Origin of the sequence: Sulfuriferula sp. AH1, from assembly GCF_002162035.1 — a bacterium.
GTDB lineage: Bacteria > Pseudomonadota > Gammaproteobacteria > Burkholderiales > Sulfuriferulaceae > Sulfuriferula.
In genome coordinates, this window is sequence record NZ_CP021138.1 from 112,261 (window position 1) to 224,997 (window position 112,737).

At 56.6% G+C, this 112,737-nt stretch carries 116 protein-coding genes and 1 riboswitch (2 of these 117 cut by a window edge); of the genes, 70 read left to right on the top strand and 46 right to left on the bottom strand.

Going from position 1 to position 112,737, the window contains the following annotated elements; all coding sequences use genetic code 11:
- The 12 genes from dprA to CAP31_RS00695 all read left to right on the top strand — a co-directional run.
- On the top strand, nt 1-306 hold the 3' end of the coding sequence (gene dprA / locus CAP31_RS00640; RefSeq protein WP_223247311.1) for a DNA-processing protein DprA. It extends 765 nt beyond the left edge of the window; only the last 306 of its 1,071 coding nucleotides appear in the window; the start codon falls outside the window, past its left edge; it ends in the stop codon at nt 304-306.
- Nucleotides 307-314: 8 nt separating this feature from the next.
- The gene (locus CAP31_RS00645) at nt 315-776 is read left to right on the top strand and encodes a DUF494 family protein (protein ID WP_087445762.1); all 462 of its coding nucleotides are present in this window, start codon (nt 315-317) and stop codon (nt 774-776) included.
- Between the two features lie 14 nt (nt 777-790).
- Nucleotides 791-3,379, top strand: coding sequence for a type I DNA topoisomerase (gene topA / locus CAP31_RS00650; protein ID WP_087445763.1), 2,589 nt, complete (start codon nt 791-793; stop codon nt 3,377-3,379).
- Between the two features lie 267 nt (nt 3,380-3,646).
- Nucleotides 3,647-3,979 carry a hypothetical protein gene (locus tag CAP31_RS00655; protein WP_087445764.1) on the top strand — a complete coding sequence of 111 codons (333 nt, stop codon included), beginning with the start codon at nt 3,647-3,649 and terminating at the stop codon, nt 3,977-3,979.
- 509 nt (nt 3,980-4,488) lie between these two features.
- Complete coding sequence (locus CAP31_RS00660) at nt 4,489-7,152, top strand: EAL domain-containing protein (RefSeq protein ID WP_087445765.1); 2,664 nt, start codon at nt 4,489-4,491, stop codon at nt 7,150-7,152.
- Nucleotides 7,153-7,286: 134 nt separating this feature from the next.
- Nucleotides 7,287-8,558, top strand: coding sequence for a TolC family protein (locus CAP31_RS00665; RefSeq protein WP_087445766.1), 1,272 nt, complete (start codon nt 7,287-7,289; stop codon nt 8,556-8,558).
- Between the two features lie 3 nt (nt 8,559-8,561).
- Nucleotides 8,562-9,710 carry an efflux RND transporter periplasmic adaptor subunit gene (locus CAP31_RS00670; protein WP_087445767.1) on the top strand — a complete coding sequence of 383 codons (1,149 nt, stop codon included), beginning with the start codon at nt 8,562-8,564 and terminating at the stop codon, nt 9,708-9,710.
- An 11-nt stretch (nt 9,711-9,721) separates the two neighbouring features.
- Nucleotides 9,722-12,817, top strand: coding sequence for an efflux RND transporter permease subunit (locus CAP31_RS00675; RefSeq protein ID WP_087445768.1), 3,096 nt, complete (start codon nt 9,722-9,724; stop codon nt 12,815-12,817).
- Nucleotides 12,818-12,824: 7 nt separating this feature from the next.
- The gene (locus CAP31_RS00680; protein ID WP_087445769.1) at nt 12,825-13,514 is read left to right on the top strand and encodes a response regulator transcription factor; all 690 of its coding nucleotides are present in this window, start codon (nt 12,825-12,827) and stop codon (nt 13,512-13,514) included.
- Nucleotides 13,489-14,865, top strand: a complete 1,377-nt coding sequence (locus CAP31_RS00685; protein WP_189836626.1) for a sensor histidine kinase — start codon at nt 13,489-13,491, stop codon at nt 14,863-14,865. Before CAP31_RS00680 ends, CAP31_RS00685 begins: the two co-directional genes overlap by 26 nt.
- A 271-nt stretch (nt 14,866-15,136) precedes the next feature.
- Nucleotides 15,137-15,439 (top strand): hypothetical protein, encoded by a 303-nt coding sequence (locus CAP31_RS00690; RefSeq protein ID WP_087445771.1) that lies wholly within the window; start codon nt 15,137-15,139, stop codon nt 15,437-15,439.
- Nucleotides 15,440-15,493: 54 nt separating this feature from the next.
- Nucleotides 15,494-15,937, top strand: a complete 444-nt coding sequence (locus tag CAP31_RS00695) for a glycine zipper 2TM domain-containing protein (RefSeq protein WP_087445772.1) — start codon at nt 15,494-15,496, stop codon at nt 15,935-15,937.
- Between the two features lie 180 nt (nt 15,938-16,117).
- Here the strand turns inward: CAP31_RS00695 and CAP31_RS00700 are convergent, their stop codons facing one another.
- Genes CAP31_RS00700 through CAP31_RS00715 form a run of 4 tightly spaced genes read right to left on the bottom strand, consistent with a single transcriptional unit; the run spans nt 16,118 to nt 18,453 of the window.
- Nucleotides 16,118-16,753 carry a GNA1162 family protein gene (locus CAP31_RS00700; RefSeq protein WP_087445773.1) on the bottom strand — a complete coding sequence of 212 codons (636 nt, stop codon included), beginning with the start codon at nt 16,751-16,753 and terminating at the stop codon, nt 16,118-16,120.
- Nucleotides 16,750-17,112, bottom strand: coding sequence for a DUF4810 domain-containing protein (locus CAP31_RS00705; RefSeq protein WP_087445774.1), 363 nt, complete (start codon nt 17,110-17,112; stop codon nt 16,750-16,752). The genes CAP31_RS00700 and CAP31_RS00705 overlap by 4 nt, the downstream gene beginning before the upstream one ends.
- A gap of 10 nt (nt 17,113-17,122) precedes the next feature.
- Complete coding sequence (locus CAP31_RS00710; protein WP_087445775.1) at nt 17,123-17,455, bottom strand: hypothetical protein; 333 nt, start codon at nt 17,453-17,455, stop codon at nt 17,123-17,125.
- Nucleotides 17,455-18,453, bottom strand: a complete 999-nt coding sequence (locus CAP31_RS00715; protein ID WP_087445776.1) for a CsgG/HfaB family protein — start codon at nt 18,451-18,453, stop codon at nt 17,455-17,457. The genes CAP31_RS00710 and CAP31_RS00715 overlap by 1 nt, the downstream gene beginning before the upstream one ends.
- Before the next feature lie 177 nt (nt 18,454-18,630).
- On the opposite strand from CAP31_RS00715, the gene CAP31_RS14885 reads away from it, so the two are divergent.
- Complete coding sequence (locus tag CAP31_RS14885; protein WP_087445777.1) at nt 18,631-18,813, top strand: hypothetical protein; 183 nt, start codon at nt 18,631-18,633, stop codon at nt 18,811-18,813.
- Here the strand turns inward: CAP31_RS14885 and CAP31_RS00725 are convergent.
- Genes CAP31_RS00725 through CAP31_RS00735 form a run of 3 tightly spaced genes read right to left on the bottom strand, consistent with a single transcriptional unit; the run spans nt 18,798 to nt 21,518 of the window.
- Entirely contained in the window at nt 18,798-20,432 is a 1,635-nt protein-coding gene (locus tag CAP31_RS00725; RefSeq protein ID WP_087445778.1) for a SagB family peptide dehydrogenase, read from the bottom strand. The genes CAP31_RS14885 and CAP31_RS00725 overlap by 16 nt on opposite strands.
- A gap of 16 nt (nt 20,433-20,448) precedes the next feature.
- On the bottom strand, nt 20,449-21,036 hold the full coding sequence (locus CAP31_RS00730) for a hypothetical protein (protein WP_087445779.1): 588 nt from the start codon (nt 21,034-21,036) through the stop codon (nt 20,449-20,451).
- A gap of 56 nt (nt 21,037-21,092) precedes the next feature.
- The gene (locus CAP31_RS00735; protein ID WP_087445780.1) at nt 21,093-21,518 is read right to left on the bottom strand and encodes a response regulator; all 426 of its coding nucleotides are present in this window, start codon (nt 21,516-21,518) and stop codon (nt 21,093-21,095) included.
- A 470-nt stretch (nt 21,519-21,988) separates the two neighbouring features.
- Here CAP31_RS00735 and nifH point away from each other — a divergent pair, with 470 nt between their 5' ends.
- From nifH to modC, 17 genes are all read left to right on the top strand, one after another.
- Nucleotides 21,989-22,885 carry a nitrogenase iron protein gene (nifH, locus tag CAP31_RS00740; RefSeq protein WP_087445781.1) on the top strand — a complete coding sequence of 299 codons (897 nt, stop codon included), beginning with the start codon at nt 21,989-21,991 and terminating at the stop codon, nt 22,883-22,885.
- Between the two features lie 184 nt (nt 22,886-23,069).
- On the top strand, nt 23,070-24,524 hold the full coding sequence (gene nifD, locus CAP31_RS00745) for a nitrogenase molybdenum-iron protein alpha chain (protein WP_087445782.1): 1,455 nt from the start codon (nt 23,070-23,072) through the stop codon (nt 24,522-24,524).
- A 102-nt stretch (nt 24,525-24,626) separates the two neighbouring features.
- The gene (nifK, locus tag CAP31_RS00750) at nt 24,627-26,165 is read left to right on the top strand and encodes a nitrogenase molybdenum-iron protein subunit beta (RefSeq protein WP_087445783.1); all 1,539 of its coding nucleotides are present in this window, start codon (nt 24,627-24,629) and stop codon (nt 26,163-26,165) included.
- Between the two features lie 80 nt (nt 26,166-26,245).
- The gene (locus tag CAP31_RS00755; protein ID WP_087445784.1) at nt 26,246-26,620 is read left to right on the top strand and encodes a 2Fe-2S iron-sulfur cluster-binding protein; all 375 of its coding nucleotides are present in this window, start codon (nt 26,246-26,248) and stop codon (nt 26,618-26,620) included.
- A 25-nt stretch (nt 26,621-26,645) separates the two neighbouring features.
- On the top strand, nt 26,646-26,990 hold the full coding sequence (locus CAP31_RS00760; protein WP_157662616.1) for a 2Fe-2S iron-sulfur cluster-binding protein: 345 nt from the start codon (nt 26,646-26,648) through the stop codon (nt 26,988-26,990).
- Between the two features lie 17 nt (nt 26,991-27,007).
- The gene (gene nifE / locus CAP31_RS00765) at nt 27,008-28,393 is read left to right on the top strand and encodes a nitrogenase iron-molybdenum cofactor biosynthesis protein NifE (protein ID WP_087445786.1); all 1,386 of its coding nucleotides are present in this window, start codon (nt 27,008-27,010) and stop codon (nt 28,391-28,393) included.
- A 1-nt stretch (nt 28,394) separates the two neighbouring features.
- Nucleotides 28,395-29,783 (top strand): nitrogenase iron-molybdenum cofactor biosynthesis protein NifN, encoded by a 1,389-nt coding sequence (gene nifN, locus CAP31_RS00770; protein ID WP_087445787.1) that lies wholly within the window; start codon nt 28,395-28,397, stop codon nt 29,781-29,783.
- Between the two features lie 27 nt (nt 29,784-29,810).
- Nucleotides 29,811-30,221, top strand: a complete 411-nt coding sequence (gene nifX / locus CAP31_RS00775) for a nitrogen fixation protein NifX (protein WP_087445788.1) — start codon at nt 29,811-29,813, stop codon at nt 30,219-30,221.
- Nucleotides 30,214-30,687 (top strand): NifX-associated nitrogen fixation protein, encoded by a 474-nt coding sequence (locus CAP31_RS00780; protein ID WP_087445789.1) that lies wholly within the window; start codon nt 30,214-30,216, stop codon nt 30,685-30,687. The genes nifX and CAP31_RS00780 overlap by 8 nt, the downstream gene beginning before the upstream one ends.
- A 9-nt stretch (nt 30,688-30,696) precedes the next feature.
- Complete coding sequence (locus tag CAP31_RS00785; protein WP_087445790.1) at nt 30,697-30,894, top strand: CCE_0567 family metalloprotein; 198 nt, start codon at nt 30,697-30,699, stop codon at nt 30,892-30,894.
- 19 nt (nt 30,895-30,913) lie between these two features.
- Complete coding sequence (fdxB, locus tag CAP31_RS00790; RefSeq protein WP_087445791.1) at nt 30,914-31,225, top strand: ferredoxin III, nif-specific; 312 nt, start codon at nt 30,914-30,916, stop codon at nt 31,223-31,225.
- A gap of 16 nt (nt 31,226-31,241) precedes the next feature.
- Nucleotides 31,242-31,865 carry a nitrogen fixation protein NifQ gene (locus CAP31_RS00795; RefSeq protein WP_087445792.1) on the top strand — a complete coding sequence of 208 codons (624 nt, stop codon included), beginning with the start codon at nt 31,242-31,244 and terminating at the stop codon, nt 31,863-31,865.
- 115 nt (nt 31,866-31,980) lie between these two features.
- Complete coding sequence (locus CAP31_RS00800; RefSeq protein ID WP_087445793.1) at nt 31,981-32,466, top strand: Rrf2 family transcriptional regulator; 486 nt, start codon at nt 31,981-31,983, stop codon at nt 32,464-32,466.
- A 151-nt stretch (nt 32,467-32,617) separates the two neighbouring features.
- A complete protein-coding gene (locus CAP31_RS00805) occupies nt 32,618-33,424 on the top strand; it encodes a TOBE domain-containing protein (RefSeq protein WP_087445794.1) in 807 nt (268 codons plus the stop codon).
- Nucleotides 33,425-33,446: 22 nt separating this feature from the next.
- Complete coding sequence (gene modA / locus CAP31_RS00810) at nt 33,447-34,208, top strand: molybdate ABC transporter substrate-binding protein (RefSeq protein ID WP_087445795.1); 762 nt, start codon at nt 33,447-33,449, stop codon at nt 34,206-34,208.
- A gap of 164 nt (nt 34,209-34,372) precedes the next feature.
- Nucleotides 34,373-35,047 (top strand): molybdate ABC transporter permease subunit, encoded by a 675-nt coding sequence (modB, locus tag CAP31_RS00815; protein WP_087445796.1) that lies wholly within the window; start codon nt 34,373-34,375, stop codon nt 35,045-35,047.
- Nucleotides 35,044-36,126 (top strand): molybdenum ABC transporter ATP-binding protein, encoded by a 1,083-nt coding sequence (modC, locus tag CAP31_RS00820; protein ID WP_087445797.1) that lies wholly within the window; start codon nt 35,044-35,046, stop codon nt 36,124-36,126. Before modB ends, modC begins: the two co-directional genes overlap by 4 nt.
- 401 nt (nt 36,127-36,527) lie before the next feature.
- Here modC and CAP31_RS00830 read toward each other — a convergent pair whose 3' ends face one another.
- Both CAP31_RS00830 and CAP31_RS00835 read right to left on the bottom strand, forming a co-directional pair.
- Nucleotides 36,528-37,067, bottom strand: coding sequence for a response regulator transcription factor (locus CAP31_RS00830; protein ID WP_087445799.1), 540 nt, complete (start codon nt 37,065-37,067; stop codon nt 36,528-36,530).
- The gene (locus CAP31_RS00835) at nt 37,064-38,332 is read right to left on the bottom strand and encodes an ATP-binding protein (protein ID WP_223247312.1); all 1,269 of its coding nucleotides are present in this window, start codon (nt 38,330-38,332) and stop codon (nt 37,064-37,066) included. Before CAP31_RS00835 ends, CAP31_RS00830 begins: the two co-directional genes overlap by 4 nt.
- A gap of 116 nt (nt 38,333-38,448) precedes the next feature.
- Here CAP31_RS00835 and CAP31_RS00840 point away from each other — a divergent pair, with 116 nt between their 5' ends.
- Together CAP31_RS00840 and CAP31_RS00845 are read left to right on the top strand one after the other, a co-directional pair.
- Complete coding sequence (locus tag CAP31_RS00840) at nt 38,449-38,880, top strand: copper chaperone PCu(A)C (RefSeq protein WP_087445800.1); 432 nt, start codon at nt 38,449-38,451, stop codon at nt 38,878-38,880.
- 76 nt (nt 38,881-38,956) lie between these two features.
- Complete coding sequence (locus tag CAP31_RS00845; RefSeq protein WP_223247313.1) at nt 38,957-39,511, top strand: CDP-alcohol phosphatidyltransferase family protein; 555 nt, start codon at nt 38,957-38,959, stop codon at nt 39,509-39,511.
- 12 nt (nt 39,512-39,523) lie between these two features.
- Here the strand turns inward: CAP31_RS00845 and CAP31_RS00850 are convergent, their stop codons facing one another.
- The gene (locus tag CAP31_RS00850; RefSeq protein ID WP_087445801.1) at nt 39,524-39,889 is read right to left on the bottom strand and encodes a cyclic nucleotide-binding domain-containing protein; all 366 of its coding nucleotides are present in this window, start codon (nt 39,887-39,889) and stop codon (nt 39,524-39,526) included.
- 200 nt (nt 39,890-40,089) lie between these two features.
- On the opposite strand from CAP31_RS00850, the gene CAP31_RS00855 reads away from it, so the two are divergent.
- The gene (locus CAP31_RS00855) at nt 40,090-40,527 is read left to right on the top strand and encodes a CHRD domain-containing protein (RefSeq protein ID WP_087445802.1); all 438 of its coding nucleotides are present in this window, start codon (nt 40,090-40,092) and stop codon (nt 40,525-40,527) included.
- A gap of 52 nt (nt 40,528-40,579) precedes the next feature.
- Here the strand turns inward: CAP31_RS00855 and CAP31_RS00860 are convergent, their stop codons facing one another.
- Nucleotides 40,580-42,619: a TonB-dependent receptor domain-containing protein gene (locus CAP31_RS00860; RefSeq protein WP_087445803.1), complete on the bottom strand. Its 2,040-nt coding sequence runs from the start codon at nt 42,617-42,619 to the stop codon at nt 40,580-40,582.
- Between the two features lie 147 nt (nt 42,620-42,766).
- On the opposite strand from CAP31_RS00860, the gene CAP31_RS00865 reads away from it, so the two are divergent.
- Nucleotides 42,767-43,192 (top strand): rhodanese-like domain-containing protein, encoded by a 426-nt coding sequence (locus CAP31_RS00865; RefSeq protein WP_087445804.1) that lies wholly within the window; start codon nt 42,767-42,769, stop codon nt 43,190-43,192.
- Between the two features lie 25 nt (nt 43,193-43,217).
- Here the strand turns inward: CAP31_RS00865 and CAP31_RS00870 are convergent, their stop codons facing one another.
- Genes CAP31_RS00870 through CAP31_RS00880 form a run of 3 tightly spaced genes read right to left on the bottom strand, consistent with a single transcriptional unit; the run spans nt 43,218 to nt 44,987 of the window.
- Nucleotides 43,218-43,712, bottom strand: coding sequence for a nuclear transport factor 2 family protein (locus tag CAP31_RS00870; RefSeq protein ID WP_087445805.1), 495 nt, complete (start codon nt 43,710-43,712; stop codon nt 43,218-43,220).
- 23 nt (nt 43,713-43,735) lie between these two features.
- Entirely contained in the window at nt 43,736-44,350 is a 615-nt protein-coding gene (locus CAP31_RS00875) for a glutathione S-transferase family protein (protein ID WP_087445806.1), read from the bottom strand.
- 46 nt (nt 44,351-44,396) lie between these two features.
- The gene (locus CAP31_RS00880; protein ID WP_189836627.1) at nt 44,397-44,987 is read right to left on the bottom strand and encodes a pyridoxamine 5'-phosphate oxidase family protein; all 591 of its coding nucleotides are present in this window, start codon (nt 44,985-44,987) and stop codon (nt 44,397-44,399) included.
- Between the two features lie 176 nt (nt 44,988-45,163).
- Between CAP31_RS00880 and CAP31_RS00885 the strand changes: the two genes are divergently transcribed.
- The 5 genes from CAP31_RS00885 (at nt 45,164) to CAP31_RS00905 (ending at nt 49,732) form a co-directional block, all read left to right on the top strand.
- A complete protein-coding gene (locus tag CAP31_RS00885; RefSeq protein WP_087445807.1) occupies nt 45,164-46,063 on the top strand; it encodes a LysR family transcriptional regulator in 900 nt (299 codons plus the stop codon).
- A 99-nt stretch (nt 46,064-46,162) separates the two neighbouring features.
- Nucleotides 46,163-47,491 carry a tRNA (N6-isopentenyl adenosine(37)-C2)-methylthiotransferase MiaB gene (gene miaB, locus CAP31_RS00890; protein ID WP_087445808.1) on the top strand — a complete coding sequence of 443 codons (1,329 nt, stop codon included), beginning with the start codon at nt 46,163-46,165 and terminating at the stop codon, nt 47,489-47,491.
- The gene (locus CAP31_RS00895) at nt 47,491-48,426 is read left to right on the top strand and encodes a PhoH family protein (protein ID WP_087445809.1); all 936 of its coding nucleotides are present in this window, start codon (nt 47,491-47,493) and stop codon (nt 48,424-48,426) included. Before miaB ends, CAP31_RS00895 begins: the two co-directional genes overlap by 1 nt.
- 34 nt (nt 48,427-48,460) lie before the next feature.
- The gene (gene ybeY / locus CAP31_RS00900; protein WP_369802419.1) at nt 48,461-48,895 is read left to right on the top strand and encodes an rRNA maturation RNase YbeY; all 435 of its coding nucleotides are present in this window, start codon (nt 48,461-48,463) and stop codon (nt 48,893-48,895) included.
- A 3-nt stretch (nt 48,896-48,898) separates the two neighbouring features.
- Nucleotides 48,899-49,732, top strand: a complete 834-nt coding sequence (locus CAP31_RS00905; protein ID WP_087445811.1) for an HlyC/CorC family transporter — start codon at nt 48,899-48,901, stop codon at nt 49,730-49,732.
- Between the two features lie 62 nt (nt 49,733-49,794).
- On the opposite strand, the gene fba is transcribed toward CAP31_RS00905, so the two are convergent.
- The 7 genes from fba to CAP31_RS00940 form a co-directional block, all read right to left on the bottom strand.
- Nucleotides 49,795-50,859, bottom strand: coding sequence for a class II fructose-bisphosphate aldolase (gene fba / locus CAP31_RS00910; RefSeq protein WP_087445812.1), 1,065 nt, complete (start codon nt 50,857-50,859; stop codon nt 49,795-49,797).
- A 30-nt stretch (nt 50,860-50,889) separates the two neighbouring features.
- Nucleotides 50,890-52,332, bottom strand: a complete 1,443-nt coding sequence (pyk, locus tag CAP31_RS00915; protein ID WP_087445813.1) for a pyruvate kinase — start codon at nt 52,330-52,332, stop codon at nt 50,890-50,892.
- Between the two features lie 63 nt (nt 52,333-52,395).
- Entirely contained in the window at nt 52,396-53,580 is a 1,185-nt protein-coding gene (locus tag CAP31_RS00920; RefSeq protein WP_087445814.1) for a phosphoglycerate kinase, read from the bottom strand.
- Between the two features lie 122 nt (nt 53,581-53,702).
- Complete coding sequence (gene gap / locus CAP31_RS00925) at nt 53,703-54,701, bottom strand: type I glyceraldehyde-3-phosphate dehydrogenase (protein WP_087445815.1); 999 nt, start codon at nt 54,699-54,701, stop codon at nt 53,703-53,705.
- A gap of 93 nt (nt 54,702-54,794) precedes the next feature.
- On the bottom strand, nt 54,795-56,780 hold the full coding sequence (gene tkt / locus CAP31_RS00930; protein ID WP_087445816.1) for a transketolase: 1,986 nt from the start codon (nt 56,778-56,780) through the stop codon (nt 54,795-54,797).
- A gap of 135 nt (nt 56,781-56,915) precedes the next feature.
- The gene (locus tag CAP31_RS00935) at nt 56,916-57,719 is read right to left on the bottom strand and encodes an inositol monophosphatase family protein (protein ID WP_087445817.1); all 804 of its coding nucleotides are present in this window, start codon (nt 57,717-57,719) and stop codon (nt 56,916-56,918) included.
- Nucleotides 57,720-57,739: 20 nt separating this feature from the next.
- Nucleotides 57,740-58,297, bottom strand: coding sequence for a thioredoxin family protein (locus CAP31_RS00940; protein ID WP_087445818.1), 558 nt, complete (start codon nt 58,295-58,297; stop codon nt 57,740-57,742).
- 72 nt (nt 58,298-58,369) lie between these two features.
- Here CAP31_RS00940 and CAP31_RS00945 point away from each other — a divergent pair, with 72 nt between their 5' ends.
- Genes CAP31_RS00945 through CAP31_RS00975 form a run of 7 tightly spaced genes read left to right on the top strand, consistent with a single transcriptional unit; the run spans nt 58,370 to nt 67,013 of the window.
- The gene (locus tag CAP31_RS00945; protein WP_087445819.1) at nt 58,370-59,095 is read left to right on the top strand and encodes a 16S rRNA (uracil(1498)-N(3))-methyltransferase; all 726 of its coding nucleotides are present in this window, start codon (nt 58,370-58,372) and stop codon (nt 59,093-59,095) included.
- 55 nt (nt 59,096-59,150) lie between these two features.
- Nucleotides 59,151-60,470: an amino-acid N-acetyltransferase gene (gene argA, locus CAP31_RS00950; RefSeq protein WP_369802420.1), complete on the top strand. Its 1,320-nt coding sequence runs from the start codon at nt 59,151-59,153 to the stop codon at nt 60,468-60,470.
- On the top strand, nt 60,467-61,312 hold the full coding sequence (locus tag CAP31_RS00955) for a phosphate/phosphite/phosphonate ABC transporter substrate-binding protein (RefSeq protein WP_087445820.1): 846 nt from the start codon (nt 60,467-60,469) through the stop codon (nt 61,310-61,312). Before argA ends, CAP31_RS00955 begins: the two co-directional genes overlap by 4 nt.
- On the top strand, nt 61,309-63,729 hold the full coding sequence (locus CAP31_RS00960; protein ID WP_087445821.1) for an EAL domain-containing protein: 2,421 nt from the start codon (nt 61,309-61,311) through the stop codon (nt 63,727-63,729). Before CAP31_RS00955 ends, CAP31_RS00960 begins: the two co-directional genes overlap by 4 nt.
- Before the next feature lie 34 nt (nt 63,730-63,763).
- Nucleotides 63,764-65,359, top strand: coding sequence for an ABC-F family ATPase (locus CAP31_RS00965; RefSeq protein WP_087445822.1), 1,596 nt, complete (start codon nt 63,764-63,766; stop codon nt 65,357-65,359).
- Nucleotides 65,359-65,985 (top strand): phosphoribosylglycinamide formyltransferase, encoded by a 627-nt coding sequence (purN, locus tag CAP31_RS00970; protein ID WP_369802421.1) that lies wholly within the window; start codon nt 65,359-65,361, stop codon nt 65,983-65,985. The genes CAP31_RS00965 and purN overlap by 1 nt, the downstream gene beginning before the upstream one ends.
- Before the next feature lie 8 nt (nt 65,986-65,993).
- Nucleotides 65,994-67,013 carry a DUF3108 domain-containing protein gene (locus tag CAP31_RS00975; protein ID WP_087445824.1) on the top strand — a complete coding sequence of 340 codons (1,020 nt, stop codon included), beginning with the start codon at nt 65,994-65,996 and terminating at the stop codon, nt 67,011-67,013.
- Here CAP31_RS00975 and CAP31_RS00980 read toward each other — a convergent pair whose 3' ends face one another.
- Nucleotides 67,014-68,135, bottom strand: coding sequence for a 5-(carboxyamino)imidazole ribonucleotide synthase (locus CAP31_RS00980; RefSeq protein ID WP_087448194.1), 1,122 nt, complete (start codon nt 68,133-68,135; stop codon nt 67,014-67,016).
- A gap of 23 nt (nt 68,136-68,158) precedes the next feature.
- On the bottom strand, nt 68,159-68,650 hold the full coding sequence (purE, locus tag CAP31_RS00985; RefSeq protein ID WP_087445825.1) for a 5-(carboxyamino)imidazole ribonucleotide mutase: 492 nt from the start codon (nt 68,648-68,650) through the stop codon (nt 68,159-68,161).
- Between the two features lie 122 nt (nt 68,651-68,772).
- On the opposite strand from purE, the gene argB reads away from it, so the two are divergent.
- Nucleotides 68,773-69,660 carry an acetylglutamate kinase gene (gene argB, locus CAP31_RS00990; protein WP_087445826.1) on the top strand — a complete coding sequence of 296 codons (888 nt, stop codon included), beginning with the start codon at nt 68,773-68,775 and terminating at the stop codon, nt 69,658-69,660.
- 84 nt (nt 69,661-69,744) lie between these two features.
- Here the strand turns inward: argB and rpmG are convergent, their stop codons facing one another.
- Genes rpmG through radC form a run of 3 tightly spaced genes read right to left on the bottom strand, consistent with a single transcriptional unit; the run spans nt 69,745 to nt 70,892 of the window.
- Nucleotides 69,745-69,912: a 50S ribosomal protein L33 gene (gene rpmG / locus CAP31_RS00995; protein WP_087445827.1), complete on the bottom strand. Its 168-nt coding sequence runs from the start codon at nt 69,910-69,912 to the stop codon at nt 69,745-69,747.
- A gap of 10 nt (nt 69,913-69,922) precedes the next feature.
- The gene (gene rpmB, locus CAP31_RS01000; protein WP_087445828.1) at nt 69,923-70,159 is read right to left on the bottom strand and encodes a 50S ribosomal protein L28; all 237 of its coding nucleotides are present in this window, start codon (nt 70,157-70,159) and stop codon (nt 69,923-69,925) included.
- Between the two features lie 58 nt (nt 70,160-70,217).
- Nucleotides 70,218-70,892 carry a DNA repair protein RadC gene (gene radC / locus CAP31_RS01005; RefSeq protein ID WP_087445829.1) on the bottom strand — a complete coding sequence of 225 codons (675 nt, stop codon included), beginning with the start codon at nt 70,890-70,892 and terminating at the stop codon, nt 70,218-70,220.
- 88 nt (nt 70,893-70,980) lie between these two features.
- On the opposite strand from radC, the gene coaBC reads away from it, so the two are divergent.
- Nucleotides 70,981-72,174: a bifunctional phosphopantothenoylcysteine decarboxylase/phosphopantothenate--cysteine ligase CoaBC gene (coaBC, locus tag CAP31_RS01010; RefSeq protein ID WP_087445830.1), complete on the top strand. Its 1,194-nt coding sequence runs from the start codon at nt 70,981-70,983 to the stop codon at nt 72,172-72,174.
- Between the two features lie 8 nt (nt 72,175-72,182).
- Nucleotides 72,183-72,632: a dUTP diphosphatase gene (dut, locus tag CAP31_RS01015; protein ID WP_087445831.1), complete on the top strand. Its 450-nt coding sequence runs from the start codon at nt 72,183-72,185 to the stop codon at nt 72,630-72,632.
- Nucleotides 72,633-72,637: 5 nt separating this feature from the next.
- Here the strand turns inward: dut and lnt are convergent, their stop codons facing one another.
- The 3 genes from lnt to CAP31_RS01030 are packed head-to-tail and all read right to left on the bottom strand — an operon-like array spanning nt 72,638 to nt 75,814.
- Nucleotides 72,638-74,068 (bottom strand): apolipoprotein N-acyltransferase, encoded by a 1,431-nt coding sequence (gene lnt, locus CAP31_RS01020; RefSeq protein ID WP_369802461.1) that lies wholly within the window; start codon nt 74,066-74,068, stop codon nt 72,638-72,640.
- A 19-nt stretch (nt 74,069-74,087) separates the two neighbouring features.
- Entirely contained in the window at nt 74,088-75,131 is a 1,044-nt protein-coding gene (nadA, locus tag CAP31_RS01025; protein ID WP_087445833.1) for a quinolinate synthase NadA, read from the bottom strand.
- 11 nt (nt 75,132-75,142) lie between these two features.
- Nucleotides 75,143-75,814, bottom strand: a complete 672-nt coding sequence (locus tag CAP31_RS01030; protein ID WP_087445834.1) for an NUDIX domain-containing protein — start codon at nt 75,812-75,814, stop codon at nt 75,143-75,145.
- Between the two features lie 267 nt (nt 75,815-76,081).
- On the opposite strand from CAP31_RS01030, the gene CAP31_RS01035 reads away from it, so the two are divergent.
- The 6 genes from CAP31_RS01035 to CAP31_RS01060 all read left to right on the top strand — a co-directional run bounded on the left by CAP31_RS01035 (nt 76,082) and on the right by CAP31_RS01060 (nt 84,753).
- Nucleotides 76,082-77,080, top strand: a complete 999-nt coding sequence (locus CAP31_RS01035) for an NAD-dependent epimerase/dehydratase family protein (RefSeq protein WP_087445835.1) — start codon at nt 76,082-76,084, stop codon at nt 77,078-77,080.
- A 7-nt stretch (nt 77,081-77,087) separates the two neighbouring features.
- Nucleotides 77,088-78,479, top strand: a complete 1,392-nt coding sequence (locus tag CAP31_RS01040; RefSeq protein WP_087445836.1) for a glycosyltransferase family 2 protein — start codon at nt 77,088-77,090, stop codon at nt 78,477-78,479.
- Complete coding sequence (locus CAP31_RS01045; protein ID WP_087445837.1) at nt 78,446-81,310, top strand: tetratricopeptide repeat protein; 2,865 nt, start codon at nt 78,446-78,448, stop codon at nt 81,308-81,310. Before CAP31_RS01040 ends, CAP31_RS01045 begins: the two co-directional genes overlap by 34 nt.
- A gap of 104 nt (nt 81,311-81,414) precedes the next feature.
- Nucleotides 81,415-82,395, top strand: coding sequence for a polysaccharide deacetylase family protein (locus CAP31_RS01050; protein ID WP_223247447.1), 981 nt, complete (start codon nt 81,415-81,417; stop codon nt 82,393-82,395).
- Nucleotides 82,395-83,462: an endo-1,4-beta-xylanase gene (locus CAP31_RS01055; RefSeq protein WP_087445839.1), complete on the top strand. Its 1,068-nt coding sequence runs from the start codon at nt 82,395-82,397 to the stop codon at nt 83,460-83,462. Before CAP31_RS01050 ends, CAP31_RS01055 begins: the two co-directional genes overlap by 1 nt.
- Before the next feature lie 10 nt (nt 83,463-83,472).
- Nucleotides 83,473-84,753 carry a nucleotide sugar dehydrogenase gene (locus tag CAP31_RS01060; RefSeq protein ID WP_087445840.1) on the top strand — a complete coding sequence of 427 codons (1,281 nt, stop codon included), beginning with the start codon at nt 83,473-83,475 and terminating at the stop codon, nt 84,751-84,753.
- Here the strand turns inward: CAP31_RS01060 and CAP31_RS01065 are convergent, their stop codons facing one another.
- A complete protein-coding gene (locus CAP31_RS01065; RefSeq protein ID WP_087445841.1) occupies nt 84,754-85,149 on the bottom strand; it encodes a hypothetical protein in 396 nt (131 codons plus the stop codon).
- Between the two features lie 65 nt (nt 85,150-85,214).
- Between CAP31_RS01065 and CAP31_RS01070 the strand changes: the two genes are divergently transcribed.
- The 5 genes from CAP31_RS01070 to CAP31_RS01090 all read left to right on the top strand — a co-directional run bounded on the left by CAP31_RS01070 (nt 85,215) and on the right by CAP31_RS01090 (nt 89,483).
- A complete protein-coding gene (locus tag CAP31_RS01070) occupies nt 85,215-86,270 on the top strand; it encodes an AEC family transporter (protein ID WP_087445842.1) in 1,056 nt (351 codons plus the stop codon).
- Nucleotides 86,267-86,434 (top strand): hypothetical protein, encoded by a 168-nt coding sequence (locus CAP31_RS14890; protein WP_189836628.1) that lies wholly within the window; start codon nt 86,267-86,269, stop codon nt 86,432-86,434. The genes CAP31_RS01070 and CAP31_RS14890 overlap by 4 nt, the downstream gene beginning before the upstream one ends.
- A gap of 19 nt (nt 86,435-86,453) precedes the next feature.
- The gene (locus CAP31_RS01080) at nt 86,454-86,888 is read left to right on the top strand and encodes a hypothetical protein (protein ID WP_087445844.1); all 435 of its coding nucleotides are present in this window, start codon (nt 86,454-86,456) and stop codon (nt 86,886-86,888) included.
- Nucleotides 86,889-86,930: 42 nt separating this feature from the next.
- Entirely contained in the window at nt 86,931-88,277 is a 1,347-nt protein-coding gene (mpl, locus tag CAP31_RS01085; RefSeq protein WP_087445845.1) for a UDP-N-acetylmuramate:L-alanyl-gamma-D-glutamyl-meso-diaminopimelate ligase, read from the top strand.
- A gap of 75 nt (nt 88,278-88,352) precedes the next feature.
- Nucleotides 88,353-89,483, top strand: a complete 1,131-nt coding sequence (locus tag CAP31_RS01090; protein ID WP_223247315.1) for an alanine--glyoxylate aminotransferase family protein — start codon at nt 88,353-88,355, stop codon at nt 89,481-89,483.
- A 57-nt stretch (nt 89,484-89,540) separates the two neighbouring features.
- On the opposite strand, the gene CAP31_RS01095 is transcribed toward CAP31_RS01090, so the two are convergent.
- The 4 genes from CAP31_RS01095 to CAP31_RS01110 form a co-directional block, all read right to left on the bottom strand.
- Nucleotides 89,541-90,089, bottom strand: a complete 549-nt coding sequence (locus CAP31_RS01095; RefSeq protein ID WP_087445846.1) for a hypothetical protein — start codon at nt 90,087-90,089, stop codon at nt 89,541-89,543.
- Between the two features lie 18 nt (nt 90,090-90,107).
- Nucleotides 90,108-91,004, bottom strand: a complete 897-nt coding sequence (gene gluQRS / locus CAP31_RS01100) for a tRNA glutamyl-Q(34) synthetase GluQRS (protein ID WP_087445847.1) — start codon at nt 91,002-91,004, stop codon at nt 90,108-90,110.
- A 51-nt stretch (nt 91,005-91,055) separates the two neighbouring features.
- Entirely contained in the window at nt 91,056-91,778 is a 723-nt protein-coding gene (locus tag CAP31_RS01105) for a Crp/Fnr family transcriptional regulator (RefSeq protein ID WP_087445848.1), read from the bottom strand.
- 192 nt (nt 91,779-91,970) lie between these two features.
- A complete protein-coding gene (locus CAP31_RS01110) occupies nt 91,971-93,152 on the bottom strand; it encodes a glycosyltransferase (protein WP_087445849.1) in 1,182 nt (393 codons plus the stop codon).
- A gap of 177 nt (nt 93,153-93,329) precedes the next feature.
- On the opposite strand from CAP31_RS01110, the gene CAP31_RS01115 reads away from it, so the two are divergent.
- Both CAP31_RS01115 and CAP31_RS01120 read left to right on the top strand, forming a co-directional pair.
- Complete coding sequence (locus CAP31_RS01115) at nt 93,330-94,613, top strand: chloride channel protein (RefSeq protein WP_223247316.1); 1,284 nt, start codon at nt 93,330-93,332, stop codon at nt 94,611-94,613.
- A gap of 78 nt (nt 94,614-94,691) precedes the next feature.
- Entirely contained in the window at nt 94,692-95,591 is a 900-nt protein-coding gene (locus CAP31_RS01120) for a LysR family transcriptional regulator (protein ID WP_087445851.1), read from the top strand.
- Nucleotides 95,592-95,613: 22 nt separating this feature from the next.
- Here CAP31_RS01120 and CAP31_RS01125 read toward each other — a convergent pair whose 3' ends face one another.
- The 6 genes from CAP31_RS01125 to CAP31_RS01150 form a co-directional block, all read right to left on the bottom strand.
- A complete protein-coding gene (locus CAP31_RS01125; protein ID WP_087445852.1) occupies nt 95,614-96,231 on the bottom strand; it encodes a response regulator transcription factor in 618 nt (205 codons plus the stop codon).
- Between the two features lie 117 nt (nt 96,232-96,348).
- Nucleotides 96,349-97,113, bottom strand: coding sequence for an SDR family oxidoreductase (locus CAP31_RS01130; protein ID WP_087445853.1), 765 nt, complete (start codon nt 97,111-97,113; stop codon nt 96,349-96,351).
- A 3-nt stretch (nt 97,114-97,116) separates the two neighbouring features.
- Nucleotides 97,117-97,761 carry a thiol:disulfide interchange protein DsbA/DsbL gene (locus tag CAP31_RS01135; RefSeq protein ID WP_223247317.1) on the bottom strand — a complete coding sequence of 215 codons (645 nt, stop codon included), beginning with the start codon at nt 97,759-97,761 and terminating at the stop codon, nt 97,117-97,119.
- A gap of 22 nt (nt 97,762-97,783) precedes the next feature.
- The gene (locus tag CAP31_RS01140) at nt 97,784-98,395 is read right to left on the bottom strand and encodes an SPOR domain-containing protein (protein ID WP_087445854.1); all 612 of its coding nucleotides are present in this window, start codon (nt 98,393-98,395) and stop codon (nt 97,784-97,786) included.
- 9 nt (nt 98,396-98,404) lie between these two features.
- Nucleotides 98,405-100,147 carry an arginine--tRNA ligase gene (gene argS / locus CAP31_RS01145; protein WP_087445855.1) on the bottom strand — a complete coding sequence of 581 codons (1,743 nt, stop codon included), beginning with the start codon at nt 100,145-100,147 and terminating at the stop codon, nt 98,405-98,407.
- A gap of 85 nt (nt 100,148-100,232) precedes the next feature.
- Nucleotides 100,233-102,422, bottom strand: a complete 2,190-nt coding sequence (locus tag CAP31_RS01150; protein ID WP_087445856.1) for a primosomal protein N' — start codon at nt 102,420-102,422, stop codon at nt 100,233-100,235.
- A 95-nt stretch (nt 102,423-102,517) separates the two neighbouring features.
- Between CAP31_RS01150 and CAP31_RS01155 the strand changes: the two genes are divergently transcribed.
- From CAP31_RS01155 to rplI, 7 genes are all read left to right on the top strand, one after another.
- Entirely contained in the window at nt 102,518-103,735 is a 1,218-nt protein-coding gene (locus tag CAP31_RS01155) for a glycosyltransferase family 1 protein (RefSeq protein ID WP_087448197.1), read from the top strand.
- Entirely contained in the window at nt 103,704-104,231 is a 528-nt protein-coding gene (locus tag CAP31_RS01160; RefSeq protein ID WP_087445857.1) for a phosphatase PAP2 family protein, read from the top strand. Before CAP31_RS01155 ends, CAP31_RS01160 begins: the two co-directional genes overlap by 32 nt.
- Nucleotides 104,232-104,343: 112 nt before the next feature.
- Nucleotides 104,344-105,156 (top strand): ferritin-like domain-containing protein, encoded by an 813-nt coding sequence (locus CAP31_RS01165; protein ID WP_087445858.1) that lies wholly within the window; start codon nt 104,344-104,346, stop codon nt 105,154-105,156.
- Nucleotides 105,157-105,312: 156 nt separating this feature from the next.
- Nucleotides 105,313-105,693 carry a 30S ribosomal protein S6 gene (gene rpsF / locus CAP31_RS01170; RefSeq protein WP_087445859.1) on the top strand — a complete coding sequence of 127 codons (381 nt, stop codon included), beginning with the start codon at nt 105,313-105,315 and terminating at the stop codon, nt 105,691-105,693.
- 5 nt (nt 105,694-105,698) lie between these two features.
- Nucleotides 105,699-105,995: a primosomal replication protein N gene (gene priB, locus CAP31_RS15260; RefSeq protein WP_157662621.1), complete on the top strand. Its 297-nt coding sequence runs from the start codon at nt 105,699-105,701 to the stop codon at nt 105,993-105,995.
- A 13-nt stretch (nt 105,996-106,008) separates the two neighbouring features.
- Nucleotides 106,009-106,278, top strand: a complete 270-nt coding sequence (gene rpsR, locus CAP31_RS01180) for a 30S ribosomal protein S18 (protein WP_087445861.1) — start codon at nt 106,009-106,011, stop codon at nt 106,276-106,278.
- Between the two features lie 10 nt (nt 106,279-106,288).
- Complete coding sequence (gene rplI, locus CAP31_RS01185; protein ID WP_087445862.1) at nt 106,289-106,738, top strand: 50S ribosomal protein L9; 450 nt, start codon at nt 106,289-106,291, stop codon at nt 106,736-106,738.
- A gap of 113 nt (nt 106,739-106,851) precedes the next feature.
- On the opposite strand, the gene CAP31_RS01190 is transcribed toward rplI, so the two are convergent.
- The 5 genes from CAP31_RS01190 to CAP31_RS01210 are packed head-to-tail and all read right to left on the bottom strand — an operon-like array spanning nt 106,852 to nt 110,925.
- On the bottom strand, nt 106,852-107,724 hold the full coding sequence (locus tag CAP31_RS01190) for a tyrosine recombinase XerC (RefSeq protein ID WP_369802422.1): 873 nt from the start codon (nt 107,722-107,724) through the stop codon (nt 106,852-106,854).
- Nucleotides 107,721-108,359 (bottom strand): DUF484 family protein, encoded by a 639-nt coding sequence (locus tag CAP31_RS01195; protein WP_087445863.1) that lies wholly within the window; start codon nt 108,357-108,359, stop codon nt 107,721-107,723. Before CAP31_RS01195 ends, CAP31_RS01190 begins: the two co-directional genes overlap by 4 nt.
- Nucleotides 108,360-108,369: 10 nt before the next feature.
- Nucleotides 108,370-109,203, bottom strand: coding sequence for a diaminopimelate epimerase (dapF, locus tag CAP31_RS01200; RefSeq protein WP_087445864.1), 834 nt, complete (start codon nt 109,201-109,203; stop codon nt 108,370-108,372).
- A gap of 10 nt (nt 109,204-109,213) precedes the next feature.
- Entirely contained in the window at nt 109,214-110,092 is an 879-nt protein-coding gene (locus CAP31_RS01205; RefSeq protein ID WP_087445865.1) for a lipid A biosynthesis acyltransferase, read from the bottom strand.
- Nucleotides 110,089-110,925 (bottom strand): lysophospholipid acyltransferase family protein, encoded by an 837-nt coding sequence (locus CAP31_RS01210; RefSeq protein ID WP_369802423.1) that lies wholly within the window; start codon nt 110,923-110,925, stop codon nt 110,089-110,091. Before CAP31_RS01210 ends, CAP31_RS01205 begins: the two co-directional genes overlap by 4 nt.
- A 230-nt stretch (nt 110,926-111,155) precedes the next feature.
- A riboswitch (S-adenosyl-L-homocysteine riboswitch) is annotated at nt 111,156-111,228 on the top strand.
- A gap of 37 nt (nt 111,229-111,265) precedes the next feature.
- Here CAP31_RS01210 and metK point away from each other — a divergent pair.
- Nucleotides 111,266-112,429: a methionine adenosyltransferase gene (gene metK / locus CAP31_RS01215; protein ID WP_087445867.1), complete on the top strand. Its 1,164-nt coding sequence runs from the start codon at nt 111,266-111,268 to the stop codon at nt 112,427-112,429.
- 93 nt (nt 112,430-112,522) lie between these two features.
- Here the strand turns inward: metK and CAP31_RS01220 are convergent, their stop codons facing one another.
- Nucleotides 112,523-112,737, bottom strand: partial view of an NAD(P)H-dependent oxidoreductase gene (locus CAP31_RS01220; protein ID WP_087445868.1) — the 3' end only. Its footprint extends 403 nt past the window's final position; the window shows 215 of its 618 coding nt (coding positions 404-618); the start codon falls outside the window, past its right edge — the gene reads right to left on this strand; it ends in the stop codon at nt 112,523-112,525.

Consider the following 112,737-nt stretch of genomic DNA (forward strand, 5'->3'; position numbering starts at 1 on the left):
GGCTCGATACACTCCCCGGTGGCACGCGGTTGTCACTATTTAATCAGGCAAGGCGCAAAACTGGTCGAATCGGCGCAGGATATTCTGGATGAACTGCGTTGGCAAACCCCGGCGACACCGCATCAGGTTGCCGCCCCGCAAGATGATCCGCTGTTGTCAGCGATGGGATTCGACGCGCTGCATCTGGACACGCTAATCGCACGCAGCGGGTTGACGGCGGAAACGCTTTCCGCCATGCTGTTGGAAAGAGAGTTAATGGGGCAAGTGGCGACCCTGCCCGGCGGATTATACCAACGTATTGTTTGATAAAGATAATGTTTGAGATACTGATTTTTCTATTTGAGAATTACCCGCAAATCGAGCTAGCCCCGGATCGTGACGCGTTGACGATCAAACTGCACGCGGCCGGATTCAATGGTGACGAAATCGACCAGGCGCTGGACTGGTTCTCGGATCTGGGCACGCTGAATTCATCGCAGTACCCGGCCAGTCTGGCGGATCACCACGCCATCCGGATATATGCCGCAGATGAGCTGAAACGTTTTGATGCGGCAAGCCGCGGCTTCCTGTTGTTTCTGGAACACGCCGGCCTGCTCAACCCGTTACAGCGCGAATGGATCATTGACCGCGTTCTGGCACTCGACGAAGACGAAGTCAGTCTGGAAAAGATCAAATGGATCGCCCTTATGGTATTGTGGAGTCAGAACCCCAATCAGGATTATTTATTATTGGAAGACATGCTGTTTAATGACGGTACCGGTCTTTCCATTCACTAAGCGCCATCCCATCCATGTCAGCACTCGTTATTGTAGAATCGCCTTCCAAGGCAAAAACCCTGAAAAAATACCTCGGCGCGGAGTACGAAATCCTCGCCAGCTACGGTCACGTGCGCGATCTGGTGCCCAAAACCGGCGCAGTCGATACCGACAGCGATTTCGCGATGAAATACCAGCTCATCGAGCGCAATGAACGCCATGTCGATGCCATTCTGCGCGCGGCGAAAAAAGCCGACCGCATCCTGCTCGCAACTGACCCGGATCGCGAAGGCGAGGCCATTGCCTGGCATTTGGCGGAGATTTTGCGAGAAAAGAAAATCACCCCGAAAAAGCCAATCGCCCGCATCGAATTTCATGAAATCACCCAGAGCGCGATCCAGCATGCCGTAGACAACCCGCGCGAAATCGCGATGCCGCTGGTCGATGCGCAGCAGGCCCGCCGTGCGCTGGATTATCTGGTCGGGTTCAATCTGTCGCCGCTGCTGTGGCGCAAGATCAGCCCGGGTCTGTCCGCCGGTCGCGTGCAAAGCCCGGCGCTGCGCCTGATCGTCGAACGCGAACTGGAAATCGAAAAGTTCGTCGCCCGTGAATACTGGAGCATCCATCTCGACAGCCACAAGGCCAATCAGCCTTTTTCAGCACGGCTGATACAGTTCAACGGTGAGAAGCTCGAGCAGTTCAGCGTCCCCACCGCCGACGCGCAACAGAGCATACTCGACCAGTTGGCCGCACATAAAACCGGCACAGTCAGCCGCGTCGAAAAGAAGCGCAAATCGCGTAACGCCGCAGCACCGTTCACCACTTCAACACTGCAACAGGAAGCCGTGCGCAAGCTGGGCATGACCACCGACCGCGCGATGCGTACTGCGCAGCAACTGTACGAAGGTATCGACACCGGCAGCGGCGCAGTGGGCCTGATCACCTATATGCGTACCGATTCGGTCAATCTGGCACGCGAAGCGATCGACGACATCCGCCACTACATCCAGAGGAATTTCGACGCCGGCTATCTGCCCGCGGCACCCGTGTATTTCCGCAACAAATCGAAAAACGCTCAGGAAGCACACGAAGCCATACGTCCCACAGCGATCGCGCGCACCCCGGATTCCGTGCGCAAATTCCTTACCATCGATCAGGCCCGGCTGTATGAAATGATCTGGAAGCGCACGCTGGCCTGCCAGATGACGCCGGCGCAATTCGATACCGTCAGTCTGGACATCGCGGTCGGCAGCCCGGCCAATTTGTTCCGCGCTACCGGACAAACGCTGGTATTCCCCGGCTTTATCGCCGTGTATCAGGAAAACCAGGACGATGCCGCAGAGGAAGACGATGCCAAGTTGCCGGTTCTGGTCGAAGGTGAAACCATCCCGGTGGACAAGCTGTCGGGCGAACAGCACTTTACCCAGCCGCCGCCGCGCTATACCGAGGCCAGTCTGGTCAAGACGCTGGAAGAATACGGCATCGGGCGGCCATCGACCTACGCCAGCATCATTTCCACATTGCAGGACCGCGAATACGTGGTGCTGGATAAGAAACGCTTCATGCCCACGCCGACCGGCCGGCTGGTGAACTGCTTCCTCACCACGCATTTCACCCATTACGTCGATTACGACTTCACCGCCAAGCTCGAGGACAAGCTGGATGACGTATCCAACGGCGAACTGAAATACCTGCCCTTGCTGCATGAATTCTGGGATGATTTCGCCGGTACCCTGGCGGCCAAAGCCGATGTGGAGCGCGGCTGTCCAATCGAGGATGAAGTCTGCCCCAAATGCGGCGGCAAGCTGTTTCTGCAGGCCAGCAAACGCGGACTGTTTATCGGCTGCTCCGGCTATCCTGCCTGCGATTACACACGTCCGCTGCATGGCGGTAACGAAGAGGGTCCGGTCGTGCTCGGCAACGACCCGGCTAGCGGGGAAGACATCCTGCTGCTCAATGGCCGCTACGGCTGGTATGTTCAGGTCGGCGCCACACCGGAAGACAAAAAAATCAAACCCCGGCGCGCCTCATGGCCGAAGACCCTGCCCATCGAGACTGCCGACCTGCCAACCGCATTAAGGCTGCTGTCACTTCCGAGAGAAGTGGGCGCTCACCCTGACACCGGCTTAACGATCGTGGCCAACATCGGCCGCTTTGGCCCTTACCTGCAACACGACGGCAAATTCAAGTCCATTCCCAAAGACGACGATGTTTACACCATCGCCTTGCCGCGTGCCCTGGAAGTCTTGTTAATGGAGCGCGCCCCTCGCGGCGGTGCCCCTGCGGGCAAGCCGCTGGGCAATCATCCGGAGGATGGCAAAACCGTTACTCTGAATGAAGGCCGCTACGGCTGGTACGTCAAACACGGCGCTGTCAATGCTACGCTCCCCAAGGACATGACACCGGATACGGTAACTCTGGAGCAGGCGTTACCGCTGCTCGCGGAACGCGCCAGCAAAGGCAAGCCGGCTCGCAAAAAAATAGCGGCCAAAGCCAAACCGGCAAGCACGGCCAAGAAAGCGACAGCGGTGAAAAAGCCTGCAGCAACCAAAAAACCGGCAGTCAAAAAAGCCACGGCGACCAAAACCGAAAAAAAACCCGTCAAACCCAAAACGGAAACCTGACTTTTCAGCCTGCCTGCTGAGCAACGCTTAACCAAAGCGCCTCGGCGGCATTTCAATGCCCAAGCCGGCCAGTGCGCGTATGCGTTCTGGTCGTGTGTGCTTGCGCACATCCCGCAGCAGCCATTTTCCTTATACTTGCATCCAGCAAATGCGTATTCATTATGCACATATAGTTGGAATCATTGGCAATGAAAATTGTCTGATATCTTGAGCGGCTTCTGTCATGACCCATTGCCGCCATAAGATACCACCACAAAAGGAGATATCATGAACAACATCAATCTGAATGATCAGGTAAAACACTTGTTAAATGATAACCGGGCTTTACCGGCAGATCCCAAGGAAGAACGCGTGGTAATGTGGAAAGTGTTCCGCGATGAGAATGCCGCGATGGAATACTCCCACCACATACTGCTTGAGCCAGACCAGCGGCTCGTAGGGGGGCACGGCACGGATTCGGTCGGCGATTTTTACTGGCTGGGAGTCGAAGTAGCCGATCTGGCCGCATGGGGGAATTCGCATGCGATACAGTTAAGCGATCCTTTCGAAGCGGAAGATCCCAAAGTCCAGGGACGAGGATTTGGGAATGAGTTGCACTGATCTGTAAATCCGGCCGATTAACCGCAAGGCAGACAAGAAACTGTTCGTGCACAACGTTTGCCTGATTTATTCATGGTTCTGCACTGGCATTTACGGCCGGAATCACTAGCGGCATCTGTTTTCGGGTGCCCAAATTACATCAGCATTATCATAGGATAATGCATTACTCGATCCCCCGCCAAGAATAGCCGTGACATGGGATCAGTTCTGATCTAACCGGTTTCTCATCTCCAAACCCTTAATCCTGTACCCGGGCCGTTGCAAACGATGCCGAATTGGTCGGAAATATAACCGGCATTACAAAATATTTTGAGCTCGCATACATGACCTTCATGTCTTTTTATTATGGGCAACGTACTTGAAATGACAGGATTTTTAGACGATGTCTGTGCTTGAGATATGTGATATAGTCAAGCGGTTCGCGTATTGACCGCTTTGCATCGGCGAGCTGACCATGCCTCTCTTTCCTCTGTTCATAAGCGCATAACAACCCACCCGCTCCAGAAGACATGTTACATAAAGAAATCAATCATCATCGAATTATTCTGGTTACAGGTGCAATTTTAATCGCAGTGGCCTTATTTACCGGCATCATGGTGTTTTACGTCATGCAACGCCATGCCGAGCAACTCCTCAGTAACAGTTTGCAGTCGTCCCTGCAAAACCGCAAAGAACTAACGACATCGGAAATTCAACACGATATTGACAAGATTACAACGATCGCGACACGCCCTTTCCTTATCGAGCAATTGCAGCGTGCAAACGAGCATGTTGATGATGCCGTAGCTATCCATGCACTTGATCGGGCGACCAAGTCTTTTTTTGTTACCGGGCTCTCGTCCATAACACTGTATGGGAAAAACGGGCAAATACTGGCACACGCCGGGAACCCCATTCAGCATCCGGATTTGGCTGTTCAACTTAATAATGTTTCCGGGCACGTACAATTACTCTCGTCAGGAAAGCTGTTCTTGCGCATAGCAATAACCATTATCGATGCGGGACGAGCAGTCGGTAACGTGGTTGCAGAAATGCCCTTGCCTGCGCTTAGCGATATGTTAAATGATGCAAAAAACCTGGGGAGCACAGGAGAATTAGCTTTATGCGCGCCTACAGGCAGCAACATGCAATGTTTCCCTACCACACTCAACACGCGGGTTTTCACGCTTTCCAAAAGAACCGCCCAAGGCGTGCCGTTACCGATGACCTATGCACTGGAAGGCAAAACCGGATTTATCACTGCACAGGATTACCGTCACCAGCAAGTTATCGCCGCCTACACACCCATCGACAGTTTTGGGCTGGGTATGGTGCTGAAAATGGATACAGCCGAACTCTATGCACCGGTCTGGAATCAGCTGCATTTCCTGTTACCCTTGCTGGCCGGTATCATTATCCTGGCACTGATGCTATTACGCTGGCTGCTTTTGCCGCTGGTAAGCAGACTGGTACATTCGGAAGAGCAGGCTCGTCAGACCAGCGCCAGCTTGCGCGATAGCGAAGAACGCACGAGGGCAGTATTAAACAATATTGATGAAGGCATAACCAGCATTTCCGCTAGCGGCACTATTGAACTGTTTAATCCAGGAGCTGAACGCATGTTCGGTTACAACAGCAAGGAAGTTCTTGGCAAAAACGTCTCCATATTAATGCCGGAGCCAGACCGTAGCGCGCATGATAAATACTTGGAACGCTATCTCTATACAGGCGAGCAACATGTGATCGGATTCGGACGGGAAGTATCTGCGCTACGCAAGAATGGTGAAATATTTCCCATGGATCTGCGGGTCTCGGAATTCTCACTGGACGGACAACGCCGGTTCATCGGCATAATGCGTGATATCACCGAACGCAAAGCCGCCGAAAACAAAATCATTCATTTAGCCAATCACGACAGTCTGACCAATTTGCCCAACCGGAATCTGGTACAGGACCGGATACAGCAAACCATTACCAGCGCCAAGCGCGCGAGCACCCAATTTGCCGTAATGTTCATTGACCTCGACAAATTCAAGATCATTAACGATTCGCTCGGTCACGACACCGGCGATCAGCTACTGCAAACTGTCGCGCAACGGCTCACCGCCTCGTTACGGATGGGTGACACCGTAGGCAGGCAAGGCGGCGATGAATTCATCGTGCTATTGACCAGTCTGAGTACCGCCGAAGACGCCGCGCTGGTAGCACACAAAATATTACTCAACCTGGCTGAACCCTGCCTGCTTAACGGCTATGAACTGCATACCAGCGCCAGTATCGGCATCGCCGTCTATCCGCAAGATGGCGATAATGTCGAAACCCTGCTCAAGAATAGCGATACCGCCATGTACCATGCCAAGGATAGTGGACGCAGCAATTTCCAGTTCTTCACTCAGAGCATGAATGCCGTTGCTGCCGAACGATTACTGATGGAGAACAGTCTGCGTCAGGCTATGGAGCGCAGCGAGTTATTGCTGCATTATCAACCACTGGTCAATCTGGCTGACGGCAGCATTGCTGCTACCGAAGCGCTGCTACGCTGGCATCACCCCAGCCAGGGTCTGATTCCCCCGGACCGGTTCATTCCTGTGGCCGAAGATTCCGGATTGATTGTGCCGCTGGGTGAATGGGTATTCAGGCAGGCGTGCATCCAGCTCAGCAAATGGCATGACTTGGGAATACCTTTGCGGCGCATGGTAGTCAATCTTTCGCCGCGCCAATTCCGCCAGCCTCAGTTGGTGCAGACCTTCAGCGCCATCCTCAGTGAAACTGGCGTCGATCCCCGCTGGCTCGGTCTGGAAATTACCGAAAACGTCATCATGGAAAACCCGGAAGAGTCGATAATCCGGCTCAAACAGCTGCAGGCGCTAGGTATCGAACTGTCACTGGACGACTTTGGTACCGGTTATTCGAGCCTGAGCTATCTCAAGCGTTTTCCGATTGATAAGCTCAAGATCGATCAGGCCTTTATCCACGACATCACCACCGACCCCAACGATGAGGCCATGGTAGCCGCCATTATCGTCATGGCGCACCGCCTGAACATTCGGGTAGTGGCAGAAGGCGTGGAAACCGAAGCTCAATTGGCCTTCCTGCACGAACATGGTTGCGACCAATATCAGGGCTACCATTTCAGCAAGCCGCTGCCGGCCGAAGAACTGCATCTGAAGCTGAACTCAACCGCGATGGCGTAATTGCTTCTCTTCTGACCCAGACCCAAGCGCATTATTCTTTGCTTTACCCATTGTAAATCTGTTGTCAAGCAGAGTTAAGGTTATTGTCAGGTTTCTGCCATATAATCACGCCTTTACTCGCGCCGGAGATCTGCTTGAAAACTCGTTTGGCATTTACACTCTGGCTCGCGCTGGCAACATCGTCAGCGGCGCTAGCAACAACACCTGTGCCTGCAGCATCTCCGACCTTATTAACGCTGGCACAGGCTCAGGCCATGCTGCTGGCGCACAATCGCGACCTGCTGGCAGCGCAGCGCGGCGTTGAAGCTGCGCAAGCTTCGCAATTATCCGCCGCAGCACGGCCCAATCCGCAAGTCTCCATCAATACCGCCAGCATCAACCCCCATAGCGTCGGCGCAGGCAGTCCTTATGATAAACGCATGGACACCATATTGCGCGTGGATCAGGTGATAGAGCGGGGCGACAAGCGTGACTTGCGCATCAAGACCGCCGGGCAACTGGAAAAGGCCAGCGAAGCCGATTTGGCCGATATCACGCGCCTGCAACGTATCGCGCTCTTTAACACCTACTATGATGTCGCTTACGCGCAGGACAAGATACGGCTCACAGCGGAAGCCGCCGAATTCGCGGTAGCATCGCAAAAAAAGGCCGAGTTGCGGCTATCGGCCGGCGATATTGCCGCTTCGGAAGTCGCCCGCATCCGGGTCGATATGCTGCGCGCTCAAAATGACGCCGAGCAGGCCGTCGCCGATGCCGCCAATGCACGCATTGCGTTAGCCTATCTGCTGGGGCTGGACAATCAGGCTGCGCAAATCCAGGTCGATGACAGCTGGCCCGCAGTCAATGGCTCTGGCACTACCCCTGATTTCAACAGCATCATCTCCCGCCGCGCCGATGTGCAGGCAGCCCAGGCGCGGGTCGATGCCGCGCGCCAGTACAAAGAGCTGGTCAGGGCGCAGCGCACGCGCGATATCTCGGTGGGCGCCCAGGTAGAACATTATCCCGGCCAGACAGAAAATACGGTCGGTCTCGGCATCAGTTTCCCGCTGTTTCTCGGTAATCGTTTCGAGGGCGATATCCGCAATGCCGAAGTGGCGCTAAACGCAGCCGAAGACAATCTGGATCGGGTGCGTGCGCTCGCGCTTGGCGAGCTCAATCGCACCCAGGCCGCGCTCGCTAGCAGTCAGGCGCGGCTGCTACGCTATCAGACCAGCCTGCTGCCTGCCGCTCGCCAGGCCATGGATGCTGCTGAATTCGGCTTTGCCAATGGCGCCATCTCGGCCGTCGATTTGCTGGATGCGCGCCGCACCTGGCGTGCCATCCAGCTCGAAGCACTGAGTGCACAATCCGATTACGCCCGTGCACTCGCCATATGGCGCACCAATACTCAAATCGCTCAGGAATAATTTATGAAAAAGTCGCATGTATGGCTCGTACTCATCGCCGCGGGAGTGATAGGAGGCGCTTACTACTATTACAGCTCTCGCCCGGTCGCGCCTGCGGTTCAGCCAAAGACGAAACCCGCAGCCGAAGCCGATGTGTTGCGCTATGTCGCCGGTGCGCCGCAGCTCTCCGCAATCCACAGCGAAGTCGTGCAGCGCGTACCCGTACCGTTAGCCGATCCGCTGAACGGCAAAGTCAGCTATAACGAAAACGTGACTTCCCGGATTGCCGCGCCTATCGGCGGGCGGGTGTTAAAGATCAATGCCGAACTGGGCGACAGCGTACGTGCCGGACAAACCTTGCTGTTGATGGATGCGCCCGATCTGGGTAACGCCATCGCCGATACTGAAAAGGCGAATGCGGATGCACGCCTCAGGCAACTGGCGCTGAATCGTGCCCGTACCCTGTATCAGGGCGGCGCACTGGCCCGCAAGGATCTGGAAGCGGCGGAAGCGGATTATGCTGCCGCCGGTGCCGAAGCCCGCCGCGCTGAGCTGCGCTTGAAAAACCTGATGCCCAATGGCATGAACAGCACCAATGAAGGTTATGCGCTACGCAGCCCGATTGATGGAATAGTCGCCCAGCGCCAGGTAAACCCGGGTGAGGAAATCCGCCCTGATCTGGCTGACCCCTTGTTTATCATCACCAATCCCGCGCAGGTATGGGTAACCGTGGACCTGCCGGAAAATCTGCTCTCAAAAGCCCGGATCGGGCGTCCGGTAAGCATCGCCGTGGACGCCTATCCGGATCAGCAATTCAAGGGCCGCATCGAAAAAGTGGCGCCCGCTCTCGACCCGATTACCCGCCGCATAACAGTACGCTGCTCGGTAGACAACACCGACAATCTGCTCAAGCCGGAAATGTACGCGCGCGTCACCCTGATCGCCGATATCAGCAGGACCGCATTCCGTATCCCCAACACGGCGCTGGTCAGCGACGGTCTGTACAGTTACGTGTTTGTCGAGCTGGCTCCCGGCGTATTGAAAAAGCGCCGTGTATCGCTGGTCGCGCAAGACCGCCAATTCAGCTACACAGTCGATGGTTTGCAGGCAAACGAGCGCATTGTCACTGCCGGTGCCTTGCTGCTTAATTCCGAACTTGGCGCTGCCAAATAACGAGGCGGCCCATGCTGGATAAACTCATTACCTTCGCCCTGCAACAGCGCGTATTCATACTGCTGCTGACAGTCGCATTAATCCTGCTCGGCATCAATGCGCTGGACAATCTGCCCATAGAGGCCTTCCCCGATGTGCAGGATGTTCAGGTGCAAGTGGTCACTCAGGCTGTAGGCCAGGCACCGGAAGAAGTGGAGCGTACAGTCACATTGCCGATCGAACGCGAGATGAGCGGGGTGGCGCGGATCACCCAGCTGCGCTCGGTATCGATTACCGGCTTGTCGATCGTGACCCTGACTTTTTCCGATGGCACGGATGATTATTTCGCGCGCCAGCAGGTGCTGGAAAAATTGCAGAATGTCACCCTGCCGCCGGGAATACAGCCTACCCTGGCACCGCTATCCACCGCCGTCGGCGAGATTTACCGCTATGTGCTGGAAGCGCCTGCCAATATGCCGATCTCCGAAATTCGCGCTATTCAGGACTGGCAGATCCGTCCGGCCCTGCGCATGGTCAAGGGTGTCGCCGATGTCGTCAGCTTTGGCGGCGTCATCCGCGAATACCAGATCAACGCTAATCCCTATGCACTGAAAAAATACGGCGTCACGCTGGATCAGGTAGCGCAGGCATTGTCCGTCAACAGTGCGAACGTCGGCGGAGGGTTGTTGCGCCGCGGTGACGAATCGCTGGTGGTGCGCGGGCAGGGCCTGTTTACCGGCCTGGACGATATCGCCCATGTCGTGATTACGGCGAAGGACGGCAAGACCGTGCAAGTGGGGGATATCGGCGAGGTGGTCATCGGTGCGCGCCCGCGTTCCGGGATAGTGGCTTTCAATGATCAGGACAATGTCGTCGAAGGCATCGTGCAGATGGTCAAGGCACAAAATGCGGCAAAAGTCGTTGCCGACCTCAAACTCAAGATCGATGATATTAACGCCAAACTGCCTCCCGGCGTAAAGCTGCACACCATTTACGACCGCACCCAGCTGATCAAGCACACGGTGCATACCGTAACCGACAACCTGATCATGGGCGCGGCACTGGTCATTACCATCCTCATCATGTTCTTGCGCAACTGGCGCGCAGCACTGATCGTCGCATCGATCATTCCACTGGCGCTGCTATTCGCGTTTGTGCTGATGGATGCGCGCGGCGTCTCCGCCAATCTGATATCGCTCGGCGCCGTGGACTTCGGCATCATCATCGACAGTGCCGTGGTGCTGGTTGAGGCGCTGATGGTGCGGCTGGCGGCTGGCAGCCTGAATCAGGCACACAACACACTGGGCTGGCGCACCCATGCCCTCAAGCAGACCGCGATCGAGCTGGGACATCCGATTTTGTTTTCCAAGGCCATTATCATTCTGGCGTTCCTGCCGATTTTCACTTTTCAGCGCGTGGAAGGCAAGATTTTCACCCCGGTTGCACTGACGCTGAGCTTCGCGTTACTGGGCGCCCTGATCCTGACCCTGACCCTGATTCCGACCCTGCTGTCGTATACGCTCGGCAGCAACGGCATGGCAGAAAAGCATTCGAAATGGATGCATAAGCTGCAGCAGCGCTACCGCTCGCTGCTACTCTGGGCGGGCGAGCGCTTTAAAGTGATATTGGCGGCATCGCTCGGGTTACTGGCCCTCGCCCTGGCCGGTGCGCCGATGCTGGGCAGCGAATTCCTGCCCAAGCTGGATGAAGGCAATATCTGGCTCACCATCAGCCTGCCGCCGCAAACCGCGCTGGACAAGACCAAGGACATCGAACGCGAGGTCCGCGCCATCCTGCGCAGCTATCCCGAAGTGGGTAACGTGGTTACCCACGTCGGCCGTCCGGATGACGGTACCGATCCCAAGGGCCCGAACAACATGGAAATCCTGGCGGATCTGAAACCCCGCGAAACCTGGCATTTCGCCAGCAAGGAAGCCCTGATCGAGGACATGACGGCGAAACTCAAGCGTATCCCCGGGTTGCCAACCAATTTCTCACAGGTTATTCAGGACAACGTGGAAGAAGCAATGTCCGGCGTTAAGGGCGAGATTTCTGTAAAAGTGTTTGGTCCCGATCTGGAAATCCTGCAGGACAAAGCCGACCAGATAGCCTCCATACTGGCCGAAACACCCGGCGCCACTGACGTTGCCGCAATCCAGGTCAGCGGTCAGACCGAACTCAATATCGTCCTCGACCGCGCCAAAATGGGGCGGCTCGGCATCAATGTCGCCGATACCAATAGCGTGATCCAGACGGCGCTTGGGGGGCAGGTGATCAATAATTTCTACGAAGGCGAACGCCGCTTCGACGTCACCCTGCGTCTGGACAAGCGTTATCGGGATGCCGTGGATGACGTGGCCAATTTGCAGGTAGCGCTGCCCAATGGAGCCGGTACCATTGCATTGGGCGATATTGCCCGCATCTCGGTAAAACAGGGTGCTTCGCGCATCAGTCGCGAAGGCGGCGGCCGCAACGTGTCGGTCAAGTCCAACCTGCTCGGGCGCGATCAGGGCAGCTTCGTTGCTGAAGCGCAGCAGCGGGTGAAGGAGCAGGTCAAACTGCCGCCCGGTTACCATATTACCTGGGGCGGGCAATTCGAAAATCAGCAGCGGGCAATGAAACGCCTGAAGATCATCGTGCCTATCAGTTTATTCATGATTTTTTCGTTATTGTTCTGGGCGTTCCGCTCGGTGCGCCTCGCCGGTCTGGTGCTGATGATGGTGCCGTTCACGCTGATCGGCGGTATCGCAGGATTAGGTCTGGCTGGCCTGCATCTCTCGGTGTCCGCGGCAGTGGGCTTTATAGCTGTCGCTGGTATTTCGGTGCAGAATGGCGTCATCATGATGGAACAAATCATCGATTTGCTGCGCAACGGCTCTGACATGAGCACTGCGGTGCTGGAAGGCGCAGTACAGCGCCTGCGCCCCATACTGATGACTGCATTGATGGCCGGGCTGGGCTTGTTGCCGGCGGCGTTATCCCATGGCATCGGCTCCGAAACCCAGCGTCCATTCGCAGTGGTTATTGTAGGCGGTATCGTATCCGCGACCCTGTTTACGCTGTTGCTGTTGCCGCTCGCTTTCCAGCGCGCGGCCATCCCGAAACCTGCAGATAACATTCCTGAGTGAGGTGTAAATGCGTGTTCTAATTGTTGAAGATGACGATCTTTTGGCGGCTGGTCTGGTGCGGGCACTCGATCAGACCGGGTATGCAGTCGATCAGGTAAACAGCGGCGAGCGCGCCGATCTGGCGCTCAGTTCAGAATCCTACGATCTGGTGGTGCTGGACATCGGTTTGCCCGGTATCGATGGTTTCAGTGTACTCAAGCGCTTGCGCGCCCGCGGCCAGCTATGCCCGGTGCTGATACTGACGGCCCGCGATGCCGTTACCGACCGGGTACGCGGTCTGGATCTGGGTGCCGACGACTACATGATCAAGCCTTTCGCATTAAGCGAATTCGAAGCCAGACTGCGCGCTCTGGTCCGGCGCGGCGCGCAGCTCAATAGCGCGCAGCTGGTTTGCGGCAACCTGATTCTGGATACGCTGGCCCATCGGGCCTGGCTGAATCAGACTCCACTGAATTTGACCGCACGCGAGTGGGGCGTGCTCGAATATCTGCTGATGCGGCAAGGTCAGGTATTGAGCAAGGATAAAATCCTGCAGGCCGTATGCAGCTGGGATGAAACCATCAGTCCGAATGCCATCGAGGTATACATGTCGCGGCTGCGCAACAAGCTGGAGCCGGCTGGCGTCAATATCCGCACCATACGCGGATTCGGCTATTTGCTCGAGGCTGACGATGTCCCGCAGCATAGCCCAGTCTAGTCTGAAGCGATTACTGCTGAGCTGGCTGCTCGGCCCGTTGCTGGGGTTGCTGGCTGTTGCGTCGGTGGGCGCTTTTTACATTGCCAGAACCTCTGCAACCGATGCCTATGACAGGGCGCTGCTCGATCCGATGCAGGCCCTGAGTCAGCACATCGAAACGGTCAATAACCAGCCGATATTGAAAATGTCGCCGGAATCGCTGCATTCGCTGTTCACCGATGCCTATGACAGTCTGTATTATCAGCTCGCTACCGATAACGGCCACATCTTTGCGGGCAGCCTGCGCCTTCCTGTCCCGCCGCGCCTGTCTACCAAGCCTCTGTTTTATAATGCAATTGTAAATGGACGAAATGTCCGGGTTGCCGCATTGCGCATCCAGCTGGACGACAGCCCGAATTATGTGGTGATCCAGATTGCCGAAACCCTGACCAAGCGCGATCATAATCTGTATGAAATACTGGCAATCATGATCGCACCGGCGCTGCTGATGGTATTGGCCGCCGTGATTCTGGTATGGTTTGGCATTAATCGCGGCCTTACGCCGTTACAGAAACTGCAAGCCGATATCGCTGCACGTTCGCTGCGCGATTTGCGCCCTGTGCCGGAAAATCATGCGCCTGAAGAAGTACGCCCGGTCATTGTTTCCCTTAATACGCTGTTAAATAAGCTGGCTGCCGCGATAGACGGGCAACAGCGGTTTCTCGCCAATGCCGCCCATCAGCTGCGCACACCGTTGGCCGGACTGCAAACCCAGGTCGAGGTAGCATTGCGTAGCGACATGTCGGATGACTTGCGTGCGACATTTAAGCAGCTGCTGGTTGCAACTCAGCGCGCCGCTCATCTGGCCAATCAATTGCTCACTTTAGCCCGTGCCGAACCCGGTGCGCTGCATCTGATGTCAATGCAGCATCTGGACCTGGCCAATCTGATAGAAGATGTTATCGGTCAATGGCTGGGCCGTGCCAATACCAAGCATATCGATCTCGGTTTTGAAATCGCATCAGCGAAATTGTGGGGAGATCCCTTGCTGGTTGGGGAGCTGATCGCCAATCTGATCGATAATGCTATCCGATATACGCGTGAAGGCGGCTATGTCACCATACGCTGCTATCAGGATACCGGTGCTGTGCTGGAGGTCGAGGACAACGGAATTGGCATCCCTGAATCCCAGCGGGAAAAGGTGCTGGAACGCTTTTATCGTGTCGACGGCAGCCCTGGCAATGGCTGCGGACTCGGCCTTGCCATTGTCCAGGAAATCGCCAAACTGCATGAGGCCGAACTTGTCATTACCACTCCGGAACATGGTCGCGGCACCAGAATAATCGTACACTTTCCTCAGCAAACAGCCTGATTCCGGGTTATAAACGCGATAATTTTGCTGTCTTCATGCTTGGTAGTTAATGGCTGCGCATTGAATCCCGCCTAACCGGTATGGTATTGTCCGTTTCAGTTAAACTGCCAAATCTCCTTGAAATTCAAGTCTTATGAGCTACCATGAAAGCTCAATTATCAGCACTTACTCCCCATTCTCTTTCTATAACGCAATGAACCCGTAAGGGAAGGATCCTTTCCAAGGAGAGAATACCCGCTCAATATTCAGCGTGCTTAAACAGGAGGATCAAATGTACAAAATAATTTTTACCGCATTGGTCACGGTGTTTCTTCTTAATGGATGTATCGTCGTTCCTGCGCATCACGATTCGGGCGTGGTAGTTGCACCGGCCTTGCCGGTGGTAGTAGAGCTGGGTGTCGAGCCATATTACTATTTCAGCGGATATTATTACTATTACCATAACAATCGCTGGAGTTATGCAAATACCCGATCTGGCCCCTGGCTGGATTTGCCGCCTAATCGATATCCCAAGGAAATCCGTTATAGAGGTCGTGACGATGATCGAGGCAATCGGGGCCATGATCGGGATTAAGATGCGGCTTGCCGCGTAGACAACACCCATCCATACAACAAGAGGAGATTTACCATGTCATCGATAACCAAATTGAAAATATTACTCGTGCTATCCATTACTTTTGCTTTATCAGCGTGTGACACGACCGGCACACGTTCGGATACTGCCCGTTCTGGTAACGGAGTTATACAGTCTATCGAATTGGTTCAGCAGGGGGGCGGTATTGCGGGTAGCGGTTACGGCCTGGGGACGGTAGCCGGTGGCGTCGTTGGCGGCATTCTTGGCAATCAGGTTGGCGGTGGTACCGGGAAAACAGTGGCTACGGTTGGCGGAGCTGCCGCCGGTGCTTATGTGGGGCATCAGCTGGAGAAAGGCAAAACCGGCACGGGCAATGCCTATAAATTTACCATTTATATGAATGATGGTTCCTATCAAACATTGACTCGGTCTACATCTGGTAATTTTAAAGTGGGGGATAAGGTACGCATTGAAAATGGTGCACTCTATCGGCAATAGCTGTAAAAGCAAAACCCGGAAATAAATCCGGGTTTTGCTTTACGTAATTTTTGATAAATACGTTTTTATAGGTTCTCATCAGGGTCTAGATATCGGTAACGTGAAATCATATAATTTCTAATTACGATGAACAATTGCTAGTCAGGTTTTTCTCATTTTTTCAGATTTTCCTACATTACCTTATGGCATCTTCTTCACCAAATAAGGTCCATCTGGGATCGCATTCTGACCAAGCACAAAAACTTGTTGATTAGCTTGTTCCGTAAGCGGCATATAATTTGGAGCCGCGCGAGTAGCCGCAGCATTAATCGCAGCCACAATCAGCATCGCCAGAGGCGATCCTGAGTTACTATTTTGCGGGGAATACTGCATGGTTTTATGCTCTTTCCAGATTTCCGTTCCATCTTTGCTAACCATTCGGTAATCGAAATCAACAGTCACAGTGGCCGCAATAAATGCATACTGTGCATCCCATCGATTGATGGTTACATAGAGTACAGCGTCAGCACCAAACAACTTAGCAAGAGACGGGGTTGGCATCATACGAATGCGGTCAGCTTCGTACAAACCTTCTTGTTCCAATACGTATTTAGTCGTGTTAACAGGAAACACGTAATAACCTTTTTCTGCAAGCGGTTCTGGCAATGTCGACAGCACATAGTTTGGCGCATCTACATCAAGAGATTTGTTGACCATAGGGACAACTAAAATTGATCGCGGTGCCGCGGCATGAAATGCACTCATATCGTACTTGACGGGTTGCGCGACACAACCTGTTAATGATAAGGCCGCGAGTGCTGTAATTATTTTTTTCATTGAGCAACCTCCGCGCTTGCCTGTTTGCGCCGCTCTAGATTCTTAATCATAGCGTCCATTAACCCTTTGCTTTCTGGCCATGTATCCCGCTCACGGGTATACATAGCGACTGCCTTATCCGATGAGCCTGACTGTAGATAAAGCGTACCCAACTCAGCAAGCAATCCCGGTGCAATTTTTTGACCGGTTTTGTCCATTGCTGCAATGTGCTTCTCGAGCCCTACCTTCATTTCTTCCATTTTTGCGGGGTCTTTATATCCTTTGTAGAGCATGGATTCATAACCACCCCAATTGTACATAGGCTGGGCGGCACACCCACCCAAAACAAGAACCGCAAATGCTAACGCCACAAATCGCATCTTACTTCCTTTACTTAACTATAAAAGAACGACTCACGCCGTCGCCAAGATATACTTTTTCAGTGAGTAAGACGCCAGTATCTGAAATCACACTAACTATATGAGTGCCTGGCAAAACACGAACTGCCGATTTTCCATCAATAAAATCTGAAACCACGCCCATATCAAGTCCATCTACAATAACACGTGAACTCTGGGCACGATTTCCATCAGCTTTAAATGAAATTTGAGGACGCATATCAGACACGCTCTGTTTCTCTGTAGGCATCTGGGTACAACCTTCAGTAAGCATAGAACCGATGAATGCCCCTGTTACCAATAGTAGAGTTACGCCTTTATTCATTATTTACCCCCCTCAGAACGTACCACTAATTGTTCAGGTTTGTATCCGCTAAATGATCCTGAGATCAAAGTTGCTGTTGATCCTTCATTGAGGTCGTTATCCCCGAAGTTAGAATCAATCCGAATTTTTGCAACCTGACGTCCTGGCAATGTAATCTCTGTTCCTGTTTGAGGAGATTTTATTTTCTCACCTTGTGTCTGTACGGAGAACGTCATACCTGGTTTAATCCCTTGGCTCTTACCTCCGCCTATATAAACCATTCCGGCATCAGCTTTAAGAATATAAGTTTGCCAAGGAGTGGCGCTCATTTCTGTCACAAGGCGATTAACTGCCTCAGACACAGCTTGTCGAATTGCCGAATCGTTGAGTGTGCCATCGTAAGCAGCTTGTGACCCGAATCCGAAAGTAGATGCAGTCTCAGTCGACGACTCACCAGCTCCAGATGTTGCGAAGAAAACATGTCCGGTATTGACATCAACTACACGTACATCAACTTTGGCAAATGCAACCTGACGTTTGCTCGACGACACGAAACCGGTCTCACCAACAGTTTTACGTCCAAATTCAGTTAAAGAGCCGATGACTAAAGCATTCACTCCCACCAAATTAAGTTTCGTATCTGTCAATCGGCTTTCTGCCTGCAAACGACCAATATCTGGTCGCTCAAAAACTAAAAACTCCCCCGATTCTGTAAGCGCCTTGCTCATCAGATCAGTCACCTGTTTACCTAGCGGATCGTCATGGTTATCATGCAGAAGAGATTGGCCATAATTAGTTTCATTTGTAATTCGGCCGAGGGCTATCTTACGTTTTAGCTTAGGAACAACCGGTGCTTGTGATATCACAGCCTGCTGTGCCGCTTTCTGACTAGATATTGACTGTGGGGCTTCTTTTTGTGTCACAGTCGGGGTTTGAATTGCGCAGCCAGAAATTAATACCAAACCTAGCAAGGCCAAAAGTGGGCGTGCAAAATCCGAAGAAAAGCTATTGGGAAGCATTCAAATTCCTTATGGTTATTGATATTAGCCACTGTGGGGTGATTCGGATAATACATTATTAACTGTAACCACGTCACCGAGTAATATACTTTACCACTCACCCCTCTCATCGAAATCTGGACTTCACCCGCTTCAGTAGACACATTATGATGTAGAAACTGAACAGGAGAGAAGCCAATGAGTAGCGCAAGATATACCGCCGAATTCAAGGCAGAAGCAGTCAAACAAGTCACCGAGCGCGGGCATGGTGTGGTTGTGGATGGTGGCTTGAGATTGTCTGCCGGAAAGCCTTGTGCTGCCAGCCATGAGGTGAGTGTGGGCAATAGGATCATGGCCGGGTCTTTTCAGGTGCGGGGATAGGGCGGCAGGTTGGCGATGCGCTCGTCAGTGAGCGGGTAGCCGACGGTAAAGTGGTACATCGACTGGAATGTGGTGTCCTGCAGGCCCAGCAGTTCGTGGCAGGTATCGTCGAAGTAGCAGCCGATGCCGGTGCCGCGCAGGCTGGCGGCCTCGGCTTGCAGGTACAGCACTTGGCCGAACAGGCCAGCTTCCCAGTACAGTTGCCGGTAGCGCCAGGGGGCGTTGTGCAGGGCTGTGTCGAATTCAGCCAGAATGGCCAGGGTGAAGGTGCTGTCGGCGGCGATGGCCTGATGGCAGCTGATGGTTCTCAGCGCTTTGCCCAGATTGGCTTTGGCGAGCAGGTATAACGGCAGTGGTTCGGGGCAGCCGTCGGGCTTGCGCCAGAGGAAATCTGTGCGCATGGTGGCCTGCATTCGCGCTTGGGCGTCGGCGCTGCGCGGCAGCGCGTAGATGCCGGGCGCGAGGCCGTCGATGCGGTGGACGAACAGTACCGGATGCACGCGCGGTACTTCGTTCCATACATCCCAGGGCGTACCGGAGTCGGGTAGCAGCGCTGTGAGCATGGTGTAGAAACTGTCGGCATCCTGCGTGAAGCGGGCGTCGAAACGCTGGGCGCTGCGACGCTGGCGGATCAGGGTGGCTGCCGCCATGCTACAGGTTGATGCCAAGGCGGACGTTTCCGGGCGGTACATTGCAGGCTGCGTTGCCGGTTTGCGGCTGGCGGCGGCTATGTCGTCTATGATAGGCCAGCGGTACATGGGGTGGGCGTCGAGTATGTTGGCTTGCCCGCGCCAGTCGGTTTGTGTTGAGTTGCGCAGCCAGGATGCGGTTGTATCCGCGTCCGGTGCAATGGTGATTTCCAGCAGCAGCTCGGCTTCCTCGCGCTCGGCGCGGGGAAAGTTGGCGTCTCTGTCCAGCCCCAGCCATTCTGCCAGTTGTTGCTGGCTGACAGCATCGGCGATGCGTACATGCCAGCCCAATACAGCGGCAGCATAGCGCAATGCGCCGATGGCGTGGCCGGTATCGAGCTGGCAGTAGCGGAATGCGCGTTCGCCGTACTTCCATGCTTCGCGCCAGGTGATCGACGAAATGCCGACCAGCAGGCCGGGCTGTGCGGCAGGTGCGGCTGCGGTAATGCGGCAGCGCCGTTCCAGCGCATGGTCGCGGCTCAGGTAGTGGTAAACGCCGTCTTCCAGCTCGGAGATATCGCGGCTGATGACATAGGCTTCGGTCGGGTGCAGGTTGCCGCTGGACGGGTTGCAGCGCACGGCCCAGCGATCGGGGCCGTATTCCTTCCACGCGGACAGGCCGAATGCCAGCTCCAGCATGGCGGCGACGTGATCGAGCGTGAGCGGCTGCGCTGCCACAGCGCCGGGTGTATGCAATGCGGCGAAGCTGGCGGTTAATCGATCTGCGATCATCGGCAGGCGGATGCGCGGTGCGCCGCTGAATTCGCGAAACGGGTTGGGCTGTGCGCTCCAGTCCAGGGTTTCCGGGCCGGCGGCGTAGCGTTCCAGACGGTGTTTGCTACGCTGGTGATAAGCAACAATCTTGGTCAATGACGAATCCGCACCCGCTGCAGGCTGGGTGCGGCCGATGTCGTCAGGTGTGGCTGTCATGCCTGATGCACGGCGATCAGACCGGGCGGTTTTCGCGGATCTTGATCGGGCCCATGATCTTGAGGCCTTCTTCGAAGCTGATTTCTTTCCATTTGGCGGAGAAGAATGCCGCTTTGTCGACGATGGCATCGAGTTTGCCGGCTGTGTCGAATTTTTTCAAGTCGCTTTTTTCTATGCGGAGCATGTCCAATAGCTCATTGTATACCGTTGCTTCGTCCAGCGGCATGACCCAGAAGGTCGCGCCGCCGTATGGTATCTGGTACTTTTCGGAGATGTCGAGGTTGCCGGCAAAGAAGAAGTATTTGCCCATCGGTGACAATTTGTCGCCAACCTGTTCGCATAACAACTTCAGGTGAGCGAGTGATGGCGCGAAACCGGCGAGGAACGGAATGGTGGTTTCCCCGGCGGAAGCAACCATCATGACCTGATCGAGCTTGATTTCGGGCGGGCGTTTTTCGTCGGCCATGGATTCCTGGAATGCCAGTGCAATTTCACCGCGGAAGCCGAAACGGCCGGGTTTGGTGGTTGCGCCTTTGAATACGGGGCTGAGCAACAGGCCTTGCGCGTCCAGCTCGGCAAATGGGGTTTCGGTGATGAGGGTCATGGGATACTCCTTGGGTTGTGCAGAACATCTGCGGTTTAATTAAATTTAACTGTGTGTCAGCTTCGCACTACCGGGATGCTGATCGGCACCGCCCGTCCAAGCGCGGAATCTACCTTGCGGCGTACGGTTTCTATCCTTAGCGGTGTCAACAATGTGCCATCGGCTCCTTGCGCCAGCGCTGCCTTGACGGCGCTATCGTCGGCACTGTCGCAGACCAGCAGTATCCTGACGTTGTTCATGGCGGCTTTTATCAGATTGATGAGCGTCGCGCCTTCGCTGCGTATCAGCCCGATCCCCAGCAATACCAGATGCGGCGGCCATGCCTGCGATTTGTCGATAGCGGCGGAGACGCTCGACAGCACATGAGTTTCGTTTTCATCGGCCAGCATGAATTGCAGCCCCATGCTGTTGATCTCGTCGCTTTCCACTACAAATACGCGCTTGTTTTCTATCGAGCGCTGACTATCTACTCCGATCTGCATTGCAGTCTCCTGATTACATTTAGCAGGCACCTAAGCCATGCGACTTTACTACCTAAGCAAGCTTCATTCCCGCTATTTCAATTAATTGTTAGTCAACGCTGGGCACCCGTCTGAATGGGGTGTACAGGGAAAAATGCAAAGAATATGCAGCGTTGGTCGCATTCAGGCGGACTTGTATCGTTTGCTACAGAGACAGGGCATTTTGTGGGTTTTGCAACAGCCGGTTTGCAGCGTAAAAAGTACGGATATTGAAAATATTATTTAATATAATCAATGTTTTGTGTGTTTATTTTGCGACTGGCACGGCAGTTGCTATTACTGGGCTGCACCTAAAATGTTTTGCCGAACGAGTGACTTGAGACGAAGAATTATTAAGAGTATTCGGAGGGCGTCATGTCGGTCGCATGTTATCCGGAAAGTTGCCGGATTTTCAACTTGAACTGAACTTGTTTTTGTAAAGGAGCTGCAAAATGGCTGCATTAAGGCAAATCGCGTTTTATGGTAAAGGTGGTATCGGCAAGTCTACGACTTCGCAGAATACTCTCGCTGCACTTTCTGATCTGGGTCAAAAAATCCTGATCGTCGGCTGTGATCCTAAAGCTGATTCAACCCGTTTGATCCTGCACGCCAAGTGCCAGGACACTATCCTTTCACTGGCTGCCGATGCTGGTTCCGTGGAAGATCTGGAGCTGGAGGATGTGATGAAAGTCGGTTTCAAGGACATTCGCTGCGTTGAATCCGGCGGACCTGAGCCTGGTGTTGGTTGCGCAGGTCGCGGTGTTATCACCTCGATCAACTTCCTCGAAGAAGAAGGCGCTTACGATGGTATCGATTACGTTTCCTATGACGTATTGGGTGATGTGGTATGTGGCGGTTTCGCCATGCCGATTCGCGAGAACAAGGCACAGGAAATCTACATCGTCATGTCCGGTGAAATGATGGCCATGTACGCGGCCAACAACATCTCCAAAGGCATTCTGAAGTATGCCAACTCCGGTGGCGTGCGTCTGGGCGGCCTGATTTGCAACGAACGTCAGACCGACAAGGAGCTGGAACTGGCTGAAGCACTGGCAGGCATGCTGGGCACCAAGCTGATCCATTTCGTGCCACGCGACAATATCGTTCAACACGCTGAATTGCGCCGCATGACCGTGATCGAGTACGCACCCGACTCCAAGCAGGCTGGCGAATATCGTCAACTCGCTGACAAGATACACGCTAATGCAGGCAATGGCACCATCCCCACACCTATTACCATGGATCAGCTGGAAGACTTGTTGATGGAGCATGGTCTGATGCCAACCATCGATGAATCACTGGTCGGCAAGAGTGCCGAGCAACTGGCAGCTGAAGCAGCGGCAGCGTAATAGAACCGCAAGTCTGGCGCTGTCTGGTTGTGCAGAACAGCGCCGGGCGAGCGGCAGTACCGGGAGATCTCTGTAAATGGCTGCAGGCTTGTAGCCAAAGTCGGGAGCCATTTGCAGAGCGCTTTCGGAAGTACGGATGTTCTCAATGCAACGTTTTTTGATTTTTTAATGGCAGGAGGGCGAAATGAGCCTCACAGTAGAAGAAACCAAAGTACGCAACAAAGAGCTGATTGACGAAGTTCTCAAGGCTTATCCCGAGAAGAGTGCAAAACGGCGTGCCAAACACCTCAGTGTTCATGAGGAAGGCAAGTCCGATTGCGATGTCAAGTCGAATATCAAATCGCTGCCGGGCGTCATGACCATACGCGGCTGTGCCTACGCCGGTTCCAAAGGCGTGGTGTGGGGTCCGATCAAGGACATGATCCATATCAGCCACGGCCCGGTCGGTTGCGGTCAGTACTCCTGGGCTTCGCGCCGTAACTACTACATCGGCACCACCGGGATCGATTCCTTCGGCACCATGCAATTCACTTCCGATTTCCAGGAAAAGGACATTGTGTTCGGCGGCGACAAGAAGCTGGAAAAGATCATGGACGAGATTCAGGTGCTGTTCCCCCTCAACAAGGGCATCACCGTGCAATCGGAGTGCCCTATCGGCCTGATCGGCGACGATATCGAAGCAGTATCCAAGAAGAAATCCAAGGAATACGGCGGCAAGACCATCGTGCCGGTGCGCTGCGAAGGTTTCCGCGGCGTATCCCAGTCGCTGGGCCACCATATCGCCAATGACGCGGTTCGCGACTGGGTGTTTGAAAAAGCCGATCCGGACAAGAACAAGTTTGAAGCCACGCCTTATGACGTTGCCATCATCGGCGACTACAACATTGGCGGCGACGCATGGTCTTCACGCATCCTGCTGGAAGAAATGGGGCTGCGCGTGATCGCCCAGTGGTCCGGCGATGGCACCATTGCCGAGCTGGAAAACACCCCGAAAGCCAAGCTTAACGTGCTGCACTGCTACCGTTCGATGAACTACATCTCGCGCTACATGGAAGAGAAATACAACATTCCCTGGGTCGAGTACAACTTCTTCGGGCCGTCGAAAATTGAAGCCAGTTTGCGTGAAATCGCCAGCCACTTCGACGACAAGATCAAGGAAGGCGCAGAACGTGTGATCGCCAAGTACAAGGCGCTGACCGATGCCGTGATCGCCAAGTATCGTCCACGCCTGGAGGGCAAAACCGTGATGCTGTTCGTGGGCGGTCTGCGTCCTCGCCATGTGATCGGCGCGTATGAAGATCTGGGCATGAATGTGGTAGGTACCGGTTATGAATTCGGTCACAACGACGATTATCAGCGTACTACCCACTACGTCAAGGACGGCACGCTGATCTATGACGACGTCACCGGCTACGAGTTCGAGAAGTTTGTCGAAAAGATCCAGCCTGACCTGGTTGGCTCCGGCATCAAGGAAAAGTACGTGTTCCAGAAGATGGGCGTGCCGTTCCGTCAGATGCACTCGTGGGATTACTCCGGCCCGTATCACGGCTACGACGGCTTTGCCATCTTCGCCCGTGATATGGATATGGCGATCAATAGTCCTGTGTGGGCGCTGACCAAGGCGCCATGGAAGAAGTAAGGCAGTAAATGTAGGGTGGGTTGAGCGACGCATGACCCACCACCGAATTGGCGGGTTACGGGATCAAAACCTAACCCACCCTACAGCTTAAGGAGATTTGAAATGAGTCAAAACGCTGAAAAAGTCATCGACCACGAAATGCTGTTCCGCGAGCCGGAATATGTGGAAATGTTCAAGAACAAGAAGGAAAACTTCGAGTTCGCATTCCCCGTGTCGAAAATGGAAGAGATCCGTGACTGGACCAAAACCAAGGAATATCAGGACCTGAACTTCGCTCGCGAAGGGCTGACGGTCAATCCGGCCAAGGCCTGCCAGCCGCTGGGCGCAGTGTTCGCTGCCGTCGGCTTTGCCAAGACCCTGCCTTTCGTGCACGGTTCGCAAGGTTGCGTCGCTTACTACCGCTCGCACTTTTCGCGCCACTTCAAGGAGCCTACCTCCTGCGTATCTTCTTCGATGACTGAAGATGCCGCAGTGTTCGGCGGTCTGAACAATATGGTGGACGGTCTGGCTAACGCATTTAACATGTACAAGCCTGACATGATCGCGGTCAGCACCACCTGCATGGCCGAAGTGATCGGCGACGATCTGGGTTCCTTCATCCGCACCTCCAAGCAAAAAGGCAGCGTGGCTGAAGAATACGATGTGCCCTACGCCCATACCCCGGCTTTTGTCGGCAGCCATATCACCGGTTACGACAATGCCCTCAAAGGCGTGCTCACCCACTTCTGGGACGGCAAGGAGCGCACTCCGAATGAATCGATAAATTTTATTGGCGGTTTCGACGGCAACGTCGTCGGCAACATGCCTGAAATCCGTCGCATCCTCAACCTGTTCGGTGCTGAATACACCGTGGTATGCGATCCTTCCGATGTCTGGAACACGCCTACCGATGGCGAATTCCGCATGTACGACGGCGGCACCACCAAGGATGAAGTGAAGCAGGCGCTGAATGCGAAAGCGACATTGTCGTTCCAGGGTTTTTCTACCGAGAAAACTGCCAAGTACATCGCCGAAAAAGGCCAGGAAGTTGTCTCTCTGTATCACCCTATGGGTGTGGCGGGTACCGACCAGTTGCTGATGGAAATCTCGCGGCTGACCGGCAAGCCTATTCCTGAAGCACTGGAAAGGGAACGCGGTTGTCTGATGGACGCCATCGCCGACTCCAGCGCGCACATCCACGGCAAGAAGTTCGCGCTGTACGGCGACCCCGACCTGATGCTGGGCATGACTGCATTCCTGCTGGAGCTGGGTGCCGAGCCGGTACACGTACTCTCTACCAACGGCGGCGAAGACTGGGCGGAAAAAGTGCAAGCCCTGTTCGACGCTTCTCCGTTCGGTGCCGGCTGCCATGTTTATCCGAAGAAGGATCTTTGGCACATGCGTTCGCTGCTGTTCACCGAACCAGTCGACTTGCTGATCGGCAACACCTACGGCAAGTACCTGGAGCGCGACTGCGGTGTCCCGCTGGTGCGCATGGGCTTCCCGATTTTCGACCGTCACCATCACCATCGTTTCCCGATCTGGGGTTACGAAGGTTCATTGAGAGTCATGGTTGCGATTCTAGACGAGATTTTCGAAGCGCTCGATGCCAACACTATCGACACCGCGAAAACCGACTACAGCTACGACATTATCCGTTAATCGGCTTAAGGGCTCGTTAGCGAGCCCTTAAGCAGCGGGCGGCCCCGCTGTTCACTGATTGAACGAAGAGGAAATGCAAAATGGCCACAATTTGTTTCAGTTCACCGCTGCTGGAAAAGGATATCACGGTGTATGCCGTTGCCGGCGACACCCATAGCGTGCTCAAGCTCGCGAAGAAAAACAGGATACCGTTGCCGTTCGAATGCGAAGACGGCGAATGCGGTTCTTGCGTCATCAAGGTGACCTCGCTGGAAGAGAAGCCGCGCATGGCACAGGCGTTGACTGAAAAGGAACGCCACACGCTGGTGGCAGAAGGTCTGATTACCAGACAGGAATTGAAAGATGCCGAAGTCAACGACATGCCGCCGGCATACCGTCTGGCATGTCAGTTCATTCCGCGTGACGAAGATATTCTGGTGCGCTTCAGCGGCGAGCCGGGTATCGGCATCAAGTAACAACGGGATGTGCGAGGTGTTCGCCATGGGAAACGTAAGCTTTGTAGGCATGAAGTTACCTGATCGGATACAGGTGGATGTAGATCACGATGCGGGCGGTAGCCTGCTCGATCTGGCGAGAGAACATCGCATTCCGCTGCCGTGTGATTGCATGCGCGGCAATTGCGGCGCGTGTGCCGTCAAGGTGGCGCCGCTACGCTGCGAGACAAGCATGATCCGGCTCAGCGCCAGGGAACGTTATCTGTTGCTGACCGCGGGCAAGATTTCCAAGGTGCAGTATCACGCCGATTCGCTGCCGGATCACCCGCCATTGTGGCGGCTGGCCTGCGAATATCAGGTGGCGGACGAGAAAATCATGGTGGCTTTTTAGTTGGGATGGGATAGAAAATGTCGGCTAAACTTGCGGTAAAAGTACAGGAAGTGCTCAACGAACCCGGTTGCGATGTCAATCAGGGCAAATCCGAAAAGGATCGCAAGAAAGGCTGTACCAAGCAGCTGGTTCCCGGTGCGGCGGCTGGCGGTTGCGCGTTCGACGGCGCCAAGATCGCCCTGCAGCCGCTCACGGATGTGGCGCATCTGGTACATGGCCCGATTGCCTGTGAAGGCAATTCCTGGGACAACCGCAGCGCCAATTCGTCCGGTTCCAAACTCTACCGCACCGGCTTCACCACCGACATCGGCGAACTCGACGTCATCTACGGCGGCGAAAAACGCTTGTATCGTTCCATCAAGGAAATCATCGAGAAATACGACCCGCCGGCGATATTCGTGTATCAGACCTGCGTCACTGCGCTGATCGGCGACGACATCGAGGCGGTGTGCAAGGCCGCTGCGCAGAAATTCGGCAAGCCCGTTATTCCGGTGGATGCGCCGGGATTTGTCGGCAACAAGAATCTCGGCAACAAGCTCGGTGGCGAAGCGCTGCTGGATTATGTGATTGGTACCGCCGAGCCGGAATACACCACGCCCTATGACATCAATATCATCGGCGAGTACAACCTTTCCGGCGAGCTGTGGCAGATCAAGCCGCTGCTGGACGAGCTCGGCATCCGTTTGCTGGCATGCATCAGCGGTGACGCCAAATATAAGGAAGTCGCTTATTCGCATCGTGCCAGGGCGGCGATGATGGTGTGCTCGAAAGCGATGATCAACATCGCCCGCAAGATGGAAGAACGTTATGCTATCCCTTACTTCGAAGGTTCGTTCTATGGCGTTTCCGATATGTCGGATTCGTTGCGTCAGATCGCCGGTTTGCTGGTGCGCCAGGGCGCGCCGGACGAGCTGCTGGAGCGCACCGAAGCACTGATCCAGCGCGAGGAAGCGCGTGCCTGGGAGCGCATGAAAGCCTATGCGCCGCGCTTGCAGGACAAACGCGTACTGCTGATCACCGGCGGAGTGAAATCCTGGTCGGTGGTCGCTGCCTTGCAGGAAGTGGGCATGGATGTGGTCGGCACCAGTACCAAGAAATCCACGGCGGAAGACAAGGAAAAAATCAAGGGCATGATGGCTGACGATGCCCATGCCGTCGACGACATGACGCCGCGGCAGATTTACAAGATGCTCAAGGATGCGCGCGCCGACATTATGCTCTCCGGCGGGCGCTCCCAGTTTATTGCCCTCAAGGCGAAAATGCCCTGGCTCGACATCAATCAGGAACGTCATTATGCCTATGCCGGTTACGAAGGCATGGTCGAGCTGGTCAAGCAGATCGACAAGGCGCTGTATAACCCGGTGTGGCAGCAAGTGCGCATCCCTGCGCCGTGGGAGGTGTGACATGGCAAACGTTGTCGAACTGAAAAAATCCTGTGCGGTGAATCCGCTGAAGATGAGCCAGCCGCTGGGCGCCAGCTATGCCTACATGGGCATGAACAACTGCATGCCGATGATGCACGGCTCGCAAGGCTGCACCGGGTTCGGCCTGGTGTTGCTGGTGCGGCATTTCCGCGAAGCCATCCCGTTGCAGACCACGGCCATGAATGAGGCCACTACCATTCTGGGCGGCATGGACAACATCGAGAAAGCCATCGTCAATATCAAGACTCGCGCCAATCCCGATCTGATCGGTATCTGTTCGACCGGGCTGACCGAAACCAAGGGCGAAGACGTGAGTGGCGACCTCAGGCTCATTCGCGCCAGACATCCTGAACTGGGCGATACCGAGGTGGTGTATGTCTCGACTCCCGATTATACCGGGGCGTTTCAGGACGGTTGGGCAAAGGCGGTACTGGCGCTGATAGAGGCGCTGGCAGTGCCGGTGCCGGAGCGCAAGGACAAGCAGATCAACGTGCTGGCCGGATGCCATCTGACGCCGGGGGACATCGAGGAATTACGCGAAATTATCGAAGCCTTCGGCCTCAGTGCGGTGATTATGCCGGATATTTCCGGCTCGCTGGACGGCCATATCCCCGACGATTTCAGCCCCAGTACTCTGGGCGGCACCACGCTGACCGAAGTGCGCAGTATGGGCGCGTCGGCCATAACCCTCGCCGTCGGTGAGCAGATGCGCAGTTGTGCAGAGGCGCTGCAAACGATTACCGGTGTCGGTTTTGAGCTGTTCGACCGCCTGACCGGACTGGAACCGAACGACCGCCTGCTGATGACGCTGTCGCGCGTTTCCGGGCAGCCGGTACCAGTGAAATATCGCCGTCAGCGCAGCCAGCTGCTGGACGCAATGCTGGATGGCCACTTCTTTTTCGGCGGCAAGAAAATCGCCATCGGCGCCGAGCCGGATCTGCTGTGGGCGACGGCCAGCTGGCTGGTGGAAATGGGCTGCGAGCTGACCGCGCTGGTGACGACCACCAGATCGCCGCTGCTCAGCGAGTTGCCTGCGGTGGAAGTGCTCATCGGCGATCTGGAAGACCTCGAGCAACGCGCCAGGGGCTGCGATTTGCTGATTACGCATTCGCACGGCCGCCAGGCTGCCGAGCGGCTGGCCATACCGTTTTTGCGCATGGGCATACCGATGTTCGATCGGCTGGGCAGTGCGCATTGCTTGTCGATAGGCTATCGCGGCACACGCGGGCTGGTGTTCGAACTGGGCAATATGTTTCTGGCTGCAGAGCATGAGAATCACCCGGACAGCTGGCCGTTGCCGCCTGCTGCAACGGCAAGTGCGTCGGCTTCCGTGGTCATTACCGAACCTGTCGCTGAACGGGTTCATTGATTCATCTACATCGAAAAGGAGTCATCCATGAAAGTCGCATTTGCCACACAAGACATGCAGCGTGTCGATGCCCACTTCGGCTGGGCCAAGAATATCGCGGTCTACGATGTCAGGGCTGACGGCTATGATTTTATCGAAGCGTTTACCTTTGAGGGCGACCTGAAAGAAGACGGCGACGAGGACAAGCTGGCCCCGAAGATAGCGGCGATCATGGATTGCGCGATTCTTTACGTTGCCGCTATCGGTGGTTCGGGCGCGGCGCGCGTGGTCGCCAGCAAGATCCATCCGATCAAGGTGCCGCAGCCGGAAGCCATCATGGACATACTCGACAAGCTGCAGGACGTCGTAAAAGGGACGCCGCCGCCATGGCTGCGCAAGGCCCTGCTCAAGGATCAGGAGCGGGTAATGGATTTTGAAGACGAGGTGGAAAATGACTGAAGCTGCATTGATGGAACCCGTAGTGTCGCCGATGGAAACATTGTTTATTAAAGAGCTGATCAAGCAGTGGCGGGCGCAGGATACCCACGGTACCTGGGAAGGCAAATCCGACGAGATGCTGCTCGCACCGTACATCATCACCAAGGAGCAGCGACGCGAGATGCCGATCATCGGCGACCCTGATCCCGAGACCTTGTGGCGGCTGGAGCTGTTCTTCAACGCTGTCGGGCTGTCCATAGAGCGCAGCACCGGCGTCATGGTGTCGCCGATGATGAAAATGTCGCATGAAGGATTTGGCCGGCAGGTGCTGATCGCAGGTCGCCTGATCGTGGTCAACAAGCAGTTGCGCGACGTGCATCGCTTTGGTTTCGTCAGCATGGAAAGCCTGGCGGAAGAAGGCGGGAAATACGTGGCTGCCGGTGTGGACATGATCACCCGGTTCCCGGAAGTGGCGAAATACGGTTAGGAGGATGCTATGGAAGACCTTGACATCATTAAAGCTAAGGTCAAGAAGCTCAATCAGCAGGCGACGGCGCTGAAAATGGACCTGCACGATCTGTCGGAAGACTTGCCGACCGGCTGGGAGCGCATCATGGAAGTCGCGCAGAAGGCTTATGACGCTCACGCTGCGCTGACAGAAGCGCGCAAGGCGTTAAGCGCGGCTGGCGGTTGATTCCAGGGAGAAAATAATCATGGCCTCATTTAGTATTACCCTGCCTAGCGGCGAGATATGGACGCCGAATTTCGTGGCCGATCTCAATCAGGAAAAGTGCATCGGCTGTGGTCGTTGTTTCAAGGTCTGTTCGCGCGACGTGCTGCAACTGGTGGGCATCGACGAGGACGGCGAAGTGATCGCGCTGGCGTCCGGCGATGACGATGATGACGAGGAATATGAGAAAAAGGTGATGACCATCGCCCATCAGGAAAACTGTATCGGTTGCGAGGCTTGTTCCAGGATTTGCCCGAAAAAATGTTACACCCATAGCCCGTTGCCGGCCGAGTAATTTTCAGGAGATAAGCATGAACGCGATCATACACGCTGTGAGTTACGATTGGCTGTTAGCCCGTGCCAGCAACCCCGATGATGGGTTGACCAAGGCCTTTGCCGGGGTCATCCAGTCCGCCGGCAAAGGCGAGATACAGCCACCCAATCTGGGCATGGGGCTGTCGCTGGATCGGTTTGTGGAATTGCTGGACCGTTATTTTCCCGGCGCTAGTCGTGAAATGTGCGATGTAAGCAATAAAACGCAGAGTGCGGATTGCCAGTCTTTCCGGTTGGATGAGTTTCAGGACCTGGTCGAGTTGTTGCTGGAACATCGCAGCGATGATGCCGAGCACACCGAATGGCTGGCCTATGCCTTTGCCAGCGGCTGCATGGGCAAGGATCATCTCTATGTGGACATGGGGCTACCTAATCGTGCCGGGGTTTCCGGATTGCTGGAACGCCATTTCAATACGCTGTTTGTGAAGAACGAAGGCGCTAAAATGCGCTGGAAGAAATTCCTGTACAAGCAGCTTTGTGACCGCGCCGAGGTGAAGGCCTGTCCGGCACCGAGTTGCAGTGTGTGCGATGAGTATCGGAATTGTTTCAGTATCGAAGAAAGTGCGGCGGGGCAGACGGCAATAGCAGGTCTGGCGGATTAGTTGCGGCAATGACCCAGAATTTTACAGTGGTATGGGTAACGGATGCGCTACGGTGAGCAGGCGCCGGGTTGGTTGCACATTCGATCAGCACTCAACCACCGCTACGTCGTGGATCATGTCGCGCACCAGCCAGTATGCGATACAGGCGCTGGTGTATCTGGCGATCCAGCCGTGCGGGATGAGGGTGACAGTGCGCGATATCGCGTATCAGCTCAATGTGCCGGCGGCTTATCTGGCGAAGATCATGCAGACGCTGAACAAGGACATGTTTCTGTCAGCGCGGCGCGGTCGTCTGGGTGGCGTTTATCTGGCAGCAGGAGCGGAAGCAGCCGGGCTGCTGGAAATTCTGGCGCATACTGAACGCGGCTTGCTGGTGCATGAATGTCTGCTGGGACTCAAGACCTGCAGCGATGAGGCTGCGTGTCCCATGCATGGTGCGTGGCAACCGATCAAGCAGACTATTATCGAGTTGCTGCAGGAGTGTACTTTGCAGCGTCTGGCCGAAGATGTCAGGAGCGGGTGTTATCAGCTGGCTGATTTGCCGCAGGCGGCAGTTAGTCAGGCGTGGTCGCAACATACGTTACAGGGCCGGCAGGTGTGAGTGCGGGAGATGTGCCGACGGGATTGTGTTTGTCCGGCAGTCGTTATATATTTAAAAGTGATAACGGTAAATGCAGCAGACAGCCATGGTGGCATCGTCTTTATGAGGTGCGGCAGCCGGCCGGGATGATGTCGGCAAGAAAGGATAAAGCATGACCAAATCAACCCGATTACCCAACCCGATATTGCGCCTGATCGCAGATGAAGGCGGTCGTCAGCGCGGCAAAGGCCGGGTCGAACTGTTGGAAAAAATAGGCGAGCTGGGCTCGATTTCGGCGGCGGCCAAAGCCTTGGGACTGAGTTACAAGGCAGCATGGGAAGCGGTGGAGGGCATGAACAATCTGTCCGACGAGCCGTTGATCATCCGGGTTGCGGGCGGTAAATACGGCGGCGGGTCGGCACTGACCGCTTTCGGTTTGCAGGCATTGTCCGCCTTTCGGCGGCTGGAGCATGAGTATCAGCAGTTTCTGACCGCGCTGCGGGGGCGAGAGGATTTCGAAACGTTTTTTCAACTGATGAGGAAACTGGATATGAAGACCAGTGCGCGCAATGAGTTTCTAGGGCGGGTCAAGGTGCTGAACCGTGGCTCGGTGAATGCGGAAGTCATTCTGGATATTGGCGGCGGCAACGAGCTGGTTGCCATCATTACGCTGGAGAGCGTCGATAATCTGGGGCTGGAAATCGGCAAGGAGGCTTATGCACTGATCAAGGCACCCTGGGTGATAGTTACATCGGCAGACAGCCAGCTCAGAACCAGTGCCCGCAATAAATTGTGCGGCGTGGTAAGCCGCTGTCAGGAAGGCGCGGTGAATGGCGAGGTGGTCATAGCACTGGATGCAGGCAAGAGTGTCGCCGCCATTATCACCAACGAAAGCATCAAATCCCTCGGGCTCAAGGAAGGCGAGCCTGCCTGTGCGCTGATCAAGGCCTCTCATATTATTCTGGCAGTCACCGCCTGATTCTTAGGAAAAAGTAAAAATCATGAAATGCAAATTAATCCATTTATTCGCCCTCCCTATCCTGCTTGCGAGCGTAACTGCCGGTTCGGCAAATGCCGATGAAGTGCAAGTGGCGGTTGCTGCCAATTTCACTGCGCCAATGAAGCTGATTGCGGCCGATTTCGAGAAGGCCAGCGGGCACAAGGCGGCCTTGTCGTTCGGTGCTACCGGCAAATTTTACGCGCAGATCAGGAATGGCGCGCCGTTCGATATCCTGCTCGCAGCAGACGATGAAACGCCGGCGAAGCTGGAAAAAGAAGGTTTTGGCGTCAGCGGCAGCCGTTTCACCTATGCCATCGGCAAGCTGGTATTGTGGTCGGCCAGGCCGGGCTATGTCGATGATCAGGGCGGCGTACTGAAAAAGGGCGGATTCACGCACATCGCGCTGGCCAATCCCAAGCTGGCGCCGTATGGTGCAGCGGCAGTCGAAGTGATGACCAAACTGGGATTGATGGGCGTACTCGAACCCAAATTCGTGCAGGGTGAGAATATCGCGCAGACCTATCAGTTCGTGAGTACGGGAAATGCCGAACTGGGATTCGTCGCTTTGTCGCAGGTTTACGAGGATGATAAACTCAGGAGCGGTTCCGGCTGGATAGTGCCGAGCGCCATGCACGCCCCGATTCGCCAGGATGCAGTGCTGCTGACCAAGGGCAAAGGCAATACTGCTGCCGCCGCGTTGCTGCAATACCTCAGGAGCGACAAGGCCAAGGCCGTGATCCGGGCTTACGGATATGATTTGTAAAACCTTGAGCGGCTATTTTGTCCACGAAAAACACGAAAAGCACGAAAGAAATCAATGTTTCAAACTGCTTGGAGCTCATCCATACTGAATAATTATTTACAACTCGGGCCGAGTAATATTTTCGTGTTTTTCGTGGACAATTTTTATCCATAACGGAGCATCTGATGCCCAGTGATTCCGATCTCGGCGCGATCTGGCTAACCCTCAGACTGGCGACAGTTACCACGCTATTATTGCTGCTGATAGGCACGCCCATCGCATGGTGGCTGGCGCGCACCCGCTCGTGGGCGAAAGGGGTGGTCGGTGCGCTCGTGGCGCTGCCTATCGTGTTGCCGCCGTCGGTGATCGGTTTTTATCTGTTGCTGGCGATGGGGCCGAATGGGCCGATCGGCCATTTCACCCAGGCGCTGGGGCTGGGCATGCTGCCATTCACGTTCTGGGGGCTGGTAGTGGGGTCGATCTTTTATTCGATGCCGTTCGTGGTGCAGCCGATACAGAATGCATTCGAAGCCATCGGCGAGCGCCCGCTGGAAGTGGCGGCGACCTTGCGCGCTTCGCCCTTCGACACTTTTCTCAGCGTGGTGTTGCCCTTGGCAAAGCCCGGGTTTCTCACCGCGACCGTACTCGGATTCGCCCATACCGTTGGTGAATTCGGCGTGGTGCTGATGATAGGCGGCAATATCCCGGACACTACCCGGGTGGTGTCGGTGCAGATCTACGACCATGTCGAAGCGCTGGAATACACCGAGGCGCACTGGCTGGCGGCGATCATGGTGGCGTTTTCGTTCGCGGTGCTGCTGTTGCTGTACCTGTTCAACCCCACGGGCAGACGCAAATGACGGCTGCTATCCATGCGCGCTTCAAGCTTGATTACCCCGGTTTTATGCTGGATGTCGACCTCGATTTGCCCGGCCATGGCGTGACTGCGCTGTTCGGCCATTCCGGTTCCGGCAAAACCACGCTGTTGCGTGCGATTGCCGGCCTGGAGCGCGTGCCGGGTGGTTATCTGGCGGTGAATGGCAGCGTGTGGCAGGATGAGGCGCAGGGCATTTTCCAGCCGACGCATCAGCGTCCGCTGGGTTATGTGTTTCAGGAAGCCAGCCTGTTCGCGCACCTGAATATCCGCCGTAATCTGGAATTCGGCCTTAAACGTGTGCCGTCATCGCAGCGACGCGTATCGCTGGATCAGGCGATAGACCTGCTCGGCATCGGCCACCTGCTGACACGCATGCCGGCCATGCTCTCCGGCGGTGAGCGCCAGCGCGTCGGTATTGCCCGTGCGCTGGCGGTGAGCCCGCAACTGCTGCTGATGGACGAGCCGCTGGCTGCGCTCGACCTGAAACTCAAGGGCGAGATCCTGCCTTACCTAGAGCGCCTGCATGACGAGCTGGATATCCCGTTGCTCTATGTCAGCCATGCGCCGGATGAAGTGGCTCGGCTGGCTGATCATCTGGTGCTGCTGGAGAATGGCCGGGTGCGCGCCAGCGGTGAGCTGACCGAAACGCTGGCGCAGCTGGATCTGCCGATCCAGCTGCATGAAGATGCCGGCGTGGTGCTCGAGGGCACCGTTAGCGCCCGCGATGCGCAATGGCATTTGAGCTGCGTGGAGTTTGCCGGCGGCAAGCTGTGGGTGCGCGACAGTGGCGCGCCGTTAGGGCAAAAGCTGCGCTTGCGCATTCTGGCACGGGATATCAGCCTGACTCTGACGCCGCATACGGACAGCAGCATCCTCAATGTCGTGCCTGCCGTGGTGACCGAACTTGGCGACGACTATCATCCTGCACTGACACTGGTGCGGCTGGATGCTGGCGGCGCACCGCTGCTGGCACGGCTTACCCGGCGTTCCGCCGCTACGCTCGATCTGCGTCCCGGCCGGGCGGTATGGACGCAGATCAAGTCGGTGGCGCTGATCGGCTAAGGATAGCCCGCTTCAGGCGCTGGGCGAGTCACCCAGCGCGTGTTGTGCGTCCTGCAACGGCAAAGCCCGATAGCGCCTGCCTCATCGTCATGCGCCAATGCGGTCAGCGTATCGGTTACCTGCCGGAAGCGACCAGTACTGTTTGCTGATATTGCACTAGTGCGGCCTGATAAGCGTGCCCGTCAGTCCGGTTGCAAGCGACCAGGCATTGTTCGTCGCGTTGAATAGCCCGGCGGGTTGTCAACGCTTCCTGGTACCTGAGCGTTTCGCTCGTCCCGGCGCAAATGATACTCGCATCGATGTTGCACGAGCCAATCGTAACGTTCCGTTTCCCGTAACGCTGGATATTTTTTGCGGGTCGGGTGCGGTAGTTCACCTTGTTCATCCCATGTTTTTGAGTCTCAATTCCGTACCGGATGCTTGAACAGCTTGCGCTGCAAGGTGCGGCGGTGCATGTTGAGCGCGCGGGCGGTGGCGGAGATGTTGCCGTCGTGCTCGTTGAGCACGCGCTGGATATGTTCCCACTCCAGACGTTCGACCGAGGGCGGACGGATATCGGCGGCGATGTTGGCATCGCCGGTGTCCTTGTGCAATGCGGCGACGATTTCATCGACTTCGGCGGGCTTGGCGAGGTAGTGCGTCGCGCCGAGCTTGATGGCTTCGATCGCGGTGGTGATGCTGGCGTAGCCGGTGAGCATGACGATGCGGGCGAGCGGATCGAGCTGCCGGAGGCGCGCGATCAGGCGCAAGCCGGTTTCGCCGGGCAGTTTCAGGTCAATGACGGCGTATGCGGGCGGATGCTGTTCGGCGTATTCCAGCGCAGTGGCGACATCGTGCGCGGTATGGACGGCGTAGCCGCGTTTGCCCAGTGCACGCGCCAGCACCGTGCAGAAAGTCACATCGTCGTCGACCAGCAGCAGTTGGGGTGCAGGGGTATTCATGCCGGCAACTTGCCCAGTAATGGCAGGCGTACGGCGACATGTGCCCCGCCGCCTTCCCGGCTGAGCAGCGCGACGCTGCCGCCGTGGCGTTCTATGCTGGCGTTGGCCAGGAACAGGCCGATACCGAAACCGCCCTGCTCGCGTTTGGTGGTAAAGAATACGGCGCCGCTCAAGGCGTCTTCGCTGAACCCGGTGCCGCGATCGAGGATGTCGATTTGCAGCGCCTGCTCATCCCAGTCGACTTCGATTTCCACCTGATTGCTGCCAGCATCGGCGGCGTTGTTGCACAGGTTGAGCAGCGCCTGATTCAGGCTGTCTTCAGCCATGACGGCGGGTGTCGGCGATTTGCCCGGCCAGCGTGCGGTTACCTGTACCTGCGGGCGCATCAGCTGCCATTGTTCCAGTAGCTTGCCCAGCCAGAGATCGACGCTCACGGCCGAGCCGCTTTCGGTGCGTCCGCTTTCGCCGACGCTGGTGAGCCGGGTGAGGATGGTTTTGCAGGCCGCCACCTGGTTACGCAGAATCTGCAGCGATTGGGTGAGCTCGGCATCGTCCGGATAGTCATGCTGCAATTCGCTGGCGACGATGTTCATTGTCGCCAGCGGCGTCGATAATTCATGCGCGGCGCCTGCGGCCAGACTGCCGAGCGCCACGATCTGTTCGTCATGCAGGCGGGTTTCGCGGATACGGGCCAAAGCCAGGTCGCGCTGGCGGATCGAATTGGCCATCCTGCCGATGAAATACGCGATCAGCAGTGCGCTGACGATGAAGTTGAGCCACATGCCCGCCAGATGCAGGGAGAATTCGACGGCGCCCGGCGGCAGGCTCAGAGGCACAAACAACTGCGTGAGCAGCGAGTAGGCGCTGATGCTGAGTACGGTCATCGCCCAGGCGAAGGCCACAGGCAGCGTGGTGGCGGCAATGATGATAGGCAGCAGGTACAGCGACACGAATGGGTTGCTGGCGCCGCCGCTGTAATACAGCAACAGGGTAAGTGCCGCCATGTCAGCCACCAGCTGGATGAAAAACTCCAGTGCGGTCACCGGCCATGGCTGCGCCAGCCGCAGCCAGGTCGCGATGTTGAGTAGCGTCAGCATGCCGATTACCGTGAGCATGGCGGTAATCGGCAGCGCGATATCAAGGCCGTAATACACCACTGCCAATGCCAGTAATTGCCCGGCAATGGCATACAGGCGCAACATGAACAGATTGCGCAACATGCCTTCTACAGGCACGGTGGACAGGCTTTGAGCGGGGATGATCATGCTGATATTCTACCTGCGTTCATCGGTTTAACGTCAAAGTGCGACAATTTGTCGCATTCCCTTTGCGCGCTTGGGGCGCAACAATACTGTTTTGTATCCTGTTTTGAGGAGCGGTGATGAAATATCTGGTGATTTTGGTAGGGATGCTGTGTACGCAAATTGCATTGGCAGCTGATGTGAAGGTTGAGCATGCGTGGATGCGGGCGACGGCGCCGGGACAGGAAGTGGCAGGCGCCTTCATGGACATTACCAGTGCCGCTGATGCCAGACTGGTGGGGGTGAGCACCCCGGCTGCCGGTACTGCGCAATTGCATACCATGAGCATGAATGGCGGTGTGATGGAAATGCGCGAAATGAAAGAGATTGCACTGCCCGGGCATAAAACGGTGAAGCTGTCGCCGGGCGGGCTGCATATCATGCTGTTCGATCTCAAGCAGGCGATGAAGCCAGGTGACGTGATCCCGGTCACGCTGGATATCGCCACCTCCCCCCGGCACCATGAAAAGGTTGAAGTAAAAGTCGAAGTGCGTGATCTGGGGGGCCATTAAAACCGGCTTGACGAATTGCTCTGTCACAGATTAGGCGTAATATCGGGTTTCTGCCTTGTAATGTGATTGGAGCCGCATGCTGAATGTGCCGAACACGATCAGTCTGTTTCGCCTGTTATTGGTACCGCTGGTCGTTTATCTGCTTGGGCGATCGGCTTACGCTTATGCGCTGGCGGTGTTCCTGTTGGCAAGCCTGAGCGATGGCATCGATGGCTGGATCGCCCGGCACTATGATCTGCGTACGCCATTCGGCGCGCTGATCGACCCGGTGGCGGACAAGCTGATTATCTTGTCCTGCTTGCTGATGCTGACCTGGCTGGCGTTGATTCCGCTGTGGCTGACCGCAGCCATGCTGGCACGGGATATGGTCATCGTGTCCGGTGCGTTCGCGTACCGGCACCTGATCGGGCATATAGAAATCACGCCGACCTTGCTGGGCAAGACGCATATCGCCCTGGAATTCGGGCTGCTATGCCTGGTGCTGGCCAATGCAGCGACGGTCATCGCCATTGCAGAATGGCTGCCCGGACTGTTCATGCTGGTGTTTGCGACCGCCGTGTTGTCAGGCGTGCAATACGTCTGGATCTGGGGCCGCAAAACGGCGCGGTTTCTGGCTGACAAGCCGCATTGACAGCGTTTGAATTTAAAGCAGCTTGTTGGCGTTGCGCAGCCGCGTTGCAATGACGCGCATGACGTGAACCGCGAAATTGGGCGTATTCTGAATCAGGAAATGAAAGCGTTTGGCATCGATAGGTGCGAGTTTGCACTCAGTTGTCGTGGTGACGCTGGCCGAACGCGGTGCGGCATCTTCAACCAGCGACATTTCGCCGAGCAGCGCGCCGGTCTGGGCTTGCTCGACTATTTTGCCACGCACCGAGATGTCCGCTGTGCCGGATACCAGCACGTACATCACATCGCCCTGCTCGCCTTCGGTAAACAGCGTATGGCCTGCCGGGACGCAGAGTAAATCGGTTTCATGATGAAACAGGTTTGCGGGTTCGAATTTCATGGCGGGCCTGATGTATTTTAATTAATGCGTTGATTATATAGCCCCTGTTCGCATCAGGGCAACTTGCCGTCTGTTTGTTAGCGCACAGACGAAATTCGACAAGAGTGTAATTTGATAAGACTCAATGAGGAGTCCCCTCATGAGGTGCGGATGCAATTCGCGCAGACTTGGCTGATGGATTAACTAATGGAGGTAATCAAATGAATCTAATATTTCGTAACCCTCGTACCGTTTTCGCCGCTGCAGTCATGGTAGCCGGCATGCTGGCTGGCAGTGCCAATGCGGCTGATGCCGGTGCAACCATGGTTAAATTAAGCGGTAGTCAGGAGGTGCCTGCGGTGGAAACGGCTGCATCGGGCAGCGGCAAGATCACAGTGGGCGCGGACAAATCGGTCAGCGGCAGCGTGACTACTTACGGCATCGTCGGCACCATGGCGCACATTCATCAGGCAGCCCCTGGCCATAATGGCTCGGTGATCATCCCGCTGCAGCAGGCCGCGGCCAATGTCTGGTCGGTGCCTGCCGGTGCGAAACTTACCGATGAACAGTACAAGAGCTATAAAGCAGGCGATCTTTACGTCAATGTGCATAGCAAGATACACCCTGACGGCGAGATCCGCGGCCAGTTGAAACCCTAGCGGTTCCCGCCCTGCTCCCGGTTGTTCGCAGCCGGGAGCAGGGCGTTGAAAGCTACCAGGTGTAATCCACGCTCAGGTAGGCGGAACGACCCATGCCCGGCAGTTGCCCGCCTACGGCGATGACGCTGTTGGCGACGCGGTTGATGCCGCCCAAGTGGTCGTAATAGAGTTTGTCGAACACGTTCTCGATACCTGCGGCAAAGCGCCACGCCTTATTGGCTTGCCAGCGCGTACGCAGATTGACGATACCGTAGCCGCTGGTGGGCAGTTCACCGTTATAGGCGGCGACGTCATTCTGGCGCTGGGCGAGATTCCATTCGATGCGATTCAGCCATTTGCCAGCCTGATAGTCTCCATAAAGGCGAGCGCTGAGCGGGGCGATACGGTAAAGATTGTCGCCGTTGCCGGTGTTCCTGCCGCGTACGTAACTGAGCGTGCCGCCCAGATTCAGCCTGGCGCTTACCCGGTATGCGGCGGCCAGATCGATGCCATAGAGTTCGGCATCGATGTTCTGATATTGCAATACCGGTTTGCCGCCGATGATCACGCCGGTCGATGTGCCCTGGATGTAATCGGTGACGCGGTTGTAATAAACCAGCGGCTTGATTTGCCAGACATCGGTTTTCCATTCCGTCGCTGCGGTGAGCTGGTGCGATACTTCCGGCTTGAGATCGATGTTGCCCAGATAGTTGTAACCGTCGGCTTGCCCTGCGCTGGATTGTCCGGATGACCACAGATAGCGTTCCAGTATGCTCGGCGAGCGGGTTTTGCGCGCCAGTCCGAATTCGTAGCTATGTGCGGCTCCGGCGCGGTATCGGGCAAGCAAGGTGGCGTCCATGTTGTAATCTGTGCGCTGATGGTCAATGGCGTTGAAGTTGGTCTGCACCAGCTGGCTGGCCGAGCTGGTGGCGCTATAGCCATATACGATGTCGTCGGTGTTCATGCTCACCATGTCGCCGCGCGCACCGGCCAGCAGCTTCCATTGCGGGGCGATCGCGCCCTGCCATTCGCCATAGGCGCCGAAGCGGTTGCGGCTGCTGTTATTGAACATGTCCTTGCGGCTGGCTGCATTGCCCAACGCCTGTGAATAAGCATTGAATTCGTTGGTGAGGTATTCCACGCCGTATTTGAAATTGCCTGTTTTGCTGCCCAGCGTCACGCCGATATTGCGGCTGGTGGCCGGCGCGAACATTTTCATGCCGCTATTGGGGCGCAGGCTGTAGTTGTCCATCATGTGGTCGATATTGTGGCTGTAGATGCGTGCTTCGACTGCGCCCAGCGCGGTGTTGCCGCGGTAGCTTAATGCCGCCTTGCTGGCGTCGTCGCTGACCATGTCCATCGGCAGTGCGGGGGTGCCGGCGTCACGCGTGTGATGCCGGCCGACATCCAGGCGCAATTCGCCCGATTCGACCTTCCGTGCCCAGTAAAGGTCATGGCGCGTCGTGTTGAAGCCGGTATCGCTGACCGTGCCGCGCGGAGTCGTGTAATTGTGAGCGATGATCTGCTCGCCGCGGTAACCCAGGCTGGTATCCTGATTAGCCGTGCCCAGACTGGCGCCGATGTTGGTCGCATCGTTAGCGCTGCTGTAGCCGCCGTGCACTCTGGCTTGCGGAACGAATGCAGGCCCCTGGGCGAATACTGCCGGGGCGGTATTCGCGATCACCGTCCCGGCGATGCTGTCGCCACCCAACGAAACCGGAGTGATTCCGGCAATGACATCCAGTTGCGTCAGGCTGTCCAGAGGTGCGTAATGCAGCGGCGGGTCCATGTGGTTAGGGCAGGCTGGCGTGATCTCCATGCCATCTACCATGATCTTGACGCGTTCGTTGTAGAGTCCATGCAATTGCACGATGCCGGTTTGCTGGCCGTTTCGCACTACCGCAGCACCCGGCGCCTGCTGCAGCCAGTTGGCGACGTCCTGCCCGTTATCGGCCCCGAGTGCGCCGGTGTCGATGCGGCTGGTGTTGAGCGTGCTGGATGCAGAGGGGGCGGTCACCGTGACATCCGGCAGCCGGTAGGCGTCATCCGCCATCGCCAGACCGGGTAACGCCAGACTGAGCGCGGCCCATAGCGCGCGAGGTTGGAATTCCATGGCTCATCCTTCAGGTAAAGCCATGCATGGTAATGACAGCGAGTCTATCGGGGAATGTGACAAATTGCCGCATTGGACGCATGGCTTGACCCGGCGTTATATTTAAAACAATATATCGTTTTTGGCATTCACGGAAAGTGAGCGATCATGTCTGGCCCCAAAGAGTCGGCTGTCAACGACAGTCTGGAAATTTCAGTTCCAACTGCGCTGGAACTGGTGCGATTAAACCTGGCATGTCTGCTAGATATCCGCCAGCCGTTCGAGCTGGAGTCCGAGGGCGAGATCGCATCGGCAGTCGCGTTGCCGCTGTTCCAGTTCAAGAAATCGCTGGGCCACGCACTGAATGAAGAGGAACAGGAACTGCTCGATGCCGACCTGCCCAGCCAGCAGGACACTCAGCATTTCTTCAACCTGATTAACGGGCTGCATTACGACAAGGATTACATCCTGATCTGCGTGTGCAACAGCGGACGGCGAAGCCTGCATGCCGCGCAATTGCTCCGGGCGTTGGGATACCGGCGCGGATTTTCCTTGCGCGGCGGCTTTCGGGCGCTGCAAGAACCGGCCGGATAAGCAGGTGCCACCCAGCCAGTCGGGGTTACAGGCCCAGTTCGCTTAATCCGGGATGGTCGTCCGGTCGCCGCCCTTGCGGCCAGTGAAATTTGCGCTCGGATGCGGCAATGGCCAAGTCGTTGATGCTGGCATAACGGCGCTGCATCAGGCCGTGTACGTCGAATTCCCAGTTTTCGTTGCCGTAAGCGCGGAACCAGTTATTGTCGGCATCGCGCCATTCATAGGCAAAGCGGACCGCGATGCGGTTGCCGTCGAACGCCCATAATTCCTTGATAAGCCGGTAGTCCAATTCGCGTTGCCACTTGCGGGTGAGGAAGGCAACGATCTGTTCGCGGCCCTGCGGAAACTCGCTGCGGTTGCGCCATTGGCTGTCAACGGTATAGGCCATTGCAACGCGCAGCGGGTCACGGCTGTTCCAGCCGTCTTCGGCCATGCGCACTTTCTGGATGGCGGTTTCCCGCGTAAAGGGCGGGCATGGTGGGCGGGTTGCGCTGGTGGTATGGAGAGTTGCTGCGTTCATGGGTGTCCTCGTCAGGTATGCAATCAGGCTGTTGCCGCGGGTGCCCACATGCCGGGCATACCCACATAATGTTCGAGTGACTGAATCCGGCCCAGCCAGCCGGTAATGGCCGGGTACGGCTGCACATCGAGCCTGGCTTCGGGCGCCAGCGCAAGGTAGGGGTACACGGCGATATCCGCAATACTGATCTGGTCGCCTGCCAGCCATTGCTGGCGGGCCAGTTGCGCTTGCAGGATGCCAAGCAGATTTGCTGAGGTCTGTTGCGCTTCGGCCAGATTGATATCGCGTCCGAATTTGTGATGCATGCGTAACAAGCCCGGCCCGCGTGCGACTTCGTTGGCGGCGGTGGAGAGCCATGCCATCACCTGCGCCATGGCTGCGGGTGCCAGCGGCAGCCAGTGCTCGGCGCCGTATTGACGGGCCAGGTAGACCAGTACGGCCTGACTGTCGCGAATGACGATATCGCCGTCTTCCAGCACCGGCACCTGCCCGAACGGGTTTTTTGCCAGGAAAGCTGCGGATTTGTGCTCGCCCTCCTGTCCGTTCAGTGCCACGCTTTCATATTTCAGGCCGAGCAAGGACAGCATCAGTCTGGCTTTGTGGCTCTGTCCGGAGCGCGGGAATTCATAAAGTTTCATACTGTTTTCTCCTGTTTACTGGCTTGGGCTGAGGGGGTGTCTGCGTTCAATTATCATGCAATTCGCTGTCAGCCGGTGGCACGAGCTGCATATGCGGGATTCTGGATTTGCAGTTGCCATATACCTGCTCTGTGGTGACGCGGACATAGCGTTGCGCGAGCGGCCAGATGTCGGCATATGCCGATTGCGTTTCCACGATCTCCGCCTGCCCGTTCAGGCGCACGCGTGTGCTCGACTGGAAATCGATGAACAGCATGCCGATGTGGCCATTAACGATAATGTTGCCCAGCGAGTTGTATAGCCTGTTGCCGCGATAATCCGGAAATATCAGTGTTTTGCTATCCAGCACTTTGGTCAGCGGGTAGGGCTGTCCGGCAATATTGTGTTCGCGCCCGCGAAAGCTGCAATCGCATTCGCCTGCGGTATTTGCGGTGGCGATGAAAAAGAATGGCAGGTTTTCGATAAATTCGACGAGGCTGGATGGAATGTTGTTATGGAACATGCTGTTAAGCCTGTGCGCATCCCAGACGCCTTCAGCGCCAAAACGTAGTTGTGCCGCCAGTTCGCCATCGTGCAGCAAAGTGCTGACTGGATGTGGGGCAGGTGTGGGTTGCCGGTTTTCCGTGGGCTGGGTCATGGTTAAGTTCCTTGTAGGCTTTGACGCTAACTTTGCCTGAATTCAGCTGCAGGCAGAATAGTCAGTACCAGCAATTTACTATTGCATAAATCGGAATAATTCTTGAGGATGTTTGGCATGGATTTATCATTGCCGGCAATAATCATCGGGTAATTGTCGCGCTTCAGGAGCCGTGTATGGATAAGCTGCATTTGATGACGGTATATGTAGCCGTGGCCGAGAGCCGGAGTTTTGCTGCGGGTGCACGCCGGTTAGGCATGTCGCCGCCAGCAGTGACGCGTGCTGTTGCCCTGCTCGAACATGAGTTGGGTGTCAAGTTGTTAACTCGTACCACGCGTCATGTGCGGGTAACGGATGCGGGACAGCGTTATCTTGACGATGTGCGTCGTATTCTGGGTGAAGTGGCTGAGGCAGATGAAGCGGCTGCAGGTATCAATGCCGAGCCGCGCGGGCATTTGACGGTGACTGCGCCCAGCCTGTTTGGCAGGATGTTCGTATTGCCCGGCATAGTCGAGTTTCTGCAGCGCCATCCGGCGATGGAAGTGTCGGCGCTGTTGCTGGACCGGGTAGTGAACATGCTGGAAGAAGGCGTCAATGTGGCAGTGCGTATCGGCGAGCTGCCGGATTCAAGCATGACGGCGATTCGCGTCGGTCAGGTGCGCCGGGTAGCGTGTGCTGCGCCGCAGTATCTTGCTGCGCATGGCACGCCACTTACTCCGGCTGCGCTGGCGCAGTACTGCATCATCAATACCAATAATATGGGTGCGGGATGTGAATGGAAATTCGGCCATGCCGCTACGGCAACGACGGTACATGTCAGGCCGCGATTGTCGGTTACCACCAATGACGCCGCCATAGAGGCTGCCATGCAGGGTTTTGGCATCGCGCGCATCCTGTCGTATCAGGTTGCGGCCCTGTTCGAGACAGGTGCATTGGTGCCGATACTGAGCGATTACGAGCCGCCGGCGATGCCTATTCATGTGATTTACCGGGAGGGGCGCCATGCGTCGGCGAAAGTACGCTCCTTTGTCGATATGATGGTGCAGCATTTGCAAGGCGACTGCACGTTACGCTGAGTCGTGCCAGCGGCGCATAGCCTGTTCGCCGATGCTGCGTAAAAATGCTAAAATGCAAGGTGTTAAATTCTGCATTTTAGTGTTCGCTGTACGGCGCATATTGTGAAAAAAATCTATATCAAGACGTTTGGCTGCCAGATGAACGAGTACGACTCGGACAAGATGGCGGATGTGATGCGCGCGGCCGAAGGCATGACGCCGACCAATGATCCGGCAGAAGCCGATGTGATTTTGTTCAATACCTGTTCGGTGCGTGAGAAGGCGCAGGAGAAGGTGTTTTCCGACCTCGGGCGCGTGCGCGAGCTGAAGGTCGCCAAGCCCGGGCTGATTATCGGCGTCGGGGGCTGTGTGGCCAGCCAGGAAGGCGCCACGATCATTTCGCGGGCACCCTATGTCGATGTCGTGTTCGGCCCGCAAACCCTGCACCGTCTGCCTGATCTGATAGCGAAACGCCGCAGCAGCGGGCGTCCGCAACTGGATATTTCATTCCCTGAAATCGAGAAATTCGATCATCTGCCTGCGGCCAGTGTCGATGGTGCGGCGGCTTTTGTGTCGATCATGGAAGGCTGTTCCAAGTATTGTTCGTTTTGTGTCGTGCCCTATACGCGCGGCGAGGAAGTGTCGCGGCCGTTTGACGATATTCTGGCCGAGATTGCGGGATTGACTGCGCAAGGCGTAAAAGAAGTCAATCTGCTCGGGCAGAACGTCAACGCCTATCGCGGCCAGATGGCGGATGGCGAAACGGCGGATTTCGCGCTGCTGCTTGAATATGTGCACGAGATTCCGGGTATCGAGCGCTTGCGCTATACCACCAGCCACCCGCGCGAATTCACTCCTCGCCTGATCGAGGCTTATACACGACTGCCCAAGCTGGTGTCGCTGCTGCATCTGCCGGTGCAGTCGGGATCGGACCGCATCCTGGCGGCGATGAAGCGCGGTTATACCGCTCTGGAATATAAATCGATTATCCGGCGTTTGCGTGAAGCGCGTCCCGATATTGTGATATCGTCGGATTTTATTATCGGATTTCCGGGTGAGACTGATGCCGATTTCGAGGCAACCATGCAACTGATAGAAGCGGTAGGTTTCGATACTTCATACAGCTTCATTTACAGCAAGCGGCCTGGCACGCCGGCAGCGGATCTGCCGGACGATGTGCCGCATGCGGTGAAACAGGCGCGTCTGGCGCGGGTGCAGGCAGCCATAGATGCCAATACCCATGCGATCAGCCAGGGCATGGTCGGCACCCTGCAGCGCGTGCTGGTGACCGGGCAGGCAAAAAAGGACAGCAATGATCTGAGCGGGCGTACCGATAATAATCGCGGCGTGCATTTCCCCGGCCATCCGCGCCTGATCGGTGAAATTGTCACGGTTAGAATTACTCGGGCCCAGACTTACAGCCTGCGCGGCGAAGTAGTGGTGCAGTGATGGAAGTGACATTCGCACCGGTCGACAATACCAAACTGGCGAATTTATGCGGGGTGCTGGAAGAGAACCTGCGTCAGATCGAAATCGCACTGGATGTCAGCATCACGCGGCGTGGCGAGCATTTTCATATTACCGGCAAAACCGTGCCCATGCGTCGCGCGGCGAATCTGCTGGAGAGCTTTTATCAGAAAGCCGCGCTGCCGGTGAATGTGGAAGAGATTCAGTTGGCCCTGATCGAAGTGGCGCATGAGGCTATGCCTGGCAGCGACAGCGCACCCGTGCTGCTGACCCGTCGCAGCGATCTGCGCGGCCGCACGCCGCGGCAAAATACCTACCTCGCACAGATACAGGCTCATGACATTACTTTCGGCGTGGGTCCGGCCGGCACCGGCAAGACTTTTCTCGCGGTCGCCAGTGCGGTGGATGCGCTGGAGCGTGATCTGGTAAAACGCATCATCCTGACCCGGCCCGCAGTGGAGGCCGGCGAGCGTCTGGGCTTCCTGCCCGGCGATCTGGCGCAGAAGATCGACCCGTATCTGCGCCCATTGTACGATGCGTTGTACGACCTGATGGGCTCCGATAAAATGGGCAAACTGTTTGAGCGCGGCACCATAGAGATCGCGCCGCTGGCTTATATGCGCGGTCGCACGCTGAATCAGGCGTTCATTATTCTGGACGAAGCGCAGAATACCACGCCGGAACAGATGAAGATGTTCCTGACCCGCATCGGCTTCGGCTCCAAAGCAGTGATTACCGGAGACGTTACCCAGGTCGATCTGGCGCGCCATCAAAAAAGCGGACTGGTCGATGCCGGCGAAGTGCTGCACGATGTTCGCGGTATCGCTTTTACCCATTTCCAATCCGAAGATGTGGTGCGCCACCCGCTGGTAGCCCGTATCGTTAATGCTTATGAAAAACGTGATCAAGCCCTCTGAACCCTCCCCCCGAAGTCGTGTCCCGCAGCCGCGCTTGAGCCTTTCGGTCCAGCGCGCGATGCGGGCCACCGATGCACCCAGCCGTACCCAGATCATCCAGTTCGCTCGCGCTGCACTCGAACGTGATGCCGAAATCACCATCCGTATCGTCAACGAGGCGGAAGGCCGTCAGCTCAATCGCGACTATCGCCACAAGGATTACGCCACCAATGTGCTATCGTTCGTTTACGAAACGGCACCTGTCGTGCTGGGCGATCTGGTGCTGTGCGCCCCGGTAGTGACGCGCGAAGCGCTGGAACAGGATAAATCCGCCATAGCCCATTATGCGCATCTGATCGTGCATGGCGTCTTGCACTTGCAGGGCTACGATCATGAAAATGATGCGGATGCCGCAGTAATGGAAGCACGGGAAATAGAAATTGTTACCGGGTTGGGATTCGCCAATCCTTATCTTGAACGGAGTCGCTGAATCATGGAAGAGCCATCTAAACCGAGCTGGTTTGAACGCCTGGGCGCATTGCTGACCCACGAACCGGAGACGCGTGACGAATTGCTGGATATCCTGCAAGGGGCGTACCAGCACAATTTGCTTGATTCCGACGCGCTGGCAATGATCGAAGGTGTGCTGCAAGTCTCGGAAATCCAGGTGCGCGACATCATGATTCCGCGCGCGCAGATGGATGTGATCGATATCAATGCCCCCCCTGCTGCTTTTATCCCGGGCATCATAGAAACTGCGCACTCGCGTTTCCCTGTGTTCGACAGGAACAAGGACGATATCATCGGCATTCTGCTGGCGAAGGATTTGCTGCGCTATTACGCCGAATCCGGTTTTCATGTGCGCGAAATGTTGCGTCCTGCCGTGTTCATCCCCGAATCCAAGCGCCTGAATGTATTGTTGAAGGAGTTCCGCGCGAGCCGTAACCATATGGCGATCGTGGTGGACGAGTACGGCGGCGTTGCCGGGCTGGTGACGATAGAAGATGTGCTGGAACAGATAGTCGGTGATATCGAGGACGAATACGATTTCGATGAAACCGAAGACAATATCATCCAGGATAAGGGCGGCCGCTATCGCGTCAAGGCAATGACCGAGATCGCGGATTTCAACGAAGTGATGGGTACGGAACTGGACGATGCGGATTACGATACCATTGCCGGACTGGTGGTGAATCGCTTCGGGCATATGCCAAAACGCGGTGAGACCATCGTGTTTGACGGGCTTAAATTCGAAGTGCTGCGCGCCGATACACGCCGTGTGCATACTTTGCTGGTGGAAAAGAAAATGCAATCTGCACCCGTCTGACCGTTTGTCGTACCCAATAAAAAAGGCAGCCGAAGCTGCCTTTTTTATTGGGTGGGACCGGATTACTTGATAATCGCAGCCAATTCGCCTTTAGCGTATTTGGCAGCCATTTTTTCCAGGTCAACCGGCTTGATCTTGCTGGCCTGGCCTGCAGAACCGAATGCTTCATAACGCAGTTTGCAGATTTCCTGCATGGCTTTGGTGGAAGCGAGCAGGAATTTGCGCGGGTCGAATTCAGAACGGTTTTCAGCCAGGAATTTACGCACTGCACCGGTCGAAGCCATGCGCAAGTCGGTATCAATGTTGACTTTACGCACGCCGTGCTTGATGCCTTCAACGATCTCTTCGACTGGCACGCCGTAGGTTTCGCCCATGTCGCCGCCGAAATCATTGATGATTTTCAGCCATTCCTGTGGCACTGAAGAAGAACCGTGCATGACCAGGTGGGTGTTAGGGATGCGTGCGTGAATTTCCTTGATGCGGCTGATCGCCAGGATGTCGCCTGTAGGCGGACGGGTGAATTTGTATGCGCCATGCGAGGTGCCGATCGCGATGGCCAGAGCGTCAACACCCGTTTTCTTGACGAAATCGGCAGCTTCTTCCGGGTCGGTCAGCAGTTGCGAGTGGTCCAGTACGCCTTCAGCGCCAACGCCGTCTTCTTCGCCAGCCATGCCGGTTTCCAGGGAACCCAGACAGCCCAATTCGCCTTCAACGGATACGCCGACAGCGTGAGCGATATCAACTACTTTACGAGTGATTTCGACGTTGTATTCGTAGGTTGCAGGTGTCTTGCCGTCTTCTTTCAGCGAGCCGTCCATCATCACCGATGAGAAGCCGTCAGCGATCGAACGTACGCAGACCGGCATGCTCGCGCCGTGATCCTGATGCATGACCACCGGAATGTGCGGATAGGCTTCAACCGCTGCAGTGATCAGATGGCGCAGGAAGCTGGCACCTGCATATTTGCGGGCGCCGGCAGAAGCTTGCATGATAACCGGGCTGCCGCAGGCATCCGCGGCTTGCATGATGGCATGCACCTGCTCGAGGTTGTTAACGTTGAAAGCCGGCAAACCGTAGCCGTTTTCAGCGGCATGATCCAGTAATTGACGTAATGAAACGAGTGCCATGGTGATCTCCTTGGTAAGTAAATAAAATAATTAGTTGGTACGGTGTTTGTATTCGCCCACTTTGACAATCTTCATGGTGTTCGTGCCGCCGGCCTCGCCGATAGGCTCGCCGATGGTGAGCACGATGAGGTCGCCTTCACGCACGGCGCCACGGCGGCGCAGCTCTTCCTCTGCCTCAATCAGCAAGGCATCACGGTCTTTGGAATCCACTTTGAAATTGATAGGATACACGCCGCGATACAAGGTTACTTTACGGCGGGTGGAAACTTCGGGGGTGAGTGCGTAGATCGGTACCGCGGTACTGATACGCGACATCCATAAGCAGGTGGAACCGGACTGGGTCAGCGCGGCAATCGCCCGTACGTTCTCCAGATGCGTTGCAGTGAAAATCGCAGCCAGTGCCACCGATTCATCAACACGGGCGACTTCCTTGTCCAGCTTGTTGCTGCTGAATTCCTGTTCCTGTTCTTTTTCCGCTTCCATGCAAACCCGGTGCATCGCGGCAATGGCCTCGACCGGATAAGATCCCGCGGCTGTCTCGGCGGAAAGCATCACTGCGTCAGTGCCGTCGAGCACGGCATTGGCGACGTCGGATACTTCGGCGCGAGTCGGAATCGGGTTCTGGATCATCGATTCCATCATTTGCGTAGCGGTGATAACCGGTCTGTTGTGCTTGCGTGCGATGCGGATCATTTTTTTCTGCAGTGCAGGGACGGCAGCGTCGCCGACTTCCACGCCCAGGTCGCCGCGCGCTACCATGATCGCATCTGACGCCAGCACGATTTCTTCCAGCGCTTCGATGGCTTCCGCTCGCTCGATTTTGGCGACCAGCATGCCGTGACCGCCAGCTTCCTTGAGCAGGCGCCGCGCCAGATGCATGTCATCGGCAGAGCGCGGGAACGAGATGGCGATGTAGTCAGCCTGCAATGCGGCAGCTGTTTTCAGGTCTTCCATGTCCTTGTCGGTCAATGCCGCCGCAGACAGGCCGCCGCCTTTGCGGTTGATGCCCTTGTTGTTGGAGAGCACGCCGCCCTGGATGACTTTGCAGATGATCTCCGCACCCTTGACCTCTTCTACCCACATTTCGATGCGGCCGTCGTCGAGCAGCAAGGTCGCGCCGCGTTCCAGGTCTTTAGGCAGGTCCTTGTAGTCCAGGCCCACGCGTTCCTGATTGCCGAGCTTGCAATCGGCATCAAGAATGAACTGGTCGCCTGCGGCCAGGGTGATTTTGCTGTCGGCGAATTTGCCTACGCGGATTTTAGGACCTTGCAAGTCAGCCAATACGCCAATAGCACGGCCACGGGCGCGTGCTAACGAACGTACCAGTTCGGCGCGGTCAATGTGGTCTTGCGCTGTACCATGAGAGAAGTTAAGGCGGACTACGTCCAGGCCGGCTTCCATCATTTTGTCTAATACTTTTGCGTCGTTTGATGCTGGGCCTAATGTGGCGACGATTTTGGTTCTGCGTATCATTTAAGTTTACCAGTTCGTGACTCGACTTAAAGCGGGTGCCGGTCTGGCACCCGCCAATTCTACTTATTTTGCTGCAGCGCGCTGTTCCAGGATTTCTACGGCAGGCAGTTTCTTTCCTTCGAGGAATTCGAGGAACGCACCGCCAGCGGTGGAAATATAAGACACTTTGTCGTAAATGTCATACTTCTGGATAGCGGCAATCGTATCGCCGCCGCCAGCCAGGGTAAATGCGCTGGTTTTGGCAATCGCATCGGCGATGGTTTTGGTGCCTGCGCCGAATTGATCGAATTCGAACACGCCTACCGGGCCGTTCCATACAACGGTACCCGCTTTCATGATGATGTCGGCAAGTTCCTGGGCAGATTTCGGACCGATGTCGAAAATCATGTCATCGTCGGCAACATCGCTCGCATCTTTCAGTACGGCTGGTTCATTGGCATCGAATTTCTTGCCGCAGACGACATCAACCGCGACCGGTATGGTCGCGCCGCGAGCTGTCATTTTGGTCATCAGCGCTTGCGCTACCGGCACCAGATCATCTTCGCACAATGATTTGCCGACGTTTTTGCCGGTGGCTTTGATGAAGGTGTTGGCAATGCCGCCGCCCACCACCATTTGATCCACTTTTTCGGACAGGGCTTCGAGCACGGTGAGCTTGGTTGAAACCTTGGAGCCGCCGACGATCGCAACCATAGGACGTGCCGGGCTTAACAGCGCCTTGGTCAAAGCTTCCAGTTCTTCGGTGAGCAGGATGCCGGCTGCGGCGACAGGCGCGAACTTGGCAACGCCATGCGTGGAAGCTTCAGCGCGGTGAGCGGTACCGAATGCATCCATGACGAATACGTCGCACAATGCGGCGTACTTCTGGGCAGTCTCGTCCAGGTTTTTCTTTTCGCCCTTGTTAAAGCGCACGTTTTCCAGCAGTACCAGTTCGCCTGCGGCCACTTCAAAACCGCCATTGATCCAGTCCCTGATCAGGCGTACCGGTTTTCCCAGCTTGGCTGCCAATACATCGGCAACCGGTTTGAGCGAATTCTCTTCCGAATATTCGCCTTCGGTCGGACGGCCCAGATGGGACGTTACCATGACCTTCGCGCCAGCTTTGAGGCAGTGCTCGATGGTGCGCATGGATGCGGTGATGCGGGCGTCGGAAGTGACTTTGCCGTCTTTGACCGGTACGTTCATGTCGGCACGGATAAAAACGCGTTTGCCCTTGAGGTCAAGATCGGTAACTCGGATGAAAGCCATGATGTTCTCCAGATTAAAGTAAGGTTTAAGGGTTGGCGCCAGCCAGTCCTTAAAGCTCACGCTTTAAGTGCCGAACACTGGATCAGGCCTGAGACCTGATCCAGTGTTCGGCGACATGCCAGTTATTTGGCGACAGTTTCTACCATGCGCAACATGTTGCAGGTATAGCCGTATTCGTTGTCGTACCAGGAAACTACCTTAACAAAGGTGCTGTCCAGTGCGATGCCTGCATCCGCATCGAAAATGGATGGGCAGGTATTGCCGCGGAAGTCGGTGGAGACCACTTTGTCGGTGGTGTAGCCCAGCACGCCTTTCATGGCACCTTCGGAAGCCGCCTTCATCGCCGCGCAGATTTGCTCGTAAGTAGCTTCTTTGCTCAGCTCAACGGTCAGATCCACTACGGAAACGTCGGAGGTAGGTACGCGGAATGCCATGCCGGTCAGCTTCTTGTTCAGTTCCGGAATCACCACGCCTACCGCTTTTGCAGCGCCGGTAGAAGATGGGATGATATTTTCCAGAATGCCGCGACCACCGCGCCAGTCTTTGCTGGATGGGCCGTCAACGGTTTTTTGGGTAGCGGTTGCCGCATGCACGGTGCTCATCAGGCCGCGCTTGATACCGAAGTTGTCGTTCAGCACTTTGGCAACGGGTGCCAGGCAGTTGGTGGTGCAGGATGCTGCGGAAACAATCGCTTCGCCAGCGTATTTGGTGTGATTGACACCGTATACGAACATCGGGGTGTCATCCTTGGACGGCGCGCTTTGCACCACTTTCTTGGCGCCGGCATTGATGTGCGCCTGGCAGGATTCCTTGGTCAGGAAGAAACCGGTGGATTCGATGATGATGTCGGCGCCGACTTCGTTCCACTTCAGGTTTGCAGGGTCGCGCTCGGCGGTCAGACGGATCTTCTTGCCGTTAACGGTCATGGTGTTGCCTTCCACGGACACGGTGCCGTTGAAACGGCCGTGCACGGAATCGTATTGCAGCATGTAAGCCAGGTATTCCGGATCGAGCAGGTCGTTGATCGCGACCACTTCAATGCTCGGGAAATCCTTGGCGATGGCACGGAATGCCATGCGGCCGATACGGCCAAAGCCGTTGATACCTACTTTGATTGCCATTGTTTACTACTCCTTAGCGATAAAAAAAACGGTAGCTGCCGCGATCGCAGCGCATTGGCGCATGCGATGGCGGTAAATCATGCGGAATTAGAATTACAAGACACCCTTGACGGTGTTCACCACGTTATCAACGGTGAAACCAAAGTGCTTGAACAATTCTGGAGCTGGAGCAGATTCGCCGAAGGTATCCATGCCGACGACAGCGCCTTCCAGACCGACATATTTGCGCCAGAAATCGGATACGCCGGCTTCGATGGCAACACGTACGACGCCTTTTGGCAGCACGCTGGCTTTATACGCGGCATCCTGACGATCGAATACGTTGGTGGATGGCATGGAGACGACGCGAGCAGCAATGCCTTGCTCTGCCAGTGCTGCCTGTGCATTTACTGCCAGTTCGATTTCAGAACCGGTGGCGATCAGCACCACTTTTGGATTGGCCGCATCCTTGAGCACATAACCGCCGCGAGCAACGTTGGCGATAGTCGCTTCGTCACGGGTCATGAACGGCAGATTCTGGCGGCTCAGGATCAGGCTGGTCGGGCCGGTGGTGCGGCTGACTCCCTGGCCCCAGGCAACGATGGTTTCCAGCGTGTCGCACGGACGCCATACATCCATGTTCGGGATCATGCGCAGGGTAGCGGTCTGCTCGACTGGCTGATGGGTCGGGCCGTCTTCGCCCAGACCGATCGAGTCGTGGGTGAACACGTAGATCACGCGTTTTTTCATCAGTGCCGACATGCGCAGGGCATTACGGGCATATTCCGAGAACATCAGGAAGGTGCCGCCGAACGGCAGCAGGCCGCCATGCAGTGACATGCCGTTCATGATGTGGCTCATGCCGAATTCGCGTACGCCGTAGGAAATGTAGTTGCCGCCCTTTTTGCCGTGCACGTGATGGCAGCCTGTCCAGTTGGTCAGGTTGGAGCCGGTCAGGTCGGCGGAGCCGCCGAGGAATTCGGGCAACGCGGGAGCCAGTGCATTGATGGCGATTTGCGAAGCTTTGCGGGTCGCAACGGTTTCTGCTTTGGCGTTGATGGCGGCAATGGCCTTGGTCAGGAATTCGTTCCAGTTGGCTGGCAAGTCGCCTGCCATGCGGCGTTTGAATTCGGCAGCCTCAGCTGGATAGGCTTTGGCGTATTCTGCAAATTTGTTGTTCCACAGGCTTTCCAGTCCGGCGCCTTTGGTTTTGGCATCCCAGCCTTCGTAAATATCGGCAGGGATTTCAAACGGAGCGTGGTCCCAGCCCAGATTCTTGCGCGTATCGGCGATTTCTTGGGCGCCCAATGCGGCGCCGTGGACGTCGTGGGTACCTTCCTTGTTGGGGGAGCCTTTGCCGATGATGGTTTTGCAGCAAATCAGGGTTGGCTTGTCGGTAACCGCTTTACCGGCCTGCACGGCAGCTTCGATGGCAGCCGCGTTGTGGCCGTCAACGCCGGCGATAACATGCCAACCGTAGGATTCGAAGCGTTTGGGCGTGTCGTCGGTAAACCAGCCTTCAACATGGCCGTCGATGGAAATGCCGTTGTCATCCCAGAATGCAATCAGCTTGCCCAGACCCCATGTGCCTGCCAGTGCGCAAGCTTCGTGCGAGATGCCTTCCATCAGGCAGCCGTCGCCCATGAATACATAGGTGTGGTGATTTACGATTTCGTGATCCGGCTTGTTGAATTCGGCAGCCAGCAGCTTCTCTGCCATCGCCATGCCTACCGCATTGGTAATGCCCTGGCCTAACGGGCCAGTGGTGGTTTCCACGCCGGGGGTATAGCCAAGTTCCGGGTGACCCGGGGTTTTGGAATGCAATTGGCGGAAGTTTTTCAGTTCTTCGATTGGCAAATCATAGCCGGTCAGGTGCAGCAATGCATAAATCAGCATCGAGCCATGGCCATTGGACAGCACGAAACGGTCGCGGTCGGCCCATAACGGGTTGACCGGATTGTGGCGCAGGTGGTGGTTCCACACTACTTCTGCGATTTCGGCCATGCCCATGGGGGCGCCCGGATGGCCGGATTTGGCCTTTTCCACGGCATCCATAGCTAGCGCGCGGATGGCGTTTGCGAGTTCGGTACGAGTTGCCATTGCTTTTTCCTTAGAAAATAAATAATAGGGTGGCGCTGATAAGCTGAAAGTTCCCGATTATCGCCGACATGGCGGATTTCGGCAAGTCTGGCAAGCGGTTAAATGCGTCGGCGTCGGGGAAAATAGTGTGCTAATTCAAACATTAGGCGCGGGTTTCTGGTTGGCGGCCTGTATCCATGCGCGCCATTCATCGAACAGGTCATTGCCCAGCGTGGCAATGACCGCGCGCTGCCAAGGGCTGTCGGCCCAGAAATCGTCGTGAGTAAGTGTGCTGCAATATCCGCCTGCCTCTTCCAGAATCAGGCAGCCGGCGGCGTAGTCCCATAATTTCTGGCCGCCGTGCAGGTATACGTCGAAACGGCCTGCGGCAACATAGCACCAGTCCAGCGTGCTCGCGCCGAAATTGCGTTGCGAGCTGTAAGGCGGATGCAGCGCGATTTGTGCCGTGATATTGTCGTTGATGCGTTTCAGTTCGACGGCTGCCAGGCTGTGACGCAGATCCGGTGCGCGCGTTCTGATGGGCAGGCTTTCCCCGTCGAGAAACGCGCCACGGCCGCGTTCGGCATAGAACATTTCGTCTGCCACCGGGTCGTAGATCACGCCAAGTATGCTTTTGCCGTTTTTCATCAACGCAACCGAAATGGCGAAATAAGGAATGCCGTTGACGAAATTGGAGGTGCCGTCGATCGGGTCTATGCACCACAAACCTTCTGTACCTGCAGCCCATTGCCGGGTTTGTTCTTCCTCGGTCATTTCTTCACCCAGTACCGGGTACGGGGCGATCTCGCGCAGGCCTGCGGTGAGCGCGTGCTGGCAGGCCACGTCGGCTTCAGTGCACATGCTGCCGTCGGATTTGTGGCTGTGCGCTACCTTGAGATAGCGCGGCATGACTTCATCCCGGGCAACCTGCCGGACGAGGGCGATAACTTGATTGAGCATAATTTAGCGAGGGGTCGGGGTCAGGTTTTCCATTTGATCGAACAGCCCATGCTGGGGATTTGTTCAAGCGGACCTTTTTGGGTGGTGGCAACCAGTTTCATCGCCTCGAACAAATCGCGGCGTACGCCTTCCGGCGCGGTCTCCTTGCGCGAGGCGTCAAAGCGTCCGCGATATTGCAATTCGCCGGCACGGTTGAAGCCGAAAAAATCCGGTGTGCAAACGGCATCGTAGCTGCGTGCAACGGTTTGTGTTTCATCGAAAACATAAGGGAACGGGAAGTCGAATTCGGCGGCGACCTTGATCATGTTGTCGAAGGAGTCTTCGGCATAATCGGCCGGGTCGTTGGACATGATGGCAATGCTGTTAATGCCGTATTGGTCGCGTAATTCGCGGCAGTCGCGGACCAGGCGCGGCCGGATCGACTGCACATACGGACAGTGATTGCAGATGAACATCACCAGCAGGCCGTTTTTGCCCATCGCCGAAGATAATGAGTAACGGTTGCCGTCGATGCCGGGTAAATCGAAATCTGGGGCTTGCCAGCCGAATTGGCAAACCGGGGTTTGTAAACTGACCATTTCTGCTCCGATGAAAAATCACGTAGATTACGGGTTATCATACCATGTAAGCCCTTTCTTGATTAGCCAGATATGCCGCGTTTTTATATTCCCCATACCCCCCTGACCCATGCATTATTGAAGTTACCGGACGCCGCCGCGCATCATGCCGCACGCGTGCTGCGGCTAAGTGTGGGCGATCGCGTCACGTTATTTGACGGTTCAGGCCAGGAGTGGCTGGCGAGCATCCATTACATCGATAAGCGCGATGTGGAAGTCGGCGTGGAAGCATGCCTGAGCGTCAGTCGCGAATCGCCGCTGGCGGTGACGCTGGTGCAGGGGATTTCCAGCGGCGACCGTATGGATTACACCTTGCAGAAGGCGGTTGAATTGGGCGTCGCGCGTATCCAGCCGCTGGCATGCGCCCGCAGCGTGGTGAAGCTCGCCGGTGAGCGCGCCGACAAGCGCCGCAGCCATTGGCAAAATCTGGTGATCGCCGCATGCGAACAATGCGGGCGCAACGTGGTGCCTGAAGTTGCCGCAGTCAACACCTTGCCGGGCTGGCTAGCAGGTCCGCCTGCTCAGCCGTTACGCATCATGTTCGCCCCCGACGCTGCCGCTACTCTGCATACGCTCGCCAAACCTGAAGCGGGCGTGGAGATACTGGCCGGCCCGGAGGGCGGTTTTAATGCGGATGAATATCGTTTGGCTGGTGAAGCCGGGTTTATCCCGGTGCGTCTGGGGCCGCGGGTATTGCGCACGGAGACCGCCGCAGTGGCGGCGCTGAGTGCGATGCAGGTGTTGTGGGGGGATTTCTAACTCGTTTTATTTTTGGTATACACTGTAAACTTTCCCGGGAAAGTTTCTAATAATAATGCCTACCATGCCGCCTACTTCCTTCGTTGACTGGTTTCGTGCCGCTACGCCTTACATCCATGCCTTTCGCGGCAAGACCTTTGTGCTGGCGTTCGGCGGCGAAGTTCTGACTGACGGCCAGTTCACAAGGCTGGCGCATGATCTGAATCTGCTGAACAGCCTCGGCGTGCGCCTGGTGCTGGTACATGGCGTGCGTCCCCAGGTCGAGGCGCATTTGACGGAACGGCAGGCAGCGATTCGCTATGTGGACGGTTTGCGCGTGACCGATGCCGATGCGCTGGCGTGCGTGAAAGAGGCGGTAGGCGAAGTGCGGGTCGAGATCGAGGCGCTGTTGTCGATGGGGCTGCCCAATAGCCCGATGGCGAATGCCGACATTCGCGTTGCTTCGGGCAATTTCGTCACTGCCAGGCCTTTGGGCGTGCGTCAGGGAGTGGATTTGCTGCATACCGGCGCAGTGCGCAAAATCAATGCGGCTGCGATACGGCAGCGGCTGGACGATAACGACATCGTGCTGCTGTCGCCTTTGGGCTATTCGCCGACGGGCGAGATTTTCAATCTGTCGCTGGAGGATGTGGCCACGGCGGCGGCGCAGGCGCTGGCTGCGGACAAGCTGATATTTTTAATGGAAACGGACGGCGTGCAAACCGACGCGGGAGATTTGCTGCGTATCCTGACCGTGCCCGAGGCGCAGCAGATACTTGCGCAACACAGGGCGCTGACCGGCGACGTGGGCTATTACCTGCCCTGCGCGATTGCCGCATGCCAGCAGGGCGTGCGCCGCGTACATATGATCAGCCGGCATGTGGATGGCGCGCTGCTCACCGAGCTGTTTACCCATGAAGGCGTGGGTACGATGCTGACACCGGCGCGGCTGGAAACCCTGCGGCCGGCGACGATAGACGATGTCGGCGGAATATTGCAGCTGATTCATCCGCTGGAAGAAGAAGGCATGCTGGTACGGCGCTCGCGCGAACGGCTGGAAATGGAGATCGAGCGCTTCATCGTCCTTGAACACGACGGCATGCTGATCGGGTGTGCCGCGCTGTACCCGTTTGTTGAGGAGCGGGTGGGCGAGCTGGCCTGTCTGGCGGTACATCCGGATTATCGCGGCAATGCCCGCGGCGATGCCTTGCTGGAGGCGGTGGAAAAAGCCGCGCGCAAGGCGAAATTCGAGCGCTTGTTTGTCCTGACTACGCATACTGCACATTGGTTTGTAGAACGCGGTTTTGTCAATGCCGGTGTGGGCGAACTGCCTATGCAGAAACAGACCCTTTACAATTATCAGCGCCGTTCAAAAGTGTTCGTCAAGGCTTTATGAATTTAACCCGCCGTCGCTTATGTGCAGCGCTTGCGCTGACGGGTTTGCCGGCTGCAGCGCGAGCCGAGCCGGCGACTTTGACGTTGGGGTTGTTCCCCAACCTGCCGGCGCATAAATTAATCGAGCTGTATCGGCCGTTGGCTGATTATCTAGAGCAGCAGCTGAATTGCAAGGTGAATCTGTTTTCCGCCAAGGATTTTCGCGCCTTTTACCGTGCAACGCGCAAGAACCAGTTCGATATATTAGTGACGGCGCCGCATCTGGCCTGGCTGGCAATGGTCGAGTCGGATTATCGGCCATTGGCTACGTTTACCAGTCCGGTGACCGGCGTGGTTATCGCCAGGCGCGATGCCGATGTCCGCACCGCAGTTGACTGCCGTGGCAGAACCGTGGCAATGGTCGATCCGCTGTCGATAGTGAGTCAGTTGGGATTGAACTATTTCAAGACTCTCGGGCTGACACCCAATGTGGATTACCGGTTGGCAATTTATAACAACCACGCCAATGCTGCACTTGCAGTCATGATAGAGAAAGCGGATTGTGCGGTAGTAGGCAATTTGCCGTTTCAGCAAATGGCGGGCGAAGTGCAATCGCAATTACGCGTTGTCGCGGAAACGGCGGCAGTGCCCAGCCAGTTTGTCATGACGAATGCCCGTTTGCCCCCGGCTTTATGTGAACGTGTTCGCAGCGCGCTGTTGGCTTTTAGCCGCACGCCGTCAGGTAGCGTTTTTATAAAAACTTTTCATGTCGGCACCATCGTTGCTGCCGAACCAAGTGCACTTGAGCCTATCGAGCTTTATGCCCTGATTACCAAGGCGATGTTGAATCGGACAAACGAATGAAACTCAACGTGCGTTTTCCGTTGTGGCTTAAAATCCTGGCAGCTGCGCTGATCGTGCAACTGCTGGTTTTGTTTGCCCTGGGTTACAGCACCGTTACCTTGTTCAATCGTACATTATCCAAGCAGAATCAGGTACGGGTGAACGAATTGCGCCCCCTGCTCAATGCCAATCTGTCCAATGCGTTATTTCAGCGTGATCTTGCAGGCATTCATACGTTGCTCAGCAATGTGCAACGGGACGAAGGCATCAGTTATTTATGGCTGGTGGATGAAGACGGCAAATTCGTTGCTTCGGCAGGCGATGTCCCCGCTGAAATCAAGGCGGGTCAGCATCGCGCTCGGGCAGATATCGCTTTGTCCGAGGTTATGGACAATATGCTGCCAATAGAAATCGACGGCACCCGTTATGGCACCTTGCACTTCGGGTTATCTACCAAACTGGCTGAGCGGGCGCAGCGATATTTGCTCGAACAGGGGTTTCTGGTGGCGAGCATAACCGAGCTGGTTGCCTTTCTGCTGCTGCTGGTAATGAGTATCTGGCTGACGCGGCATCTGCGTCAGTTGGCTACGGCCAGCCAGAGTCTGGCTGCGGGCGATTTGCATATCAAATTGCCGGTAGATACCGAAGATGAGGTAGGTCAGCTCAATGCCGCATTCAATGCCATGGCAGAAAGTTTGCAGCAGCGTATCGGCGACTTGCAGGATGCAGAAGTCAGACAACGCGACGCGTTGGCGTATGTACGCGAAGAGGAGGCGCGGCTGGTGGCTTTGCTGTCGGCGATGACCATGGGGATCGTGTTCGTGGACAATGCAGGACGCGTGATTTACTGCAACCCGGCATTTGAGCAAATCTGGCAGATCCAGGACCGGGAACAGATCATTGGCCAGTCCGCGATGAGTTTACTGGAAGATTCCAACGCTGCGCTGGTCAATCCCGCGCATTTTTCCGAGCATGTCGCGCGTACGATGCGGCCTGGTAGCGGGATGACCGAATTTGAAATCGAGATGGCGGATGGCCGGCTGGTCACCCATGCGACGCGTTCGGTCTTGGCGGATGACGGTCAGGTAATGGGGTCGTTATGGATTTTTGAGGACGTGACCCGCGAGCGCCAGACCGCAGCACAATTGGTCTATCTGGCGGAGCGCGACGCACTGACCGGATTGTATAACCGTCGCAGCTTCGAGAATGCGCTGGTCCAGATATTCAGCAAGGCGCGACATGAGCAGCAGGGCGCGCTGCTGTTTATCGATCTGGATGGCTTCAAGTACATTAATGACACTTTCGGGCACAGGGCCGGCGATGCTATTCTGATCCGTGTGTCCGGTGTTATCAGCGCTTTGGTCAGGCAGGGTGAGGTTTTGTATCGGCTCGGCGGCGATGAATTCGCGATTTTATTGCCGAATGTGAGCGATGTCGATGCGCAAGTGCTCGCTGCGCGGATCGTCAACGCCGTCGCGCAGATTCCGTTTCGCTTCGAAGAGCGCGATCTGCGCCTGACTTCCAGTGTCGGCATTGCGCTTTATCCGGCCCACGCAAATGATTCCGATCAGCTGGTGGCGCGGGCGGATGCGGCGATGTATCAGGCCAAACAGGCAGGCAAGAACAGCTGGCGCAGTTATCAGGCGGATCTGGATAGCTCGCGGGAGATGGTGTTGCGCATGGAGTGGAATCAGCGCATCGATCGGGCTCTGGAAGAGCATCTGTTTGAATTGCATTTTCAGGGAGTCTATATCGTTGCAACCGGAAAGCTGTCGCACTGTGAAGTCCTGATCAGGATGCGCGACAGACCGGATTCGACCGAATATATCATGCCCAGTCATTTTATCGGGGTGGCTGAGCAATCCGGTCAGATATTAGCAATAGACCGCTGGGTGTTGACACAAAGTCTGAAAATGCTGGCCGAGCGTCCTGAACTTCCGGCGCTGGCAGTGAACCTGTCCGGACGCTCGCTGGATGACCCGGGGCTGATCGGTTTTATCGCGGAGCAGCTTGAGTTGTCTCAGGTCGATCATCACCGCCTGATGTTCGAAATCACGGAAACCGCGGCATTGTCGGATTTGCAGGATGCACAGCGTTTTATCGAGGCATTGCGGGAAATGGGTTGCGGCGTGAGTCTGGATGATTTCGGCAATGGCTTCTCATCGTTCGCGTATCTGAAATATTTGAATGCCAACATGCTCAAGATCGATGGTTTGTTCATCCAGAACATTTGTAATGAACTGGATAATCAGCTTTTCGTTAAAGCCATCGTCGATGTGGCGCGAGGCCTGGGAAAAACCACGGTAGCCGAGTGCGTGGAAAACCGCGATGTGTTTGATATGGTTAAAAAACTGGGGGTGGATATGGTGCAGGGATACTATTTCGACCAGCCCGGTACAGACATAGGCTCCTCGTCTAAACCCCTGCGTTCGGTGTAGAATAGTGCGTTCTTAAGTTTGTTAGGTTGTTATCGTGATTGCTACTCAAAATCTCACCATTCAGTTTGGGGCCAAGCCCCTGTTCGAAAACGTTACGGTTAAATTCGGCGACGGTAACCGTTATGGTCTGATCGGCGCGAATGGCAGTGGCAAATCCACTTTCATGAAGATACTGGCCGGCCAGCTGGCCCCTACTTCCGGGCATGTCGCGCTGGATACCGGTGATAAACTCGGCTGGCTGCGTCAGGACCAGTTTGGCTATGAAGATCAGATCGTGCTGGATGTGGTGATGCAGGGCGATGCCGATTTGTGGGCCGTCAAGCATGAAAAAGACGCGATTTATGCCAATCCCGAGGCTACCGAAGACGATTACATGCGCGCTGCCGATCTGGAAGGCAAATTCGCCGAGCTGGACGGTTATTCCGCCGAAGCCCGCGCCGGCGAGCTGCTGCTGGGGCTAGGCATCCCCAGCGCCCAGCACAATGGGCCGATGAAGGAAGTGGCGCCGGGCTGGAAACTGCGCGTATTGCTGGCGCAGGCCCTGTTCGGCAACCCGGATATCCTGCTGCTCGACGAACCTACCAACAACCTCGACATCAATGCGATACGCTGGCTGGAGAATATCCTCGACCAGCGTTCCTGCACCATGATCATCATTTCCCACGATCGCCATTTCCTCAATTCGATCTGTACGCATATGGCAGATCTGGATTACGGCAAGATCCAGTTGTTCCCGGGCAACTATGACGAGTACATGACGGCTGCAGCGCAAGCTCGGGAAGGGCTGCAGGCGGCCAATGCCCGTGCCAAGGAAAAGATTGCCGAGCTGCAAACCTTCGTATCGCGCTTCTCTGCGAATGCGTCCAAGGCGCGGCAGGCAACTTCACGGGTCAAACAGATCGACAAGCTCAAGCAGGATATGGGCGTGATCAAGCCTTCCTCGCGCCAGTATCCGTACATCCGTTTCGAGCAGGAAAAACCCTTGCACCGTAATGTGGTGGAAGTCACCGATCTGGCTATCGGCTACGACAAGCCGCTGTTCTCCAAATTGGGTTTTATCGTTGAAGCCGGGGAGCGCATTGCGATTATTGGTGAGAACGGCGTCGGTAAATCGACGCTGGTTAAAACCCTGATCGGTGAAATGGCGGCGCTGGCAGGCGGCATGAAATGGTCGGAAAATGCCAAAATCGGCTACTACGCGCAGGATCACGCTGCTGATTTCGACAGCGATCTCAATCTGTTCGACTGGATGAAGCAATGGGCGATATCCGGGGAAGACGATCAGGCCATCCGCAGCGTATTGGGCAAATTGCTGTTTTCCGGCGACGACGTGAAAAAATCCGTCCGCGTCCTGTCCGGCGGCGAGCAGGGGCGCATGATGTTTGGCAAGCTGATGCTGAGCAAGGCCAATGTGCTGGTGCTGGACGAACCGACCAATCACCTCGACATGGAATCCATCGAATCCATCAATACCGCGGTCGAGCTGTACAAAGGCACCGTGATCTTCGTTTCGCATGACCGTTCGTTCGTATCGTCCCTGGCAACGCGCCTGATTGAGATTCGCGATCAGAAAGCGGAAATCTTCAACGGCAATTACGAGGAGTATCTCGCCAGCCGCGGACTTGCCTGATGAAACTGGTCATCCTCATTTCCGGCCGGGGCTCCAATCTGCAGGCGATACTGGACGCGGATTTGCCTGCCGAAGTGGCGGCGGTGCTGAGCAACCGCGAGGACGCAAAAGGGTTGCAGCTGGCACGGGATAGGGGTATTCCCGCTCACGGGCTCGCACACACCGGTTTTGCAAACCGGGCCGAATTCGATCAGGCGATGATGCAGTTGATCGACCGCCATACTCCCGATCTGGTGGTGCTGGCCGGCTATATGCGGATATTGACCGATGAGTTCGTGCAGCATTACGCCGGCCGGCTGATGAATATCCATCCGTCCTTGCTGCCGAGCTATCCGGGCTTGCATACCCATGCCCGCGCCTTGGCAGATGGCGTCAAGATTCACGGCTGCACCGTACATCTGGTTACGCCCACGCTGGATCACGGTCCGGTGATCGTGCAGGCGGCTGTCGCAGTGCGCAGCGACGACAGCGCAGAAACGCTGGGTGCCCGGGTACTGGTCGCGGAACATCAGATTTATCCGCTTGCGGTGCGCTGGTTCGTTGAACGGCGGCTGGTAGTGAGCAATGACGGTAAGGTAAACTTGTTAGGCGACAAAGGATCTGAACAGTCAGTCTTCTACACTTAGGGGCGTAAATGCAACGGCGTGCCAAGCGCATTTTCATTATTGCGTTGCTGATTTCGTTGTTGATGCACACGGTTTTGCTGACCGGCGTGAGGTTTGCATTGCCTGTCAATGACGAGCCGGACGCTACCGTAATCGAAGCGCGTCTGTTACCCCTGCCCGTTCCTGCACCCAAGCCCGTCAAAATCAAAGTCGCGCCCAAGCCGATTCATCATTCCAAACCCCGCTCTCGTCCTGCAACGCCGCCCCCGCCTATAGTGACGGCACCTGTCAGCGAGTCACCGCCGATCGAGCCGGAGCAAACTCAGACCGCATCGGATACGCCGAGCGACACCTCCCCGGCCACGGACAATACGCCGGTCGCCGATACGCCTGCATTGAATGCCCTGCCCGGAAAAATCGAGATCCAGTACAAGGTAGTCAAGGGCACTGATGGCTTTGCTATCGGCAGGGCCAGTTATATCTGGGTGGCCGAGGCAGGTCGTTATACGCTGACCAGTATTACGGAAGGCACGGGTATTTTCTCGTTGTTCCTGCCGGGCAAGCTGGTTCAGATCAGCCGCGGAAAAATTACTCCGTTCGGTTTGGCGCCGGACGATTTCTGGATACAGCGCGGGCGCGCTACGCCGGATAAAACCACCGCGGCACATTTCGATTACGCGCGCAAGACAGTGACGATCACCAAAAACAATCAGGCATTCTCGGTACCTTTGCAGGATAACGCCCAGGATGTGCTCAGCGTGATTTTTCAGCTGGCCGTACGCTCGCCGTTCCCGGACGCAATGTTGCTGCATGTCACCACCGGCAAAAGCCTGAAGCCCTATCATGCGCTGGTGGTGGGTGAGGAAATCATGAATACCGCGCTGGGCGAGCTGAATGTCCTGCATCTCTCCCGTCCTGCCGAGGAGGACGAAGACGCAATGGATGTCTGGCTGGCTGAGGATTACAATTTCGTCCCCGTTAAAATCCGGATCAATCACAGCAAATATGGCGTGATCGAACAGGTGATAACGGGGATGCGGAATAACTGACTATAACGCCGCGCGTATCTGTTTCGCCAGCGCCAGCGCAGCTTCCAGGGACGGATCCACGCAGGTGTAATGCCCCATTTTGCGCCCGGGTCGCGCGCTTTGCTTGCCGTAAAGATGCAATTTGGCTTGCGGGTACCGCAGCAATGCCGCCCAGTTGGGCTGGCTGTCGCCCCATACGTCGCCGAGCAGATTGACCATGACGGCCGGCGTATGTTGCGCAGTGGCGCCTAATGGCAGATTGCACAGCGTGCGCACCTGCATTTCGAACTGGCTGGATAAGCAGGCATCGAGCGTGTAATGCCCGCTGTTGTGCGGGCGCGGAGCGATTTCGTTGACCGTGAGCTGGCCGCCGTTGACCACGAAGAACTCCACGGCCATGACGCCGCAGTAATCGAGCCGGTGCGCAATCGCCAGCGCGGTTTCCCGCGCCTGCGCCGCCAGCGCATCCGTTACCCGTGCAGGGACGATACTGATATCCAGTATGCCGGCTTCGTGGATGTTTTCCGATACCGGATACAGCGCGGCTTCGCCGCTTTCATTGCGTCCAAGTACGACCGAGAGTTCGCATTCCAGCGTCAGCATTTTTTCCAGGACGCACACCTCGCCGCCCATGCCGGCGAAGGCGGCTTGCGCATGGGCCAGATCGGCGACACGGGCCTGACCTTTGCCATCGTAGCCAAAGCGCGATACCTTGAGCACGGCAGGGAATCCGACTGCAGCGCTGGCGTCAACCAGATCATCAGCGTTGCTGATGACTGCGAACGGAGCAGTGGCAAAGCCATGCTGGCGTAGCCAGGATTTTTCCGCGACACGATTCTGGGCGATTTCGACAGCTTCTGCGCTGGGTTTGACCGGGCAGTGCGCGGCCAGATTGCGCAGTGTGTTGGCGGGCACGTTTTCGAATTCGGTCGTTATCGCAGCGCAAGTCTGTGCCATTTGCGCCAGGGCTTGCGTATCCTGATAGTCGGCACACAGGTGGGTGTCGGCAAACTGTCCGGCGGGACTCAGCGGATCCGGGTCCAGCACCATGACGCGATAGCCCATGGTGCGCGCGGCGACAGTGAACATGCGTCCCAGCTGGCCGCCACCGAGCATGCCCAGAGTTGCGCCGGGAAGTATCATCTTGCTCATATCGAACTCTGCAGTCATGCTTCGGGTAAGCTCATGTTGAGCACGGTGTCGGACTGGCTGGTGCGGAAGGCGGCGAGTTTCGCTGCCAGTGCGGTATCTTCGCCTGCCAGCATGGCCGCGGCAAACAGTGCGGCATTGGCTGCCCCGGCTTCGCCAATGGCGAAAGTGGCGACCGGGATGCCTTTGGGCATCTGCACGATCGACAGCAGCGAATCCATGCCTTTGAGGTATTTGGACGGTACGGGTACGCCGAGTACCGGCACCGTGGTTTTCGCCGCCAGCATGCCCGGCAGGTGAGCTGCCCCGCCGGCACCGGCAATGATTGCGCGCAAGCCGCGCGCCTGTGCGCTGGCTGCGTATTCAAATAACAAATCGGGCGTGCGGTGGGCTGATACCACGCGCGTTTCGAATGCCACGCCGAATGACTTCAGCATCAGTGCCGCATGCTGCATCACTTCCCAATCGCTGTTGCTGCCCATGACGATGCCGATTTGTGGTGTGCTCATGTTGATCAGTGGTAAGTAAGCGAAAGCGCTATTTTAGCTGATTTTTGTAAAAACCCGGCAACACTGAGTAATCAGTCAGTGCAATTGGGTTAAAATTCAGCATCTCGTTTGAAAGGTCGATTATGCCCACCACCCATTTTACCCCCGGCGACAAGGCGAATGTTCTGTCCGAGGCTTTGCCGTATATTCAGCGCTTCTTTGATAAGACCATCGTGATCAAGTATGGCGGCAATGCCATGACCGATGGCAAGCTCAAGGAAGGTTTTGCCCGCGATGTGGTGTTGCTGAAGCTGGTGGGAATGAATCCGGTGATCGTGCACGGTGGCGGCCCGCAAATCGGTGAACAGCTCAAGCGCGTCGGCAAGGTGAGCGAGTTCATCCAGGGCATGCGCGTGACTGACCGGGAAACCATGGATGTGGTGGAAATGGTGCTGGGCGGTCTGGTAAACAAGGAGATCGTCAACTTGATCAACCAGCATGGCGGCAAGGCGGTAGGCCTGACCGGCAAGGACGGCGGCATGATACGGGCCAAAAAGATGCTGATTGAGGACCGCGAGAACCCTGGTAGCAAGCTGGATATCGGGCTGGTTGGTGAAGTGCTGGGAATAGATCCGGAATTGGTTCAGCTGCTGGATACGCGCGATTTTATCCCGGTGATTGCGCCAGTGGGCGTGGGCGAAGGCGGCGAAGCCTATAACATCAATGCCGATCTGGTCGCAGGCAAGCTGGCCGAGACGCTGCGTGCGGAAAAACTGATACTGATGACCAATATCCCGGGTGTGCTGGACAAGGAAGGCGGGCTGCTGACCGGCCTGTCGGCGCAGCGCGTCAACGAATTGATCGATGATGGCACGATTTACGGCGGTATGTTGCCGAAAATCAACTGTGCGCTGGATGCGGTCAAGAATGGCGTACAAACTGCGCACATCATCGACGGGCGGGTGGAACACGCCTTGCTGCTGGAAGTTCTGACCAAGGATGGTGTGGGTACGTTGATCAAACGCAGCTGAGCTGGCCGGTCTTCGGCGGACAATAAAAAACCCGCTAAGCAGCGGGTTTTTTATTGTCCGGTCAACAGACCCGGTGCAGCTGGATTACTTCAGCTTGATTTCCTTGTACAGCACGTGCTTGCGGGCTTTTGGATCGAACTTCATGAATTCCAGTTTTTCAGGCGTGGTGCGCTTGTTTTTGCTGGTGGTGTAGAAGTGACCAGTACCTGCAGTAGATTCCAGTTTGATTTTTTCACGGATTTTGCTAGCCATGTCTTACTCCTCAGATCTTCTCGCCATTGGCGAGCATTTTTTCCAACACAGCTTCAATGCCGTTTTTATCGATAGTGCGCAGTGCCGCGGTGCTCACACGCAAACGGATAAAGCGGTTCTCTTCTTCTAACCAGAAACGGCGAGATTGCAGGTTAGGCAAAAAACGACGTTTGGTTTTGTTGTTGGCGTGGGAAACATTGTTCCCAGACATTGGCGATTTGCCAGTAATTTGACATACACGGGCCATAGCGACCTCCCACGGAATTCGGAAAAACGCGATTTATACCATGTTTTTATAGTAGAAGTCAAAGCAAACCGCGTTCGGAAAAAGAAATTGCTTCGCCGCAACCGACAATGAAGTGATCCAGAACGCGCACGTCCACCAGCGCCAGCGCGGTTTTCAGCGCCTGCGTCAGGGCTTCGTCGGCCCGGCTGGGCTCGGCAACGCCGGAAGGGTGATTGTGCGCCAGGATCAATGCGGCGGCATTATGCGCCAGCGCGCGCTTGACCACTTCGCGTGGATAGACGCTGGCCTGATTCAGGGTGCCGCGAAACAGTTCTTCGACTGCGAGCACACGGTTCTGGCTGTCCAGGAATACCGCGCAGAAGACTTCATGCGCCTTGCCGCCCAGCGCCAGGCGCAGATAATCGCGTACTGCGGCCGGGGAGTTGAGGGCGTCGGTCTGGCGCATTTCTTCGGACAGCGCACGCCGCGCCATTTCCAGCACGGCTTGCAATTGCGCGTATTTGGCATCGCCGAGTCCGGGGAAGGCGCAAAATTCCTGATGGCTGGCGGCAAACAGCCGGGTCAGGTTCCTGAATTCGCCGATGAGTTCTCTTGCCATATCCACTGCGCTTTTGCCGGGTATGCCGGTACGCAGGAAAATCGCCAGTAATTCGGCGTCGCTCAGCGCTGCGGCCCCGCGTAACAGCAGTTTCTCGCGCGGACGTTCATCCTCCGGCCAGTCGGTAATCGCCATGCATTTCCCCCTTCATTGTTTTTATGCGTAAATTCTGCGTATTGATTTTATAAGGTAAAATGCGCTTTTTACGCGCACGGTCATAATCATGCCGGAATTGCACAATAAACGCATCCTGTTAGGGGTCACTGGCGGCATTGCCGCTTATAAAGCTGCCGAATTGACGCGCCGTCTGGTCAAGGCGGGCGCGCGGGTGCAGGTGGCGATGACGGCAGCGGCAACGCATTTCGTGACCGCCAAGACTTTTCAGGCGCTATCCGGGCTGCCGGTGATTACCGATCTGTGGGATGACACCAGCAGCAACGGCATGGCGCATATCCAGCTCACCCGCGACAGCGATCTGGTCGTGGTGGCGCCGGCGACGGCGGATTTCATCGCCAGGCTGGCGCATGGTCTGGCGGGCGATGTGCTGTCCGCGTTATGCCTGGCACGCACCTGCCCGCTTATGCTCGCCCCGGCGATGAACCGGCAGATGTGGGCGCATCCGGCTACCCGACGCAATGTGCGCCAGCTGGCTGAAGACGGCGTGATGCTGCTGGGGCCGGCCGCCGGTGAGCAGGCCTGTGGTGAAGTCGGCGAAGGGCGCATGCTGGAGCCGGCCGATTTATACGATGCCATCGTTGCCCGGTTCATCCCGCCCTTGCTGGCGAACAAGCGCGTGCTGATCACCGCCGGGCCGACGCTGGAAAAGCTCGATCCGGTGCGGGCGCTGACCAATTTGAGTTCGGGCAAGATGGGATATGCCGTTGCCCGTGCGGCGCTGGAATCCGGCGCCCGCGTTACGCTGATCAGCGGCCCGACCTGCCTTACTCCGCCGCCAGCGGCGCACGTCATTCATGTTGAAAGTGCCGCGGAGATGTTGCAGGCGGTGAGTCAGCATGTCGCCGATGCCGATATTTTCATCAGCGTTGCCGCTGTCGCCGATTATCGTCCGCAGCAATCCCATGTCAACAAACTGAAAAAAACCGATGCTACGCTGACGCTGACATTGGTGCCCAATGACGATATTCTGGGTCAGGTAGCGCAGCTGCCGAATCCACCTTTCTGCGTGGGTTTTGCTGCTGAAACCGAGCAGTTGCTGGAGCACGGCGAAGCCAAGCGCCAGCGCAAACATCTGCCGCTGCTTGCGGTGAATCGCGCCCAGGATGCGCTCGGCAGCGACGATAACGAGCTGATCCTGCTTGACGACCGGGGCGCACATCACTTGGTTAAAGCCGACAAGCTTACGCTGGCGCGGCAGCTGATCGCTCATCTTGCCGATTTATACACTCGTTCACGTTAGGAAAAACCATGGCCCGTACCATAGATGTGAAAATTCTCGATGCCCGTCTGCATGACCACCCGCCCAGCTACGCTACTCCGGGTGCGGCAGGCATCGATTTGCGTGCCTGTATCGACGCGCTGATAGACTTGGCGCCGGCGCAGACCCTGTTGATTCCTACCGGCATGGCGATCCATATCGGTACCCCTGATCTGGCGGCTGTCATTTTGCCGCGTTCGGGACTCGGACATAAGCATGGCATCGTGCTAGGCAATCTGGTTGGTCTGATCGATTCGGATTATCAGGGCCAGCTGTTTGTTTCCATGTGGAATCGCGGACATACCAGCTTTACCATCAACCCGCTGGAGCGCATAGCCCAGCTGGTGATGGTGCCGGTAGTGCAGGTGCAGTTCAACGTGGTTGAGGATTTTACTGCTTCGGAACGCGGCGAAGGCGGTTTCGGCAGCACCGGACGTTAAACGTCTTATCGTCCTTTTTGCGCATAAACCAGCGCGCTGGTCAGCATCCCCGCGGCAATCAGCAAAGCCAGATGGTTGCCCCAGCGCGCAAACGGCGTCAACCCCTGATAACCCTGGGCCGTGGCGGTGAGTGTTGCGCGGGTGAATAGCGGTAGCACTTGCTGCACTACGCCATCGATGCCGATGACGGCTGTCGCCCCGGTATTGGTAGCGCGCAGCATCTGCCGGCCGCTTTCCAGAGCGCGCATTTGCGAGATCTGCAGGTGTTGCCAGGGCGCAATGCTGTCGCCGAACCAGGCGTCGTTGGTGACGTTGACCAGGATGCTGGCGGCAGGGAGCGGGCGGATGATCTCGTTGCCGAATACGTCTTCATAGCAAACATTGGCGGCGACCCGCTGACCGGCAACTTTGAACGGCGCCTGTGTCAGTGCGCCGCGAGAGAAGTCGGACAGCGGTATGTGCAGCACTTCGGTGATGCGCCCGAATATCGGCTTCAGCGGGATATATTCGCCGAACGGCACGAGATGGGATTTGCGGTAGAACTGGGTGGCCGCCGTGCCTACACTCATGACACTGTTGTAATAGCGGCCATCCGCCGAGCGTTCGGGGATGCCCAGCAAGAGGTCGCCGCCATTGATGCGGGCGTAGGTGGCAAGATCGTCGAGATAGATTTTGGGGACTTCGTCATAGAATAGCGGTATCGCTGTTTCGGGCAATACGGTCAAGCGCGCATGGCTGTTGGCGACCATGTCGCGGTATTCGCGCATGGTGGTCAGCACTTGTTCCGGTTGCCATTTGATTGACTGGCTGATGTTGCCCTGTATCAGACTGACGCTGAACGCAGCCCCTTGCGGTTGTGTCCAGGCGATGAATTTGAGCCCTGCACCAGCGACCCAGATCAGCACCACTAACCAGCCGTAGCGCCGCGGTTGCCATGCCAATACTGCCGCCGACCATGCCAGAATCAGCGACAGGCCGAAGACGCCGATAATGGGCGCATATCCGGCCAGCGGACTGGCCGGTGCTTGCGAATAGCCGACGGCGAGCCAGGGGAAGCCGGTGAATATCCAGCCGCGTACCCATTCCGACAGCATCCATGCAGCAGGTACGCTCAACATGGCGGCACCGCGCCAGCGCTGGTACAGATAGCCGACAGCAGCCGGGAACAAGGCCAGGAAGGCCGCAAACAGCAGGGTCGCCAACACCGCCAGCGTCCAGGGCATCTCGCCATAGGTATGCAGGCTGGTATAAATCCACGACACTCCGGCGCCGAAATAGCCCAGGCCGAACACGAATCCGAGCCTTGCGCTGGCGGATGGCTGGCGTTGCCATAGCCAGAACAGCCCCGCGAGTGTGAATAACGGCAGCGGGAACCAGTCGAACGGCGCAAATCCGAGTACGCTGATCGCCCCCAGAGTGAGGGCGGCCAGTGCCAGTCCGGCCTGACGGAGCCGGTCAGTGCTGCGCGGCAAAATCAAGCATCCGCTGTATCGACAATACCGCGCGTTCGCGGACAGCCTCGCTAATGTGAATTTCATTGGCGCCGGTTTCCAGCACCTGCAGCAGATTGCGTAATCCGTTCATGGCCATCCACGGGCAATGCGCGCAACTTTTACAGGTCGCGCCGGCGCCGGCGGTCGGGGCTTCGAGGAATATCTTGCCGGGCGCCGCAGTATGCATCTTGTGGAAGATGCCGTTATCCGTGGCGACGATGAATTCCGGATTGGGCAGGGTTTGCGCGGCACGAATAATCTGGGTGGTGGACCCGACCACATCGGCCAGCGCGATGACTTCTTCCGGCGACTCGGGGTGAACCAGCACGGCAGCATCCGGGTGCGCCAGTTTCATCGCGGCGAGCTCCTTCGCCTTGAAGGCTTCATGGACGACGCAAGAGCCTTGCCATAACAGCATATCGGCGCCGGTGGTGGTGCGCACATACTCGCCAAGGTGCTTGTCGGGCGCCCACAGTATCTTTTTACCTTGTTTGTGCAGGTGCTCGATGATTTTAACGGCAGTGCCGGAGGTGACCACCCAGTCGGCGCGGGCTTTGACGGCTGCCGAGGTATTGGCATAGACCACGATGACGCGGTCCGGATGCTGGTCGCAGAATGCGGTAAATGCGTCGGCCGGGCATGCCATGTCCAGCGAGCAATTGGCGTCCAGGTCGGGCATCAATACGCGTTTTTCCGGATTGAGGATTTTGGCGGTCTCGCCCATGAATTTGACGCCGGCCACAATGATGGTGCTGGCCGCATGGGCATGGCCGAAGCGCGCCATCTCCAGTGAATCCGAGACGCAGCCGCCGGTTTCTTCGGCCAGATCCTGCAAATCGGCCGAGGTGTAATAGTGCGCGACCAGCACGGCGTTCTGTTGCGCCATCAGGGTTTTGATGCGGGCAACCAGCGTCGCGCGCTCGCTATCGGATAAGGTTTCTTCGACCATCGGCGGAGCGATGATTTTGGGCATGGCCGGCATGTTCAGCACGGATTGGATAGTCATGGATATCCTCGCTATCGAATGTAATACACCGCGCCGGGATGGGCAACGCGATACAGCTTGGCCGGGCGATGATTGCCGACACGCCGGCTTGCGCCGGTTTCAGCCAGTATGCCCAGCGCCAGGATGTGTTTGCGAAAATTGCGTTTGTCCAAGGCCTCGCCACGTATGGTTTCATAGACCTTCTGCAATTCTCCCAGCGTGAATGTTTCAGCCATCAGGCCGAACGCCACCGTCGAATAGTCGAGCTTTGCGCGCAGGCGCTGCTGTGCCAGATGGATAATGTCCTGATGGTCGAATGCCAGTGCCGGTAACGCATCGAGATTGAACCAGGCTACTTCGGCCGCATCGGATCCGGCAACCGGGGACAGTACTTCGCATGGCGCCAGCGCATAATAGGCCACGCTGATAATGCGTTCGCGCGGGTCGCGGTCCGGCTTGCCAAACGTATACAACTGCTCAAGATATACGCCGGTGATGCCGGTTTCCTCGGCCAGTTCGCGCAATGCGCAATCTTCCAGACATTCGTCCGGATCAACAAAGCCGCCGGGCAATGCCCAGCAGCCCTGAAACGGCTCGGCACGACGCCGGATCAGCAAAATGGCCAGTTTCTCCTCGCGTATGGTGAAGAGCGCGATATCGGTGGTCAGTGCCGGGTGCGGATATTCGTAACAAAATGGTGGCATGGATGACAAAGTGTAAAGAATACACTGATACGATAGTGTGAGTTTGACACTATGTCAACTCCCCGCTTAAAAAATCACGAGCCCGACGTGCTCGCTGCCATTGAAAATTCAAGGATCAAGTTGCTGTGAAGCAATGAAAAATCAGGGGCTTGATGTTATGTAAAAAATTCCTTGGCACTTCTAAAAATTTCTGCCAAGATGGAATTGCATATTTAAAGAATAAAATGATCCCGAAGTATAAAAATACCGTTATTACAAGGGGGAGTGATGCATGTTTTAATCACCGGCGGCGCCGGGTTTATCGGTTCGCATCTTGCGGAATACCACCTTTCTCGCAACGACAATGTGCATGTCGTTGATAATCTGAATACCGGTTCTTATGACAATATCAAGCCGTTGCTTGGGAACGCATCGTTTCGTTTTGACGAAGCCGATATCGTAACCTGGGCAGGCCTGGACAAGGCCGTCGGCTGGGCCGATCGCATCTATCACATGGCCGCTGTGGTCGGCGTAAAAAAGGTTCTGGCAGATCCGGTGAGCGTCATGGCAACCAATATCGCCGGGTGTGAGCGGGTGATGCGGGCGATGCATCAGGGCGGCTGGAATCCTCAGTTAATCGTCGCTTCCAGCTCGGAAGTGTACGGCTTCAATGAAAATGCCGGTTTTGCCGAGACCGACGCCGTGGTTTTTCATTCCGGCAGCCGATTGCGCTGGTGCTATGCGGTGACCAAGCTGGCTGATGAATCGTTCGGTTATGCCTATGCCCAGAAATATGGCCTGAATATCATCATTGCACGTTTGTTTAATACCATAGGACCGCGTCAGGTCGCTCAATATGGCATGGTAGTGCCTTCATTCGTTCGGCAGGCTATCAGTAATCAACCCGTTACGGTGTATGGCGACGGCACGCAAACCAGATCGTTTTGCGATGTCCGCGATATCGTCAAGGCGCTGGATTTGTTGGCTGCCACCCCGGCAGCCAAGGGTGAAATCGTCAATGTCGGCAATGATCAGGAAATCGCTATCAAGGATTTGGCGCAGCTCGTCGTGCAACGGGCCAAAAGCGCGTCGCCGATAAAGTTTCTCAGCTACGGGGAAGCGTACGGTGTCGATTTCGAGGATGTCTCCCATCGCAGGCCGATATTGAACAAGTTGCGAGCGCTGACCGGGTTCGAGCCGAAATGGACGCTGGTCGACACGATAGACGATTTGATCCGCCGGGAGCGCAGTATGAGCAAGCCGGTTACTGAAACCATGACAGGGTAAGGATATTATGGCTACAACTCCCTTTTTCGTTTTAAGCCCTAATACGGTATTGAGTATTATCGGTTTGATCCACGGACCGGATGACACCGTCCCGACGCCTGCCGAGGATTGGCATAAGGCAACGGTGGATGTCGTCATTCCTGCGCTGAATGAAGAAAGCAACATTGCGATCTGTCTGGCGTCGCTGTTGAAACAGACGAGGCGACCGACACGAATCATTCTGGTGGATGACGGCAGCACGGACAAGACAATCGAGTATGCGCATACCTTCGCCGATCAGAACAAGATGGAGCTGATTGTGATCCCGCGCAAGGAACCGATAGGGAAAACCCCGACGCTGAAGCGCCAGTCCAGGGAGTTCGATTCCGATGTCGAATTCATACTGGATGGCGATACGGTGCTGGAGTCTGAGAATTATATTGAAAGAGTGGTGGAAGAGTTATACAAGGGCGTCGGTATCGCCAGCGCCTGCGGTACCATTCTGCCGTTACGCGATCGCGACCGGCATGCCATGATCGATACGGCGCCGCTGCAGCAGTTCCTGGCTGCCAAGCCGGAAGCGTCGATCTATCCGAAAGTCGGGTGGATGCGGCATCTGCAGCGCGGCATCACCAATCTGTATCGCGACGTACTGTATTTCTATTTGCAGAAATTCGTGTATCACGGCCAGATGGTATTCTTCGGCAGCATCCTGAATCCGGTGGGCTGTGCCGTTGCCTACCGCCGGGACAGGCTGAAGACCATTATTTTCGACCATTACGAGCCACTGCTGGGCGATGACCTGACCAATTCGGAAGATATATTCATCGGCTTTGCACTGAACGATAACGGTTTCCGGAATATCCAGCTGACTGACGTTTATGCACGCTCCCAGGAACCGGAAGTAGGCCGTGTCCCGCATCAGCTTTATCTCTGGTCGTCGTCATTCCTGCAAAGTTGCTACTATTTTAACGAGCTGATGCGCAGTCCATTCAAGGCATTCAAGCGATATTTGCATCAACGCCGCGAACGCCGCGAGATCGGAGCGGAAATCGCCAGCAAACGGAAAATTCAGGAACAATATCGCCAGCCTTTCGGCATGGACTATACGCTGAAATATGGCCGCCCCATCGGCTGGGTGCTGTTTATGTCGGCAGTCGAGAAGATCGCTTTCCCTGCGGCCATGACCATCATGATTATCCTGAAACTATGGGAGCCACTGGCGATTACGCTCTTGGCTGAGACGGCGGTATCGGTCAGTATCCTGGCGATTATTGCCAGGGGGCATCGGCTTGAGTATTTCCTGAAGGGAATATTGGTGACGCCATTACGTTATGCCGTCATTCTCTTCGACCTCATTACGATAGGGCGTTTTGCTACGGATTTATGGATCTTCAGAAACAGGCGGTGGCGCAAATGAACAAGTATATTTCTGTCGGGATGACGGCATTATTTCTGTCGGTACCGGTCGTGGCGCAGAGCGCGGAAACGGTACCCGAAGCGGGTATTGCAGCTGAAAGCAAGGGCCATTGGGCGGATGCGATCGAGGTGTACCGGCAGGCGCTTAAAAACAATCCGGATCAGCCCCATCTGTGGCTGCGGATTGCCGATATCGAGGCGCGGCGCGGAAACATGAATGCGAGTGCGGCTGCGTTGAACCAGGCGATTCATTATTCGTCCAGGGATGCTGCGCTTTACGCCAAGCTGTCGGAGACGCATGCGGCTGCCAAGAATCCCAAGGCGGCCTTGGCTGCAATCGATCAGGCTGTCTTGCTGGAGCCCAGGAATCTCAAATACCTGCAGGCGCGCGCCAGTCTGGCGAACTGGGCGCAGGATTATGCGAAATCTGCCGATAGCTACAGTCGTATTCTGGCACTGGAGCCCGGTTCTGCGGAAGCAATGCTGGGATTGGCACGCAATCAGGTATGGCAAGGCAGTCTGGATCAGGCTGCCGCCAATTACAAGCGTTATGTTGACAGTCATACCGGAGATCAGGCTGCGCTAAAGGAATACATCAATGTAGAGACCAAACGCAAACAATATGTCAGTGCGCTGGATCTGCTGAATGTCTATCGCCAGCGCTTCGGCGCAACGCCCGAATCATGGATGCAGACTGCGGATATTCAGGCCGTGGCAGGCAATCCGAAAGGTGTGGCTGAAGCGCTGGAGCAGGCGACACGGCTGGTACCAGCCGATGGCAAGCTTTACCAGCGACTTTCCCAATCCTACGCCGTTGCCCAGGATAGCAAGGCAGCACTGGCCGCTATTAATCATGCCGTGCAGCTGGAGCCGGATAATATCGAATACCTGCGCGCGCGCGGCGTGCTCGCGGCCTGGAACCGGGATTACGTCATGGCTGCTGATAGTTATTCCCGCGTATTGGCCATTGCGCCCGATGATGCGGCCGCCACGATAGGACTGGCGCGCGCCTATTCGCAAAAAGGCGAGGTGGAAAAGTCGACTAAACTTTACCGCGCCTATCTTGCGAAGCATCCTCAGGACAAGGATGCGATGATGGCATACATGGAAGACGAAGCCACTCGCGGCAATATCGCCGCCGTCAAGGAGTACGGAGAAATCTACCGGCAGCGTTTCGGTGAAAGTCTGGAATACTGGCTGCACATGGCGGATATCGAGGCTTTGGCCGGAGACGATCGCGCTTCGGCAGAGGCGGTACGGCAGGCGACGCGGTTCTCGCAGAACGATGCCCATCTGTTCTATCGGTTATCCCAGACTTATCCCGGTCTCAAGGATGTGAAGAATGCGTCTGCGGCGATAGAGCGTGCAGTCCAGCTGGAACCGAAAAATCTGGAATTTTTGCGTGCCCGCGCAGACCTTGCGGCATGGGGTTCTGATTATCCGACTGCGCTGGATAGCTACAATCGCATTTTGGTCATTGCGCCCGGCGACCCTGGCGCGATACTCGGTATCGCGCGTATCAGCGCCTGGCAAGGCCAGCTCGATAACTCGGCAAAATATTACAAGCGCTATCTGGCCAAATATCCGCAGGTGCAAGTCGTGTGGATAGAATATATCGAAGTCGAGGCCGAGCGCGGCGACTATGCGCTGGCAATGGAACTGCTGGAAAAATACCGGCGACAGTATGGCGAAACGCCGGCTTATCTGAAACAGAAAGCGCGTGTGCTGGCCTGGGCAGAGCGTCCAACACCGGCTTTGGCGATCGTCAACAATTTGCATCCGACGATGCCGGATGATTATGAGCTGGCTACTACACATAGCCTGGCATTGTCCATAGCGCATCGGCCACGTGAGGCACTCGGCAGTTTGAGTGAACTGGTGCGTCTGCAGCCTGACAGCAAGGAAACATATGATACGCAACGCTTCATCAAAACACCGTTGCGTTCCAATATCAGTTTCCTGTTCGGCTATCAGGCGAGTTCCGACGATATCACGATCAAGCAGGCGGGCGTGAATGGCGAGTACGTGATTTCACCGGAAACCCGTGTGTTTGCAGGGACTGACAAGCAAAGGCTGAATGCGGCGGCAGGCAGTGGTTTCGAAACCGTGAATGGCGAAACGACTACCGACTATAACCGGGGCTGGATCGGTGCCCGTCATTTATTTTCGCCTAAAATAGCGATGGATGCACAAGTAGGCGGCGGCACTGCATCTGGCAGTCATAACTTTATTTATAAGGTGGGTGCGGATTTTCAGCCGAAAGACAATCTCAGCATGCGTCTGTCCCGACGGCAGGATGTGTATGCGGTGTCGCCGCGCGCTGTTTCGCTTGGCATCGAACGTCGCGCCAATACCCTGACTACCAGCTGGCAGCCGGATCTGCGGTATACGATAGACAGTTTGCTGGCTTACGATACCTTCTCTGATGGCAACTCGCGGTGGGAGGTCGATCTGGCACCGCGGCGTGCCGTAGTCCGGAATCAATATCTCAATCTCGATCTGGGCATTGGCGGACGCTGGTTCAGCTACAAGGAAGATCCGAATAACGGATACTATGCACCGAATATGTACCGGCGTTATTCGGTGACGGCTTACAGTTACTGGAAGCTGAACGATGATAACGGAATCAGCGTTACCGCCAGTGCGGGGCCATACAAGGATAACACCATGGATGGATACCGCGCGGGTGGCGATCTGGTCGTGGAAGGTTTCTTCGGGCTTTACCGCGACTGGATGCTGGATGCGCGCGCATCGCTATCATCCTATGGTGCGGGTGCTACAGGGGCATATCGGTCGAGGATGTTCGAATTGATATTGACCCGGCGTTTCTGATGATGTCTGCGTAGCCGCAGATTTCGCGCTGCGGCTGCAAATCCGGTAGTTCTGTGCGTCAGAGTAGCGTTCGAGGTCAGGCCGGAATGGACTGTGCGGTGAAGATGATGACAAAATGGCTTGTTTTTCTCGGATTGTTGTTCAGTGCCGGTGCAATAGCACAAGCCGATGACTTCACGATCCAGTCGTCGCAGCGTGAGATGGCGGTGACCTTCGACGATTTGCCGTTTGTGGAAGGAGGCATAGATAACAACTGGACGACGTTACGCGCTCGAGCGGACGAACTATTGCGGCAGATTACAGCCAACCATATTCCGGCAGTCGGCTTCGTGAATGAGGCCAAGCTTTATCGCCAGGGACAGCTGGACGAACAAAGCGTGGCCAGCCTCGGCGACTGGCTGGATGCAGGACTCGAGCTCGGCAATCACACCTATTCCCATGCAGCGCTCAGCCGCATGCCGCTGGAGCAGTTTGAGCAGGACGTTATCCGTGGCGAAACCGTAACCAGCTCTCTGCTGGCGGCGCGCGGCATGAAACTGCGATATTTTCGTCATCCTTATTTGCAGGTTGGCAACGATATTGCGACCCGAACCGCATTTGAAAAATTCCTTGCAGGGCGCGGCTACATCATAGCGCCCGTTACCGTGAATCATGCCGAATGGATATTTGCCGCCGCTTACGACAGGGCCGAGCAGCAAGGCGATCAGGCCGCGCTGCAGCGCGTGGCTGCAGCGTACATTTCTTATATGGGAAAAGTTCTGGCCAATGCCGAGCAGCAATCCATGGAGCTGTTCGGACGCCAGATCAGACAGGTGCTGCTGTTGCATGCCAACTCTTTGAATGCCGATCATTTCGGCGAACTGGTCGCTATGCTGAAGCAACGCGGATATCTATTTATTACCCTGGCGGATGCGTTGCGGGACCCCGCGTATAGCTCGGTGAATACTTATGCCGGGACGATTGGTGTGTCTTGGCTGGATCAATGGGCGCTTACGGTTGGTCTGACGCCGCAAAAAGATGAAGCGGTTCCAGTGTTTGTCAAAGGTCTGGCTGGTCTGCCAGTAACTGCTTATCGGGGATATTAGTGAAACAGAATGAAATGATCCGATTGGGAATGATAGCCGTACTGTTGACCCAGACGCTGATTGCGATGGCTGCATCCGACATGGGGCCGCCTGCGGCCACGCTGCGCGCGGCAGCCGAGGCCAGAGGCATGCACATCGGTTCCAGCGTCGATGAAGATGCGTTACGGACAGACACGGATTATGCCGGAGTATTGGCGCGCGAATTCGACAGCCTGACTCCGGAAAACAGCATGAAATTCGCCGAGTCGCATCCTGCCCCGTTTCGCTATACATTTGCGGACGGCGATGCGGTGGTCGACTTCGCGGAAAAGCATAATATGCAAGTGCATGGGCATGTGCTGGTATGGCATGAACAACTGCCGAAATGGCTGACCCAAGGGCATTGGACGCATGCGCAGCTGCGCAAAATATTGCGCGAATATATTTTTCGCATCGTTGGGCATTACCAGGGGCGCGTTAATGTCTGGGACGTGGTGAGCGAGGCGGTTGATGATAATGGCGCCATGCGGCAGACATTCTGGTCGCGGGGGCTTGGGCCGGATTATATTGCGTTGGCATTTCAATGGGCGCATGAGGCCAATCCGGATGCGCTCCTGTTGTATAACGACTATGGTGGCGACGGTGGCGGAGCCAAAGCCGATGCGATTTTCAAACTGGTGCAAAGGCTGCATGAGCAGGGCGTGCCGATTAACGGTGTAGGGTTGCAGATGCATACCAGCGTGGATGATCCGCCCGATACCAAGGCGGTCAGTGCCAATATGGCACGTTTGCATCAGCTTGGGCTGCAGGTCTATATCACTGAAATGGACGTGATGATCAAGCTTCCGGTAACCCGGGCCAAGCTTGAAGCACAGGCCGGGATTTACCGGAACATGATGAGCGTCTGTTTAGCCGCGGAGAATTGCCATAATTTTACTTCGTGGGGGTTTACCGACCGTTATTCATGGATACCGCAATTCTTCCCGGGTAACGGCGCAGCCCTGATTTTCGATGAGCAGATGCAGGCCAAGCCGTCGTATCGGGCGTTAATGGATGTGTTGTCCGCATCTGGAGCCAGCTCCCCTTGAAAGGTTTTTTATGAGTACGGTAGCCGTAGTTGGTCTGGGTTATGTGGGTCTGCCACTCGCAGTGGCGTTCGGCAAGATCATGCCCACGATAGGTTATAGTCACACCCGTAGCAAGGTAGAAAGTCTCAGGCAATATATCGCGCCCGGAGACGAAATGGACAGCGATGAGTTGCGTGCCGCGCAACAGCTTACATTTACCGATGACCCGGTCCTTTTGAGCGAGGCGGATTATATTATCATCGCCGTGCCTACTCCGGTGGACGTGGCGCATCAGCCGGATTTCACGCCGCTCGTCAATGCCAGCCGTACGGTCGGACAGCATATGAAAAGAGGCGCGATCGTTATTTATGAGTCGACAGTCTATCCGGGGGCTACCGAAGATGTGTGCGTACCTGAGCTCGAGCGGGCATCGAGCCTGAAATGGCAGCAGGATTTCCATGTGGGCTATTCCCCGGAGCGGATCAATCCGGGCGACCGGGAGCACACGCTGAGCCGGGTGATAAAAATAGTCTCGGGAGACAGCGCATCCACGCTGGAGCAGGTGGCAGCGCTGTATGGGTTGATCGTCGAGGCCGGCGTGCATCGAGTATCCTGCATCAAGGTGGCGGAAGCGGCGAAAGTCATCGAGAATACGCAACGCGATTTGAATATCGCATTGATGAACGAGTTGGCGATCATCTTTCATCTGGTCGGCATAGATTCCCAGGAGGTGCTGGAAGCTGCCGGCACCAAATGGAATTTCCTGCATTTCAGCCCCGGTCTGGTTGGAGGGCATTGCATCGGAGTGGACCCCTATTACCTGACCAGCAAGGCGGAAATGCTCGGCTACCATCCGGATGTGATTCTGGCCGGGCGCCGTATCAACGATGGCATGGGCAAATTTATTGCCGATCAGACCATCAAACTGATGATAGGCAACGGCGTTACCATGAAGGGGGCGAAAATCAACGTGCTTGGTGTGACCTTCAAGGAGAATGTGAGCGATCTGCGCAATTCCAAGGTAATCGATCTGATCAAGGAGCTGGAATCATTCGGCGTTGAAGTGACTGTTCATGATCCGGTAGCCAGTGCAAGCGATGCGCAGCACAAATACGGGTTGAAGCTGCTGGAATGGGATGAGTTGCCGGTTGCTGATGTACTGGTGGTCGCCGTGGCTCATCAGCAATTTACGCATAAACCCATTGTGGAAATGTTGACCAAGGTCACTGCCAAGGGCTGTTTTGTAGACGTCAAGTGCCGTTTTGATGCCGCTGTATTGCAGGCGGCAGGGTTGTCGGTATGGCGGCTGTGATCAGGGCTCGCTAGGCGGATTGTCGTTGCGATGGGCCTGCTGTCGCAGACCTGAATGGAAATTCTGCAGGAACTCGGCGATGGATTCGGCAAATTCCGGATCCGGCGTCATCTGGTTGATGCTGCCATGCACAACGGTTTCGCCGTGGCGGCTGGTTACCGTCCACTGAAAAGCATTAGGGCAGCTGGTCAATGCGTAACGTATGCCATTTCGGATCGGACGGCATTCCAGTTCAAATACACCCCACAGACATTCGGTACGAGCAGTTGAGCCGTCCGCGACAATGTCTTCGACGTGATACACGTCGGTGCACAGTCGGGGCAGGTTGGCCAAAGTGCAGTGCTGCAGGATTGCAGCGACCGGGATTTCGGGGATGATGATATGAGACCAGTCCATGATTATCTGCTTCTGAATATTGAAATGATGCGGCTTGCCTTGCTTTCGGCATGATAAGGTAAAACATGCTTTGCCGTAAAAAAATCGGCATGTGTCATGGCTTTGCTGTTGTGCTGCGGCAGCAAATCTGCGTTACTATCGCAGTACCCGCTTTCGTGTTGATGAGTTCCATGTCTGTCGCATATTACATAAAACTGCTGCTTGAAGTCATGTTGCCGATGGTATTGCTGGTCGCGGCCGGAGCCGTCTGGAGGCGGTCATTGGGGGCCGAGGGTGTGCGGCTGGTGCGCGGCTATATTTCGACCATTACCATCAATCTGTTCGCCCCGGCCTTGCTGTTCGCTGCGGCTGCGAGCGCGAACATCACTGCGGCATTGCTGTCAGTACCGTTATTGGTGATGATGAGCGTATTGTTCGGTTTCGGTGTGCTCTACTTCCTGTTGTTCCACACCGGGCTGGGCGCGCACCTGTCAGGAACCACTCGCGCCGGCCTGCTGTTATGCGGCATCTTCGGCAATGTGCTGTTCATGGGCTTTCCACTGCTGCATTTCCTGTTCGGCGAGGAAGGCGGGCGTTACGCCGCTTTTGCCGATATGGGCGCGGCGACGCCGTTATTATGGAGCCTGGGTGTCTGGATCGCGATAAGGCTGGGGGGGCAGGTGTCGCATCAGGGCAACCCGGTCAAGGCATGGCTGATGTTGCCGCCGGTATGGTCGTTTCTGGCCGGAGTGATGGTAAGTCTGATGGGCTGGGAATTCAACCCCATTATCAGTGCCGCCCACTTCATAGGGCAGCCGACGGTGCCGGTGATGCTGCTCATGCTGGGCTTGTCCATTCCGTGGAGCCAGCTGGCGCCGAACCGGGCGGTACTTACTGTGGCCACGTTCAAGCTGCTGGCGTTGCCGATGGTGGCCTGGGGTGCATCGCTGCTCTGGTTTGGCACCTTGCGCGATGCGCAGGTTGCGGCTGTCATCGAGACCGGCGTGCCGACCATGCTGATGGCATTGAGCGTAGCGGATCGTTACCAGCTTGATGTGGAGATGGTGGCGCTGACCATCGCCTGGAGTACGGTGCTGTTTTTATTTACCCTGCCACTATGGCTTTGGGTACTTATCCGATGAGTTTGACGCGACTGATTCAGCGGCTTTACGGGATCGAAAAGCTCGATCAAATGTGTGTACAATTCGATGCGGCGGAAATCGCGCGCTTTCATGCCGGTCAAGGCGGTATTCGACCCTCAGGGTTGACTGAATCCGGGCAAGGCCAACCCGACATCCCCGTTTAACAGTGTAAAGGAATTCAACATGAGCCTGATTATCCAGCCCAATGTGGCGCCCAGTGAGCCAATCGACAAACGCGTTACCCTGAAGACCAAAATGGGTGAAATGGTCAGCGCGGAATTTTCCCTGCAAGATGAAAACGGCCGCCCGAGCGCGGCGGAATACATCGATCATCTGTATAAATCGATCAAGGAAAAGCTGGGCGAAGTGGTGATTGCGCAATTGGGCGATGGCGCCGATGTCTACAATGTAGCTGAAATCAAGAAACAGATACTCTACATCGCTGCGTTTCATGACTCCATGTTCGGCACCTTTAACCGTACCAGCAAGCTGCCGGAGAACGAGCGTAACGATTTTATCGAGATTTTCCTGCTGGCCGTGGCGACGCTGATTCCCGGGCGCAATATACTGGTGGATCTGTCCAAAGGCACGGTCGGCGAAGGCGCCGGACTCAACTGACGCATCTGCTGCACTCATTTCAATTCGGCTGTTAATAACATTATGCATTTACATATTTTGGGCATTTGCGGGACTTTCATGGGCGGGATTGCGGCGATAGCGCGGGCCGCCGGACACAAGGTGACAGGCTGCGATGCCAATGTCTATCCGCCGATGTCCGACCAGTTGCGCGAGCTGGGCATAGACCTGATCGAAGGTTTCGACCCCGAACAGCTCGAATTGAAGCCGGATGTATTCGTCATCGGCAACGTGGTGACACGCGGCAACCCGCTGATGGAAGCGATCCTCGATCGCGGCCTGCCTTACATCTCTGGCCCGCAGTGGCTGGCGGAAAACGTGCTGCGTGACAAATGGGTGCTGGCGGTTGCCGGCACGCACGGCAAGACCACGACGACGTCGATGCTGGCATGGATACTCGAGGACGCGGGCCTGCATCCGGGCTTTCTGGTCGGCGGCATCCCGCAAAATTTCGGCATTTCCGCGCGTCTGACCGAGCTGCCGTTCTTCGTGATCGAGGCCGACGAATACGATACGGCATTCTTCGACAAGCGTTCCAAGTTCGTGCATTACCGCCCGCGTACGGTGATCCTGAACAATCTGGAGTTCGACCACGCGGATATTTTCCCCGATCTGGCCGCCATTGAAACCCAGTTCCACCATCTGGTGCGCACCGTGCCCGGCGCAGGGCTGGTGATCGCCAACGGCAACGAAGACAGCTTGCGCCGGGTGATCGCGCGCGGCTGCTGGACGCCGGTGGAATGGCTGGGGGGCAGCGATGGCTGGACTGCGCAAGGCGGCGAATCCGAGTTCAGCGTGTATTTTGACGGTGTGAAACAGGGCGAAGTGGCATGGTCGCTGATGGGCGCGCATAACGTGCACAACGCGCTGGCGGCGATTGCGGCGGCACGCCATGCCGGGGTTTCGGCCGCGGTCGCCTGCGAGGCGCTGGGGCGGTTTGAAAACGTCAAGCGCCGCATGGAAGTGCGCGGTGTGGTAAATGACATCACCGTGTATGACGATTTCGCCCATCATCCCACTGCGATTGCGACCACGTTAGGCGGTTTGCGGCGCAAGGTGGGCTCGGCGCGGATACTGGCCGTGCTGGAACCGCGTTCCAATACCATGAAGCAGGGCGCGATGAAAAACGCGCTGCCCGCCAGTTTGCGCGACGCCGATGCAGTGTTCTGTTATGCGGCCAATCTGGGCTGGGATGCGCATGCCGTATTCGCCGAAATGGGCGCCAGGGCACAAGTCCACGAAGATCTGGATAAGCTGGTCGCCGCCATTGTCGCTGCTGCCCGTTCCGGCGATCAGATACTGGTGATGAGCAATGGCGGCTTCGGCGGTATTCACGAGAAGCTGCTGCACGCATTAACTGCAGCAGAATAACCTTATAAAAATCATGGTGTTTATTTGGGCGGTTCCAAGATAAAATCGCATTTTTATTCTACCAACAGGATGTTTATGCAAAAGCCGACTTTCACTTCTTTCATGCCGCCGCATCGCACTTTAATGGGCCCCGGGCCTTCCGATGTGCCGCAACGAATTCTGGACGCGATGGCGCGTCCTACCATCGGTCACCTCGACACTGCCTTCGTCGACATGATGGAAGAAATGAAAGTATTGCTGCGTTATGCATTCCAGACCGAGAACGCGCTGACGATGCCGGTTTCCGCTCCGGGTTCTGCGGGCATGGAAATGTGTTTTGTGAATCTGGTCGAACCCGGCGAGAAAGTCATCGTCTGCAAAAATGGCGTATTCGGCGGCCGCATGCTGGAAAACGTCAAGCGTTGCGGCGGCATTCCTGTGCTGGTGGAAGATGCCTGGGGCGCGCCGGTGAGTGTGGACAAGGTCGCCGCGGCGTTTGCTCAGCATCCTGATGCCAAGGTGCTGGCTTTCGTCCATGCGGAAACGTCGACCGGTGCCCGTTCTGATGCGCAGGCATTGGCTGCGCTGGCGCATCAGCACGGCGCGCTGGTGATCGTCGATGCGGTTACTTCGCTGGCAGGCATCCCGCTACTGGTTGACGAGTGGGAACTCGATGCAGTGTATTCCGGCAGCCAGAAATGCCTGTCCTGCACGCCGGGGCTATCGCCGGTAACGTTCAACGAACGCGCGATCGCCAAACTGAAATCGCGCAGCACACCGGTGCAAAGCTGGTTCCTGGATCTGAATCTGGTGCTGGGCTACTGGGGCAGCGCCGGCAAGCGTACCTATCACCATACTGCGCCGGTGAATACCCTGTATGGCTTGCACGAAGCGCTGATCCTGCTGACCGAGGAGGGGCTGGAAAATAGCTGGGCGCGCCATGCCCGCAATCACGAAATGTTGCGCGACGGGCTGGAAGCGCTGGGCCTGATGTTCGTGGTGGACAAGGAATACCGCCTGCCGCAGCTGAATACCGTCACCATTCCTGAAGGCGTGGACGATGCAGCGGTGCGTGCCCGTCTGCTCAACGAGTTCGATCTGGAAATCGGCGCCGGCCTCGGCGACCTCGCCGGCAAGGTTTGGCGTATCGGTCTGATGGGGCATTCCAGCCGCGCCGAGAATATCGATTATTGCCTGTCGGCATTGCATAAGTCGCTGACTGCGTAAGCGTTGTCAGCTTATTGGCGGGGCTGGCTGGCGTGAGTCAGTCGGCTCCGTTGTTTTTCAGGTCTGGTTCTTTTCCAGTTCCGCGACCAGCTTCGCCATCAAATCGCGGCCTTTGCTACTCATGCCGCGAGTCAGCACATTGACATCGCGTTCGCCATGCACTAGCCGGCGCAGACCGCCGCCCAGTTTCGCCATGTCGCCGCCAGCCTTGACCATCTGCTCTGCCATGTTGGCGAGCGCAGATAACGCTGCCGCATCACCGTTGGTCGAAGCCTGGATCATCGCGGCCAGTCCCGGCGCAGCAGCATTGGGGTCGGCGGTCTGCGCGGGGTCGGGCAAGGTGGCCGGGTCCTGGATACCGCGTAGTATGGCCTCGACAATAATGCGCTCGTCGTCGTCCAGTTCGGCGTAAATGCCGCTGTCGCGGCGCCCGGCGATAATCAGGCGCAGGGCTGCCACCAGTTTGCCCCAGCCCTGCTGTTCGGCTTGTGCCAGCATGGGTTGCAGCTGCGGCGTCAATTGCGGTTGGGCGCATGCGGTGGCGACGCCGTGAATGAAGGCGGCGTAGGTCTGGATAACTTGCTGGGTGCGATCGGGTAAGGCCATGCCGGATTCCGTAAAAAATTAAACTGCTGCAATTGTACGCTGACTCGGCACATTCGCCATGTGCCAGGCTGCGGGAGCCCATTGCCAGAAGGCCTCCAGTGTATCGATCTCCGCAGGCGGCGGATGACTGAGTGTGTGCATGGCATGGCGCAGCGCGGCAAGCGGCTCGGCGGTCGTCAACGCCGGCGCCAGCGTCTGCTTGGAGAGTTTTTGCCCTTGAGCGTTAACCAGTACCGGCAGATGCGCATAGCCTGGTGTGGGCAGCTTGAGCAATTGCTGTAGATAGATTTGGCGCGGTGTGGAGCTGAGCAGATCGGCGCCGCGCACGATTTCGCTGACGCCGAGTTCGGCATCGTCGACGACCACGGCGAGCTGATACGCAAACAGGCCGTCCGCGCGGCGTAACACGAAATCGCCGATCTCCGATTGCAGGCGTTGGCATGTCTGCCCCTGTATCAGGTCGTTGAAGCATATCAAGTCATCGTGGGTGCTGATTCTCAGGGCGCGCGGTATCCGCCCTTGGGCCAAACCCGGACGGCAGGTGCCGGGGTAGACCGGCCCATCTATGCCGTTGATGCTGGAATCGGTGATTTCGCGGCGGCTGCAGGCGCAGGGATAGATTTTACCCGTCTGCTGCAAGCGTTCAATCGCATTCTGATAAGCCGGCAGTCGCCGGGATTGATATACGATCGGGCCATCCCATTCAAAGCCGCAGCGTTCCAGATCGCGCAGGATGTCGTCGGCGGTACCGGGCGGGCAGCGCGGCGTATCCAGATCCTCGATGCGTACATGCCACTGTCCGTGCCGGCTGCGCGCCTGCAGATAGCTGCCGAGCGCCGCAAGCAGCGAGCCTGCATGCAGTGCGCCGGTTGGCGATGGGGCGAAGCGGCCGATGTAGGGAGACTGCGTTGTCATACGCGGTATTCTTGCAGAAGCTTAACCTGGTGCATGATACGGTCTGATTGGCTACATATCCAGCGCAATCTGCTGTAGCTGCGTCTGATCGCAGGAGAGGCTGACGTTGATGACACCACTGACCAGGCCCCTGCGCCGAAAGTCGGCCATGATGCGGCTGGCTGTTTCCGTGGTAATGCCCAGTATGCTTGCCATTTCTTCCCGCCCCAGCAGTTCGCAATATACTCCGGTGCTGGTGCTCTCCAGGAACAGCAGCAGTCTCGCTACTCTGGCCTCGGCGGTGCCGGTGGAAAAATCAGTAATAAACTGATCGGCTGTGTCCAGCTGCTGTTGCATGCGCATGATCAACTGCCGTTCCAATTCCGGATGCTGCTGTTTAAGCGTGTGTATCACTGCCATCGGGATGCGGCAGATTCTGACTTCGGTCACCGCAATGGCGCTGTGGCGGTAAGGGAGATTCTGCATGGCCTCCAGACCGAGCGTATCGCCTTGGCGCAATAGACGCACAGTACGCAGGGTGCCATTCGGCAATTGCCGAACCAGTTTGATCTTGCCCTGACGGATGGAGAATAGCGCGCCATCCCTTGCCCCGGCCTTGAATAGGGTCGTGTGCGCAGGGTAACTGACGTTGTCTATGGCGATGCGGATCTGATCCAGCGCGCTGTCCGGCAGGTCGGCAAATAACGTCTGGCTGCGGATAGGGCACTGTGCGCAATTTGCACGACCTTCCACAACCTCGTTCGGGACTTTCGGTCTGTTTACATCTGTCTTCATTTGGCCTAACCGATGTTCGAGCGCAGTTGGGTGGGATATTGCAGCAGAAATCAGGGATAGGACGATCTGCAACAGGCTTCATGGCATAACACGCAAGTTCGGCTCATATAATATTGATTATACATAAACTCGACCAAGGCTGACTGGATTGTCAGCTTTGGTCGCGAACCTGCGCTTAAACTGGCCACAGGCTCAGACCTCAGCCAGCTGTGCGCTGCGCATGAACTGTTGTTGTGCCAGCTGGTAGAAGGCCAGCATCTGCTGTGCCATTTGCGGTGCGCTCCAGTCCAGCGCATGTTGCCGCGCTTCGATGCTGAGACGGGCGCGTAGTGTGCTGTCCGTCAATACTTCCTGCAGTGTGGCGGCGAAGGCCACCGGATTGTCTTCGGCCACCCGGCATCCGCGTCCGGCTGTCAGGATGTCGCGCGTACCCATCACCGCCGTCGAAACCACGGGGACGCCCAATGCCATGGCTTCAAGCAGGACCAGGCCCTGGGTTTCGGTGCGCGAAGCAAAGACAAAGGCGTTGCCGGCGCAGTAGCAGGCAGGTAATTCGGTGGCGCGTTCCAGATAGCCGACAAACAAAACATTGGCAGCAAGATTCAGCCCTTCCACTGTTTTGCGTAATTTGGCTTCCGCCGGGCCTTCGCCGGCGATAATCAGGAGCACGTCGGGAATGCTGTGGCGCAGTTGCGAGAGCATGAGCAGCAGGAACTCGATGTTTTTTTCGAATGCGACCCGACCGACATAAACGACTACCGGACGCTCTGGCGCAATGCCGTGTGTGCGGCGGAAGCCGTCGGGATCACAGTGACTGAAGTCGGACAGTTCTATCCCGGTCGGAATGATTTTGCTGAAAGCGCGCACGCCGTAACGCTTCAGGGCTTCATCCATCGCAATTGATGGCAGCACCAGACCATCGACCTGAGCGCACTGGCGTCGTGAAAAATGACGGGCCGCATAGCGCATCAGGGCTTTGGGCAGAAAGGGAATGTAATGGTAGAGATATTCCTCGAAAAAGGTGTGGTAAGTCTCTACACAGGGAATATTGAAAGCCTTGGCCAGCGACAGACCGGTGTAATGCGCAAGGAACGGGGTATGGATATGCACCAGATCGAAGGATTGTGCGGACAGCATCTGCGGCAGGGCTTTCAGCGATTTCAGCGACATCAGCCGGTCTTCGGGGTCCATCAGCACCGGACGTCCATTGATGCGTACGATGTCGTCTTCGGGCGCTTCGCCCATGTCATAGGCAGGCGCTACCAGCGTTACCGTATGTCCCAGTGCCTTTAATTCCCGGCGCAGCGTCATGATCGAAGTGGACACCCCGTTGACTCGGGGGAAATAGACGTCGGAAATCATCAAGATATTCATGCTCTGGCCCAATATGTTAGTTGTATTGAGTTTGTAACAAAATAACGTGACGGGCGTGTGACAGTCGTTACTGGCTGAGGTATATTGGATCATGACCTTAACCTCCTTGGATGTTGTTCCGTCACTATGCCCGCGTACCCGCCAGAAGCAAAAGAAAAAGCCGCCCTGGAAACGACTGTGCCGGACTTCGCAGTAAAAACGGCTGACATGTGGCATCGCGGTTCGGCATGGATACTGGGGCCGTTGATGATAGGTCTGGTTGCCGTAGCACTGGCTACGGCGAGCAATTATGTCAGCCAGCTCAACATGGCTTTGTTTCATGCGTTTTTCTTTGCCCCACTGCTCATCCTGCCATTGGGTTTTGTAGCGCTGACTTACGTCAGTCGCCGCTATTTTTCGGGTACTCAGGGCAGCGGCATACCGCAAACCGTTGCGGCGATCAATGAAACCGATGATGCCAAAACCAGTCATTTGCTGTCGATACGGATTATGATAGGCAAAGTCATGCTCACGATAGGCGGATTGGCAGTAGGCGCATCCATCGGTCGTGAGGGGCCGACCGTGCAGATTGGCGCTTCCATCATGCACATGTTTTACAAGCGCGGCCCGTTCCAGGATGTCGAGCAGCGCCGGATTCTGCTGCTGGCGGGCGGCGCGGCAGGTATTGCAGCTGCCTTTAATACGCCGCTGGCCGGGATCATGTTTGCGATCGAAGAACTGAGCAAGCATCATGTGTTTAATGCGAACAGTTCTTCCCTGGTCACGGTTATCGTTTCCGGCCTGATTTCGCTGGCTTTGCTGGGAAACTACACTTATTTCGGCTCGTCTGGCGCCAATCTGGAATGGAACTCAGGCGTTTCGACCATACTGATTTGCGGAGTGGTCGGAGGTATGGCTGGCGGCGTGTTCAGCCGTTTGCTGATAGCGGCATCATTTGGCACCACCACGCGCATGGCCGGGTTTATTCGCCAGCGGCCGCTGGCTTTCGCAGCGTTGTGCGGGCTTGGGGTCGCCCTGCTGGGTTTGGCAACGGATCATCTGGTGTTCGGCACCGGCTATCAGCCGACTCAGGCGATGCTGGAAGACAGCGGCAGCTTGCCATGGTATTTCGGCATCGCCAAATTGCTGGCGACCTTGTTGTCATCGATGAGCGGTATTGCCGGTGGCGTATTCGCACCTTCATTGGCGGTAGGCGCCGGCGTCGGCGATAATCTGGCGGCGTTGCTGCCTGTATCGTATGCACCCCATAGTGCCATCGTTTTGCTGACGATGGCGGCCTATCTTTCCGGTGTGACACGGGCACCGGTGACTGCCTTTATCATCATGATGGAAATGACGGACAGTCATCACATGCTGCTGCCGCTGATGGCCACTTCGGTAGTGGCCAGTGCCATGTCCAAGCTGATTTCGCCCACACCGCTGTATCACGCCCTTTCGCAGAAATTTCTGCTGCAACGATAACCGGTTATCATGCTGTTTGACATCCGGTGTTATACAATCGCTGGATACCATAAATGTTAACTTATATCTGAATCCGCCATGCTTCATCTCACGCTACGACAGTTGCAAGTATTCGAAGCGGTCGCTCATCATTTGAGCTACTCGCGGGCGGCACGCGAGCTGCATTTGTCGCAACCGGCGGTATCCATGCAGGTAAAACTGCTGGAGGAAAGCATCGGTTTGCCCTTGTTCGAACAGCTGGGGAAAAAGATTTTCATGACCGAGGCCGGACGGGAAATGTTCCATTACAGCAAAGCCATCGCCGAGCAATTGCGCGAGGCCGAAGCGGTATTCGAGCAGATGAAAGGCCTGGATCGTGGTGAGCTGAAGATCGCGGTGGCATCGACTGCCAACTATTTTGCGACGCAATTGCTGGCGCATTTCTGTCAGGCGCATCCGCAAGTCGTGGTGCATCTGGATGTCACCAATCGGGCCGATTTGCTGAAGCAGCTGGAGCAGAATGCACTGGATCTGGTGGTGATGGGACAGCCGCCGGAAGGCCATGACCTGGTAGCCGAATCGTTCATGGAAAATCCGCTGGTGGTGATCTCGGCACCGAATCATGCGCTGGTAGGTGTGCCGCAAATCCCGGTGGAACGGTTGGCCGAGGAGGCGCTGATCGTGCGTGAAGCGGGGTCGGGAACGCGCAGTGCATCGGAGCGCTTCTTTCAGCGTCATGGCGTGGCGCCGCGTACCGGTCTGGTGATGAATACCAACGAAGCGATCAAACAGGCGGTACAGGCCGGCATGGGGCTGGCCGTGGTGTCGCTGCATACCGTGTCGCTGGAGTTGCAGGCGGGACGTCTGGCGGTGCTGGATGTGGTCGATTTTCCGATCCGCCGTCACTGGTTTGTCGTGCATCGCCGCGATAAGCGGCTGTCTGCAGTGGCATTGGCGTTCAAGCAGTTCCTGTTGGCGCAGGGATCGGGCGCGGTATGATCGGGGCTTTTGCGCGCCGGATTTACTTGGTGTGTTTCAACGCCATGGTCGCTACCTGCACGCGGTTTTTCATACCCAGCTTGTCCATGATATTGGACAAGTGATTGCGCACCGTGTTTTCCGACAGGTTCAAACGCACGCTGATGGTCTTGTTCGGCAAGCCTTGCGCAACCAGTTCGACGATTTCGCGTTCACGGGGCGACAGGGTGTTGAACACATCCTGTTTCAGTTCGCCGCGCGCCAGCTTTTGCATGATATGGGTGGGCAGCATGCTGTTGCCTTGTGCTACCGACTGGATGGCGTGCACCAGCTGTTCGGGTTCGGTGGTTTTGAGCAGGTAGCCGTCGACGCCGTTGGCAATGGCCTCACTGATGTCTTCATCCGAGCTCGCGCTGGTGAACATGATAGTGCGGATGCCGGCGTGCTTGAGTTCGGCAATCAGACTCAGGCCGTCGCCATCCGGCAGGCTGCGATCCAGGAGCGCAATATCGGCTCGCCCGCCATTGCCGAGCCATGCGCGAACCGCTGCAATATCGGCGCATTGTTCTGCTACTTGCAAGCCCGCAGTATGCTCAATGAGTCGCGCAGTACCCAGTCGAGTGAGCGGATGGTCATCGATCAATACAATGCCAATGTTCATGCAGCCTCCTAATCATATAATTTTTATGCATCAGCGCAACGCCGTAAGTGAGCGTTATCAATCCTGATTGTAACGGATAAACGCCATATATATAAAGTCATGGCGTACGAGATGGTTTTATAACGGCAATTTTCGCGGCTTGTGCGGCGCGTTGGCAAACAATTTATCATACAGCGGGCGTGGCAGTGCGCGCAGTAATTTGGCTGTTACTGCCATTTGCCAGGGTATCGTGGCATACGTGCGGCGCTTGCTGATGATGCTGGCGATCCTGGTCGCTGCCTGGTCGGCGCTCATGATGAACGGCATGCGGTAGGGGTTGACGGCGGTCATCGGCGTCGCGATGTAGCCTGGATTGATGGTAGTAGCCTGCACGCCGCTCCCGGCCAGCTCCACTCGTAATGATTCCATATAGGTGATCAACGCCGCCTTGGAAGCGGAATAGGCGCCACCGCCAGGCAAGCCGCGGATGCCGGCGACGCTGCCTATGCCCGCCAGCGTACCGTGTTGCGCTGCACGCATGGGCCGGATGAACGGCTGGAATGTCGTTACTGTGCCCAGCACGTTGGTGTTCATGACGGCCTGGAATACTGCAAGATCGTCAGCGTGTTCGGTCAAGGTGCCGACGCTGATGCCGGCAGCGGCAATGACGATATCGGGTACGCCTGTCCGGGTGATGAAATCGGCTGCCGCCGAGCGCATCGCAGTGCTGTCGCAGACATCCAGTGCATACGCGGTGGCGTTGGGGAGTTCTGCGCAGTGTGCTTCGAGTTTGTCCTTGCCTCTTGCCGCCAGGCCGAGGATGGCGCCTTGGGCAGCATAATGCCGGGCCAGTGCTGCGCCTAGCCCGCTCGATGCTCCGGTGATGAAGACGCGTAACGGCAAGATTTATCTGGCGTGACGTTTGTGTTCTTTGCGCGCCTTGACGATGAGCTCATCCAGCGTTTTGAACAAGGCAGCTTCGCTGCCGGTCATGGATTCGGAGGTCACATATTTGCCGTCGACCACAAAAGACGGCACGCCGCTTATCTTGGAATCGACGGTGAGCTGGTTGGCCCGCAATACCTTGCTTTGCACGCCAAATGACTGATAAGCCGCGATGAATGCCTTGCGGTTCATGCCGACTTTGGCTGCCCAGTCGAACAGTACGGCGTCTTTGCTGACATCCAGCCCATCCACGTGGATCGCATTGAACAAGGCATCATGATACTTATTGACGACGCCCAAGGCTTCCATGGTGTAATAGACTTTTGCCAGCTGCGCCCACGAGTCGTTCAGTACGGCGGGTATACGGCGCATCGCCACGTCTTTGGGTAATTTTTTCAGCCAGGCATTGAGTCCGGGTTCAAGATGGAAACAATGCGGGCAGCGATACCAGAAGAACTCTGCGACTTCGATCTTGTTGCCGCTATCCGTACCCAGCTCGGGGGCGAGCACCTGATAGTCAAAACCTTCGGTTATCGTTGCATGAGCAGCACTTACCGGCAACAGGGTCGCCAGCAACATACTGCAAGCCATTACTATATTGCGCATACCTATCATTATTGCGGTCTCCTTAGTCCTGGTTCGGCTTTGATTGTATCGTCTCGTTTTGGTTCTTGACCTTGACCAGCGTTGCCGGAATGTTGTTTTGCGTCAGGCTGTCTCGGGTTTTATTGGCTTCGTCCATTTTATAAGGACCAAGACGTACGCGGTGCCATATGCCCTTATTCGGGATATCTACTGTCTGGATCGAGGCTTCAAATCCCATTAAAGCCAGGCGCGCCTTGAGATTGTCGGCATCCTCGGGATTCGGGAATGCGCCAGCTTGCAGATAATACAGCTCGTCAGCCTTGGGTGTCTGAGCTTGTTTGGTTTGCTGATTCGCGACGCCGGTCTCGTTGCCCGGCAATATCTTGTAAAAATCGAAACGCGGTTTGTCGGTGCCATCGGGTGCAGTCGCGTTTGCCAGCGGGTCGACTATCTGTTTGCCTGATTTGGAAGACTTGGTAGCGGATTCATGTTCCGGCGCCTGCTCCCGGGACGAAAACGGATTGTTGCGGCCCAGCCATACCGCCACGGCCACTGCGACAGCGAGGCCGACCAATACCCCGATCAGGATGCCCGGCCAGATCGAACGGCCGCTTTTTTTCTTTTCGGACGGACGGGATTTGTAATCGCGCGCCATGTTGATCTCCTACATTTGTGCCGGGCTGGAAACGCCCAGCAAGGTTAAGCCGCTGCGCAGCACTTCGCGTGTTGCCGTAATCAACGCCAGGCGTGCATGCCGCGTTGACGCGTCTTCCACCAGAAACTGTTCCGCATTGTAGTAGGTGTGCAGCGCGGCAGCGATGTCCTTGAGGGCATAAGCAATCGCGTGCGGCGCCAGATCGCGCGCCGCCATTTCCACGACGCCGGGGTATTCTGCCAGACATTGCAGCAGGTCGAGCTCGTAACGGCTGGTCAACGGGCTGCAATCCATCATCGTCAGGGCCGCCACATCGCCGCCCCACTGCGCCAGTACGCTGCAAATGCGCGCGTGGGCATACTGGATGTAATAAACCGGATTGTCGCTGGTCTGCGATTTTGCCAGATCCAGATCGAAGTCCAGATGCTGATCGGATTTACGCAATACATAGAAGAAGCGCGCCGCATCGTTGCCGACTTCATGGCGCAGATCGCGCAAGGTGACGAATTCGCCGGAGCGCGTGGACATCGAGGCCTTTTTGCCGTCGCGGTACAGCACTGCAAATTGCACCAGCGCCACGGTGAGTTTGTCCGGGTCGAGGTTGAGCGCCTGCAACGCGCCCTTGACGCGCGGGATGTAACCGTGGTGGTCGGCGCCCCACACGTCTATCATCCAGTCGAAGCCGCGTTCCAGCTTGTTGATGTGATAGGCGATGTCGGAGGCGAAATAAGTGTACTGGCCGTTCTCGCGCAGCACCACGCGGTCTTTCTCGTCGCCGAAATGCGTGGAACGGAACCACTTGGCGCCGTTCTGGGTGTAGATATGGCCGTTCTGTTCCAGCTGCGCGACGATACGTTGCACCACACCGGAATCGTACAGTGACTGTTCGGAAAACCATTCGTCGAATTCGACGCCGAATTCATGCAGATCGTTACGGCCATCGCCCAGCTGTTCGGTGAGCACGAAATCGTGCACATAGAGATAGTCTGCACCGAGCAGGGCCTTGGCATTGGCAATGAGCTGGTCCAGATACGCGTCGGGCGCTTCTGTAAAATCGGGTAGCTGTGCGGTCACATCTGCCGCCGCGCGCTGATAGCGATCGGCATGCTGGTCGAAAATCGTCTGCGCCATGGCGATGACATAATCGCCCTGATAGGCGTTGGCCGGGAAGGTGATGGTCTCGCCGCACAGCGCGAGATAGCGCAGCCAGGTGGAAATGGCGAGGATGTCCATTTGCCGGCCGGCGTCGTTGACGTAATATTCGCGGGCGACGGTGTAGCCCGCCGCCGCGAGCACGTTCGCCAGGCTGGCGCCATACGCTGCGCCGCGGCCATGACCGACATGCAGCGGGCCGGTTGGGTTGGCGGAGACGAATTCCACCTGCACCTTCCTGCCTGCGCCCAGCTGGCTGCGTCCGTACTCGGCGCCCAGGTGCAGAATGTGCGGCACGACCTGCTGGTGCGCCTTGGGTTGCAGGAAGACGTTGATAAAACCGGCGCCTGCGATCTCGGTCTTCGCTACCAGATCCGATGCGGGCAACGCGGTCTGGATCAGCGTTGCCAGTTCGCGCGGATTGCGTCGCATCGTTTTCGCCAGTTTCATCGCCACGCTGCACGCATAATCGCCGTGTGCCGCATCGCGCGGGCGCTCCATCTCAATCACGACGTCCGTTGTTGCGGCGGAAACCTGATTTACCGCCTGAGTAAACAATGCAGTCAGATGGGATTTGATGTCTATATACGAAGTCAGCATGACGCAACCTATTTAAAAGATGCGCCATTATAGCTGGCTAGCGGTTAATCAACAAAATCCGACAGGCGGCCCGGGCACCCGCTTTTCATATTTCGAGCGGGTCGACATCCAGATGCCAGCGCAGTTTGCTAGTGCGTAGCGTGTAAATCGTTTCTATCCAGACGCCCAGAAATTGCTGCAGCGCCCGCCGGTTGGGCGACTGTATCAATAACAGCGCGCGTTCGACATTGGCTTTGCGCGTCATCGTCGCCGGGGTAGGGTCGAACAGGGTAACGGCAGCCGATGCGGGGGCGGCAGCTTTTGCCTGATTCAGAAACGTGACGGCGGCATCGATCTGTGGCGCTTCGGCGCGCAGCACGGCCTGGTGAATGAACGGCGGAAAGCCTGCCGCACGGCGTTCGTTGAGCAGGGTGCGAGCGTAGCCGACATAATCGTGGTGCTGCAAGGCCAGATAGAGCGGATGACCGACGAACTCGGTCTGGATCAGCACTTCGCCGGGATGTTGGGCGCGTCCGGCGCGACCGCTGACTTGCATGAGCTGGGCGAACAGGCGTTCGCTGGCGCGAAAATCGGGGCTGTATAACGCGCTGTCTGCGCCGATGACGCCGACCAGCGTGAGATTGGGGAAATCGTGGCCTTTCGCCAGCAGCTGGGTACCGACCAGAATATCCGCTTCGCCGCGGCGTATCTGCTGCTGCATCGCCGGCCAGCTGTCTTTGCGCCGGGTGCTGTCGCGGTCGATGCGCAAAACGCGTGCAGCGGGAAATCGCTTTTGCAGGCCTTCTTCCAGGCGCTGCGTGCCGAGGCCGGCCGGGGAAATGTCGATATTGCCGCAATCCGGACAGGCGTGCGGTACACGCTCGGCATAGCCGCAATGATGGCAGCGTAATTGACGTTCGCGCAGATGCACTACCAGCCGCGTGGAGCAGCGCGGGCAGCCGGCGGCCCAGCCGCAGGCCCGACATATCAAGGTGGGCGCGTAGCCGCGCCGGTTGATGAAAATCAGGCTCTGCTGTCCGGCGTCCAGTCGTCGCTGAATCGCGGCGGCGAGCGCTGGCGAAATGCCGTCTTCGGGTTTTTGTGTGCGCAGGTCGACCAGCCGTATCTGCGGCAGCGTGGCCGCATCGATTGCGCGCTGCGTCAGGCTAAGACGCTGGTAACGGCCGCTTTGTGCGTTATGCCAGGTTTCCAGTGCGGGTGTCGCGGAACCCAGCACGATCGGGCAAGTGCGCTGATGCGCGCGCATGATGGCGACGTCGCGCGCTGCGTAACGCAGTCCGTCCTGCTGATAAAACGAGCTGTCGTGCTCTTCGTCGATGATGATGAGCGCCAATGCCGGCAACGGCGCGAATACGGCCAGTCGCGTGCCCAGCACGATGCGTGCGCGTCCGTCCACTGCCGCCAGCCAGTGCTGCAGGCGCTCGCTGTCGGCCATGCCGCTATTCAGTGTGGCGATTTCAATATCCGGAAAACGGGCGCGAAACACGCCGGTCAGCTGTGGCGTCAGGTTGATTTCCGGCACCAGTATCAGGACTTGGCCGCCTTGTGCCAACACCGTCTGCACCAGATGCAAATACACCTCGGTTTTGCCGCTGCCGGTGACGCCGTGCAACAGGAACGGCTGGAATCTTCCCAGCACGGCGCTGATCTGGCTGACGGCTTCGGCCTGTTCGGCATTGAGCGTGGGCGCGGTATCGGCGCTGACCGGACTGGGGTTGAGTGGCGCGGGTTGACTGAGTTGCGTGGCCCAGCCCAGCTTCAGCCAGTGTTTGAGCGTCGTGCGGTAGCTGGCGCTTGCGGCTGCCAGTGCAGTTGCGGAATATGCGGCGCCATCCTGCATGCTGGCGTACAGGGCACGCTGTGCATGTGCGCGCTGCGGCAGGGTTGCCGCAGCGGTCCGGCCCAGCGCGGTGAGCTGCCAGCTGTCGACGGTTCTGAGTGGAGGCGCTGGTGTGCGGCGCAATGCGGTGGGCAGCGCAGCAAGTACTGTGGCGCCGAGCGGGTAATGGTAGTAGTCGCTGCAAAAATGCAGCAGCTTGAGGATTTCTGCCGATAACAGCGGTGCGTCATCCAGCACGGCAGTGACAGCTTTGAGCTGTTCGCGCGGATGGGCGGATTCGCGGCTCAGCGCCAGTACCACGCCGACGAACTCCTTGCGTCCGAACGGCACGCACACGCGCCGCCCTACATCCGCCAGCGTGAGGGTGGGGGCTACATAGTCGAATAATCGCGGTATGGGCACATCCAGGGCGACCTGGGCTATCAAAGGCAACATGGGCGCAGTTTACCGCAAAAGCCGTTGCACTAACGTCACCAAACCTTCAAAAACGTTTCACGAAATTGACTTATGGCCGATGCATGATCATCATCATGAATGATGAACTCCTACTCCAGACTTTTATTCCGCGTCCACAGCCATTACGTATCGCTTTGGTGACGGAGACCTATCCACCCGAGATCAACGGCGTTGCGATGACGCTGGGGCGGCAAGTGATCGATTTGCAAAACCGTGGGCATCAGGTGCAATTGATCCGTCCGCGTCAGGGGAATACGGATAAAGCGATCAATAACGCGCAACTGGAAGAAGTGCTCAAGCTCGGCGTGCCGATCCCGCGCTATGCCGGCCTCAAGATGGGTTTGCCGGCCAAGGCGGCATTGGTGCGGCTGTGGCAATTGAAACGGCCGGATCTGGTGCATATCGCTACCGAAGGCCCGCTGGGATGGTCGGCGCTGGCTGCAGCACACAAGCTGCGCCTGCCAGTGAGTACTGACTTTCATACCAATTTCCACAGTTATAGCCAGCATTATGGCGTGGGCTGGCTGCGGCGCCCGATCCTGGCTTATTTGCGCAAATTTCATAACAAGGCCTGCGTCACGCTGGTGCCGACAGAGGGTATCCGCAGGGAGCTGCAAACGCACGGTTACCGCAATCTGGAAGTAGTGTCGCGCGGCGTGGATACGGCATTGTTTTCGCCGGCACGGCGCGATGAAGCGTTGCGCAAGAGCTGGGGTGCAGCACCGGATACACAAGTGGTCATTTATGTGGGGCGAGTGGCGCCGGAGAAAAACCTGCCGCTGGTGTTCAAGGCCTATACCGCGATGCATGCAGCCAATCCGGATAGCCGTCTGGTTATTGTGGGCGATGGCCCGGAACGCGATATCCTGCAGGCGCAATATCCCGATGCGGTTTTTTGCGGGATGCGCAGCGGCGACGATCTGGCCGCGCACTATGCGTCGGCTGATGTGTTTTTATTCCCCAGTCTGACCGAGACGTTCGGTAACGTTACCACGGAGGCGATGGCCAGCGGCCTTGCGGTCGTCGCTTATCAATATGCTGCTGCCGAGGCGCTGTTGCGTCATGGCGTAAATGGCATGCTTGCACCTTATGACGATGCGCAAAAATTCATCGCGGCCGCTACCGAGGTGGCGCTGGATCCGGCTCATGCCAGACAAATGGGCGAACGCGCGCGCCAAACCGCGCTATCCATTTCGTGGGATAGCATACATGACCGTTTCGAACGGGTGTTGCACGCCATAATCGACAAGGAAGATTGCCATGGAGAAATTGAGCTGGCAGTGGATGGGTGAATGCGAGGCGGGTTTAACCCAGCGCTTTAACCGCATCGAGCGTTATCCGGCCGTGGTGCAGGTTTTTCGCCTGGTCAGCCGTCTGGGCGACGGCGTATTCTGGTACACGTTGATGGTCGCGATGTATCTGCTTGCGGGCAAATCCGCATTGCCGGTCGTGCTGCAAATGATTGCAGCAGGGTTGACTGCGACTCTGATCTATAAATGGCTCAAGCATAAAACCTTGCGCCCGCGTCCGCATCAGCAGTTCGGCCATATTCATTGCCTCACTGCGCCTCTGGACCGCTTCAGCTTCCCGTCCGGGCATACCTTGCATGCCGTGACTTTCAGTCTGGTTGCGATTTATTACTACTCTGCCCTGGCCTGGCTGCTGGTTCCCTTCACGCTGGCTGTCGCCGCATCCCGCCTGATACTGGGGCTGCATTATCCGACCGATGTGCTGGCCGGATTCGTCCTCGGTGCGGCGGTCGCCAGCGCCTCGTTGTTCATCTTCTGAATTCGGCTGCCGGTCTCCGCAGGCGTGGCCCGGTCCGTGTCAAATGACGGGGTGTTAGATTTATCGGACATGAGGCTTTATAATCCCGTTTCTGTCCTTTCTGTCCTCAACCATGTCAGACGATCTCTTTTCCATTGCCCTGGTCTGCCTGCAGGACGCCAATATCGAGCGCAAGCTGGCGCGGGTGGCTGCGTTGCGGCGCGCCTGGCAACAGGGCGAGATCGACCGTTTCGATGAATTGAGTCCGGTCATCCCCATTCCCGTGCCCGGTCGCCCGGCCAAGCCGGAAATGGTCTCTGCATTGCAGGTGGGGAAACGACAGCCATCAACGCCGGAGGGCCGTGCGGCATTGCTGCACTCGCTGGCGCACATCGAATTCAACGCGATCAACCTGGCGCTGGATGCGGTTTACCGGTTCCGCGGACTGCCCAAGGATTTTTATACCGACTGGCTACAGGTGGCTGCAGAGGAGGCGCACCATTTCACTCTGCTGCGCGATCATCTGCATACGCTGGGTTTCGATTACGGCGATTTTACTGCGCATAATGGCTTATGGGACATGGCGGTGACGACCGCGCATGACCCGATGGTGCGCATGGCGTTGGTGCCCCGGGTACTGGAGGCGCGCGGTCTTGATGCGCTTCCGGCGATCATGCACAGGTTGGCATCCTGCGGTGCGCAAGCGGCAGTCGATATTCTGGGCGTTATCCTGCACGACGAGATCGGGCATGTGGCGATCGGTAATCGCTGGTATGCCTATTTCTGCGAATTGCGGAGACTGGAGCCGATAGCGACTTTCCGTTCACTGATGCGCGAATACAAGGCGCCCAGATTGCGCGGTCCGCTGCATGCCGAAGCGCGTCTGGCTGCGGGCTTCACTGCGGCAGAGATGCAGATGCTGGAGGATTGTATCGGCCAGGTCTGACGCAATGCGGGCAGGCTGCGCAACCGATGCCGATTCGGCAGGAGGCTGCCGGCTATGGATAAATGCTTGCTAAGCATCTGAATAGCCAATATAATGCACGGTTTCCCCTTGCCCTACCGCTTACGCACGGAGGGCTTTAACCAGAAGGAGTTTTGCATGCGTCATTATGAAATCGTGTTTATCGTACACCCTGATCAAAGCGAGCAAGTGCCCGCGATGATCGAGCGTTACCGCAACCAGATCACCAGCCACAACGGACAGATCCACCGTCTGGAAGACTGGGGTCGTCGCCAGATGGCTTATCCTATCCAGAAGGTTCATAAGGCGCATTATGTGCTGATGAACATTGAATGCGATCAGGAAACTCTCGATGAATTGGAGCATGGCTTCAAATTCAATGACGCCGTACTGCGCCACCTTACCGTGCGTATGGATGAAGCCGTGACCGCACCTTCACCGATGATGAAGGAAGAAAAATCGCGTTCATTGACCAGCTCTGAAGCTAAAGTCGAATCCGATACGGAAGAAGCAGCCTAAAGCGGTTGGAAGCGAATCAGCTCGTACTTGACGGCACGCTGTGTCAGCTCGAAACATTACGCTATACCCCGGCTGGAGTGCCCTTGATTGAATGCCGCGTTCGGCATGAATCGAAGCAGATCGAGGCCGACAGCGAGCGTGTAGTGAAAGTCGAGGTCGCCGCCATTGCCATTGGCGATCTGGCCCGCAAGTTGAGTCAGCTGAATTTGGACCAGCTCTTTCGTGTTACCGGCTTTCTCGCGCAGAAGAGCCAAAAAAGTCAACAGATAGTGCTGCATATTTGCAGCTTAGAAAACATTTAGATAGGAGTGCATCATGCCTCGTCCAACTAACAGCAAAAACACCAAGCGCCGGGAAGGTTCCCGTCAGTTGTTCAAACGTCGCAAGTTCTGCCGCTTTACCGTTGAAGGTATTGCCTGGGTGGATTACAAGGACGCTGAATTGTTAAAGGATTTCGTAGCTGAAAACGGCAAAATCATTCCGGCACGTATCACCGGTACCAAAACCCGTTTTCAACGCCAGTTGTCTACCGCTATCAAGCGTGCACGTTTCCTCGCGCTGATGCCTTACACCGACTTGCATTAAGGAGATCACTATGCAAATTATTCTGATGGAAAAAGTGGTCAACCTCGGCACATTAGGTGATGTGGTTAAAGTTAAAGACGGTTACGCACGTAATTTTCTGATCCCTCAAGGCAAGGCCAAGCGTGCAACCGCCGCCAACCTGAAGTTCTTTGAAGAAAAACGCGCTGAACTGGAAAAAGCCCAGGCTGCCACATTGGCTGCCGCGCAGGCACGTGCTGCCAAGCTGGCTGACTTGACGCTGGTCGTATCGCAAAAAGCCGGTATGGACGGCCGTTTGTTCGGTTCCGTTACCAACATCGACATCGCTGAGGCATTGAATGCTCAGGGTATTGAAGTTGCCAAGGCTGAAGTGCGCATGCCTAACGGCCCGCTGAAAGCTATCGGCGAGTTCCCGATCAGCATCGCGCTGCATACCGACGTGGTGGTTGATATTACCGTTAACGTCCAGGGCGAACGCTAGGCAAAACTACCGGCTCGCTGTTTGAGCCGGGTTGAAGACAGGATGTTTCAGGATCAGCGAAATGCGAATTTCGTCCTGAACATCCTGTTTTTTTATGCGCGGAATCTACGGCTTCAGGATTTCTTTCTGGCGCGTGGATGCGCCTGGTCGTAAGTCGCGGCCAGATGCTGGAAATCCAGTTGGGTGTATATCTGTGTGCTGCTGATACTGGCGTGTCCGAGCAGTTCCTGCACGGCGCGCAAGTCGCCGGATGATTGCAGCAAATGCGATGCAAATGCGTGGCGCAGTACATGCGGATGGACCTTGGTATCGAGGCCGATCTGTTCGGCACGGTGTTTAAGGCGCAGCTCGATTGCGCGTTGCGACAGGTGTTTGCCATTCCGGCCCGGGAAGACGTAATCGCCAGTATCGGTGCGTTGCGCAAACCAGCGGCGCAGTGCGGTGATAGCGTGACCGCCAAGCGGTATCAGCCGGCTTTTATTGCCCTTGCCGGTGACGTTCACTTCGCCCTGAATCAAATCCAGTTGCGTCAGTTTCAATGTGGCCAGCTCGGTTAATCGCAAGCCCGAGGAATAGAACAGCTCGAATATGGCATTGTCGCGCACCGCCAGTGCGGAGTCGTCCGGGCTGTCCAGCAAATGCGCGACTTGTTCCACCGACAGACTGCGCGGCAGAGTGCGGGCATGCTTGGGGGCGCGCAGGCCTTCGCAAGGGTTATGCGTATAACCGTGGCGCTTGTCCAGATAATGGTAGAATCCGCGCCAGGCGGACAGGGTACGCGCCAGGCTCCGGCCGGAGAGGCCGCGGGCATGCAGGGTGGCAATGATGCGCCGGATGTCGTGGGCACGCAGATCGGCAAGCGCGATGGCACCGCTATTGTCGAGCAGCAGGCGCACCTCTCTGGCATAGTTGCTGATCGTATGCGCTGACAGGCCGCGCTCGGCGGCAAGGTGGGTCAGATACGCATCAACCAGCGCGATGTTCACGGCAGCAAGCGTTGCAGTCCCGCCGCTATCAGCTCACCCAGCCGTTGCAAATAGAGCGTGCCCATTTGCGGGTAAAAACGCTGCGCGTCTTCCGATGCCAGCAGCAATACCCCGACCACCTGATCGTTTTTCAGCGGGATGGCTGCATAGGAGCGCAAGTGGCCGGTATCGCCGAACCAGGTCAAGGCTTCGGGATGCAGATAGGCGCCGCATTGCGGATGCGGCATGTTTTCGACCCAGGCCTTTACTTCGTCCGAGCAGGGTGTAAATTCGATCTCGTCCCCTGCCGATTGCCAGACTCTGAGCACGGCATGCGGGATGGCAAAATCTTCGCGCAGGTTCAGGTACAGCGCATGGATCAGTGTCGGCAAATCCCGTGCTGCCATCATGGCGACAGCAATATGCTGCATCTTCTGGGAGATGACGTCGTTCTCCTCACCAAACCTTATCAGTTCGGCTAGCTTGGTTTCCAGCAGGACGATCTTGTCACGCAGATTCAGGATCTGGCGTTCGGCAATCGGGATTGCCCGCCCTTCAAACGGATGGCTGACGCGTATGTCGGTCAGCAAGTGCGGATATTCATCAAAAAATTCGGGGTGCGTCGCAAGGTAGCGCGCGATTTCATCGGATTTCATAGTGCCGTTATCATTCCAGTATAAGTTCAGCTTCAAACACATTAACCGTCGGGCCGGTCAACCACACCGGGTTGTCGCCGCCGGCCCATTCTATGGTGAGCACGCCGCCGCGGGTAGTGACGTCGACGCGCGGCTGCAGCAGGCCGCGGGTGATTCCGGCGACTACCGCGGCACAGGCGCCGGTACCGCATGACAGGGTTTCCCCGGCACCGCGTTCATAGACGCGCAAACGGATATGCCCGCGATCGACGATTTGCACGAATCCTGCATTCACGCGTTTGGGGAAGCGCGGGTGACGTTCTATCAATGCGCCGGTCTGCGCAACCGGAGCCGTGTCGATATCGCCAACGATCTGCACCGCATGGGGGTTACCCATGGACAATACGCTGACTTCAACTGCGGTGCCATTCACATCAAGCATGTAGGTGAGCGCACGCTGTTCGGCCTTGAATGGTATATCGTCCGGCGCAAAACGCGGTGCGCCCATGTTGACGGTGACTCTGCCGTCGTTTTCGAGCCGGGGAAAGATCAGTCCGGAAGCGGTCTCGACCCGGATTTCACGTTGCCGGGACAGGCCGTGGTCGTGCACGAAGCGCACAAAGCAGCGCGCGCCGTTGCCGCATTGCTCCACTTCGCTGCCGTCAGCATTAAAGATGCGATAGCGAAAATCGGCATCCGCACGCGTGGGGCGTTCCACGAGCAATAGCTGGTCGCAGCCGACGCCGAAATGGCGATCTGCGATCCGGCGAATCTGCTCGGTGGAGAGATCGACCTGCTGGTTGATCGCGTCGATCACCACAAAGTCATTGCCGGCGCCGTGCATTTTGGTAAATTTCAGTTTCATGCTGTGTTTGTCAGGGGTAAAGTTTTGCCTCGCCCGGAGGGCGCGTTTTGAAACGTTTGTGCAGCCAGAAATACTGCTCCGGCATTTCGCGTACCCGGTCTTCGATAAAACGATTCATGCGGGTGACATCGGCCGTAATGTCATCGCTGGGGAAATTATCCCACGGCGGATAAAACTGTAACACATAGCCCTTTCCACCTGGTAACTGCCGGGTCACTGCAGGCATGATTTTGGCGCCGGCCAGATTGGCGATGCGCGGCAGCGCATTTACCGTTGCTGCCGGGATGCCGAAAAACGGCGCGAAAACCGCATCTTTGGCGCCGAAGTCCTGATCCGGCAAATAATACAAGGCCGCGCCCTGCTTCATTTCCTTTATCAGCGGCCGTACACCCTCATGCCGCGAAACCAGCCGGGATTGTCCGAATCGGGTGCGGGCATGCAGCATGAGCTGGTCGAACAGTGGATTCTTGAGATGGCTGTACATCGATACGAACGGCGAGAATTCCGTGCTGAGCCGGATGCCGCCCATGTCCAGGCCGATAAAATGCGGTGCCAGCAAGATCAGCGGCTGACCGAATGCCGCCTGGAAATGTGTCAGACCTTCGAACTTCACGATGCGATTAATGCGTTGGCGATCCGACCACCATAATTCGCCGTGCTCGATGGCGGCGCGGGTCATGGCCTGAAAATGTCGGCGCAGCACGGTATCGCGCTGGGCTTGCGACCATTCCGGGAAGCACAGCGCCAGATTGATCGCGCCGATTTTGCGCCGTTTTGACGCCACCTGATACAGCAAGGCGCCCAGGGCGTTGCCGATGCGCGCCTGTAACGCCAGCGGCAGCCAGTGGATGAGCCACAGCATGAAAATCCCCAGGCGCGATGCGATCATGATTGCTCCGCCGGCGGTTCCACACCGCCGGGACGCTTGTAGCGGTTGTAGCTCCATAGATACTGGGCCGGATATTGGCGGATGAGCTGTTCCAGTGCGGCGTTGAGCGCGCTGGCGGCCTGCTGTTTGTCGCCGCTGAGATCGGCCGGTAACGGTTCGATGTGTATGCGGTAACCCTGGCCTTTGGGGAGACGTTCGCCGAACATCAGCAACGGCACGGCACCGGTAGATTGATGCAGGCGGGCGACGAGGGTCGGGGTATAAGCTGCACGGCCGAAGAAATCCGCCCACACGCCTTCACCCTTGCTGGCGACCTGATCGGGTAGAATGCCGACGGCTTCGCCCTTTTTCAGTGCGGTCAGCAATGCACGGACTCCCTTTACATCGGTGGTGGCAAGGCTGATCTGGCCGCGCGCACGACCGGCGCGCATGATGCCTTCGATCCAATGCTGGCGCGGCGGACGGTACATCACAGTCATCGGACGACGGGCCGCATAATATAGGCTGACGATTTCGAAACAGCCCAAGTGCGGCGTCATCGCCAGTATGCCTTTGCCCTCGCGAGCGGCGGCCTCTACGTGCTCCCAGCCCTGGCATTCCTGCACCAGCTTGAGTACCTGCCGGTAGGGACGCAACCAGATCGGCAGTATCTCTGCCCCGCCTTTGCCGATTTCCTTCGCGGTTTGACGCAACAGCGCCTGATAGGCAGCGTCATCGGGCGCTATTTTGCTTTGCGTCAGATTGTGCTTGATCTTGGCGGCGTAGCGCTTGTCGCTGCGATACACCAGCCAGCCGCCGAATGCGCCCAGTGCATGCCAGAATCGTAGCGGCAAGCTGGCTAATAATCTGAGTAGGAACAGGCGCATTTATAGGGTAGTGAGCGATAGGTAATGGCGAAAGGGTCTGGGCATAAATGTTATTTTTCGGGATTTCTGCGCTAGCCGTGGCGATGCAATATTCATGTTATTTTAACCCAAGAGCGGAATATGCGATATTCGGTTGTTGCATGCAGCGATGAATTGCGAGTCTGTACACGCGCACGAGACTCCGCTAAAATGGCCCTCGGTTTGAGGAGCGTTGCGACGGGGGAACCCGCCAGGCTCAAACCTTACACATAGCAACGGCGCTCACGTCTTACTTTTTTGTCATTGATTACAGAAAGGCGTGCGTGCCATGCAAGATTATATTTTCACCTCGGAATCCGTCTCGGAAGGTCATCCGGACAAGGTCGCCGACCAGATTTCCGATGCCGTTCTGGATGCCATTCTAACCCAAGACCCTCACGCACGTGTAGCTTGTGAAACACTGGTCACTACCGGCCTGGTGGTCATCGCCGGCGAGATCACGACTCACGCCATGATCGATTACAACCAGATCGCGCGGCAGACCGTGAAGCGCATCGGTTACGACAGTTCCGATATCGGATTCGATTACAACACCTGCTCAGTACTGACCACTTTCGGCAAGCAATCGGCGGATATCGCCCAAGGCGTGAACGAAGGCCAGGGGTTGGATCTGGATCAGGGGGCAGGCGATCAGGGCCTGATGTTCGGCTACGCTTGCGACGAAACACCTTCCTTAATGCCGATGCCGATTTACCTGGCGCATCGTCTGGTCGAGCGTCAGGCTGAATTGCGCAAGGATGGCCGTCTGCCATGGCTGCGTCCCGATGCAAAATCGCAGGTTTCGATACGTTACGTCGACGGCAGGCCGCAGCATGTCGATACCGTGGTGCTGTCCACGCAACATCATCCCGATATATCCCACGCGCAGATACAGGAAGCCGTGATCGAAGAGATCATCAAGCCGGTCATACCTGCCGAGATGCTGAATCAGGACGTGCGTTATCTGGTGAACCCGACCGGCCGGTTTGTCATCGGCGGCCCAATGGGCGATGCCGGTTTGACCGGACGCAAGATCATTGTCGATACCTATGGTGGCGCAGCGCCTCACGGCGGCGGCGCTTTCTCCGGTAAGGATCCTACCAAGGTCGATCGTTCTGCCGCCTATGCCGGCCGTTATGTCGCCAAGAACATCGTGGCTGCCGGTCTGGCCAGCAAGTGCCTGGTGCAGGTGGCGTATGCGATTGGTGTTGCGCGCCCGGTGTCATTGATGGTGAATACTTTCGGTACCGGCAAGGTCAGTGACGAACGCATCGCGCAACTGGTCGAAGCCCATTTCGATTTGCGGCCGAAAGCGATCATCCAGACACTCAACCTGCTGCGTCCGATCTATACCCGCACAGCCAGTTACGGCCACTTCGGTCGTGACGAGCCGGAATTTACCTGGGAAGCGACCGACAAAGCCGAAGCATTGAAAACCGCTGCCGGAATCTGATGGCGCTGCTAACAAGGATGTGATCGCAGGCCGGAAGCACTGCAAACGTGCTGCATGGCCATCATCCTTTGTGTTGCGCATGGTTTCTTCGGCTTAGCGGAATTCCACCACTTCGGAAAATGGCAGTCTGTGTTTGGGCGGTTGCGGATGTTTGCGGTAGCCTAGAGGCAGCACCAGCGCCACCGCGTATTGTGCGTCGTCGATTTGCAGGAGGGCGCGCACCTGGTCGGGTGCAAAAGCGCCGATCGGACACGAGTCGATGCCGATCGCGGCAGCTGCGGTCATCATGTTGGCTGCGGCGATATGGC

Bases quoted from the DNA above. Each gene is read 5' to 3' on its own strand.
- CAP31_RS00645 (WP_087445762.1), top strand. From the start codon at position 315: ATGTTTGAGATACTGATTTTTCTATTTGAGAATTACCCGCAAATCGAG.
- topA (WP_087445763.1), top strand. From the start codon at position 791: ATGTCAGCACTCGTTATTGTAGAATCGCCTTCCAAGGCAAAAACCCTG.
- CAP31_RS00655 (WP_087445764.1), top strand. From the start codon at position 3,647: ATGAACAACATCAATCTGAATGATCAGGTAAAACACTTGTTAAATGAT.
- CAP31_RS00660 (WP_087445765.1), top strand. From the start codon at position 4,489: ATGTTACATAAAGAAATCAATCATCATCGAATTATTCTGGTTACAGGT.
- CAP31_RS00670 (WP_087445767.1), top strand. From the start codon at position 8,562: ATGAAAAAGTCGCATGTATGGCTCGTACTCATCGCCGCGGGAGTGATA.
- CAP31_RS00675 (WP_087445768.1), top strand. From the start codon at position 9,722: ATGCTGGATAAACTCATTACCTTCGCCCTGCAACAGCGCGTATTCATA.
- CAP31_RS00680 (WP_087445769.1), top strand. From the start codon at position 12,825: ATGCGTGTTCTAATTGTTGAAGATGACGATCTTTTGGCGGCTGGTCTG.
- CAP31_RS00685 (WP_189836626.1), top strand. From the start codon at position 13,489: ATGTCCCGCAGCATAGCCCAGTCTAGTCTGAAGCGATTACTGCTGAGC.
- CAP31_RS00690 (WP_087445771.1), top strand. From the start codon at position 15,137: ATGTACAAAATAATTTTTACCGCATTGGTCACGGTGTTTCTTCTTAAT.
- CAP31_RS00695 (WP_087445772.1), top strand. From the start codon at position 15,494: ATGTCATCGATAACCAAATTGAAAATATTACTCGTGCTATCCATTACT.
- CAP31_RS00700 (WP_087445773.1), bottom strand. From the start codon at position 16,753: ATGAAAAAAATAATTACAGCACTCGCGGCCTTATCATTAACAGGTTGT.
- CAP31_RS00705 (WP_087445774.1), bottom strand. From the start codon at position 17,112: ATGCGATTTGTGGCGTTAGCATTTGCGGTTCTTGTTTTGGGTGGGTGT.
- CAP31_RS00710 (WP_087445775.1), bottom strand. From the start codon at position 17,455: ATGAATAAAGGCGTAACTCTACTATTGGTAACAGGGGCATTCATCGGT.
- CAP31_RS00715 (WP_087445776.1), bottom strand. From the start codon at position 18,453: ATGCTTCCCAATAGCTTTTCTTCGGATTTTGCACGCCCACTTTTGGCC.
- CAP31_RS14885 (WP_087445777.1), top strand. From the start codon at position 18,631: ATGAGTAGCGCAAGATATACCGCCGAATTCAAGGCAGAAGCAGTCAAA.
- CAP31_RS00725 (WP_087445778.1), bottom strand. From the start codon at position 20,432: ATGACAGCCACACCTGACGACATCGGCCGCACCCAGCCTGCAGCGGGT.
- CAP31_RS00730 (WP_087445779.1), bottom strand. From the start codon at position 21,036: ATGACCCTCATCACCGAAACCCCATTTGCCGAGCTGGACGCGCAAGGC.
- CAP31_RS00735 (WP_087445780.1), bottom strand. From the start codon at position 21,518: ATGCAGATCGGAGTAGATAGTCAGCGCTCGATAGAAAACAAGCGCGTA.
- nifH (WP_087445781.1), top strand. From the start codon at position 21,989: ATGGCTGCATTAAGGCAAATCGCGTTTTATGGTAAAGGTGGTATCGGC.
- nifD (WP_087445782.1), top strand. From the start codon at position 23,070: ATGAGCCTCACAGTAGAAGAAACCAAAGTACGCAACAAAGAGCTGATT.
- nifK (WP_087445783.1), top strand. From the start codon at position 24,627: ATGAGTCAAAACGCTGAAAAAGTCATCGACCACGAAATGCTGTTCCGC.
- CAP31_RS00755 (WP_087445784.1), top strand. From the start codon at position 26,246: ATGGCCACAATTTGTTTCAGTTCACCGCTGCTGGAAAAGGATATCACG.
- CAP31_RS00760 (WP_157662616.1), top strand. From the start codon at position 26,646: ATGGGAAACGTAAGCTTTGTAGGCATGAAGTTACCTGATCGGATACAG.
- nifE (WP_087445786.1), top strand. From the start codon at position 27,008: ATGTCGGCTAAACTTGCGGTAAAAGTACAGGAAGTGCTCAACGAACCC.
- nifN (WP_087445787.1), top strand. From the start codon at position 28,395: ATGGCAAACGTTGTCGAACTGAAAAAATCCTGTGCGGTGAATCCGCTG.
- nifX (WP_087445788.1), top strand. From the start codon at position 29,811: ATGAAAGTCGCATTTGCCACACAAGACATGCAGCGTGTCGATGCCCAC.
- CAP31_RS00780 (WP_087445789.1), top strand. From the start codon at position 30,214: ATGACTGAAGCTGCATTGATGGAACCCGTAGTGTCGCCGATGGAAACA.
- CAP31_RS00785 (WP_087445790.1), top strand. From the start codon at position 30,697: ATGGAAGACCTTGACATCATTAAAGCTAAGGTCAAGAAGCTCAATCAG.
- fdxB (WP_087445791.1), top strand. From the start codon at position 30,914: ATGGCCTCATTTAGTATTACCCTGCCTAGCGGCGAGATATGGACGCCG.
- CAP31_RS00795 (WP_087445792.1), top strand. From the start codon at position 31,242: ATGAACGCGATCATACACGCTGTGAGTTACGATTGGCTGTTAGCCCGT.
- CAP31_RS00800 (WP_087445793.1), top strand. From the start codon at position 31,981: ATGTCGCGCACCAGCCAGTATGCGATACAGGCGCTGGTGTATCTGGCG.
- CAP31_RS00805 (WP_087445794.1), top strand. From the start codon at position 32,618: ATGACCAAATCAACCCGATTACCCAACCCGATATTGCGCCTGATCGCA.
- modA (WP_087445795.1), top strand. From the start codon at position 33,447: ATGAAATGCAAATTAATCCATTTATTCGCCCTCCCTATCCTGCTTGCG.
- modB (WP_087445796.1), top strand. From the start codon at position 34,373: ATGCCCAGTGATTCCGATCTCGGCGCGATCTGGCTAACCCTCAGACTG.
- modC (WP_087445797.1), top strand. From the start codon at position 35,044: ATGACGGCTGCTATCCATGCGCGCTTCAAGCTTGATTACCCCGGTTTT.
- CAP31_RS00830 (WP_087445799.1), bottom strand. From the start codon at position 37,067: ATGAATACCCCTGCACCCCAACTGCTGCTGGTCGACGACGATGTGACT.
- CAP31_RS00835 (WP_223247312.1), bottom strand. From the start codon at position 38,332: ATGATCATCCCCGCTCAAAGCCTGTCCACCGTGCCTGTAGAAGGCATG.
- CAP31_RS00840 (WP_087445800.1), top strand. From the start codon at position 38,449: ATGAAATATCTGGTGATTTTGGTAGGGATGCTGTGTACGCAAATTGCA.
- CAP31_RS00845 (WP_223247313.1), top strand. From the start codon at position 38,957: ATGCTGAATGTGCCGAACACGATCAGTCTGTTTCGCCTGTTATTGGTA.
- CAP31_RS00850 (WP_087445801.1), bottom strand. From the start codon at position 39,889: ATGAAATTCGAACCCGCAAACCTGTTTCATCATGAAACCGATTTACTC.
- CAP31_RS00855 (WP_087445802.1), top strand. From the start codon at position 40,090: ATGAATCTAATATTTCGTAACCCTCGTACCGTTTTCGCCGCTGCAGTC.
- CAP31_RS00860 (WP_087445803.1), bottom strand. From the start codon at position 42,619: ATGGAATTCCAACCTCGCGCGCTATGGGCCGCGCTCAGTCTGGCGTTA.
- CAP31_RS00865 (WP_087445804.1), top strand. From the start codon at position 42,767: ATGTCTGGCCCCAAAGAGTCGGCTGTCAACGACAGTCTGGAAATTTCA.
- CAP31_RS00870 (WP_087445805.1), bottom strand. From the start codon at position 43,712: ATGAACGCAGCAACTCTCCATACCACCAGCGCAACCCGCCCACCATGC.
- CAP31_RS00875 (WP_087445806.1), bottom strand. From the start codon at position 44,350: ATGAAACTTTATGAATTCCCGCGCTCCGGACAGAGCCACAAAGCCAGA.
- CAP31_RS00880 (WP_189836627.1), bottom strand. From the start codon at position 44,987: ATGACCCAGCCCACGGAAAACCGGCAACCCACACCTGCCCCACATCCA.
- CAP31_RS00885 (WP_087445807.1), top strand. From the start codon at position 45,164: ATGGATAAGCTGCATTTGATGACGGTATATGTAGCCGTGGCCGAGAGC.
- CAP31_RS00895 (WP_087445809.1), top strand. From the start codon at position 47,491: ATGGAAGTGACATTCGCACCGGTCGACAATACCAAACTGGCGAATTTA.
- CAP31_RS00905 (WP_087445811.1), top strand. From the start codon at position 48,899: ATGGAAGAGCCATCTAAACCGAGCTGGTTTGAACGCCTGGGCGCATTG.
- fba (WP_087445812.1), bottom strand. From the start codon at position 50,859: ATGGCACTCGTTTCATTACGTCAATTACTGGATCATGCCGCTGAAAAC.
- pyk (WP_087445813.1), bottom strand. From the start codon at position 52,332: ATGATACGCAGAACCAAAATCGTCGCCACATTAGGCCCAGCATCAAAC.
- CAP31_RS00920 (WP_087445814.1), bottom strand. From the start codon at position 53,580: ATGGCTTTCATCCGAGTTACCGATCTTGACCTCAAGGGCAAACGCGTT.
- gap (WP_087445815.1), bottom strand. From the start codon at position 54,701: ATGGCAATCAAAGTAGGTATCAACGGCTTTGGCCGTATCGGCCGCATG.
- tkt (WP_087445816.1), bottom strand. From the start codon at position 56,780: ATGGCAACTCGTACCGAACTCGCAAACGCCATCCGCGCGCTAGCTATG.
- CAP31_RS00935 (WP_087445817.1), bottom strand. From the start codon at position 57,719: ATGCTCAATCAAGTTATCGCCCTCGTCCGGCAGGTTGCCCGGGATGAA.
- CAP31_RS00940 (WP_087445818.1), bottom strand. From the start codon at position 58,297: ATGGTCAGTTTACAAACCCCGGTTTGCCAATTCGGCTGGCAAGCCCCA.
- CAP31_RS00945 (WP_087445819.1), top strand. From the start codon at position 58,370: ATGCCGCGTTTTTATATTCCCCATACCCCCCTGACCCATGCATTATTG.
- argA (WP_369802420.1), top strand. From the start codon at position 59,151: ATGCCTACCATGCCGCCTACTTCCTTCGTTGACTGGTTTCGTGCCGCT.
- CAP31_RS00955 (WP_087445820.1), top strand. From the start codon at position 60,467: ATGAATTTAACCCGCCGTCGCTTATGTGCAGCGCTTGCGCTGACGGGT.
- CAP31_RS00960 (WP_087445821.1), top strand. From the start codon at position 61,309: ATGAAACTCAACGTGCGTTTTCCGTTGTGGCTTAAAATCCTGGCAGCT.
- purN (WP_369802421.1), top strand. From the start codon at position 65,359: ATGAAACTGGTCATCCTCATTTCCGGCCGGGGCTCCAATCTGCAGGCG.
- CAP31_RS00975 (WP_087445824.1), top strand. From the start codon at position 65,994: ATGCAACGGCGTGCCAAGCGCATTTTCATTATTGCGTTGCTGATTTCG.
- CAP31_RS00980 (WP_087448194.1), bottom strand. From the start codon at position 68,135: ATGATACTTCCCGGCGCAACTCTGGGCATGCTCGGTGGCGGCCAGCTG.
- purE (WP_087445825.1), bottom strand. From the start codon at position 68,650: ATGAGCACACCACAAATCGGCATCGTCATGGGCAGCAACAGCGATTGG.
- argB (WP_087445826.1), top strand. From the start codon at position 68,773: ATGCCCACCACCCATTTTACCCCCGGCGACAAGGCGAATGTTCTGTCC.
- rpmG (WP_087445827.1), bottom strand. From the start codon at position 69,912: ATGGCTAGCAAAATCCGTGAAAAAATCAAACTGGAATCTACTGCAGGT.
- rpmB (WP_087445828.1), bottom strand. From the start codon at position 70,159: ATGGCCCGTGTATGTCAAATTACTGGCAAATCGCCAATGTCTGGGAAC.
- radC (WP_087445829.1), bottom strand. From the start codon at position 70,892: ATGGCGATTACCGACTGGCCGGAGGATGAACGTCCGCGCGAGAAACTG.
- coaBC (WP_087445830.1), top strand. From the start codon at position 70,981: ATGCCGGAATTGCACAATAAACGCATCCTGTTAGGGGTCACTGGCGGC.
- dut (WP_087445831.1), top strand. From the start codon at position 72,183: ATGGCCCGTACCATAGATGTGAAAATTCTCGATGCCCGTCTGCATGAC.
- nadA (WP_087445833.1), bottom strand. From the start codon at position 75,131: ATGACTATCCAATCCGTGCTGAACATGCCGGCCATGCCCAAAATCATC.
- CAP31_RS01030 (WP_087445834.1), bottom strand. From the start codon at position 75,814: ATGCCACCATTTTGTTACGAATATCCGCACCCGGCACTGACCACCGAT.
- CAP31_RS01035 (WP_087445835.1), top strand. From the start codon at position 76,082: ATGCATGTTTTAATCACCGGCGGCGCCGGGTTTATCGGTTCGCATCTT.
- CAP31_RS01040 (WP_087445836.1), top strand. From the start codon at position 77,088: ATGGCTACAACTCCCTTTTTCGTTTTAAGCCCTAATACGGTATTGAGT.
- CAP31_RS01045 (WP_087445837.1), top strand. From the start codon at position 78,446: ATGGATCTTCAGAAACAGGCGGTGGCGCAAATGAACAAGTATATTTCT.
- CAP31_RS01050 (WP_223247447.1), top strand. From the start codon at position 81,415: ATGATGACAAAATGGCTTGTTTTTCTCGGATTGTTGTTCAGTGCCGGT.
- CAP31_RS01060 (WP_087445840.1), top strand. From the start codon at position 83,473: ATGAGTACGGTAGCCGTAGTTGGTCTGGGTTATGTGGGTCTGCCACTC.
- CAP31_RS01065 (WP_087445841.1), bottom strand. From the start codon at position 85,149: ATGGACTGGTCTCATATCATCATCCCCGAAATCCCGGTCGCTGCAATC.
- CAP31_RS01070 (WP_087445842.1), top strand. From the start codon at position 85,215: ATGCTTTGCCGTAAAAAAATCGGCATGTGTCATGGCTTTGCTGTTGTG.
- CAP31_RS14890 (WP_189836628.1), top strand. From the start codon at position 86,267: ATGAGTTTGACGCGACTGATTCAGCGGCTTTACGGGATCGAAAAGCTC.
- CAP31_RS01080 (WP_087445844.1), top strand. From the start codon at position 86,454: ATGAGCCTGATTATCCAGCCCAATGTGGCGCCCAGTGAGCCAATCGAC.
- mpl (WP_087445845.1), top strand. From the start codon at position 86,931: ATGCATTTACATATTTTGGGCATTTGCGGGACTTTCATGGGCGGGATT.
- CAP31_RS01090 (WP_223247315.1), top strand. From the start codon at position 88,353: ATGCAAAAGCCGACTTTCACTTCTTTCATGCCGCCGCATCGCACTTTA.
- CAP31_RS01095 (WP_087445846.1), bottom strand. From the start codon at position 90,089: ATGGCCTTACCCGATCGCACCCAGCAAGTTATCCAGACCTACGCCGCC.
- gluQRS (WP_087445847.1), bottom strand. From the start codon at position 91,004: ATGACAACGCAGTCTCCCTACATCGGCCGCTTCGCCCCATCGCCAACC.
- CAP31_RS01105 (WP_087445848.1), bottom strand. From the start codon at position 91,778: ATGAAGACAGATGTAAACAGACCGAAAGTCCCGAACGAGGTTGTGGAA.
- CAP31_RS01110 (WP_087445849.1), bottom strand. From the start codon at position 93,152: ATGAATATCTTGATGATTTCCGACGTCTATTTCCCCCGAGTCAACGGG.
- CAP31_RS01120 (WP_087445851.1), top strand. From the start codon at position 94,692: ATGCTTCATCTCACGCTACGACAGTTGCAAGTATTCGAAGCGGTCGCT.
- CAP31_RS01125 (WP_087445852.1), bottom strand. From the start codon at position 96,231: ATGAACATTGGCATTGTATTGATCGATGACCATCCGCTCACTCGACTG.
- CAP31_RS01135 (WP_223247317.1), bottom strand. From the start codon at position 97,761: ATGCGCAATATAGTAATGGCTTGCAGTATGTTGCTGGCGACCCTGTTG.
- CAP31_RS01140 (WP_087445854.1), bottom strand. From the start codon at position 98,395: ATGGCGCGCGATTACAAATCCCGTCCGTCCGAAAAGAAAAAAAGCGGC.
- argS (WP_087445855.1), bottom strand. From the start codon at position 100,147: ATGCTGACTTCGTATATAGACATCAAATCCCATCTGACTGCATTGTTT.
- CAP31_RS01150 (WP_087445856.1), bottom strand. From the start codon at position 102,422: ATGTTGCCTTTGATAGCCCAGGTCGCCCTGGATGTGCCCATACCGCGA.
- CAP31_RS01155 (WP_087448197.1), top strand. From the start codon at position 102,518: ATGAATGATGAACTCCTACTCCAGACTTTTATTCCGCGTCCACAGCCA.
- CAP31_RS01160 (WP_087445857.1), top strand. From the start codon at position 103,704: ATGGAGAAATTGAGCTGGCAGTGGATGGGTGAATGCGAGGCGGGTTTA.
- CAP31_RS01165 (WP_087445858.1), top strand. From the start codon at position 104,344: ATGTCAGACGATCTCTTTTCCATTGCCCTGGTCTGCCTGCAGGACGCC.
- rpsF (WP_087445859.1), top strand. From the start codon at position 105,313: ATGCGTCATTATGAAATCGTGTTTATCGTACACCCTGATCAAAGCGAG.
- rpsR (WP_087445861.1), top strand. From the start codon at position 106,009: ATGCCTCGTCCAACTAACAGCAAAAACACCAAGCGCCGGGAAGGTTCC.
- rplI (WP_087445862.1), top strand. From the start codon at position 106,289: ATGCAAATTATTCTGATGGAAAAAGTGGTCAACCTCGGCACATTAGGT.
- CAP31_RS01195 (WP_087445863.1), bottom strand. From the start codon at position 108,359: ATGAAATCCGATGAAATCGCGCGCTACCTTGCGACGCACCCCGAATTT.
- dapF (WP_087445864.1), bottom strand. From the start codon at position 109,203: ATGAAACTGAAATTTACCAAAATGCACGGCGCCGGCAATGACTTTGTG.
- CAP31_RS01205 (WP_087445865.1), bottom strand. From the start codon at position 110,092: ATGATCGCATCGCGCCTGGGGATTTTCATGCTGTGGCTCATCCACTGG.
- metK (WP_087445867.1), top strand. From the start codon at position 111,266: ATGCAAGATTATATTTTCACCTCGGAATCCGTCTCGGAAGGTCATCCG.